103 protein-coding genes and 8 pseudogenes (1 of these 111 only partly in view) are annotated in these 114030 nt (G+C 69.5%); 45 read left to right on the top strand and 66 right to left on the bottom strand.

Features of this window, described 5'->3' with window-relative positions; genetic code table 11:
- The 10 genes from ABT114_RS27895 to ABT114_RS27850 form a co-directional block, all read right to left on the bottom strand.
- A protein-coding gene (locus tag ABT114_RS27895; protein ID WP_351145630.1) for an amidase crosses the window boundary here: on the bottom strand, positions 1–284 show its 5' portion. The gene continues 1333 nt to the left of window position 1, outside the view; only the first 284 of its 1617 coding nucleotides appear in the window; its start codon is at positions 282–284; its stop codon lies beyond the left edge, outside the window.
- Entirely contained in the window at positions 281–709 is a 429-nt protein-coding gene (locus ABT114_RS27890) for a cupin domain-containing protein (protein ID WP_351145629.1), read from the bottom strand. The genes ABT114_RS27895 and ABT114_RS27890 overlap by 4 nt, the downstream gene beginning before the upstream one ends.
- 40 nt (positions 710–749) lie before the next feature.
- Positions 750–1523, bottom strand: a complete 774-nt coding sequence (locus ABT114_RS27885) for a creatininase family protein (RefSeq protein WP_351145628.1) — start codon at positions 1521–1523, stop codon at positions 750–752.
- 2 nt (positions 1524–1525) lie between these two features.
- Positions 1526–2923: an FAD-binding oxidoreductase gene (locus tag ABT114_RS27880; protein ID WP_351145627.1), complete on the bottom strand. Its 1398-nt coding sequence runs from the start codon at positions 2921–2923 to the stop codon at positions 1526–1528.
- A complete protein-coding gene (locus ABT114_RS27875; RefSeq protein ID WP_351145626.1) occupies positions 2923–4089 on the bottom strand; it encodes a substrate-binding domain-containing protein in 1167 nt (388 codons plus the stop codon). Before ABT114_RS27875 ends, ABT114_RS27880 begins: the two co-directional genes overlap by 1 nt.
- 55 nt (positions 4090–4144) lie before the next feature.
- On the bottom strand, positions 4145–5248 hold the full coding sequence (locus ABT114_RS27870; RefSeq protein WP_351145625.1) for an ABC transporter permease: 1104 nt from the start codon (positions 5246–5248) through the stop codon (positions 4145–4147).
- Complete coding sequence (locus ABT114_RS27865; protein ID WP_351145624.1) at positions 5245–5991, bottom strand: ABC transporter ATP-binding protein; 747 nt, start codon at positions 5989–5991, stop codon at positions 5245–5247. The genes ABT114_RS27870 and ABT114_RS27865 overlap by 4 nt, the downstream gene beginning before the upstream one ends.
- Before the next feature lie 101 nt (positions 5992–6092).
- Positions 6093–7295, bottom strand: a complete 1203-nt coding sequence (locus tag ABT114_RS27860; protein ID WP_351145623.1) for an amidohydrolase family protein — start codon at positions 7293–7295, stop codon at positions 6093–6095.
- The gene (locus ABT114_RS27855) at positions 7292–8179 is read right to left on the bottom strand and encodes an MBL fold metallo-hydrolase (RefSeq protein WP_351145622.1); all 888 of its coding nucleotides are present in this window, start codon (positions 8177–8179) and stop codon (positions 7292–7294) included. Before ABT114_RS27855 ends, ABT114_RS27860 begins: the two co-directional genes overlap by 4 nt.
- Entirely contained in the window at positions 8176–8679 is a 504-nt protein-coding gene (locus ABT114_RS27850) for a flavin reductase family protein (protein ID WP_351145621.1), read from the bottom strand. Before ABT114_RS27850 ends, ABT114_RS27855 begins: the two co-directional genes overlap by 4 nt.
- A 105-nt stretch (positions 8680–8784) precedes the next feature.
- Here ABT114_RS27850 and ABT114_RS27845 point away from each other — a divergent pair, with 105 nt between their 5' ends.
- Entirely contained in the window at positions 8785–9408 is a 624-nt protein-coding gene (locus tag ABT114_RS27845; RefSeq protein ID WP_351145620.1) for a helix-turn-helix domain-containing protein, read from the top strand.
- Positions 9405–9548 carry a hypothetical protein gene (locus tag ABT114_RS27840; protein ID WP_351145619.1) on the top strand — a complete coding sequence of 48 codons (144 nt, stop codon included), beginning with the start codon at positions 9405–9407 and terminating at the stop codon, positions 9546–9548. Before ABT114_RS27845 ends, ABT114_RS27840 begins: the two co-directional genes overlap by 4 nt.
- Before the next feature lie 26 nt (positions 9549–9574).
- On the opposite strand, the gene ABT114_RS27835 is transcribed toward ABT114_RS27840, so the two are convergent.
- The 3 genes from ABT114_RS27835 to ABT114_RS27825 form a co-directional block, all read right to left on the bottom strand.
- Positions 9575–10252 (bottom strand): ThuA domain-containing protein, encoded by a 678-nt coding sequence (locus tag ABT114_RS27835; protein WP_351145618.1) that lies wholly within the window; start codon positions 10250–10252, stop codon positions 9575–9577.
- 64 nt (positions 10253–10316) lie between these two features.
- Positions 10317–12068: a DUF2264 domain-containing protein gene (locus ABT114_RS27830; protein WP_351145617.1), complete on the bottom strand. Its 1752-nt coding sequence runs from the start codon at positions 12066–12068 to the stop codon at positions 10317–10319.
- A 65-nt stretch (positions 12069–12133) separates the two neighbouring features.
- On the bottom strand, positions 12134–15031 hold the full coding sequence (locus ABT114_RS27825) for a polysaccharide lyase family 8 super-sandwich domain-containing protein (protein WP_351145616.1): 2898 nt from the start codon (positions 15029–15031) through the stop codon (positions 12134–12136).
- Positions 15032–15351: 320 nt separating this feature from the next.
- Between ABT114_RS27825 and ABT114_RS27820 the strand changes: the two genes are divergently transcribed.
- The 5 genes from ABT114_RS27820 to ABT114_RS27800 all read left to right on the top strand — a co-directional run bounded on the left by ABT114_RS27820 (position 15352) and on the right by ABT114_RS27800 (position 20807).
- Positions 15352–16362, top strand: coding sequence for a hydroxyacid dehydrogenase (locus tag ABT114_RS27820; protein ID WP_351145615.1), 1011 nt, complete (start codon positions 15352–15354; stop codon positions 16360–16362).
- Positions 16363–16416: 54 nt separating this feature from the next.
- Positions 16417–17838 carry an N-acetylglucosamine/diacetylchitobiose ABC transporter substrate-binding protein gene (ngcE, locus tag ABT114_RS27815; protein ID WP_351145614.1) on the top strand — a complete coding sequence of 474 codons (1422 nt, stop codon included), beginning with the start codon at positions 16417–16419 and terminating at the stop codon, positions 17836–17838.
- Positions 17839–17906: 68 nt separating this feature from the next.
- The gene (locus tag ABT114_RS27810) at positions 17907–18815 is read left to right on the top strand and encodes a carbohydrate ABC transporter permease (protein WP_351145613.1); all 909 of its coding nucleotides are present in this window, start codon (positions 17907–17909) and stop codon (positions 18813–18815) included.
- A 10-nt stretch (positions 18816–18825) separates the two neighbouring features.
- On the top strand, positions 18826–19689 hold the full coding sequence (locus ABT114_RS27805) for a carbohydrate ABC transporter permease (protein ID WP_351145612.1): 864 nt from the start codon (positions 18826–18828) through the stop codon (positions 19687–19689).
- Between the two features lie 47 nt (positions 19690–19736).
- Positions 19737–20807 (top strand): LacI family DNA-binding transcriptional regulator, encoded by a 1071-nt coding sequence (locus tag ABT114_RS27800; protein WP_351145611.1) that lies wholly within the window; start codon positions 19737–19739, stop codon positions 20805–20807.
- A 399-nt stretch (positions 20808–21206) separates the two neighbouring features.
- Here the strand turns inward: ABT114_RS27800 and ABT114_RS27795 are convergent, their stop codons facing one another.
- From ABT114_RS27795 to ABT114_RS27785, 3 genes are all read right to left on the bottom strand, one after another.
- Positions 21207–22649 (bottom strand): nucleobase:cation symporter-2 family protein, encoded by a 1443-nt coding sequence (locus ABT114_RS27795; RefSeq protein ID WP_351145610.1) that lies wholly within the window; start codon positions 22647–22649, stop codon positions 21207–21209.
- A 13-nt stretch (positions 22650–22662) separates the two neighbouring features.
- Complete coding sequence (locus tag ABT114_RS27790) at positions 22663–23685, bottom strand: isopenicillin N synthase family dioxygenase (RefSeq protein ID WP_351145609.1); 1023 nt, start codon at positions 23683–23685, stop codon at positions 22663–22665.
- Positions 23686–23989: 304 nt separating this feature from the next.
- On the bottom strand, positions 23990–24907 hold the full coding sequence (locus ABT114_RS27785) for a LysR family transcriptional regulator (RefSeq protein ID WP_351145608.1): 918 nt from the start codon (positions 24905–24907) through the stop codon (positions 23990–23992).
- A 50-nt stretch (positions 24908–24957) separates the two neighbouring features.
- On the opposite strand from ABT114_RS27785, the gene ABT114_RS27780 reads away from it, so the two are divergent.
- Both ABT114_RS27780 and ABT114_RS50635 read left to right on the top strand, forming a co-directional pair.
- Complete coding sequence (locus ABT114_RS27780) at positions 24958–25920, top strand: nitrilase-related carbon-nitrogen hydrolase (RefSeq protein WP_351145607.1); 963 nt, start codon at positions 24958–24960, stop codon at positions 25918–25920.
- 22 nt (positions 25921–25942) lie between these two features.
- Positions 25943–26413 carry an acyl-CoA dehydrogenase family protein gene (locus ABT114_RS50635; RefSeq protein WP_502988402.1) on the top strand — a complete coding sequence of 157 codons (471 nt, stop codon included), beginning with the start codon at positions 25943–25945 and terminating at the stop codon, positions 26411–26413.
- A gap of 7 nt (positions 26414–26420) precedes the next feature.
- On the opposite strand, the gene ABT114_RS27770 is transcribed toward ABT114_RS50635, so the two are convergent.
- The gene (locus ABT114_RS27770; RefSeq protein WP_351145605.1) at positions 26421–27149 is read right to left on the bottom strand and encodes a TetR/AcrR family transcriptional regulator; all 729 of its coding nucleotides are present in this window, start codon (positions 27147–27149) and stop codon (positions 26421–26423) included.
- An 89-nt stretch (positions 27150–27238) separates the two neighbouring features.
- Here ABT114_RS27770 and ABT114_RS27765 point away from each other — a divergent pair, with 89 nt between their 5' ends.
- A complete protein-coding gene (locus ABT114_RS27765; protein WP_351145604.1) occupies positions 27239–28099 on the top strand; it encodes an SDR family oxidoreductase in 861 nt (286 codons plus the stop codon).
- Between the two features lie 78 nt (positions 28100–28177).
- Positions 28178–28558 carry an ATP-binding protein gene (locus tag ABT114_RS27760; protein WP_351145733.1) on the top strand — a complete coding sequence of 127 codons (381 nt, stop codon included), beginning with the start codon at positions 28178–28180 and terminating at the stop codon, positions 28556–28558.
- Between the two features lie 63 nt (positions 28559–28621).
- On the opposite strand, the gene ABT114_RS27755 is transcribed toward ABT114_RS27760, so the two are convergent.
- From ABT114_RS27755 to ABT114_RS27745, 3 genes are all read right to left on the bottom strand, one after another.
- Entirely contained in the window at positions 28622–28834 is a 213-nt protein-coding gene (locus tag ABT114_RS27755) for a DUF4387 family protein (protein WP_351145603.1), read from the bottom strand.
- A complete protein-coding gene (locus ABT114_RS27750; RefSeq protein ID WP_351145602.1) occupies positions 28831–29157 on the bottom strand; it encodes a transposase family protein in 327 nt (108 codons plus the stop codon). Before ABT114_RS27750 ends, ABT114_RS27755 begins: the two co-directional genes overlap by 4 nt.
- Positions 29158–29318: 161 nt before the next feature.
- Positions 29319–30233 carry an SDR family NAD(P)-dependent oxidoreductase gene (locus ABT114_RS27745; protein WP_351145601.1) on the bottom strand — a complete coding sequence of 305 codons (915 nt, stop codon included), beginning with the start codon at positions 30231–30233 and terminating at the stop codon, positions 29319–29321.
- A gap of 148 nt (positions 30234–30381) precedes the next feature.
- On the opposite strand from ABT114_RS27745, the gene ABT114_RS27740 reads away from it, so the two are divergent.
- Positions 30382–31248, top strand: a complete 867-nt coding sequence (locus ABT114_RS27740; protein WP_351145600.1) for a helix-turn-helix transcriptional regulator — start codon at positions 30382–30384, stop codon at positions 31246–31248.
- 66 nt (positions 31249–31314) lie between these two features.
- Positions 31315–31581, top strand: a complete 267-nt coding sequence (locus ABT114_RS27735) for an aldo/keto reductase (protein WP_351145732.1) — start codon at positions 31315–31317, stop codon at positions 31579–31581.
- A 15-nt stretch (positions 31582–31596) separates the two neighbouring features.
- Here the strand turns inward: ABT114_RS27735 and ABT114_RS27730 are convergent, their stop codons facing one another.
- Complete coding sequence (locus tag ABT114_RS27730) at positions 31597–31800, bottom strand: hypothetical protein (protein ID WP_351145599.1); 204 nt, start codon at positions 31798–31800, stop codon at positions 31597–31599.
- A gap of 43 nt (positions 31801–31843) precedes the next feature.
- Positions 31844–32722 (bottom strand): menaquinone biosynthetic enzyme MqnA/MqnD family protein, encoded by an 879-nt coding sequence (locus tag ABT114_RS27725; RefSeq protein WP_351145598.1) that lies wholly within the window; start codon positions 32720–32722, stop codon positions 31844–31846.
- Positions 32723–32964: 242 nt separating this feature from the next.
- On the opposite strand from ABT114_RS27725, the gene ABT114_RS27720 reads away from it, so the two are divergent.
- Both ABT114_RS27720 and ABT114_RS27715 read left to right on the top strand, forming a co-directional pair.
- On the top strand, positions 32965–33090 hold the full coding sequence (locus ABT114_RS27720; RefSeq protein ID WP_351145738.1) for a hypothetical protein: 126 nt from the start codon (positions 32965–32967) through the stop codon (positions 33088–33090).
- Positions 33091–33097: 7 nt separating this feature from the next.
- Complete coding sequence (locus ABT114_RS27715) at positions 33098–33238, top strand: hypothetical protein (protein ID WP_351145597.1); 141 nt, start codon at positions 33098–33100, stop codon at positions 33236–33238.
- A 46-nt stretch (positions 33239–33284) separates the two neighbouring features.
- Here ABT114_RS27715 and ABT114_RS27710 read toward each other — a convergent pair whose 3' ends face one another.
- The 3 genes from ABT114_RS27710 to ABT114_RS27700 all read right to left on the bottom strand — a co-directional run bounded on the left by ABT114_RS27710 (position 33285) and on the right by ABT114_RS27700 (position 36002).
- Entirely contained in the window at positions 33285–34166 is an 882-nt protein-coding gene (locus ABT114_RS27710) for a DMT family transporter (protein WP_351145596.1), read from the bottom strand.
- A 196-nt stretch (positions 34167–34362) separates the two neighbouring features.
- Positions 34363–34548, bottom strand: coding sequence for a nuclear transport factor 2-like protein (locus tag ABT114_RS27705; protein ID WP_351145595.1), 186 nt, complete (start codon positions 34546–34548; stop codon positions 34363–34365).
- Positions 34545–36002 (bottom strand): sulfatase family protein, encoded by a 1458-nt coding sequence (locus ABT114_RS27700; RefSeq protein WP_351145594.1) that lies wholly within the window; start codon positions 36000–36002, stop codon positions 34545–34547. The genes ABT114_RS27705 and ABT114_RS27700 overlap by 4 nt, the downstream gene beginning before the upstream one ends.
- Before the next feature lie 329 nt (positions 36003–36331).
- Between ABT114_RS27700 and ABT114_RS27695 the strand changes: the two genes are divergently transcribed.
- The 11 genes from ABT114_RS27695 (at position 36332) to ABT114_RS27645 (ending at position 49148) form a co-directional block, all read left to right on the top strand.
- Complete coding sequence (locus ABT114_RS27695) at positions 36332–37675, top strand: ABC transporter substrate-binding protein (RefSeq protein WP_351145593.1); 1344 nt, start codon at positions 36332–36334, stop codon at positions 37673–37675.
- Positions 37672–38652: a carbohydrate ABC transporter permease gene (locus tag ABT114_RS27690; protein WP_351145592.1), complete on the top strand. Its 981-nt coding sequence runs from the start codon at positions 37672–37674 to the stop codon at positions 38650–38652. Before ABT114_RS27695 ends, ABT114_RS27690 begins: the two co-directional genes overlap by 4 nt.
- 50 nt (positions 38653–38702) lie before the next feature.
- Positions 38703–39584, top strand: coding sequence for a carbohydrate ABC transporter permease (locus ABT114_RS27685; RefSeq protein WP_351145591.1), 882 nt, complete (start codon positions 38703–38705; stop codon positions 39582–39584).
- Positions 39581–40768 carry a LacI family DNA-binding transcriptional regulator gene (locus tag ABT114_RS27680; RefSeq protein WP_351145590.1) on the top strand — a complete coding sequence of 396 codons (1188 nt, stop codon included), beginning with the start codon at positions 39581–39583 and terminating at the stop codon, positions 40766–40768. Before ABT114_RS27685 ends, ABT114_RS27680 begins: the two co-directional genes overlap by 4 nt.
- Positions 40765–41790, top strand: a complete 1026-nt coding sequence (locus ABT114_RS27675; protein ID WP_351145589.1) for a Gfo/Idh/MocA family protein — start codon at positions 40765–40767, stop codon at positions 41788–41790. The genes ABT114_RS27680 and ABT114_RS27675 overlap by 4 nt, the downstream gene beginning before the upstream one ends.
- On the top strand, positions 41783–42382 hold the full coding sequence (locus ABT114_RS27670) for a hypothetical protein (RefSeq protein ID WP_351145588.1): 600 nt from the start codon (positions 41783–41785) through the stop codon (positions 42380–42382). The genes ABT114_RS27675 and ABT114_RS27670 overlap by 8 nt, the downstream gene beginning before the upstream one ends.
- Before the next feature lie 13 nt (positions 42383–42395).
- Positions 42396–43271 (top strand): SIS domain-containing protein, encoded by an 876-nt coding sequence (locus ABT114_RS27665; RefSeq protein ID WP_351145587.1) that lies wholly within the window; start codon positions 42396–42398, stop codon positions 43269–43271.
- Between the two features lie 64 nt (positions 43272–43335).
- Positions 43336–44319 carry an ROK family protein gene (locus ABT114_RS27660; RefSeq protein ID WP_351145586.1) on the top strand — a complete coding sequence of 328 codons (984 nt, stop codon included), beginning with the start codon at positions 43336–43338 and terminating at the stop codon, positions 44317–44319.
- Positions 44316–45242 carry a 1-phosphofructokinase family hexose kinase gene (locus ABT114_RS27655; RefSeq protein ID WP_351145585.1) on the top strand — a complete coding sequence of 309 codons (927 nt, stop codon included), beginning with the start codon at positions 44316–44318 and terminating at the stop codon, positions 45240–45242. The genes ABT114_RS27660 and ABT114_RS27655 overlap by 4 nt, the downstream gene beginning before the upstream one ends.
- A gap of 62 nt (positions 45243–45304) precedes the next feature.
- A complete protein-coding gene (locus ABT114_RS27650) occupies positions 45305–46177 on the top strand; it encodes a class II fructose-bisphosphate aldolase (protein WP_351145584.1) in 873 nt (290 codons plus the stop codon).
- 76 nt (positions 46178–46253) lie between these two features.
- Positions 46254–49148: a polysaccharide lyase family 8 super-sandwich domain-containing protein gene (locus ABT114_RS27645; RefSeq protein WP_351145583.1), complete on the top strand. Its 2895-nt coding sequence runs from the start codon at positions 46254–46256 to the stop codon at positions 49146–49148.
- A gap of 248 nt (positions 49149–49396) precedes the next feature.
- On the opposite strand, the gene ABT114_RS27640 is transcribed toward ABT114_RS27645, so the two are convergent.
- From ABT114_RS27640 to ABT114_RS27605, 7 genes and pseudogenes are all read right to left on the bottom strand, one after another.
- Positions 49397–50701 carry an MFS transporter gene (locus ABT114_RS27640; protein ID WP_351145582.1) on the bottom strand — a complete coding sequence of 435 codons (1305 nt, stop codon included), beginning with the start codon at positions 50699–50701 and terminating at the stop codon, positions 49397–49399.
- A 243-nt stretch (positions 50702–50944) separates the two neighbouring features.
- A pseudogene (locus ABT114_RS50630) lies at positions 50945–51363 on the bottom strand (IS701 family transposase); the annotation flags it as partial.
- A gap of 203 nt (positions 51364–51566) precedes the next feature.
- Positions 51567–52421 (bottom strand): LysR family transcriptional regulator, encoded by an 855-nt coding sequence (locus ABT114_RS27625; RefSeq protein WP_351145580.1) that lies wholly within the window; start codon positions 52419–52421, stop codon positions 51567–51569.
- A 99-nt stretch (positions 52422–52520) separates the two neighbouring features.
- A complete protein-coding gene (locus ABT114_RS27620) occupies positions 52521–53108 on the bottom strand; it encodes a Dps family protein (protein ID WP_351145579.1) in 588 nt (195 codons plus the stop codon).
- A 1303-nt stretch (positions 53109–54411) separates the two neighbouring features.
- The gene (locus tag ABT114_RS27615; protein WP_351145578.1) at positions 54412–55593 is read right to left on the bottom strand and encodes an MFS transporter; all 1182 of its coding nucleotides are present in this window, start codon (positions 55591–55593) and stop codon (positions 54412–54414) included.
- A 652-nt stretch (positions 55594–56245) separates the two neighbouring features.
- Positions 56246–56710 (bottom strand): (2Fe-2S)-binding protein, encoded by a 465-nt coding sequence (locus ABT114_RS27610; RefSeq protein WP_351145577.1) that lies wholly within the window; start codon positions 56708–56710, stop codon positions 56246–56248.
- 70 nt (positions 56711–56780) lie between these two features.
- Positions 56781–57413, bottom strand: a pseudogene (locus tag ABT114_RS27605) (FAD binding domain-containing protein); the annotation flags it as partial.
- Positions 57414–57588: 175 nt separating this feature from the next.
- Here ABT114_RS27605 and ABT114_RS27600 point away from each other — a divergent pair.
- The gene (locus ABT114_RS27600; protein ID WP_351145576.1) at positions 57589–57843 is read left to right on the top strand and encodes a hypothetical protein; all 255 of its coding nucleotides are present in this window, start codon (positions 57589–57591) and stop codon (positions 57841–57843) included.
- A 260-nt stretch (positions 57844–58103) separates the two neighbouring features.
- Here the strand turns inward: ABT114_RS27600 and ABT114_RS27595 are convergent, their stop codons facing one another.
- The 3 genes from ABT114_RS27595 to ABT114_RS27585 are packed head-to-tail and all read right to left on the bottom strand — an operon-like array spanning position 58104 to position 61047.
- Positions 58104–58733, bottom strand: coding sequence for a LutC/YkgG family protein (locus ABT114_RS27595; protein ID WP_351145575.1), 630 nt, complete (start codon positions 58731–58733; stop codon positions 58104–58106).
- A complete protein-coding gene (locus ABT114_RS27590) occupies positions 58730–60283 on the bottom strand; it encodes a LutB/LldF family L-lactate oxidation iron-sulfur protein (RefSeq protein ID WP_351145574.1) in 1554 nt (517 codons plus the stop codon). The genes ABT114_RS27595 and ABT114_RS27590 overlap by 4 nt, the downstream gene beginning before the upstream one ends.
- Positions 60280–61047 (bottom strand): (Fe-S)-binding protein, encoded by a 768-nt coding sequence (locus ABT114_RS27585; RefSeq protein WP_351145573.1) that lies wholly within the window; start codon positions 61045–61047, stop codon positions 60280–60282. The genes ABT114_RS27590 and ABT114_RS27585 overlap by 4 nt, the downstream gene beginning before the upstream one ends.
- 205 nt (positions 61048–61252) lie before the next feature.
- On the opposite strand from ABT114_RS27585, the gene ABT114_RS27580 reads away from it, so the two are divergent.
- Complete coding sequence (locus ABT114_RS27580; protein ID WP_351145572.1) at positions 61253–62926, top strand: L-lactate permease; 1674 nt, start codon at positions 61253–61255, stop codon at positions 62924–62926.
- Positions 62927–62990: 64 nt separating this feature from the next.
- On the opposite strand, the gene ABT114_RS27575 is transcribed toward ABT114_RS27580, so the two are convergent.
- A complete protein-coding gene (locus ABT114_RS27575) occupies positions 62991–63824 on the bottom strand; it encodes a FadR/GntR family transcriptional regulator (RefSeq protein WP_351145571.1) in 834 nt (277 codons plus the stop codon).
- Positions 63825–63915: 91 nt separating this feature from the next.
- Between ABT114_RS27575 and ABT114_RS27570 the strand changes: the two genes are divergently transcribed.
- Both ABT114_RS27570 and ABT114_RS27565 read left to right on the top strand, forming a co-directional pair.
- Complete coding sequence (locus ABT114_RS27570; protein ID WP_502988401.1) at positions 63916–64158, top strand: 4-hydroxy-2-oxovalerate aldolase family protein; 243 nt, start codon at positions 63916–63918, stop codon at positions 64156–64158.
- 68 nt (positions 64159–64226) lie between these two features.
- Positions 64227–64403 (top strand): annotated as a pseudogene (locus tag ABT114_RS27565) (transposase); the annotation flags it as partial.
- Positions 64404–64611: 208 nt separating this feature from the next.
- Here ABT114_RS27565 and ABT114_RS27560 read toward each other — a convergent pair.
- The 5 genes from ABT114_RS27560 to ABT114_RS27540 all read right to left on the bottom strand — a co-directional run bounded on the left by ABT114_RS27560 (position 64612) and on the right by ABT114_RS27540 (position 70717).
- Positions 64612–65823 (bottom strand): cytochrome P450, encoded by a 1212-nt coding sequence (locus tag ABT114_RS27560; protein WP_351145570.1) that lies wholly within the window; start codon positions 65821–65823, stop codon positions 64612–64614.
- Positions 65824–65859: 36 nt separating this feature from the next.
- Entirely contained in the window at positions 65860–67227 is a 1368-nt protein-coding gene (locus ABT114_RS27555; RefSeq protein WP_351145569.1) for an NAD(P)/FAD-dependent oxidoreductase, read from the bottom strand.
- Entirely contained in the window at positions 67217–67426 is a 210-nt protein-coding gene (locus tag ABT114_RS27550; RefSeq protein ID WP_351145731.1) for a ferredoxin, read from the bottom strand. The genes ABT114_RS27555 and ABT114_RS27550 overlap by 11 nt, the downstream gene beginning before the upstream one ends.
- A gap of 180 nt (positions 67427–67606) precedes the next feature.
- Positions 67607–67918, bottom strand: a complete 312-nt coding sequence (locus tag ABT114_RS27545) for a dehydroquinate synthase/iron-containing alcohol dehydrogenase family protein (RefSeq protein ID WP_351145730.1) — start codon at positions 67916–67918, stop codon at positions 67607–67609.
- 210 nt (positions 67919–68128) lie between these two features.
- The gene (locus ABT114_RS27540) at positions 68129–70717 is read right to left on the bottom strand and encodes an FUSC family protein (RefSeq protein WP_351145568.1); all 2589 of its coding nucleotides are present in this window, start codon (positions 70715–70717) and stop codon (positions 68129–68131) included.
- A gap of 297 nt (positions 70718–71014) precedes the next feature.
- Between ABT114_RS27540 and ABT114_RS27535 the strand changes: the two genes are divergently transcribed.
- From ABT114_RS27535 to ABT114_RS27525, 3 genes and pseudogenes are all read left to right on the top strand, one after another.
- Positions 71015–71620, top strand: coding sequence for an acyl-CoA-like ligand-binding transcription factor (locus ABT114_RS27535; protein ID WP_351145567.1), 606 nt, complete (start codon positions 71015–71017; stop codon positions 71618–71620).
- Positions 71621–72140: 520 nt separating this feature from the next.
- Positions 72141–73008 (top strand): annotated as a pseudogene (locus ABT114_RS27530) (IS5 family transposase).
- 101 nt (positions 73009–73109) lie between these two features.
- A complete protein-coding gene (locus ABT114_RS27525; RefSeq protein WP_351145566.1) occupies positions 73110–73805 on the top strand; it encodes an alpha/beta hydrolase in 696 nt (231 codons plus the stop codon).
- Between the two features lie 19 nt (positions 73806–73824).
- Here the strand turns inward: ABT114_RS27525 and ABT114_RS27520 are convergent, their stop codons facing one another.
- Entirely contained in the window at positions 73825–74025 is a 201-nt protein-coding gene (locus ABT114_RS27520) for a hypothetical protein (RefSeq protein ID WP_351145565.1), read from the bottom strand.
- Between the two features lie 570 nt (positions 74026–74595).
- On the opposite strand from ABT114_RS27520, the gene ABT114_RS27515 reads away from it, so the two are divergent.
- Positions 74596–75666 (top strand): DUF3500 domain-containing protein, encoded by a 1071-nt coding sequence (locus tag ABT114_RS27515; protein ID WP_351145564.1) that lies wholly within the window; start codon positions 74596–74598, stop codon positions 75664–75666.
- Between the two features lie 114 nt (positions 75667–75780).
- On the opposite strand, the pseudogene ABT114_RS27510 reads toward ABT114_RS27515, so the two are convergent.
- Positions 75781–76549 (bottom strand): annotated as a pseudogene (locus ABT114_RS27510) (IS3 family transposase); the annotation flags it as partial.
- Positions 76550–76576: 27 nt separating this feature from the next.
- On the opposite strand from ABT114_RS27510, the pseudogene ABT114_RS50625 reads away from it, so the two are divergent.
- Positions 76577–76785, top strand: a pseudogene (locus tag ABT114_RS50625) (IS630 family transposase); the annotation flags it as partial.
- On the opposite strand, the gene ABT114_RS27505 reads toward ABT114_RS50625, so the two are convergent.
- From ABT114_RS27505 to ABT114_RS27430, 16 genes are all read right to left on the bottom strand, one after another.
- Positions 76779–77720, bottom strand: a complete 942-nt coding sequence (locus tag ABT114_RS27505) for an amidohydrolase family protein (RefSeq protein ID WP_351145563.1) — start codon at positions 77718–77720, stop codon at positions 76779–76781. The pseudogene ABT114_RS50625 and the gene ABT114_RS27505 sit on opposite strands and share 7 nt — an antisense overlap.
- A gap of 167 nt (positions 77721–77887) precedes the next feature.
- Complete coding sequence (locus ABT114_RS27500; protein WP_351145562.1) at positions 77888–80137, bottom strand: hydantoinase B/oxoprolinase family protein; 2250 nt, start codon at positions 80135–80137, stop codon at positions 77888–77890.
- Positions 80134–82281, bottom strand: a complete 2148-nt coding sequence (locus ABT114_RS27495) for a hydantoinase/oxoprolinase family protein (protein WP_351145561.1) — start codon at positions 82279–82281, stop codon at positions 80134–80136. Before ABT114_RS27495 ends, ABT114_RS27500 begins: the two co-directional genes overlap by 4 nt.
- 125 nt (positions 82282–82406) lie before the next feature.
- Complete coding sequence (locus ABT114_RS27490) at positions 82407–83327, bottom strand: dihydrodipicolinate synthase family protein (RefSeq protein ID WP_351145560.1); 921 nt, start codon at positions 83325–83327, stop codon at positions 82407–82409.
- A gap of 140 nt (positions 83328–83467) precedes the next feature.
- The gene (locus ABT114_RS27485) at positions 83468–84163 is read right to left on the bottom strand and encodes a DAK2 domain-containing protein (protein WP_351145559.1); all 696 of its coding nucleotides are present in this window, start codon (positions 84161–84163) and stop codon (positions 83468–83470) included.
- The gene (locus ABT114_RS27480) at positions 84157–85152 is read right to left on the bottom strand and encodes a dihydroxyacetone kinase subunit DhaK (protein ID WP_351145558.1); all 996 of its coding nucleotides are present in this window, start codon (positions 85150–85152) and stop codon (positions 84157–84159) included. Before ABT114_RS27480 ends, ABT114_RS27485 begins: the two co-directional genes overlap by 7 nt.
- A gap of 90 nt (positions 85153–85242) precedes the next feature.
- A complete protein-coding gene (locus tag ABT114_RS27475) occupies positions 85243–85983 on the bottom strand; it encodes a class II aldolase/adducin family protein (RefSeq protein WP_351145557.1) in 741 nt (246 codons plus the stop codon).
- 55 nt (positions 85984–86038) lie between these two features.
- Positions 86039–86860, bottom strand: a complete 822-nt coding sequence (locus ABT114_RS27470; protein WP_351145556.1) for an alpha/beta hydrolase fold domain-containing protein — start codon at positions 86858–86860, stop codon at positions 86039–86041.
- A gap of 211 nt (positions 86861–87071) precedes the next feature.
- Complete coding sequence (locus ABT114_RS27465; RefSeq protein ID WP_351145555.1) at positions 87072–87857, bottom strand: HpcH/HpaI aldolase family protein; 786 nt, start codon at positions 87855–87857, stop codon at positions 87072–87074.
- Between the two features lie 67 nt (positions 87858–87924).
- Positions 87925–90192, bottom strand: coding sequence for a hydantoinase B/oxoprolinase family protein (locus tag ABT114_RS27460; protein ID WP_351145554.1), 2268 nt, complete (start codon positions 90190–90192; stop codon positions 87925–87927).
- Between the two features lie 16 nt (positions 90193–90208).
- Positions 90209–92329, bottom strand: coding sequence for a hydantoinase/oxoprolinase family protein (locus ABT114_RS27455; RefSeq protein ID WP_351145553.1), 2121 nt, complete (start codon positions 92327–92329; stop codon positions 90209–90211).
- A gap of 162 nt (positions 92330–92491) precedes the next feature.
- A complete protein-coding gene (locus ABT114_RS27450; RefSeq protein ID WP_351145552.1) occupies positions 92492–93658 on the bottom strand; it encodes a DUF3500 domain-containing protein in 1167 nt (388 codons plus the stop codon).
- Positions 93658–94698 (bottom strand): amidohydrolase family protein, encoded by a 1041-nt coding sequence (locus ABT114_RS27445; protein ID WP_351145551.1) that lies wholly within the window; start codon positions 94696–94698, stop codon positions 93658–93660. Before ABT114_RS27445 ends, ABT114_RS27450 begins: the two co-directional genes overlap by 1 nt.
- Positions 94695–95372, bottom strand: a complete 678-nt coding sequence (locus ABT114_RS27440; protein WP_351145550.1) for a 4-carboxy-4-hydroxy-2-oxoadipate aldolase/oxaloacetate decarboxylase — start codon at positions 95370–95372, stop codon at positions 94695–94697. The genes ABT114_RS27445 and ABT114_RS27440 overlap by 4 nt, the downstream gene beginning before the upstream one ends.
- Before the next feature lie 49 nt (positions 95373–95421).
- On the bottom strand, positions 95422–96291 hold the full coding sequence (locus tag ABT114_RS27435) for a substrate-binding domain-containing protein (RefSeq protein ID WP_351145549.1): 870 nt from the start codon (positions 96289–96291) through the stop codon (positions 95422–95424).
- Between the two features lie 62 nt (positions 96292–96353).
- Complete coding sequence (locus ABT114_RS27430; RefSeq protein ID WP_351145548.1) at positions 96354–97340, bottom strand: PhnD/SsuA/transferrin family substrate-binding protein; 987 nt, start codon at positions 97338–97340, stop codon at positions 96354–96356.
- A 758-nt stretch (positions 97341–98098) separates the two neighbouring features.
- On the opposite strand from ABT114_RS27430, the gene ABT114_RS27425 reads away from it, so the two are divergent.
- From ABT114_RS27425 to ABT114_RS27400, 5 genes are all read left to right on the top strand, one after another.
- On the top strand, positions 98099–98533 hold the full coding sequence (locus tag ABT114_RS27425; protein WP_351145547.1) for a VOC family protein: 435 nt from the start codon (positions 98099–98101) through the stop codon (positions 98531–98533).
- A 6-nt stretch (positions 98534–98539) separates the two neighbouring features.
- Positions 98540–99334, top strand: coding sequence for an alpha/beta fold hydrolase (locus tag ABT114_RS27420; protein WP_351145546.1), 795 nt, complete (start codon positions 98540–98542; stop codon positions 99332–99334).
- Between the two features lie 64 nt (positions 99335–99398).
- Positions 99399–100697, top strand: coding sequence for an MFS transporter (locus tag ABT114_RS27415; RefSeq protein WP_351145545.1), 1299 nt, complete (start codon positions 99399–99401; stop codon positions 100695–100697).
- A gap of 588 nt (positions 100698–101285) precedes the next feature.
- Positions 101286–101849, top strand: a complete 564-nt coding sequence (locus tag ABT114_RS50620) for a helix-turn-helix domain-containing protein (RefSeq protein WP_502988400.1) — start codon at positions 101286–101288, stop codon at positions 101847–101849.
- A gap of 125 nt (positions 101850–101974) precedes the next feature.
- Complete coding sequence (locus ABT114_RS27400) at positions 101975–102943, top strand: LysR family transcriptional regulator (protein WP_351145544.1); 969 nt, start codon at positions 101975–101977, stop codon at positions 102941–102943.
- A 328-nt stretch (positions 102944–103271) separates the two neighbouring features.
- On the opposite strand, the gene ABT114_RS27395 is transcribed toward ABT114_RS27400, so the two are convergent.
- From ABT114_RS27395 to ABT114_RS27380, 4 genes are all read right to left on the bottom strand, one after another.
- Positions 103272–103892, bottom strand: a complete 621-nt coding sequence (locus tag ABT114_RS27395; protein ID WP_351145543.1) for an MBL fold metallo-hydrolase — start codon at positions 103890–103892, stop codon at positions 103272–103274.
- A 57-nt stretch (positions 103893–103949) separates the two neighbouring features.
- Positions 103950–104495 (bottom strand): YceI family protein, encoded by a 546-nt coding sequence (locus ABT114_RS27390; RefSeq protein WP_351145542.1) that lies wholly within the window; start codon positions 104493–104495, stop codon positions 103950–103952.
- Between the two features lie 566 nt (positions 104496–105061).
- Positions 105062–105928 carry an RNA polymerase sigma-70 factor gene (locus ABT114_RS27385; RefSeq protein WP_351145541.1) on the bottom strand — a complete coding sequence of 289 codons (867 nt, stop codon included), beginning with the start codon at positions 105926–105928 and terminating at the stop codon, positions 105062–105064.
- Positions 105925–106503, bottom strand: a complete 579-nt coding sequence (locus ABT114_RS27380; protein WP_351145540.1) for a carboxymuconolactone decarboxylase family protein — start codon at positions 106501–106503, stop codon at positions 105925–105927. Before ABT114_RS27380 ends, ABT114_RS27385 begins: the two co-directional genes overlap by 4 nt.
- A gap of 325 nt (positions 106504–106828) precedes the next feature.
- Here ABT114_RS27380 and ABT114_RS27375 point away from each other — a divergent pair, with 325 nt between their 5' ends.
- Both ABT114_RS27375 and ABT114_RS27370 read left to right on the top strand, forming a co-directional pair.
- On the top strand, positions 106829–107674 hold the full coding sequence (locus tag ABT114_RS27375; RefSeq protein ID WP_351145539.1) for an NAD(P)H-binding protein: 846 nt from the start codon (positions 106829–106831) through the stop codon (positions 107672–107674).
- A 266-nt stretch (positions 107675–107940) separates the two neighbouring features.
- A pseudogene (locus tag ABT114_RS27370) lies at positions 107941–108081 on the top strand (IS701 family transposase); the annotation flags it as partial.
- Positions 108082–108102: 21 nt separating this feature from the next.
- On the opposite strand, the pseudogene ABT114_RS27365 reads toward ABT114_RS27370, so the two are convergent.
- Both ABT114_RS27365 and ABT114_RS27360 read right to left on the bottom strand, forming a co-directional pair.
- A pseudogene (locus ABT114_RS27365) lies at positions 108103–108362 on the bottom strand (metal-dependent transcriptional regulator); the annotation flags it as partial.
- Positions 108363–108370: 8 nt separating this feature from the next.
- Positions 108371–108910, bottom strand: a complete 540-nt coding sequence (locus ABT114_RS27360; RefSeq protein WP_351145537.1) for a YbhB/YbcL family Raf kinase inhibitor-like protein — start codon at positions 108908–108910, stop codon at positions 108371–108373.
- Between the two features lie 158 nt (positions 108911–109068).
- Here ABT114_RS27360 and ABT114_RS27355 point away from each other — a divergent pair, with 158 nt between their 5' ends.
- Entirely contained in the window at positions 109069–109773 is a 705-nt protein-coding gene (locus tag ABT114_RS27355) for a GntR family transcriptional regulator (protein WP_351145536.1), read from the top strand.
- 406 nt (positions 109774–110179) lie between these two features.
- Here the strand turns inward: ABT114_RS27355 and ABT114_RS27350 are convergent, their stop codons facing one another.
- The gene (locus tag ABT114_RS27350; protein WP_351145535.1) at positions 110180–110755 is read right to left on the bottom strand and encodes a hypothetical protein; all 576 of its coding nucleotides are present in this window, start codon (positions 110753–110755) and stop codon (positions 110180–110182) included.
- Positions 110756–111006: 251 nt separating this feature from the next.
- On the opposite strand from ABT114_RS27350, the gene ABT114_RS27345 reads away from it, so the two are divergent.
- Positions 111007–112899, top strand: coding sequence for an SMI1/KNR4 family protein (locus tag ABT114_RS27345; RefSeq protein WP_351145534.1), 1893 nt, complete (start codon positions 111007–111009; stop codon positions 112897–112899).
- Between the two features lie 501 nt (positions 112900–113400).
- Positions 113401–113673, top strand: coding sequence for a hypothetical protein (locus tag ABT114_RS27340; RefSeq protein ID WP_351145533.1), 273 nt, complete (start codon positions 113401–113403; stop codon positions 113671–113673).
- Positions 113674–114030: the final 357 nt, after the last annotated feature.

The raw sequence follows: 114030 nt of genomic DNA, 5'->3' as shown, positions 1-114030 counted from the left end.
ACCGTACGGGCCGGCGCTCCCCCGCTGCGGCCGCGACGGAAGTCCGAGATGGCCGCATGCCCGGTCAGCACCATGGAACCCTCGGCGCGCACCGTGTCCGGGGCGTCCAGGAACCAGTGGTCGAGGCCCGCCAGGTCATTGGCGCCGAGGTCCTGTTCGTACGACCAGAAGGCGTCGAGCAGTTCGCTGCGGTTCGCCCCACGAGGGCGGTGGGGCGAGGCGGGCCGACCTGCTTGTCCGGCTGGAGGTCCGGGGGTTGCCCCACGGGAAGGCACAGTACTCATCGGACGGCTCCGAGGACGGCCAGGTCCGCGTCGTCGAGCACCACGCAGGGGCCGCGCTGGATCAGGTCGGCGAAGCCCTCGTCGGGGGACATGATCGTGAGGGTGTAGAGCCGCTCGGTGGCCGAGGTGTTGGTGATCCGGTGCTTGGAGCCGAGGGGCAGGACGAGGACGTCACCCGGTGCGAGGTCGCGTTCGTGCTCGTCGCTGACCGCGCGGCCCTCGCCCGCGAGCACCACGAAGGTCTCCACGGACTCGGGGTGCCAGTTGAGCGGCTGGGCGCCGCCCGGCTCCCACACCTCGAAGACGACGGTGGTCGGTGAGCCGTCGGCCGGTCCGGTGAGGACGGCGAGCTTGACCGTGTCGCCCGCGGTGATGTGGTGGGCGGTGATCTTGCTGAGCGGCTTGTGGAGCGGGGGGATGGCCATGGCGGGTGTCCTCGGCGTCAGGCGTTCAAGAAGAAGGCGGTCAGGCGTAAGGCAGGAAGCGGGCGCATTCGCGCAGTGCGGCCGCGTTGTTGGCGATGGCGGTGTCGACGAGCTTGCGGCCGAGTTCGGGGGTGGCTCCGGTGGGGTCGCCGATGACGCCGTTGCCCGTACCGAAGTCGTCGCTCGTCCAGCCGAAGGAGACGGACTTGCCGAAGCCGATGTGCTCGTAGGCGGTCAGGTGCTCGGGGACACTCCGCTCGGCCAGCGACATGTCCACCGTCTCCGGGTGGAGGTGGAGCATCGCCGCGGTCTCGTTCAGCCCGCCGTGCACCCCCAGACCCAGCTCGCCGGACGGGGACGCGCCGCCCTGGTCCGCGGGGAGCGCGGCGTGCAGCAGAAAGGTGAACAGACCGTATTTGGTGCGCAGTTCACGCAGAGCGACTCCCAGCAGCGCACTGTTGCCGCCGTGCGCGTTGAGGAACGCGAGCCGCCGTACGGGCCCCGTGGCGAGAGAGCGCCCCAGGTCGTCCAGTACCGCGAAGAGCGTCGAGGCGCTGAGCCACAGCGTCCCGGGCGACCAGGCGTGTTCGTCGGACTTGGCGTAGGCGAGGCCCGGCAGCAGCGTGATGTCGCAGCTGTCGGATGCGGCCAGGGCGGCGCCCTTGGCTATCGCCTCCGCCATGAAGTAGTCGGTGGCGACGGGAAGATGGGGCCCGTGCTGTTCGATCGCGCCGACGGGAAGGACGGCCACGGTGTCGGCGGACAGGTCGGTGACCGACGGTCCGCTGAGGTCGGTGAAGCGAGTGAAGGCCATGGTCAGTGCGCTCCCAGGAGGTGGCCGGGGTTGAGCAGTCCCAGCGGGTCGGCGGTGCGGGCGGTGGCACGGACGAGGTCGAGGCGCCGGTCGACGTACCAGTTGTGGACGTCATGGACGCGGACGCCCAGTGCCTCCAGGGCGGCGATCCCCTCGTACACGGTGGCTTCGTCCTGGTAGTGCGCCATCAGCATGCCGACGGTCCCCGAGCGCATTCCCTCCAGGTGCAGCACCGTCTGGGGGAAGACGGCCTTGACCGCCGCCGGGTCGCCGAGCAGTACGTCGCCGCCGATCTCCAGGTGGAAGTAGCCGTCCTCGGCCTTCATCAGGTGGTACGTGGGGTGGTTGAAGGAGAGCGAGGAGATGAGGGCGGGACCGCGCGGCGCGGGACGTACCTCCGTCACCCGGCCGCCGTGCTTCTCGATGATCGCCCGAGCGTCGTCCTCGGCCTGCTCCTCGATGATCGCGCGGACGCTCAGCGCGGCCGGGTCGAGGGCCGGGTCGGCCTCGAAGGTCTCGACGAGGCCGGGCTCGTCGAGGGAGACCAGGCGCGGGGCGGGCTCCAGGCGTACGAGGTCGCCGAGCGCGGCGGTGGCGGAGGTCCACGTGTCGAAGGAGGCGAAGAGGCCGGTCCAGACGCGGGCCGGCTGAAGTGCGACGGTCGCGGTCGTGGTGATGCCGGTGGTGCCGTAGGCGTGGATGTACGGGAGTGCTTCCTCGCCGCGTACAGTGAAGGGCTCGGCCTCCGCCGTGCACGGGACGACGGTCAACTCCCGTACAAAACCGTCCCCGTTGGTGCCGTTGGCGAGCGATCCCGTGCCGCCGTTCCCACCGGAGAGGAAGCCGCCGAGCGATGTCCCGAAGGTGGAGGGGAACATCCACAGCTCCTGGCCCAGCGTGCGCGCATGCGCCTCCAGGTCGGACATCTTCGCGCCCGCCTCGGCCCTGATCCATCCGTCGCCCGCGCCCAGGATGCGTCCGCATCCGGTGAGGTCGAGGACGGCGCCGCCGTGCAGCGGGATCGCCTGGCCGTAGTTGCCGGTGCCTTTGCCGCGCGGGGTGAGCGGGATGCGCAGGCGGTGGGCAAGGGCGACCAGGGGCTGGATCTGCTCGTACGAGGACGGGCGCAGCACCACCTCGGCGCGACCGGCGGGGAGCTTGGCGGCGAGGATCGGCGACATGTGCGCCCAGTCGCGGGACGCCTTGTCGAGGGCGGAGTCCTCGCGTACGACGGCAGCCTCGCCCAGCAGTGCGGCAGCCTCCGTACAGAATGCGTCGATGCCGGGGGTGCGGTGCGTGGCACCTGGGTCGGCGCCCACCATCTCATCGTCCGCGACCAGTTCGGTCATCCGGCGCAGTTCGGCGGCGGACAGGGTCGTGCCCTTGGGGTCGACGGCCATCACTTCATTCCGATCTTGGTGTCGATGAATGCGTTGGTCGCCAGATCGTCGGCGCTCAGGCCGGCCGGGATCTTGACGCCGCCCTTGGTGAGGATCGGCCCGAAGGTCTTCAGGGAGTCGGCGACGCGCTTCTTGTCGAAGCTCGCGATCGATCCGTCGGCCTCGTTGCCGAGGATGCCGAGCCTGACCATCTCCTTGGCGGCGTACTGGCCGGTGCCCTTGGAGTAGACCCAGCTCGTGGCGTACTGCTTCACGATGTCGTCGATGAGCGTGACCGCTGTGTCCGGTGCGGCGGCGAAGTCGGCGGCCGACTGCTGGATGACGGGGACCAGCTTCTTCAGGCAGGGGCTGAGCTTCTTCAGCGCACCGGTGCGGACGGAGAGTGCCTCCGGGTAGACGGTGTAGCCGACATCGGACAGCAGCTGGAACTTGACCGGCTTCTTCCAGGCGGCGACCTCGTGCTCATAGATGTACGGTTCCGCGGTCGCGAAGCCCTGCTGCGCGATGGAGGGGTCGGCGACGAAACGGGACGGTGAGCTGTCGTAACTCCCGTCCAGCTGGCTCTTCTTGATGAGCCCCCTCGCCACCAGCATCGGAGCGAAGACCTCACCGTCGCGGTACACGACCTTGGCGCCGCTCTTGCCGATGTCGGCGACGGTCTTCCAGTCCGGGTGGGTCTTGGGGTCCCACATCAGGACCTGCGGACTCTTCTTCATCAGCGCGGCGACCGCGGTGACGGGCTGCTTGCCGGCCGCCTGGATGGCGCCGTCGGTGGTGACCATGCCGAGAGTGATGGACTGGTCGATGTACATCTCCGAGGCCGGGCTCTGGAACCCGACGGCCGAACCGCCCGCCCGCACCTGGATCTTGACGCCGGTGTCCTTGCCGCCGATGACGAGCGGGCCGGTGACCCGCTTCTTGTCGGTGTCGACGGTGTAGCCGGGGCCGACGAGGTTGTAGATCGGACCGTGTTCGGCCTCGGGCTCCCAGTCGGCCTGGACGACGACGGTGGCGGGGCAGACTTTGTCGAGGCGCTGGGCGGCGGGGGCGGGCTCGAGGTCGGCAGCGGACCCGGCTGTGGTGGCGCCGGCGCCGCAGCCGGTGGCGGCGAGGAGGAACGAGGCGCTCAGTCCCGCGACAAGGCTTCTTCTGACGGAAAGTGGCATGGCTGTCTCCCGGGAGGGGCTCTGACGAGGAAGCGGAGAGGGGGTGGGGGCCGGCTCAGCTGCGGCCGGACGCGTGCCAGGAACCGACGGCGAGGCGGGACAGGAACGTGAAGAGCGCGAAGACGGCGACCCCGAAGAGGGAGGCGAGGATGATCGCGGCGAAGAGGTCCTCGGACTGGAGCCGTGAGCGGTAGACGTCGAGGAGGGTGCCGATACCGGGCGCGCCCTGCTTGAAGAACATGTCGCCGACGATCGCGCCGATGACGGAGAGCCCGGAGGAGGTACGCAGCCCGGTGAAGATGGCGGGGAGCGCCGCGGGCAGTTCGAGCTTGCGCAGGCGGTCCCAGCGGCTCGCCTTCTGGAGGGTGAAGAGGTCGTGGTGGGCGCGGTCCACGGACTGCAGTCCGAAGAGGGTGTTGGCGATCAGCGGGAACAGGGCGATGAGGACGCAGACAATGACCCGGCTGGTGAAGCCGAAGCCGAACCAGAGGCCGATGAGGGGGACGATGGCGAGGATCGGGACGGTCTGCAGGATGACGGCGTACGGATAGAGGGAGCGCTCCAGCCAGCGGGCGCGGCTCATCACGACGGCCCCGGTGATGCCGAGGACGGCGGCGATGGCGAGCCCGGCGAGAGCGACCTGCGCGGTGCGGGCAAGGGCCTGGAGCATGGGCTGCAGATGGGTCCAGTCGAGGACGGCGACCTGGAGGACCTGGTGCGGGGGCGGTACGAGGAAGCGGCGGGCGGGGGCGAGGAGCAGGTAACTCACTGCGTACCAGAGGCCGATGGCGACGGCGAGCGAGCCGATGGGCGCGAGCAGGGCGACGGGGCCCCGGCGTGTGCGGACGGACGCCTCGGCGGCCGGGAACGTCTCGACCGTGGCGCCGGTGGCAGCATCGGACTGGTGCACGGGGGTCTTCCCCTCGTGGGCCGGAGCGGCAGCGCTCGAACCGGTGACGGCCGGCTCGGAAGCGGCAGACGGTTCGCCGCTCGGGCCGACGGTGACGGAGGCGGCCGTGGTGGCGCGGGCAGCCGGCACATCGGCGGCCGGGGCAGCCGTGGTGGCGCGGGCAGTCGGCGCGTCGGCGGCCGGGGCGTCCGTGGTGGCGCGGGCAGTCGGCGCGTCGGCGGCCGGGGCGTCCGGGGTGTTCGCGGTCACTGGGCGTCTCCTCGCAGGGCCCCGGAGACCGCGCCCGCGATCGCGGCGAACTCCGGTTCGTAACGGAGCGATGCGGGCCTGGGGTGGGCGAACGGGACCTCGAATTCGGCGGTGATGCGTCCAGGTCGGGCCGACATCACCACGACCCGGTTGGCCAGGAAGACCGCCTCGGTCACCGAGTGTGTGATGAAGAGACCCGCGAACCCCGTCTCGCCGAAGATCCGCTGGAGCTCCTCCTGCATACGAAGCCGGGTCATCTCGTCCAGCGCGCCGAAAGGTTCGTCGAAGAGGAAGAGCGCGGGGCGCATCATCAGCGCGCGGGCCAGCGAGACCCGCATCCGCATCCCGCCCGAGAGCTGTCCCGGCAACTGCTCCTCGAAGCCGTCGAGGCCGACGAGACGGATGGCGTCCATGGCGCGCTCGTGCCGTTCGGCCTTGGGACGGCCGGCCAGTTCGGCCGGCAGCGCCACATTGGCGAGGACGCTGCGCCAGGGCAGCAGGGTGGCGTCCTGGAAGACGTAACCGATGTCCCCGCCCGGGGTGCTGATCTCGCCCGCGCTGGGGGCATCGAGACCGGAGGCGAGCCGCAGCAGGGTGGACTTGCCGCAACCGGAGGGGCCGACGACTGCGACGAACTCCCCTGCGCCGACGTGGAGTTCCACTCCCGAGAGCGCGGTGGTCCCGCTGTCGAAACGCTTGTCGACGGCTACGAAGCTCAGCGCCGTCTGCACTGCTGTCGCCACGTCGACTCCTTCCTGTGGGCCGGTGGAGCGTTCACTGATGTTCGTAGCATCAACATTCATTGTTTCGTGAGGGTGTCCCGGGCGTTTACGCCCTGGACCAGTCAGAGCGCTTCGCGGATCACCGTGGTACGGCTCACCGCTCGCCCGCCCTTGAAGACGATCCGGTCCGGGTACGAGGCCCCGAGGGCCCCGGAGAGCGAGTCGGCCCGTACGGCGAGGAGGTCGGCGATCGCCCCCTCGTACGGCCCTGCGGCGGGTAGCCCGAGGACCGTGCGGGCGCCGGTGGTCACCGCGTGGACCGCCTCGGGCAGCCTCAAGTGACCAGCCGCGACGAGGAGTCCAGCGGTCTCCAGGGGATCGGCCCTGCCCACCGGATTAAAGGGGTCGCGGATGTTGTCGCCGCCCCCGGCCAGGGGCACGCCCGCGTCCAGGAGGGCGCGTACTGCGGTCAGACCGCGCGGGGTGCGGGCAGGGGTGTCGCGGCCCTGGAGGTAGAGGTTGGTGAGCGGCAGTGCGACGACCCCGATCCGGGATGCCGCCGCCTCCTTGGCGATCCGGGCGGCCTCGGCCGGGTCCAGGCCGCCCAGTCCCACGCAGTGGCTGGCGGTCGCACCGTGGGTGAAGTCCCGCTCCCGTACCGCCTGGGCGAGCAGCAGCAGATCCTTCGGGTCCGGACGGAGATTCTCGTCCGCATGCAGGTCGACGCCTACGCCGTGCCGCTCGGCGATGGCCAGGGCGCGGGCGACAGCGGCCTGCGGGTCGTCGGAGAGGTGCGGACAGCCACCGAGCAGGTCGGCCCCCAACTCCAGTGCCTCGTCGAGGACTTCGTCGGGCGCCTCGATGTGCAGTACGGCGATCTGCAGGGCAACCCGCTCGCTCAGCTCCTCGCGCAGCCGCAACAGCGCCCGCAGCCCCCGGAGCGGATCGGGGCCGGGCAGGACGTCGGCGTGGGTGCGGACGGCGGTCGCACCGTTGGCGACCAGCTCGTCCAGGGCGCGGCGGGCCCTGACCAGCACGTCCTCCTCCGTCACCTGCTCGGCATAGCCGCGCCAGGCGGCGACCGCCCCCGGCAGGTCGCAGGGCGGTGCACCGGCCAGGTCCCAGGTGAGGGCCTTGTCGAGGTGGGCGTGGGGTTCGGCGGGGGCGGGCAACAGTAGGAAGCCGGAGAGGTCCATCTCCTCGCATGCGGAGGGCAGTTGACCGGCCTGCGCAACGGCCGACACCTGCCCGTCCTCGATCAGTACGTCCCGGATCTGCCCTTCGGGCAGCCGCGCCCCGCGCAGCAGCAGTGCCGTCGCCGTCATCGTACGTCCCCGTTCTCCGGTGCCGTGAGTACCGCGAAGCCGTCGAAGGCGTGCCACATCGCGGGCGCGCCGAACATGTCCTGGCGGCGGACCGGGCGGGTCCGTCCGCGTACCACCTGGTCGAAAGCTTCGGCGACCCGTCCCACGAAGTGGTGGTCCTCACGGTGGCGGAGGTTGTGCCCCAACAAGGCTGTGCTGACCGGGAGTTCGGCAAGTCGCCGGGTCGATGCGGCGAAGGCCGGTACATCGGCGCCCGGCACATGGGCGAAGAAGGTGCCGCTGATCAGGGTGTCGCCGGCGAGGAGCAGGCCGCTCTCCGGCTCCCAGAGGCAGATGCCGTCGGGCGAGTGCCCGGGGGTGTGCAGGACATGCAGCCTCCGCCCGCCCAGGTCGAGCTGCTCCCCCTCCCTGAGCAGCCGGGTCGGTCGCACCGCGTCGATACGCCACTGGGTCAGCTCGGGGACGGGCCGCACCTCGATCCGCGAATCGGTGAGGAAGAAGCCCTCGGCGGAGAGTGCGCTCAGCTCGATGTAGCGCTGTCGCATGTCCTGGGCGATGTGCTCGTACGTCTCGAGCCACTCGCGCGGTGCGGGCTCGCCGTGCAGGTCCGCGCCCGCCTCGTGGACAGCGAAGTCCTTGGCCTCGCCCACGAGCGAGGCATTGCCGCCCCGGTGGTCGTAGTGATGGTGGGAGTTGACGACGAGCAGCGGCAGCGAGGTCAGCACGCGCACCTCGCGCCCGATGTCCCCGATGCCCATCCCGGTGTCGTACAGCAGGGCGAGGTCGTCGCCCACGACGAGATAGCTGTTGACGTGCCCGGGCTCGGCGATGAGGAAGGTCCCAGGTCCGGTCTCCTGTACGGAGAACCAGTCGCGCCCGCTCATGCGCCGATGCCGTGGTAGCGGCGGGCGTGGTGGACGAGAGCGCCGGCCCCGCCCCGACCAGGGATGATCTCCTCGATGTCAGCGATCAGCAGCAGGTGGTCCCCGGCCGCCACCTCTTCCCGTACGCGGCACACAACGGCGTACGTGCTCTGCGCGAGCAGCAGCGGCACACCTCCCTCTCCCGTCGTCCACTCCAGCCCGGCGAACCGGTCGACGGCCGGATCGGCGAAGCGCCGCGAGACGGATTCGCCGCCCGCGGCAAGGATGTTGAGGGCGAACCTGCCGCCGTCCTGAAGCAGCGGCAGGGTGCGGCTGCCGCGCTGGACGCCGATCGCCATCAGCTGCGGCGCGCGACTGAGGCTCATCACGGCGGTGCTGGTGAATCCGGCAGGCGTGCCATCGGCCGCGGCAGCGGTCACCACGCAGACACCGCCCGCGAGGGCGGCCATGGCATCGAGGAATCCGGCCGTGGCAGGCCGGTCGGCGGTGGTCGCGGTCATTCGGGCTCCTCGCCTAGAATGTTCGTCACATCAACATTGAGCGTAGGAGACATGTGTTTCGCGGGAGTAAATCCCCCTCCGAAGTGACCACTTAGGATTTCCGCCATGCCAAACCGCCCCACCGAACCCCCCGACGATCCGGACCAGCAGCTCGGCGACGCGATCCGTCGGCTGCGCAAGAAGCGCGGCCTCACCCTTGTCCAACTCGCGGGCAGCGCAGGCCTTTCACACCCCTTCCTCAGCCAGCTGGAGCGCGGGCTGACCCGCCCGAGCATGCCCTCGCTGCACCGGATCGCCCAGGCACTCGGCACCACCCAACAGGCCCTGCTGGCGCACTCGGCCACCTCCCCCGCCGACATCCATGTCGTACGGGAAGGGACCGGCACCCCCGTCGCCAACAGCGGCGGCTCGGCCCGGATGCTCGGGGCACCCCAATTCGCCGTCCATCCGGTCGAATACACGGGAGGACCCACCGACTTCGAGGAGTACTACGACCACCCTGGCGATGAGTTCCTCTATGTGGTGCACGGCGCGATCGAGGTCGACCTGCTGGGCCCCGACGGCCGCGAACTGCACCGACTCTCGGCCGGAGACAGCCTGCTCTACCCAGGCGGAACCCCGCACCGCTGGCGTGTTCTGACGGAGGATCAGGACATCCTCGGGGTGCGCGTCCTCGCCGTACAGAACGCGCCTCGCCAGAACGCCGAACCAGGAGCGACGGGACAGTGAAGAAGGCCCGCGACCCTGGCTCCGGATCGGCCGTACTCGACAGCCAGGGTGGCCGGTTCGCCTTCCCCTGCGGGGAGTGGCAGGCACTCGGGCATGCCTTCGCGCTGATGGGTCAGGCGGTGCAGCGCTGTCCGTTGTAGGTCGCCCGAGCGCCGTCCGACGCCTTTCACATGGAACGCCCCGGCAAACGCTCCGTTCCCTCCGGCCAGGAGGCGACCCATCGCAGGGCGCCGAGCAGGTGGGCCCGGAAGGCCGGGTCGCCGTAGGCCTCGGTCGCATGGCCGAGCGCGGTGTAGAAGCTGCGTCCGCGGCCGTGGCGCCGGTGCCAGACGAGGGGATGGCCAACGCCCATACCGCCGCCGGTGTAGGTCGCTTCGTCGACGGTGGCCAGGACAGTGACGTCGCGGGGTGGCGTCCTGAAGTCGTACCACTCGTCGGTCCAGTGCCATTGCCGGGGAAGGTGTGCGGTGGCCGGGTGCGAGCGGTCGACGGTGAGTACGGCCGGCTGCACCGGGGGATGTCCGGCGAACCTGGCGCCGAGGAGTTCGCCGTAGGCGGGCCACTCGTACTCGGTGCAGGCGGCGGAGTGAACGCCCAGGAATCCCCCGCCGCCCACAAGGTGATCGAGCAGTGCCACCCGGCCCGCTTCGTCGAGGACCTCGCCGCTGGTCGACAGGAACACGACCGCGTCGTACCCGTCGAGGGAACGCAGCGGCTCCTCGGTGGCATGGACCTTGAAGCCGTGCTCGGCGCCCAGCTCGCCGAAGGCGGCGACGGCGGCGGGAATGGACTCGTGCCGGTATGCGGCGGTCGCTGTGTACACGAGAACCTGTCTGGTGGACATGCACGCTCCAGTGCTAGAAAACGATCTTTATCGCCACCCGCTGACCCTTCGGATGGCGGTGTCATCACCGGCGGGTGAGGGAAACACGGCAGCGCAGGGTGTGCTCGCCGGGATCGAGGACGCCTCGAAGAGCCGGAAGGACCGTGCGCGGGTGCAGGAGGTGGGAGCCCGGCATCTGTAGCACGACGACGCCGTCGCGTGGTGGCTCGTCGGCGGCCAGGCAGACGATCTCGCTGACGGTCGCGTCGGCCGTCGCCCGGGCCAGGCCGGGGCGCTCCGTGACGTTGTGGGGCGTCGCCCCGAGGCCGGTCTTCGGTACGCAGAACGCGCCTTCGGCCGTGTACAGCCGGCGCCCGGTGGTGATGCGGTGCTCGCGGACGTGCCCGCCGTCGACGTGCCGCAGTCGCGTGTCGACGACCACGTCCGGCCATGGCCGCCAGCGCACGACCAGGGTCTCGCCGTCGATCCCGGACTCTCCGGCGGAACGCGTGCGCCAGTGTTCGCCGTCGTCGGACAGGGCCAGCGCGCTGTCGAAGCCGCCCTGGTCCAGGGACGGTTCGCCGGTGGGCACGCTGAACCCGGCAAGGGTGGAGTAGGCGAACTTCGCGTACTTGGCGTTCCCGCCACGGGGGTTCCAGCCGGGCGCGTTCTGCCCGGCGAGCGCGATGACATCCCCCGCCGCGTCCCGCGCGAGGATCATCGCCGCGGCCGGTTGCGGGCTGACGCGAGGAGGCAGGTCCGACGCGGGCGTCGCCGTCCAGAACGGATGATCGTCGGCCGCGGCGAGGCTCGCGAAGATCTTCATGCCCCAGTACGGTGACCCGCCGGCCATGTACTGCTCGACGACACCGGTGTTCGGGTAGGCGTAGCCGACAGTGAGGGAGCCGTCCTCGGCAAGGATCGGCTGCTGCCACCACCAGCCGAGGTTGCGCTGCGCCAGGGTGCGCGCGATGGCCCAGTCGACGGCGGGCAGGTCGGCCACGGCCAGTACCGACCAGAAGGAGCCCTGGGCGAACCGGTAACCGAGGCTGCGGCCGAAGGGCACGGCGGCTCCGTCGGCGGCGAACCAGTGCTGGAACTGCGCCGCGAACTCGGTCGCCCGCTGCCGGTAGCGCCGGCCCCGCTCGTCGTCGACCGCTTTCAATGACGCCAGCAGGAGCCCGTAGAAATGGAACCCGAACGGGACGTAGTAGTCGCGGGAGCCGGGCCGCTCGGGCGTGCCGGGCCCGTCGGCATACCAGCCGTCGCGCAGTGCGAAGTCCTCGATGCGATCCAGGTGCGCGGCCACCCGCGCCTCGTCCACGGATACGCCCACCGAACGCAGTCCGACGGCGGCGAGTACAGGGAAGAAACACCAGTTGTTGTCAAAGGGTGTTGCCGACGCCGCCGCCGACAGCCAGTCGGCGAGCTGTTCCCGCTGCCGTTCGGTGAGGGGATCCCAGAGCCGGTCCTTCGCGATGGCAAGGGCGTAGCCGACGGCGGCGGATTCGACGAGGCGCTGGTCCATGTCGGCCGGTCGGCCGACGTACCAGGGATGTTCGGGGTCGACGGCGGCGGTCAGCGCGCGGCGCAGTTCGTCCCACTGCCGGTCCGCGCCGGACAGGCCGCCGGCGGCGTGTCCGGCGAGTCCCCACAGCGGGCGGGTGACGAGTTCGAACCAGACGGCCCCACGGTCGCTCATGCTCGGGTAGACCGGCATGCGCTCGGGCCCGGTGGCTGCCGTTCGCGTGGCCGGTGCGACAAGGGCGAGCAGCGCGTCGGCCCAGCCCTCCCGGGTGGTGGGGGCTGGGCCGAACAGCTGTGACGGGGTAGGCATGGCCGCCATCGTATGGATCAAGCCTCCCAGCCTGCAACCGGTTGCCTACAATTTCATCAGACAGATCATCCCGTGATGACCTGCAAGAACGGCGGATTCGTGGAGTTGGTCCGGCTGGCCAGGAGGACGAGGACCCCGGCCGAGGCCTCGGCGAGGGCGACCGTCGCGGTCCCGTCGCCGGCGTACTGGGTCTGGATGTAGCTGGTGACGTCGATCGGGATCCAGTCCTTGGCGCTGCCGATCGAGCCGGAGGAGAGCGCGCTGCCCAGGGCCGGCTGGGTGTTCCAGGTCAGGCCGGTCTCAGTCCAGCTGTCGCTGCTCACCGCGTACCCGGTGACGGTGGCTTGGGTGCCGGCGGAATCGGAGGTGGACCCCTGGACCCACAGCACCGCGCGCCTGGGCGTGGCCGCGAGGCCGGACAGGTCGAACTTGAGGAAGGACCGGCGGTTGTATCCGGTGCTGCTGGTGGACTTGACGTCCAGGTCGGTGGTGCTGCCGTAGTTGGTGGTGGCGTAGGAGCCGTCGCGGACGTACGCGTCCGCGGTCGGGGTGAGCTTGGTGAATCCGCCGGCGGTGACGGTCGTGCCGGTGCCGAACGTGATGGTGCGGGAGGCACCCTGCGCGCCGCCGACCTCCACGATCAGCGTGAGGGGAGACAGGCCGACGACGCTGACGCCGTCGTCCGCGGTGGCCTTGGTGTATCCGCTGCGGTTGATGGTGACGGTGATGGTCGCGGCGGCGCGGGTGGGGTCGGCGACGCTGACCGACAGCACGTCGTCGGACTCCCGTATGAGGACGGAGCAGGGGGCCGAGACGGTGATCGGGCCCACGGTGCCGGCGGCGAAGAAGTTGGCGGCGGTCACGCCGGTGACGGTATCCGTGACCGCCTGGATGGAGCTGGTGTTGGCCAGGACGCTCACCGTCGGGGCGGCGGCGCGGGCGGCAGTGACCGTGGACGTGGCGCCGGGCAGGAGGATGTAGCTGTAGGCGGCGGCGGTGGGATCGGTGCCGTGGTCGAACCACAGGGTCAGGTAACGGCGGGTCAGGGATGTGGTCGAACTCCCGGTGTTGATGTCGCTCCAAGCGCCGGTGCGGGCCTCGCGCACCGCCTTCACGGTGGCCCCGCCGGGGAAGACGTAGCCGCCGACCCCGTTGATCGACGCCCAGGAGGCGCCGGTGAAGGTGGCGGACCAGCCCAGCGTGGTCGACTGGGTAACTCCGTCGACGACCAGCCCGTTGGAGGCGGTGGCGCCGAGGTTGCGGTTGTCGGCAGTGGTCTCGACGGTGTATCCGTCGGTGGCGGTGATCCCGGCGCCCAGGCAGACGACCTGGTCGTCGAGGCAGAACCAGGACTTCTTGGCTACCAGTGTGGAGCCGAGGCCGCGGGTGTCCTGGCCGAGCGCGCTGTAGGTGCCGTCGGTGGCGCCGCCGACCCAGACGACGCTCGATGACGGCGCCGGCCGTGAACCGCCTTGGCCGTCCGACAGCGGGATGCGGGACACGGTCGTGCCGGGCAGGCGGTAGGGGTCGACGGTCGGCCAGTACGCGTCGGAGTACTGGCCGTTGCCGTAGGTGTCGCCCCACCAGTAGGTCATTCCGGAGCTGGCGTGCCAGCCGTGCAGGTTCTCGCCGTTGATGCACTCGTAGAACGCGGTCCGACCTGAGCACATGGAGACGGCGAGGGCCCAGGAGCCGCGTCGGTGGGTGGCGCGGTCCATGCTGCCGAAGACCCGGGCGGCGACCGGTTCGGCGGTCGGGGTGATCGAGGTGTCCTCGAGAACGGACTTGCCGAGTGCCAGGACGGGAAGCGTCTGGTACGAGTCCTCGAGCAGCGGGGCCCAGTAGTCGCGCTCCAGCCAGCCTCTGGCCATCGCGTTCCACGTGGCGGCTTCGGTGGCCGAGGCGGCGTCCGCCAGCATCAGGATGCTTCCGATGATGAGATGGCCGCGAACGTGGTCGTCCTGCTGAATCCCCAGCGGATTGTCGACGACCTTGACGCCGCGGCTGATCGCCCGCCCGGACACGCCGTCCATCATCAGCCCGTTGAACAGGAACGGGGCGAAGGCGTCGGTGACGGCGTCGAAGAGGAGCTGCCGGTTGTCGTCGGTCACCTCCCAGCTCGATCCCGCCAGCAACGACAGCAGGCCGGCCAGTCCGCTGATCAGAACGGAGCCGTAGGACCCGGTGTAGGGCACGGTGGTGTGCTGGATGAACGAGCCGTCGGCGTAGAACCCGTCGCCACTGCTGACCAGCGGGAACACCGGTGAGAGTCCGGCGACCCCTGTGGTGATCTTCGCCGGGCTCCTGGCGAGGACGCCGCGCAGGATGAGCACGCGGCACAGGTCGACCCGGTTCGCTCCGGTGCTGACCCCGCTGTAGGAGGAGACCGCCGAATCCGGCACGAACGCGTCGATCGCCTCGTAGTAGTCGGCGAGTTGGCCGCTGCTGAGCTCGGCGTACAGCAGGCAGGCGATGTCCAGCGAGAGGCGCGGTGCGCCGATCTGCCAGTCCCACCAGTTGTCGTAGGTGGTGGTCGTCGGGGTGTAGGCGTTGGCGTACATCCAGTCCAGGCCGGTCAGGACGCCGGAGAGGAGATCGGCGTCCCCGGTCAGCCCGGTGCCGTCGAAGGCCCACGCCTGGGCCATCCACTTCAGGCGCACATAGCTGGAGGTGACGTTGCCACTGACGCTGCCGACCGGCAGGTCGTCCCAGAGCGACGCACCGGTCGGGTTCATGTCAGTCAGGAAGCCGGTCGCGGTGCTGCCGATGAGGGCGAGGAGGGTGGCGAACGGCTCGTCCGAGGAGTCGTAGCCGGTACCCAGCAGGGTCTTGTCGATCCAGCGCAGGCGCAGGGTGTCGTACTCGTCGGCGGCGAAGGCCGGCGGCGCACCGGTCACGGCCTGGCCCAGGGTGATGCCGGCTGTGGCGGTGGCGACTTGCAGCAACTGTCGGCGAGTGAGCATCGGGAATCCCCTCCGCAGCCCGTGCGGGGCGCGGTCAGGCGGACGCAGGCGTCCGCGGTGGACGGTTGTCCAGCTCCCCCCGGCAGCTGGGGCAGGTCAGTTGGCCGGGACGGTAAACCGGTTTCATCATGAGAGGCAATCTCTCCGACCATCACCGTTCCCAACTCTTAGCCGATTTTCATGGCAAAGTCGGCTCCTCACTGCCGTCTCTTGACGCAGCGTCTCGATGGCCTCTACCTTGACGACGCCCAAATATGAAACCGGTTGCACACGCAGGAGCAACCACAGGAGCAACCGCCTTTCCAAGGAGCAGTGAACCGGTGAGCCGCCGCATGACCGTCGCGATCGCGATGCAGCCTGAGGTCGCCGCACTCGCCCTCACCGAGGCGCTCGTCGCCCGGCTGGAAGAGAGCGCGGCCGTACAGCCCGACGTCATCACCGACTTCACCGATCCGGCCGCCGGAGAGCGCCTGGCGAACATCGACGTGCTCCTCACCGGCTGGGGCTGTCCCCTCGTCGACCGCGACGTCCTCGACGCCGCACCCCGGCTGCGCGCGATCGTGCACGCCGCGGGGTCGGTCAAGCACCACCTCACGCCCGAGGTCTGGGAGCGAGGAATCCTCGTTTCCTCGGCGGTTTCCGCCAACGCCTTCCCGGTCGCGCAATACACCGTCAGCGCGATCCTGCTCGCGGGCAAGCGCGCCTTCCGGCTGGCCGACGCGTACTCGCGGGGCCACTACAAGAACAAGCTCGCCGACGACACCGGCAACCACGAACGGGTCGTCGGGGTCGTCGGCGCTTCCCGGACCGGTCGTATGGTCCTGGAGCTGCTCGCCCCGCACGGCTTCCAGCTGCTGGTCAGCGACCCGACCCTGGACGCGCGCGCGGCGGCCGAGCTGCTTCCGGCCGGACAGGTGCAACTGGTCGAGCTGGACGACCTGCTGCGCCGCAGCGACGTGGTCAGCCTGCACGCTCCGGCCCTGCCCGAGACTCACCACCTGCTCGACGACCGCCGGCTCGCGCTGCTGCGTGACGGCGCCGTCCTGATCAATACCGCGCGCGGACAGCTGATCGACACCGAGGCACTGCTGCGGCACTGCGCCACCGGCCGGATCGACGCCGTCCTGGATGTCACCGACCCCGAACCCCTGCCCGCCGGCCACCCGCTGCTGGCACTGCCCAACGTCACGGTCACGCCACATGTGGCCGGGGCGATGGGCACCGAGATTCGTCGGCTCGGCGAGTTCGCCGTCGCCGAGATCGAACGCCTCGCCGCCGACCAGCCCCTGCACGGGCGTATCCACGAGGACCAGTTGGCGTTGCTGGCCTGACCCGGCCCGGCCCCATGGCACCACCGTCCCCATCGCAATCAAGGAGAGGCACCGATGAACACCCTCCCCCCGACCTTCTCACGACGGGCCCTGCTGAGATCCACAGCGGCCGCCGCTCTCGCCGTGCCCGCCGCCGGCCTGCTGGCCGCGTGCGCCGGCTCCAGCGGCGACAGCGGCACCGCGGCTGAAGGCAAGGTCACCGCCGCCAACCCGTTCGGCGTCGCCGAGGGCGCCGCGCTGGACGTCGTCGTCTTCAAGGGCGGCTACAGCGACGACTACGCCAAGTTCGACGAGAAGCTGTACGCCAAGAAGTTCCCGAAGGCGAAGGTCAGCCACTCCGGCATCACCGAGATCGGGACCGAACTGCAGCCGCGGTTCGTCGCCGGCGACCCGCCGGACGTCGTCGACAACAGTGGTGCCAAGAAGATGGTGTTGGGCACGCTGGTCGCCGACGGCCAGCTGGCCAACCTGTCCGACCTGCTGAAGGCCCCCTCTGCCGACGACCCGGACACCACGGTCGAGGACACCCTCCTGTCGGGCGCGCTGGACCCCGCCACGTTCGACGGCAAGGTGATGGGTCTTCCGTACGTCTTCACCGTCAGCGGCTTCTGGTACTCCAAGACACTGTTCGACAAGCACGGGTGGACCTGGCCGACCACCTGGGACGGCCTTACCTCGCTGGCCGCCAAGATCAAGAAGGCGGGCATCGCACCGTTCGCGTACGGCGGCACGACGGCACCCGACTACTTCTTCAGCCCGCTGATGGCGCTCGCGGCAAAGCAGGGCGGGGTCGACGTGATCAAGGCGATCGACAATCTGGAAGCCAAGGCGTGGCAGGCCGAGCCGGTGAAGGCCGCCGCCGAGGCGATCGCCGCACTGGCCTCGTCCGGGTACTTCCTCAAGGGCAGCGAGGGACTGGACCACACTCAGGCACAGACCGCGTGGGTGCAGGGCAAGGCCGCGCTGTACCACTCCGGATCGTTCATCGAGAACGAGATGAAGGCGATCACCCCGGACGGGTTCGACATGGTCTTCGGCGCGGTACCCCCGCTCTCGACGACCGGCAGCCTGCCGCAGACCGCGCTGCACGCCGTCGCCGGGGAGATCTACGTCGTCCCCGCCAAGGCCAAGAACGTCCGTGGCGGCAAGGAGTACCTGCGGACGATGCTCTCCAAGGAGGCGGCGGTCAACTTCACGAAGACGACCCATGCCCTCACTGTCGTCAAGGGGGCAACGGGCGAGGAGGACTTCGGTTCCATCGCACTGGGATCGGTGACGAAGGCCATCGACGCGGCCGGGGACGACCTGTTCTCCTACCTGTTCCCCAGTTGGTACGCCGACCTGGCCACCACGTTGAAGACCGAGATAGCCAACCTGCTCGCCGGGCGCACCGACGCGGCCGTCTTCCTCTCCAAGATGCAGGCCAAGGCCGACGCCGTCGCCGCCGACTCCTCCATCACGAAGTTCAAGCGCTAGCCGGATCCGGTCTGCCGCCCCCACGAGGTTGGGCGGCAGATCCCGTCTCCCTACTTCCGGAGTCGTTCGTGAACCACGGAAAAACCCGCATCATCCTTCTCTTCCTGGCACTGCCGCTCACCCTGTACGCGGTACTGGTGGTCTCCCCCTACGCGCAGGCGTTCCAGATCTCGCTGACCAGCTGGTCGGGGTTCACCGCAGACAAGCCCTTCGTCGGGTTCGACAACTTCCAGCGCCTGCTTCAGGACCCGGAATTCTGGCGGGCCTTGGCTCACAACGGGCTGCTTCTGCTGGTGGTGCCGCTGGTCACGATCGCGCTCGGACTGTTCTTCGCCGCCATGCTCAACGTCGGCGGCTCGGGGGGCAAGGTGGCGGGAGTCCGCGGCTCGGCCTTCTACCGCCGCGTCTACTTCCTTCCGCACATCCTCCCCGTGGTGATCACGGCGGTTCTCTGGCAGTTCATCTACAACCCTCAGATCGGGCTGCTCAACGGAGGGCTGGAGGCGCTCGGGCTGGGCGGGCTGGCGCACTCCTGGCTCGGCGACCCGACCGTCGCGCTGTGGGCGCTGATCGGCGTGCTGGTCTGGGCCGGCGTCGGGTTCTACGTCGTGCTGTTCAGCGCCGCGATGCAGTCCATTCCCAAGGACATCTTCGAGGCCGCCGAACTGGACGGCGCCGGACGGTTCCAGACGCTGACCCGCATCACCCTGCCGCTGCTGCGGGAGACCGTCCAGGTCGCCTGGATATATCTGGGCATCCACGCACTCGACGCGTTCGCGCTGTTCATGGTTCTCGCCCCCTCCGGCGGACCGGACAACTCCACCATGGCGCTGTCCCAGTACCTCTACCTGTCCGCGTTCCAGAAAGGCAACTTCGGCTACGCCACCGCGATCGGTGTGCTGCTGAGCCTGCTGAGCCTGCTGATGACGGCGCTCACCTTCGGCACCTCCCGCAAGAAGACCACGATCGAGTTCTGAGGCCAACCCGATGACGACTTCGCCGACTTCGCCCCACCGCACCCGCCCCGGCGCTCCCCTGGCCACCGGCGTGACCCACGCTCTGCTCGCCGTCTGGGCCCTGCTGTCCACCGTGCCTCTGCTGTGGGCCTTGATCGGCGCCTTCAAGGACAACAGCGAGCTGTTCGGCAACCCGTGGCAGCTCCCCAGCACCTGGCACGCCGACAACTTCGCCCGGGCCTGGTCCAAGGCGAGCATCGGCGACTTCTTCGTCAACACCCTCATCGTCGTGTTCGGCGCGCTGATCCTCACGATGATCCTGGGTTCGATGGTCGCCTACGTGCTGGCCCGGTTCACCTTCCCCGGATCCCGGCTGATCTATTACACGTTCATCGCCGGCATGGCCTTCCCCGTCGTCCTCGCCCTCGTCCCGCTCTTCTTCATCGTCAAGGACCTCGGCCTGCTCGGCAGTTACCAGGGCCTGATCCTGGTCTACACGGCGTACGCGCTGCCGTTCACCGTCTTCTTCTTGACCAGTTTCTTCCGCACCCTGCCCACGGCCGTCGCCGAGGCCGCCCTCATCGACGGCGCCTCGCAGGAGGCCATATTCTTTCGAGTCATGCTGCCCATGGCCAAGCCCGGTCTGCTGTCGGTCGGCATCTTCAACTTCCTCGGCATGTGGAACCAGTACCTGCTGCCCGTCGCACTCAACACCGACCGCGACAAGTACGTCCTGTCCCAGGGCCTGGCGAGCCTGTCCAGCCAGCAGGGCTACGAGGCGGACTGGAGTGCCCTGTTCGCCGGACTCGTCATCGCGGCTGTCCCCGTGATCGCCCTCTATCTGATGCTCCAGCGGCGCATCCAGGCCGGCCTCACCGTGGGGATGCTCAAGTGAGCCCGTTGTCTCCAGAGGAAACAGACAGGCAACCGTATACTTCAGATATGCACGACAGCCAGGACGCGGCTCCGCGTGCCGCCACAATCCGCGATGTCGCCACTCGAGCCGGCGTCTCCCCAGCGACCGTCTCCCGGGTTCTGACTGGCAACCGCCCGGTCTCCCCCACGGCTCAGGCCCGCGTGCAGCGGGCCATCAGAGATCTCGACTACGTGGTCAACGCCCAGGCGCGCGCCTTGTCGGCACCGCACTCACGCACCGTGGCGATCCTGTTGCCGTCGCTGTCCTGGCAGTTCCACAACCGGGTCGCCGGCGGCATCGAAGAGCAGGCCATCAACGAGAACCGGCTCTGCATCGTCTGTTCCACCAGGAGCGACCCGGACCGGGAGATGGCGCTGCTGGAGACACTGCGCCAGCACAGCACCGAGGCGGTCGTGCTCATCGGCGGAACGTTCGTCACGCCCCACTACGCCGAGCGCATCTCCCGCTTCGCCCGCGTCCTCGACGCCAGCGGCTCCCGGCTGGTGCTCTGCGGTCGCCCCGCCCCCGCGCCCGACCTGCCGATCACGGTCGTGGACTACGACAACGAAGGCGGCGCCCACGCCGCCGTCAGCCACCTGCTGTCCCTCGGCCACCGGCGCATCGCCCTCCTCGGCGGCCTCCATGACCACACCACGACCAACTTGCGCATCGCCGGATACCGCCGCGCGCATGAGGACTACGGCATCACCCCGGATCCGGGGCTCCTCTACATCGGACGGGCCGACCGGCCGTTCGGTTATGAGACCGTGCGCGCCCACCTGGCCGCCGGGCCACTGCCGTACACCGCGGTGTTCTGCTTCGACGACTACCTCGCTGCCGGCGCGATGGCCGCCGCCCGCGAGGCCGGCCTGTCCATTCCGGACGACCTGTCGCTCATCGGCTACAACGACGAGCCGATCTGCGCCGACCTCTACCCACCGCTGAATTCCGTGCACGTGCCCTTCGATGAACTGGGCCGCACCGCGGTGCGGATGGCGCTGCACCGCGACGACCCGTTGTACTCCGCCCAGAGCGTCATGCTCGGCACGCACCTGGTCATGCGTCAGAGCGCGCGCTCCATCAATGCGAGACCGTAGGTACGCGGCGGTTAAGGGACGCCTAGGCGGACACTCCCACCGATCCTCCAAAGATCCCCAGCGCGCTCGGTGGCAGGGGCCTGAGTCCCCGTACTCAGGCGGGCGGCGGCAGCCGCAGTCGACGATAGCTGCTCGAACATCTTGGTCGGCCACTCCAGCAGGTCCGACTCGTGGCGATGCCTGCGCGCTGCCCGATCCGCCGGACGTCGAGAGCCTGAACGACCTCGCGGCCTTGGCCTTGGCCTTGGCCTTGCCCTTGCCCTTGCCCTTGCCCTTGCCCTTGCCCTTGCCCTTGCCGAAAACCTCATCCGCGCAGCTCACGCGGCACATTGGTACTCGTGGAGGATGCCGCCGAGGCGTTCGCGTCTTCGTATGTCGAGGCAGGCGATCCGCCCCGGATCAGCGATCGGCACGGGCAGGATGCGCAGCGGAATATTCCGCCGGAGTGGTGGACGTCGGCCGAGTCTGCTTCTCTGCCTCTGCCTGCGCCTCTGCCCCTGCCCCTGCCCCTGCCCCTGCCCCTGCCTGCGCCTCTGCCTCGTCGTCCGCCGTGCGTGCCGGGCGGGTCCGGTTGAAGGCCAGGTTCAGCCCGAACGCGATCAGGGTCGCGCTCGTCACCGGTGAGCCCAGCACGATGCGCACGCCGTCTGGGAAACGGGAGTAGAGGTCCGGTGCCACGTCGGGCGCCATGCCCACGCCGATCGACACGGCGACGATCAGCAGGTTGTGCGTTCCCTCGAACTCGACCTTGCGCAGTGTGCTGATGCCGACGGCGGCGACCGTGGCGAACATGACCAGTCCCGCCGCGCCCACGACCGGTCCGGGCAGCCCGGCCACCACCGCCCCCAGCTTGGGAACCAGGCCCAGGGCGACCAGGATGGCGCCCGCGACGGTGGCCACATGACGGCTGCGCACCCGGGTCATCGACACCAGGCCCACGTTCTGGGCGAAGACGGTGTCGAGGAAGGCGTTCATCACTCCGCCGAGCACCCCGGACAGTCCGTCAGCGGCCAGCCCGCGCGCCATGTCCCCGGTCGTCAACTCCTTGCCGGTGAGTTCGGCGACCGCGATCAGGTCCGCGGTCGACTCGGCGAACAGAACCAGCATCACGACACACATGGAGATGACCGCGACGGGCGGGAACTCGGGCGCGCCGAAGTGGAACGGAGTGCTCACCCCGATCCAGTCGGCGCCACGGGCGGCGGACAGGTCCACCAGACCCAGCGGTACCGCGACCGCGGTACCGGCCAGCAGCCCGAGCAGGACGCCGGTCTGGGCCACAAAGCCCCGGCCGAACCTCGCCACCAGCAGGATCACGATGACGACGAAGGCGGCGAGGGCGAGGCGCGACGGCGCCGCGTAGTCCGCCGCCTTGGGGTCGCTGCCGACGACAAGGTTGACGCCGACACCGATCAGCGCCAGGCCGACCACGGTGATCACCACACCGCTCACCAGCGGCGGGAAGAAGCGCGCTGCCTTGGCGAACGGCCAGGCGGCGAGCAGGCCGAAGATCCCGGCAGCGATCATCGAGCCGTATACGGCCTGGAGCCCGTACTCACCGGCGATCAGGATCATCGGCGCCACGGCGGTGAAGGCCGCGCCGGCCATCACCGGCATGCGGACGCCGAGCACCCGCCCGACGCCCGCGCCCTGGATCATCGTGACGACGCCCGCGACCAGCAGGTCCGCGTTGATGAGCAGAGCGATGGTCGAGGCATCGAGCCCGGCGGCCGCACCGAAGACGAGCGGCACCGTGACACAGCCCGTGTACATCACCAGAACGTGCTGGAGACCCAGCACCGCGAGCCGCCCGAACGGCGCCCGCTTCTTCGCGGACATCATCACAACAGCACCTCTATCGTGCGAAGTTGGCGGCGATGCGCTGCTGGATGTACTGCTCCGCCGTGATCGGCGGATACCGGCCGTCCGGCCCCTCGATCACCACGTCACGGTCGGCCTGGGCGAAGAAGGCGATGCTGTAGCGGGCGCCCCGGTCCTCGCCGGGGCCCGGGGACTTGACCCGGTGGAAGTTGGACGGAAGCCGGTCGTCGCTCCACCGCATCAGCATGTCGCCGATGTTGCAGGTGATGGTGTCGGCCGAGGGCACCACGGAAGTCCATTCCTGGGCCTCGGCCTCCTTTCCCGGGCACACCTGCAGCCCGCCCTGCCCGTCCCGCTGGAAGAGCAGCGTCAGGCAGTCGAAGTCGGTGTGCGCACCGGCCCGCCACAGGTTCGGGTCGGGCTCGGCGTCCTCGGGGATCGCGAAGTAGTGCAGCATCCGCAGGGTGGACTGGTAGTTCATGCTCCGAGGGTCGTGGGCGCGGGTGAAGAAGTCGCCGGCGAAGCCCAGCTTGTCGGCGAAGCATGACAGGACCCGCATGGCCACCTCGCGGCAACGCGTCTCGAAGTCGAGGGCGCGCAGGCGGAATTCGGGCAGGACGTCGTCTGGCCAGAGTCCCTCCATGTGAGGGCGGGTGACCTGGTACGACTCCTTCTGGTCCGGTATCCCGACGGACGGCCTGACCTGGGTCATGGCCTCCCACCCGGAGTTGAGGCCCGTCTTCAGCCCGTGCCGGGCCTTGTAGGCCTCGGGCAGCGCGAAAAACCCCTCGGCGTTCGTGAACGCCTCGTCCACCAGGTCCTGTTCGATGCCGTGGTTGACCAGCTGGAAAAACCCGATGTCCGTGGCCGCCGCCCACAGCTCCTCGGTGATCTCGGCCTTGCGGGCCTCGAAGTCGGAGAGGTCGATGCGGCGGATCTCCCGCGCCGTGGTCTCGGTTCCGGCCCCGCCCATGCGGGTTTCCTTGTCGAGTTCGGCGAGGCCGTACGTCGATCGAGGCATCATGTGCGGCACGGCACGCGTCGTGATGTCAGTCATCGCGGCAAGTACTCCTGAGTACGTCGGAGTGGTGTTCTCCGAAGTCCTACGAGGTGCAGTCACCGCCCCTGCACCCCCACCGCGTACACACAGAGGTCCGCGGGCACGGTCGACCTCGGACCCGTCCGTGGGCCCGGCGCCGTGGGCTGGCATACGCCCCGTCGACAGGGGCCATGCGCGATGAAGTCAGCCTGGCGGCACCGTGTTTCGTCCGGGAACCGGTTCTGTTACAGGTCCACCAGGAACGCCTCGGAAAGGCGCGCACTGCGCCAGGCAACGGCCGGGGTTCCCGTCGGGCCCGTGTCTACGGCCGCACAGCGCGCTCAGCGACCAGGTGGCGGAGCCAGACGTGAGCAGGGTCGTCGGTCGCAGTGGCATGCCAGATCGAGCTGACGGTGTACTCGGGCATGGGCAGGGGCGGTGCGGTGGCCGTCAGGCCCAGGGTGTCGGCGTAGACGGTGGCCGCGTGGGTGGGCAGGGTGGCCAAGGCGGGCAGTGTCGCGAGCTGGAGCGCAGCTCCGGCGAAGTGGGTGGTGGAGGCGATCACCCGGCGGTCGAGTCCGCGTGCTTCCAGGAGGTCGTCGACGATGCCGCGCCGACCGTCGTAGGAAATGAGCAGGTGAGGGTGGGCCAGGTAGTCGTCCAGGCCGATCGGGGTCCGCAGCGGCAGGAGCCGGGGGTTGAACAGGCAGGTGTAGCCGGAGGTGAACAGGTCCTGGCTGCGGTGGTTGGTGCCGTGTGCGGGGGCGGCGGCCACGCCGAGGTCGACCTCGCCGCGGTCGAGCATGTCGGCGACGGTGTTGCGGTTGGCCTGCCGTACGGCTAGCCGGATACCCGGCAGACCGGCCGTCGCAGTCAGCAGGCGGGGCAGTAGAGCGGCCTCCAGGTCGTCGGACATGCCCAGGGTGAAGGTGCGCCGGGTGGTGGCCGCATCGAAGCGGTCCCGGTCGGTCACGGCGCCGTGGATCAGCCCGAGGGCCGGTTCGATGCGGCGGGCCAGTTCGACGGCGCGCGGCGTGGGCTCGATGCCGGTGCGCGTGCGGGTGAACAGCTCGTCGTCGAAGAGCCTGCGCAGCCGGCCGAGGGCGGCACTGGCCGCACCCTGGCTCAGATGCAGGGCGGTGGCGGCCCGGGTGACGCTGCGCTCGCGCATCAGGGCGGCGAAGACCACCAGCAGATTCAGGTCCGCCTTCCTGAATTCGGTTTCATAAATGTCGATCATTGTATGAATTAGTTTGCCCGATGAGATTGAGGGTTCCTAGTCTCGTTGGCATGACCTCCACCTCCCCTGGCCCCCGCCGCACCGTGACCGTCGCCGTCGTCCAGGCGGCCGCTCCCCTGTTCGACACGCCGACTGCGCTGGCTCGCGCCGAGGAAGTGATCCGCGAGGCCGCCGTCGACCACGGCGCCGAGGTGGTCGTGCTCCCCGAGGCGTTCCTGGGTGGTTATCCCAAGGGACTGGACTTCGACATCACGGTCGGCAGCCGCACGCCGGCCGGCCGCGAGCTGTTCCGCCGGTACCACGCCGCCGCCATCGAGATCCCCGGTTCAGAGGTCGAGTCCCTGGCCGCTGTCACCCGGGACCTCGGATGCCACGCCGTGGTCGGCGCGGTCGAACGCCAGGGCGGCACGCTGTACTGCGTGGCGCTCTTCTTCGGCCCCGACGGCTACCTGGGCCTGCACCGCAAGCTGATGCCCACCGCCGCCGAGCGCTACCTGTGGGGCCAGGGCGACGGCTCCACCCTCCCTGTCATCGACACCGGTACCGCCCGCATCGGCGCGGGCATCTGCTGGGAGAACTACATGCCGCTCTTCCGCACCGCGATGTACGCCAAGGGTGTCGATCTGTGGTGCGCACCGACCGTGGACGATCGCGACGTCTGGGGGGCCACCATGCGGCACATCGCCCTGGAGGGCCGCTGCTTCGTCCTCAGCGCCAACCAGTACCTGCGCCGCGACGCCCTGCCGGCCGACCTCCACCCCATCCAGGGCGACCAACCCGACACGGTCCTGATCGGCGGCGGCTCCGTCATCGTTTCCCCGCTCGGTGAGGTCCTGGCCGGGCCGCTGCGCGACGGCGAGGGCATCCTGACCGCCGAACTCGACCTCGACGACCTCACTCGCGCCCGCTTCGACTTCGACCCCACCGGCCACTACGCCCGCCCCGACGTCTTCACCCTCCACGTCGACGAGTCCTCTCGTACCACCGTCACCAGCAGCCCACAGAATCCCTGACTCAGAAGACCAGGGCAGGTGAGTGTCGTCAGCGGGCCCGCGTTCCGCCGGCCGCCGCAGCAGACCGGCCCGCTGCGAAGGGTCTTTTGCCGTCTCAGCCCCTGCTACCGGGGTTCTCGTCCACCTTCTGCGCCGACTGCCGGTTGCCGCCCCTCGAACCCGTTCGCCCAGTACCGTCCCCTCAGCGACAGGTCGAGGACCATACACCCGCTCCGTTCTCGAACCCGTCTGGAAACGCAGCCGCGAGCTCGGCTTCTACGGCATCCACCTGCCCGTGGAGCAGGGCGGTCAGGGCCTGACCTTCAGCGAACTCGCCGCCCTGAAGGAGGAAGTGGGCGCCTCCGGCCGGGTGCTGCAGCACAGTGTGCTCGGCGAGATGGGCGGGCCGCTGCGGGCCGACTCCATCCTGTGGTCGCCCACTGCCTCACCTCGTGGACGCTGCTTCATCACACGATCTCTCCTCGGGAGGTTCAACCTGCACGAGGGCGCCTGACGCGCGATCAGGCATGCGGTGCGCCACCGTCCGGCGCCAGGCGCGTGAGCCACTCACGCAGCAGGCGCTGCTCGGCGTCGCTCAGGACATCGGCGTCGTCGGGGAGGGCGGCGCGCAGCGCGCGGGCCGCCGCGGCGGGACCGGACTCCGCGGCGGGGACCGCCGGCTCGGCGCGAGTGACGGCCGCGACCATGGATTCGCGCAGGACGGTCAACAGCGCCGGATTGCGGCGGTCCGCGGGGGTGGAGTGCCAGGTGATGACCGCGCCCCGGCCGGTTGCCTGGATGATCTGGGCGGCCAGCTCCTCGTCGACCCGCAGCCACCCCCCGGCCGCCAGCCGACGCACCCGCCCATGGAGGATCTCCAAGCCCGCGCGGTGTGCTGCGTCCGATCCCCGGCCGATGGCCCGGTTCATCACGGCGAACAACTCGGGGCGGGAGACCCCGAACTCGACCACCATGTCCCAGCCGCGGCGCAGCTCCTCCACCGGGTCCTGTGGGGCGGGGTCGAGCTGCGCGCGCTTGCTCTCCAGGAACTGCGCGTAGCCGTGCTCGGCGACGGCCTCAAGGAGCCCCTCCTTGTCGCCGAAGAGGCGGTAGATCGCCGGCGGCTGCATTCCGGCCGCGGCGGCGACCGCGCGGGTGCTCACCGCGTCAGGGCCACCGTTCTCCAGCAGCTCGACGGCTGCCTCGACGATGCGGCGCCGAGGGCTGTCGGTTGAATCGCGCGTAGCCATGAACCGATGATACCGAGGATCTGGTTCCACCGGAATTTCCAGTGTTACCTTTGAAATGATTCCACCGGAAACACCGTCGGGAGACCCCAATGATCATCGTTACCGGAGCCACCGGAAAGCTCGGCCGCCGCACCGTCGAGCGCCTCCTGGAGCGCGTCCCCGCCGACCGCGTCGGCGTCAGCGTCCGCGACCCCCGCAAGGCCCAGGACCTCGCCGGCCGCGGCGTCCGCGTCCGGCAGGGCAGCTTCGACGACCCCGCCTCGCTCGTGCACTCCTTCGAGGGCGCCGAGCAACTGCTCCTCGTCTCCCTCGACCGCACCGGCCAGGAGTGCGTCAGCGGCCACCGCGCCGCCATCGACGCCGCCGTGCAGGCCGGCGTCGGCCGCATCCTCTACACCAGCCAGATGGGCGCCGCCCACGACGCCCGCTTCCAGGCATGCCGCGACCACGCCCAGACCGAGGACCTGCTCCGCGCCACCGGCCTGCCCTGGACCGCGCTGCGCAACGGCTTCTACGCCTCCAGCGCCCTGCAGTTTCTGGAGTCCACCCGCCACACCGGCGACATCGCCCTCCCCGCCGACGGCCCCGTCGCCTGGACCGGCCACGACGACCTCGCCGAGGCCACCGCGGTGATCCTCGCCGAGGAGGCCCGCTTCGAGGGGCCCACCCCGCCACTCACCGGCCCGGCGGCGCTCGACTTCGACACCGCCGCCGAGATCGCGTCCCAGACCACCGGACGGCCCATCACCCGCACCATCGTCCCCGACGACGCCTTCCGCGAGCAGGTCCTGGCGCACGGCGCCCCGGCCCCGATCGCCGACCTGATACTGAGCATCTTCGCCGCGGCGCGGAATGGCGAGTTCACCGCTGTCAACTCGACGCTGGCCGAGCTGATCGGGCGAGAGCCCGCCACTTTCCGCACACAGCTGGAGCGTGCCTGGGCCGAATAGATCCAGTGGGGCGCGCAGACGACCCCGGCCTGACTCGCCGCCCACAACGGCTCCCCCCTCTGTCGTCCGAGGCCGTCGATCACCAGATCGGCGACCTCGGGCACAAAGCCAGGCTCCGCATCAGATTCCGCACCATCCCGGAGGTTTTCCGCGCAGCTGACCGCGTGGGGTCTCAACGATGTCGGATTCGCGGCGGAGCTGGTCGTCAGCGAACTCGTCACCAACGCGATCCGCTACGGCGGTCCCCCGGTCAGCCTCAGGCTCTTGTGGGATCGGCGGCGGATGCCGATCTGCGAGGTCACCGACGGCGGCCACACCTCACCGCACCTGCGCCGCGCCGATCTGGACGACGAGGGAGGTCGCGGCCTCTTCCTCGTCGCCCAGCTCACGGACCGCTGGGGCACCCGCTCCAGCCGGCACGGCGAAGCCATCTGGACCGAGATCCCGCTCGGACCATAGCCCTTTGTGCCGGTGGCGCGCTCGGGAGACCACCCTTGCCCCAGCACCGGCCGCCCGCTCGCACTACGGCGTGGGCAGCACCACCGTCAGCAGCGGGCCGTGTTGCTGGGCGCCGTAGACGTCGGTGTCGCCGACGTTGCCGGAAGCCAGCGGGCGCCGCAGGTTGACCTTCACGGCCTTGGCCGGGTCGTAGAAGATCGGCTCGCCGACGTCGTCCGGCGAGAGGTGGTAGAGGTCGGCGATCAGGGCACGGTTGATCGCACGCTCGCGCTTCACCAGGCCAAGCGGGCCAGGAGCCGAACCAGCGTGGAGGCGTTCGGTGTGCCGGCAGTCAGCCCGAGCCGTTCCCGCAGGTCGCAGTTGGTATCAGCGGTGAAGCGGGCGATAGCGGCCAGGGACGTGGCTCCGCCGAGGACGGCGACCAGGCACAGTGCGAGCAGGGAGCCCAGGCGGTAGGGGCGGCCTCGGGCGCGGCGGGGATCGGGTATCCGGCCCAGCACGTCCGCCAGGCAGGTGAGCTGCGGCAGTTCCGGATCCGGGCGGGTGGAGTCGATGTCTGCGCAGTGGCGCCGCAGGACACCGATCACGGAGGATGACACGCGAACGCAACCCCTGTTCATGATCAAGGCTTCGACAGCCTTGATCATCAGGAGTCGTGTTCACCGCTGCCAGTCGGGCCGTTCGGTCACTGCTCGATCTATCGGGGAGATCGGGGAGAACCGCTCATCACGTCACCTGAGAGCGCATCCGTCCTCGCTGATCATGCCGCGGTGAACCGTTCGGCGGCATCCCAGAGTTCTCCTTCGCGCCGTGGGTCGTAGGACTCCTCCGACGAGCGGTCCACACGGCTGCGGTCGACGTAGGAACCGGTCGGCGCCTGGGTCGTGCCGAGGACGGCATCGGCGAGGTAGCGTCCCGCGGCGTTGCGTCTGGTGGCGAACGGGGTGAGGGTCATCATCGGCAGGATGCGCCGCATCGCGAAGCGGGAGACGGGGTCGGCGTTGCGGGCGAGGTCGGTGCCGGGGACGAAGCCCGGGTTGTAGGCGACAGCGTCGATTCCGGCCGGCAGGCGGCGCGCGTACTCGTGCACGAGGTAGATGGCGGCCAGCTTGCTCGTCGAGTACGCAGTGCGCCCGGCGACCGCGGTGTCCGGCTTGGGGAAGGCGCAAGCGCGGGCGAGGACGTCCGGCGACTTCCAGGCCGGGCCGGGCACCATGCCCATGTTGTGCTTGAAGTCGCCGAAGTGGGTGTCACTGACGGTGATCACGATCCGGGCGGGAGCGGCGAAGCGGTCCTGGAGCAGGCGGACGATCAGGTGGTTGGCGAGCACGTTGACCGTGAAGGTGGACTCGAACCCGTCGGGTCCCTCGGTGAGCGCGTTGGTGTATTGCATGCCCGCGTTGCCCACGAAGCCGCGCAGCGGCGGCAGGTCACCGTGATCGAGCCGGTCGCGGATCTCGGTGGCGGCCGAGCGGACGCTGTCCAGCGAGCCGAGGTCTGCCGAGACGTGCGAGACCGTGTGCCCGCCCGTAGTGAGTTCCGCTGCGAGCTGTGTGCCGGAGGATCCGCGGGCGACGACGAGGAGGTGCACGTCCGGCGACCGGCGCAGGATGTGCTCCGCGGCGACGCGGCCGATCCCGCGGCTCGCGCCCGTCATCACGATGGTGTGCTTCATGAAAGGCTCCTTCACTGCTTCGCCGATGGCGCCCGGCTCGGGCACATGTCCACGTTCGCCGCGTACGCCACCGCCAACCAGTGCCGTCCGCGTCACTAGGACCGGCAGTACCCAGGCTCATCTCTCGCCGCGCGGCGAGAATGCACCCATGGCTTCCTCCCGCTCCGATTTCGCCGCACTCCTGCGCGCCTGGCGCGACCGCCTCTCCCCGACCGACGCCGGCTTCACCGTGACGGACGGCCGTCGTGCCCCGGGACTGCGCCGCGAGGAGCTGGCTCAGCTGGCCGGGCTTTCCGTCGACTACGTCCTGCGCTTGGAACAGGGACGCGCGAAGCACCCCTCGGCCCAGGTCGTCGGTGCCCTCGCCCGGGCCCTTCAGCTCTCCCGCGCCGAGCGCGACCAGTTGTACCGAAGCGCCGGGCTCCTGCCGCCGCAGGACGGGACGGTCAGCACCCATGTGCCCGCGGGAATCCAACGGCTCGCCGCGCGCCTCGGCGACGTTCCGATCGGCGTGTTCACCGCCGACTGGACCCTGGTGTGGTGGAACACCCTGTGGAGTGCCCTGCACGGTGATCCCGCCGTCCTCCCGACCGTCGAACGCAACCTCGCCCGTGCGCTTTTCGGCAACGGCGCCGCACACGTCTCGATGCGTCCCGTCCGGTCCGAGCGTGGACCAGACGCCTTCATGGCGTCGATCGTCGCCGACCTCAAGGACGCCGTGTCCCGCTATCCCGCGGACGCCCAGCTCGATCGTCTCGTGCAGGAACTCCGAGAAACATCCGACGCCTTCGCTCATCACTGGGTCAGGCAGACGGCCGCCGCTCAGCACACGACTGACCGCAAGACGATCCGGCATCCGGAGATCGGCGACATCCTGCTCGACTGCGACGTCCTCATCGTCCCCGGCGCCGACCTGCGCATGGTCACCTACACGGCAGCGACCGGAAGCAGCGACGCGGGGAAACTGGACCTTCTTCGCGTCACAGGTGGCCATACCGCCACCGCGTTCCCCTGACCGGCGGCTGCTGGGCGGTTTCACAAAGCCGACCAGGGCGAACCTCACCGCTGCCGCCAGCCAACTATCGGTCACGGCCCGAGCACACGCTCGACCTGCTTCGTCTCGCGGCTCGACGCGGTCGCCGCCATCGCCACGGAGCGCGGCGTCAGCCGCGCCCAGGTGGCGCTGGCCTGGGTGATGCACAAGCCGGCGGTAACCGCGCCGATCGTCGGCACCACCAAGCCGCACCACCTCACCGACGCCGTCGCCGCCACCGAGCCCAAGCTCAGCGCCGAAGAGCTGACCCGACTGGAGAAGCACTACACCACACGCCCCGCCTCCGGCTTCTGACCCGCGCCCGCTTGATCACGCCCGCTCGGAACAGGACGGTCGCCCGGCCACGGTTCCGAGCGGGTCCGCCCCGCCGCGCACCGATACCGGCACGTATCCCGAAGCGGAGCCGCGATACGCGGCGCCCTCCGAGGCGACACCCCCGGCGGACGGCGAGAACCCGGCGCCGACAGCGGCGGCGACCGCCCGGACGAGCACGGCGATCTCGGCCGTCGACACAGAACGCACCGGCAACGCGGCCGATGGCGTACCAAGGCAGCCACTACGGCTGGAGAACCGAGATCTCCAGCTCAGGATCGAATCCGGCGTCCGAAGCAACCCTGCGAGCGAACTCGCGAACACCCGCCAACTGGCGTTCGCCGAACGAGAAGTCCAGAGCCTCGGTGTAGTAGCGGCGCAACGCCTGCTCGTCAAACGCCTCCCACCGGGCGGCCTGCTCGCACACCTTGTCAACTTCGGCCATCGAGAGGTCCCGGGACTCCAGGAAGGCCCGGTGCACCTCGCGCACGATGCGAGGGTTCTGCTCCAAGTAGTCCTTGCGGACGGCCCAGGCCGCGAAAACGAACGGCAGACCAGTCCACGCCTTCCACATCTCGCCCAGGTCGTACACCAGCAGTCCCAGATCTTCGGCCTGGTGAAGGTAGGCGCGTAGCGCGGCGTCACCGATGACGACCGCGGCGTCCGCGTCCTGCATCATCACCGGCAGGTCCGGCGGGCAGGTGAAGTACTCCGGGCGGACCCCTTCCCGCTCCTCCAGCAGAAGTCGAGCCAGGCGTACCGACGAGCGCGAGGTGGAACCCAAGGCGACCCGGCGCCCGTCCAACTCGCGCAGTGGGACCTGGCTGACGATCAGGCAGGAGGTCACCGCACCATCGCTGCCCACCGCGATGTCCGGGAGCAGCACCAAGTCGTCGGCATGCTTGAGGTACTCCATGCAGGCGATCGGACCGATATCCAGGGCCCCGTCGACCAGCAGACTGCTCAGCCGGTCCGGAGTGTCCTTGGTCAACTCCAGGTCGAGCAAGGTGCCTGTGCGGGCCAGTCCCCAGTAAATCGGCAGACAGTTGAGAAACTGGATGTGCCCGACCCGGGGACGCTTCCCCGGTTCATGCGGGACGCGAGCTACGTGTGAAATATCCACGTCCACAGGCTAGTACTTCAGAGTCTGCCCGGTGCCAGGGGCACCCGGTCAGGGATCAGGCAAGCCAAGGGCGGTTGTGGGGCGGCGGAACACGTCTGAGTCAGGGCGTCTGCTTGCAGATGGGAGAACAAGAGGCGCGAGAGTCCCAGACGCGATTCGTAGGCCACACATGCTTTTGCGTTGTCGCCACCAATACGACCCCGAGAAGTGTCTCTGCCCCCTGTACCAGCGGAACGTCCTCCATGGAGGGGCGAAAGCCGGCCGAGGTGCTGCGGCTGCTCGTCCACGCCCTCCTCGACCACCAGCGCAACCAACTGCGGGACGACGCCACCATCCTGCTCTTCGAATGGCGCCCGCAGCACCGGTGAAGCGGCATTGCTCCGAGCTTCGCTACGCTACGACGCCATCAGGCCCTACGCCCTGCGCGACATGTTCCAGCGGGCCCGGTTCACGGACGTGGACCCCACCCCCCGGTACCCCGACTACCGCGAGTGGGACCCGCCGTTGGGGAGCTGAGGGGCCGGCCCGGGACCCCGCGGTCGCCGCTCCCGCCGCTGCTCGGCTACGGGTCCGGGGCCGGAGGTCCGCCGGAGCCGGCGCGCAGCAGATCCAACCGGGAGAGCCAGACGGAGCCGACGGCGATGAGCACGACACCGGTCAGGGCGGGCAGCAGCCACCAGCCGGAGCGGATGTGTTCGCCGAAGACGGTGAGCCCGAGAAGCAGGCTCACCAGCGCATCCCCGAGGGTCAGCGCCGGCTGGGAGGCCGGCAGCGGGCCGGCCTGCAGCGCGTTCTCCAGAAGGAAGACCGCGGTGATGCCCGCGACGGCGAAGCCGTAGGTCTGCCAGGCCGTCAGGAAGCCGGTCACCCCGGAGTGGCTGAGGACATCCATCGAAACCTTCATCAGCATGGCGGCCAGCGCGTTGCCGATGGCCGAGGCCCCCGCCAGGCAGACCGCCCGCACCGCCCCGAACGGACGCCTCCGGGCAGCCGCCACCAGTAGTGCCATCGCTCCGGCGCAGCCGACCACCGCCGGGACCAGCCGGACCCACGACGGCCGCGGGGTGCCGCCGTGCGGGGCGGCGGCAGCCAGCGCCAGCGCGAGCCCCACGACCATGGCCGCGATCGCCCGCCAGCCCGCCGACGGCAGGGTGCGGTGCAACACAGGCACCGCGATCAGCAGAGCGAAGGGAAGCTCCAGGACGAAGACCGGCTGGACCAGGGCCAGCGGGCCGAAGGCCAGGGCCAGAGCCTGGAAGATCGCCGCGAACACCACCCCGAGGATGCCGCCCAGCCAGACCGGGCGGCGGGCCAGATCCAGCAGCAGGCGCGGGCTGAGCGCGTCGGAGGCCGGGGCATCCATGGCCGCCCGGCGCTGCAGCACCGTCCCGGTTGCGTTGCTGGCGGCGGCGAGCACCGCGCACAGCACAGACAGAGCGATCACGGCGACTCCGATGCGCTTCGGCGGCCACGGCGCCGCAGCAGACGGGAAACCCGGGACCGGACCGGCCGCCCGCGCCGCGGCAGCGGCTCCTCGATTGTGCCGGGGCCGTCGCGGCCGGGCGCCGTCGGCCGGATGCGGCGCGGTTCAGCTGTTGGTGCCATCCGCAGACGCTCCCGGCGGCCGCCAGGACGGAGGCTCAGTCGACGAACTGCTCGAAGCGGACAATACTCTCGTCCCGCGCGGTGAAGGCGTGCGCGACACGTACATTCAGCTCCTTGCCGGTGGCTTTGCCTGGGCGGACTGCTACGCCTGGAAAGAAGGCGGCGGTCCCTTCGACGATGCCTCGACCTGCAACGCTCGCTTCAGGGAGTGGGAGGTTCATGCGGTTCCAGCCGCATGGGTGTGGGGGTCTCGCGGCGGCGGTTCGAAGGCGGTCGGCAGGGCGCCCGGGGTGACCGGGGTCCGCTGGCCGGAACCGGTGACCGGCAGGCGCGCGCCGTCGAGGGACGGATCGACGTACTCGGCGAACCATGCGTCGAGGCGGGCGGCCAGGTCGGTGCGGACGGTCAGGTGCTCCGGTGTGTCGGCGAGGTTGCGGTCCTCACCGGGATCGGCGACCAGGTCGTACAGCTCGTGCGGGCCGTGGGGGTATCGGTGGACGTATTTCCAGTCGCGGGTGCGGATCATGCGTACCGGGCCGTACTCGTCGTAGACGACGACCCTTTCGCGCTCCGGGTCCGCGGTGCTGCTCGTGCCGGTGAGGAGGTCGGCGAAGGAACGGCCCGGCAGTCTCGGGTCGTGGCGGTGGTCGAGGCCGAGGTGGTCGACGAGCGTGGGCAGGACGTCGTACTGCGACAGGAGGGCGTCGCAGTGGCGCCCCGCGGGGATGCGGCCGGGCTGGGAGATCAGACAGGGCACCATGACGGAGCTGTCGTACATGTTCTGGGGAAAGGTTCCGTTGCCCTTGCCCCAGATGCCGTGGTGCCCGGCGTTGAAGCCGTTGTCGCTGGTGAAGATCACCAGGGTGGACCGGGTGAGGCCGAGCTCGTCGAGTCGGTCCAGGACCCGGCCGATGGCTGCGTCCATCGCGGTGACGGCGGCGAAGTAGCCGATCAGGGCCTGCCGGGTGTCGCTCTCACCGCCGACCGGTGAGCCGTCCTCGGCGAGTGGCTGCCAGGGGTGCGGCGGGCCCTGGGGGCAGGTGTCGAAGGAACAGTTCTCGTACAACCGCGTGTACTGGGCCGGGTGCTGTCCGCGCCACGGCTTGTGGGGTGCGGTGAAGTGCAGGGACAGGTGGAAGGGTTCGGGGCGCGCGGCCTCGGTGGTCAGGATGTCCTCGGCGTCGTCGGCGAGCGCGTCGGTGAGATAGGCGGGTTCCTCGGTCCGGGTTCCGTGCCGGTACATCGGCGCCCCGTAGTACGGTCCGCCGCCGCTCTCATGGGCGTACCAGTGGACGAAGCCCTTGCGGGGGCGGTCGTTGGCGCCCAGGTGCCACTTGCCGCTGAGGCCGAGCCGGTAGCCGGCGTCGGCGAGCAGGTCGGTGAAGAGGGTTCGCTCGGCGAGGAAGTCGATGCCCGTGCGACCGGCGTGATGGTACGAGAGCCAGTCGTGGACGCCGTGCTGGGAGGGGAGCTCTCCGGTGAACAGGGAGGCGCGGGCCGGTGAGCACACGGGCGAGGTGCAGAAGAAGTGGCTGAACCGGATGCCGCGGGCCGCGAGGGCGTCCAGGTGCGGGGTCCGTATCTCGTCGTTGCCGGCGCAGCCCATCGCCCAGTTTCCCTGGTCGTCGGAGAGGATGAGCAGAACGTTGGGCCGGTCCGGGTCGCGGCTTGCCAAAGGGCACTCCTCGCACAGTGGTCGACGGTGGTCGACGGGACGGTCCTCGTGGGGAGTGAGTGCCACGCGGGTGCCCCGATCCTCGGACGGGCGGAGTCCGGGGTCAACGGCTGCCGACGTGATGAATGCCCTATGAATCCTTCATGGCTTCGGCCGGCGTGCTCGACGTCCCTGACGTTCTCCTGTGCTGTTGCTGAGTGTTGTCCGTGAGCACGGGATTCATTCGTAATTCATGTCCTCCGGAAGCGATTGACCACTCTATGAATGGCCGGAAAACATAGGCCCAATCCCGCTGGCCCCGACCCAGGCCGAAGTCTCCGAGGAGAGCCATGTCTTCCGACAGACAGTCCGTCAGCTCTGCCCGTATGTCCCGCCGTACCGTCCTCACTGCCGCTCTGGCCGCCTCCGTCGGCCTCACCGCGTCCGCCTGCGGGTCCGGTTCCTCGTCCGCCACGGGCGGAGGCGACTCGTTCACCTACTGGTCCATGTGGAAGCAGGACGAGCCGCAGGCCAAGGTCCTGCGGGCCGCGATCACCCAGTTCACCAAGGACACCGGGATCGAGGTCAGCGTCCAGTGGAAGGGCCGCCAGGTCGTTCAGCAACTGGCGCCCACCCTCAACACCGCCAACGTGCCCGCCGACCTCGTCGACTCCTCCGACCGATTCGCCTACGCCCAGCTCCAGGCGACCGGGCAGGCACTCGACCTCACCCCCACGCTGGACCTGGCGATCCCCGGAGAGAGCGGCAACACCGTGGGCAGTGTCGTACCGGCCCGCTACCGCGACCTCAACACCACTGACGGCACACTCTGGCAGATCCCGTACGAGGTGCTGACCACGCAGATCTGGTACGACGGCAACGCGCTGCCGGACGTGGCCGCCGCCCCGCCCGCGACCTGGGCGGAGTTCACCGAGCTGCTGGCCTCGCGCAAGAAGGCTCGTGGCGACGGCCCGCTCGCCCTCGACGGGGACATCCCCGACTACGCCGCCTACTGGACCTACTTCGCCGTCCTGCGCGGGCTCGGCCCCGGCGCGTTCGGCAAGGCGGCCCTGGACAGGTCCGGTGCCGCCTTCGAGGCCGACGGCTTCGTCGACGCGCTGCGGCACATCGAGAAGCTCATCGACGCGGGCGACTTCACGTCCGGCTACAACGGCTCCAAGTGGCCGGCGGTGCAGCAGAAGTGGGCCAAGGGGAAATCCGACTTCCTGCTGCTGGGTACGTTCGCCCCCAGCGAGACCGCCGAGTTCACCTCGTCGGACTTCGGCTACCGGTCCTTCACCTTCCCGGCGTTCAGCGCGGGCGGCGAGGTCGCCCAGGACATCTCGCTCATCGGCTTCTCCATCCCCAAGAAGGCCAAGAACAGCACCGCCGCACAGAAGTTCATCGCGTACTTCCTGGCCAAGCGCCATCTCAAGGGCATCTCCGACCAGGCCAAGAACATCACCCCGCGCGCCGACATCGCCGCCCCCGCGGAACTGGCCGACGCCCAGAAGGCGCTGGCCTCCGGGACCGCGGTGAAGACCCTGGACGGTGTGAAGGAGACCGCCGCCGAGTGGTACACCAAGGTCTTCCTGCCGCTGAACACCAGCTTCATCAGCGGAAAGCTCAGCGCCGCGGAGTTCGCGGGCAAGCTCAGGTCCGCCTCCGCCACCTACTGGAAGACGGCCTCGTGACGGCCACCGAGGCCGTCACGGCCACCGAGGCGATCGGCGAGCCGCGCGCCCGCCGCGGAGCCTCCGTCGGCAGGACGGACGCCCACGCCAGCCCGCTGGCCGCCCGTCGCCGTCGGCTGTTCTGGCCGCTGCTTCTGCCGGCGGTCCTGCTCTACCTGGTCTTCTTCGCGGGCCCGTCGCTGTACACGGTGTGGCTCAGCTTCAACAAGTGGGCCGGGGCCGGGCCGATGACCTTCGTCGGACTCGACAACTACCGCCGCCTGCTGCAGGACCCGACCTTCCACCAGTCGTTCGCCAACACCCTCTGGATCATCCTCGGGGTCGGCGGGCTGACCTTCCTGGTCTCCTTCGGTCTGACCATGGTGCTGCGCGACATGAAGGGACGCAAGGCCGCCCGCTCCATCCTCTTCTTCCCCAACATCGTCCCCGCACTGGCGCTGTCGATCCTGTGGGGATTCCTGTTCCAGCACGACGGACTGGCCGACGCCGTCGTCGGCGCCGTGGGCTTGGAACACCCGCCCAACTGGCTCGGGCAGAGCAACATCTTCCGCGTCATCATGATCGGCCTGGTGTGGACCTCCACCGGTTTCTACACCACGATCCTCATGGCCGCGGTCGACCAGATCCCGCCCGAGCTGTACGAGGACTGCGAGCTCGCGGGCGCGAACGCCCTACAGAAGTTCCGGTACGTCACCCTGCCCCTGATGTGGGACGTCGTCGGGGTGTGCGCCGTGCTGTGGACGATCAGCGCCGTCAAGGTCTTCGAGTTCATCTACGCCTTCGCCGGGGCCGCCGGGCAGATGCCCGACACCGGAGTGTGGAACACCGCCCTGTACACCTATGGCGAGGCCTTCGCCTCCGGCGGCATCCCCCGCTACGGATCCGCGTCGGCGAGTGCCGTGGTCATGGTGACCCTGGTCGGTGTCCTCGTCGTCCTGATCCGACGTGTCATGCGACGCGACACCGTGCAGTTCTGACACCTCCCGACGGGACAGCCGTCCCCCGAGACACCAGGAGGCCCGCCGCCATGGCCGCCACCACATCCGGTCGCCCGCCCGGCCGCCTCGCCCGACTGCGCGGCCGGCTCACCGCCACCCATCTCCTCGGAGTGCCCCTGGTCTGGGCGTTCGCCGCGTTCAACATCGTCACCGGGGTATGGCTGCTGCTGTCGTCACTGAAGACCGCGAACGAGATCTTCAGCTCGCCGTGGCAGCTGCCGCACACCCTGCACTGGGACAACTACGCACGGGCCTGGACCGGCGGTCTGTTCGGACAGGCGGCCCTCAACACCGTGGTCGTGGTGGGCGGCACCGCCGCGGGCACCCTCGTGCTGGCCGCCCCCGCCGCCTACGTCCTCAGCCGTGTCACCACCCGCTTCAACGGCGGCTTCACCCTGTTCTTCGCGCTCGGCCTCGGCATCCCCGCGCAGGTCGTGATGCTGCCCCTGTTCGTGGTAATGAACAAACTGTTCCTGGTGGACAGCCTCTTCGGCCTGATCGTCGTCTACGTGGCGACCTCACTGCCCTTCGCCGTGTTCTTCCTCACCGGGTTCTTCGCCACCCTTCCGGTGGAGCTCGAGGAGGCCGCGGCGCTGGACGGCGCCTCCGCGTTCCGCACGTTCTGGCAGGTCATGCTGCCGTTGGCCCGCGGCGGCCTGGTCACCGTCCTGATCCTCAACATCATCCAGCACTGGGGCGAGACCGTCTTCGCCCTGGTCTTCATCCAGAACACCGACCACCAGACCCTGTCCCTCGCGCTCCTCGGCTTCCTCCAGCAGATGCAGTACAACGGCGCCGACTGGGGCGGCCTGTTCGCCGGAGTGGCGATCGTCGTCCTTCCCGTCCTCGCCTGCTACGTGTGGCTCGGCCGCCGCATCATCGAGGGCATGACGGTCGGTTCCGTCAAGTGAGCGGCGTGGACGAGGTGCTGACGGACCCGGTGCCGGGGGCGCGCGTCGCGCCGGACGTCAAAGAGCTGAAGTTCCGCCGGCTGGCCGCCGAACTGCGACAACAGCTGCGTGCGGGAGTCTGGCCCGTCGGTGGGCAACTGCCCACCGAGAAGGAGCTCGCGCTGAGCAGCGGCACCTCGGTCAGCACCGTGCGCCGCGCGGTCGACGAACTCGTCGCGGAGGGGCTGATCGTGCGCCGTCAGGGCTCGGGCACCTTCGTCCTCCCGCCCGACGCCCCGGGTACCCGCCGCGCGCTGGTCGGTGTCATGGTCCCGGACACCGCCTTCTACTACCCCCGGGTCCTCCAGGGCATCGAGGAGGGGCTCTCCGCGGCCGGCGCGCGCCTGCTGCTCACCTGCTCCGGCTACGAGCAGGAGCGCGAGGCCAGGGAACTGCAGAGCATGCTCGACGCCGGCGCCGACGGCCTGCTGCTCGTCCCCACCCTCACCGGCCCCGAACCGGCCGCGCGCCACCTCGCAAGGCTCGCCGAACTCCCCGTACCGGCCGTCCTGGTCGAGCGGCGCGGCACTTCCCTGAACGACACCAACGAATGGGTCTGCACCCACCACGAAGCCGGGGCCTACGACGCCGTACGACATCTCGCCGCACTGGGCCACCGCACCATCGGTCTGGTATTGCGCGCCCCGAGCCCCACCGCTCCCCCGGTCACCGAAGGGTTCCGGCAGGCGGTGAGCGAACTGGGCTGTGCGTCGACCGAGTTCCAGGCCACCCGGCAGGAGTGGAGCCCGGCCGCCGCCGACCGGGGCCTCGCCGTGCTGCGGGAGGCGGGCGCAACCGCCGCCGTCTGCTTCGGCGACCGGCAGGCCGCGCTCCTGGAGGGCGCCGCACGCCGGGCGGGGCTCACCATCCCCGACGACCTCGCTCTGGTCGCGTACGACGACGAGATCGCCGACCTGGCCGACATCCCGCTCACCGCGGTCGCGCCACCGAAGCACCTGCTGGGCAGGACGGCCGCCGAAACACTGCTCCGCAGACTCGCCGAGCCGGGGGTGGCCCGCCACCGCGTCCTGTTGCGGCCGAGCATCACCGTGCGGCAGTCCTGCGGGGCGACGCGGTCGACGGGCGGCCCCTCATCCACCACCACGGGCGAACCCACGCCCAGACAACGGGAGTTCACGTCGTGACTGACATACGGCTCGGCCTCATCGGAGCCGGCGCCGTCGGCGCCCTGCACGCGCAGGCCGCCCCGGCCGTCCGCGGCGTTCGCGTCGTCGCCGTCTGCGACCTCGTCGCGGCCAGCGCGCATACGCTCGCCCGACCACTGGGAGCCGCGGTCTTCACCGACCACCGTGAGCTGATCGCCTCCGGCCTGGTCGACGCCGTCGTGGTCAACACACCGCACGCGCTGCACACCGACATCGTGACCGACTGCGCGGCGGCCGGACTGCACGTTCTGGTCGAGAAGCCGATGGCCACCAGTACCGCGGACTGCGAGGCGATGGACCGCGCGTGCCGGAACGCCGGGGTGGTGCTCTTCGTGGGCCACATCCAGCACTTCCTGCCGCCGATGGTGGCCGCCAAGCGCGCGCTCGACAGCGGCGCCATCGGCACCCTCCTGGCCGCCAGCGACTGGCGCAGCACCGACTACCGGCCCGGCAGCCGTCCCGCCTGGTTCCTCGACCCCGCTGTCTCCGGCGGCGGCGTCTTCATCAACATCGGCGCCCACTGCGTCGACCGGCTGCTGTGGCTCGCCGGACGGCGGGCCCTCGCGGTGAGCGCCACCGTCGCTCGCCGCGGGGACTCGCCGGCACGGATCGAGACCGACGTGCTGGCCCGGCTGGAACTGGACGGCGGGATCGTCGGGCACATCGGTGTCACCAGCACCTTGCTGCCGGCCCGCGACGAGCTGACGCTGATCGGCGAACACGGCGCCATCCGCGTCGCCCGCGGCAGCGGAGCGACCCTGCACCCCGACGACGGCCCAGCAGCCGCCACCGTCCTGGCCCCGGAATCCGACGACGACGTCCCCGTGGCCTTCCGCGACCAGCTCACCGCGTTCGCCGCCGCCGTACTCGGCGCGCAGGCACCGGCCGTCCCCGCTGAGTACGGACAGCACGTCATCGAGGTCATCGAGGGCGTCTACCGCTCCGGCGCCGCGGGAGGGCGCGTCACCCTCCCGGGTGGCGTGCGAGCCGCCCGTGCCTGAGCCGCGGCCCGGACCGGCCTGGGAACGGGCCTTCAGCACGCCCGGCTGCCCGGACGCCTCGGCGGCGGCGCGGCTGGTGTCGGTGAGCGGGAACACCGGGGTGGACCTGCGCTGCGCTTCGCCCGAGGGACTGCTCACCCCACGGGCGGCGGCCGCCGAGCGGAACCGGCTCGCCGTACGGCTGCGCGAGGCCGGGGCTCGAGACCTGTGGGTGGCCTCGTGCATGCGGGTCGCGGACACGGCGGTGAGCGATCGACAGTGCCTCGCCGCGCTGCGCGGCATGGTGGAACTCGCCGCCGATCTGGGCGCCTTGGGCGTACGGGTCTTCCCCGGAGGCGGCAGCCCGGGGGACGACGCCGTCGCCCCGCGTCCGAGGCTGTCGGGCACCGAAGCCCTGCCGCCGGCCGGACTGCGCGCCGCGCTCGCCGCCGTCGGCTACCGGGGGTGCCTGTCGCTGGAGTGGGAGAAGCGCTGGTACCCCCAAGGCCCTCCCCCTCGAAGAGGCGCTCGCGCATGCGGCCCGCTGGCTGAGCGCGCGCCTGTCGCCCCCCTGCCCGCCCGGCCGTCCGCCCGGTGGTCCGTAAACGCGTGAAAAGAGGAAGCACATGTCCTTCATCCAGGAAGAACTGACCGATCAGCCGAACTGCTGGCTGCACGTTGCCGACCTGGCGACCGCGGCGGACACCCTGCCCGCCCCGGGAGAGGAGGTGGCGGTCGTCGGCTGCGGCACCTCGTGGTTCATGGCCCAGTCGTATGCCGCCCTGCGCGAGAGCGGCGGCCACGGCCGCACCGACGCCTTCGCGGCCTCGCAGTTCCCGGCCGGTCGCAGCTACGACCGGGTCATCGCGCTGACCCGGTCGGGCACCACGACCGAGGTGCTCGAACTGCTCCGACGGCTGCGCGGCAGGACCGTCACAACCGCGATCACGGCGGACGACACCACCCCGGCCGTCCGGGCCGCCGACCACACGCTCGCACTGCCCTTCGCCGACGAACGCTCGGTGGTGCAGACGCGGTTCGCCACGACGGCACTCGCTCTGCTGCGCGCCCACCTCGGCGAGGACCTCACGTGGGTCGTCGAGGACGCCCGCACCGCACTGGCTGCCCCGCTCGATCCCACGGTGGTCGCTGCCGAGCAGTTCACCTTCCTCGGCAGCGGCTGGACCTGCGGGATCGCCGAGGAAGCGGCGCTGAAGATGCGCGAGGCCACCGGGTCCTGGACCGAGAGCTATCCGGCCATGGAGTACCGCCACGGCCCGATCAGCATCGCCGCCCCGGGCCGCGTGGTGTGGGTCTTCGGGCCCGTACCGGACGGACTGGCCGAGGACATCCGGCGCACCGGGGCTGGCCTCGTGCACTCCGGCCTCGATCCCCTCGCCGACCTCGTCCGCGTCCAGCGTCTGGCCGTCGAGATCGCGGCCGTACGGGGCCTGGACCCGGACCGGCCGCGCAACCTGACCCGCTCCGTCGTCCTGGCTTGATCGGAGAGACGAAACCGATGACGACGATGACAACTCGGTCGTACCGGCTGGGCCGGAGGAGACCATGACAGACAGCAGTCCTCCGTCCGGACCGGTGGTGGCCATCGATCTCGGCGGCACCGACGTCAAGGCGGCCCTGGTCGCTCCTGACGGCAGCGTGCTGCGGTGGATGCGCCGGCCCACCCACCGCGCGCGGGGCCCCGAAGCGGTTCTGGCGACGGTCGTGGACACCGCCACCACTCTGGCAGCCGTGAGCCGTGACGTGTGTGAGCGGCAACCGCTCGCCGTGGGCGTGGTCGTGCCGGGGATCGTCGACGAGCGGCGCGGGCTCGCCGTCTACGCGGCCAACCTCGGCTGGCGCGACCTCGCGCTGCGCGATGTGCTGAGCCAACGGCTGGGCCTGCCCGTCGCTCTGGGGCACGACGTTCGGGCCGGCGCCCTGGCCGAAGGACGGGCGGGTGCGGCCCGCGGCACGGATGACTTCCTGTTCGTCGCCATAGGTACGGGCATCGCGGCCGCCCAGGTCCGCGACGGCGCGGTCCACGGCGGCCGACACGGCGGCGCCGGCGAACTGGGACACCTCACTGTGCGGCGCAGTGGCCCCAAGTGCGGCTGCGGCGCGCGTGGTTGTGTGGAGAGCCTTGCCTCGGCGTCCGCCGTCGCCCGTCGCTACATCCGGGCCCTGCGACGGCTCGAAGGCCCGGGGGCTCCACGGCCGACGGCCGAGCAGGTCTCCCGGCTGGCCGCCACCGGGGATCCGGTCGCCCGCCGCGTCTGGGACGACGCCGTCGCCGCGCTGGCGGACGGCCTGGCCACCTGCACCGTGTTGAACGACCCCGGTCTGATCGTGCTCGGCGGCGGACTGGCCCGGGCCGGCGACACCCTGCTCGGCCCGCTGCGCACGGCTCTGGCCGAGCGGCTGCGCTTCCACCGGGCGCCGGAACTCATCGTGGCCGAACTCGGCACCGCGGCGGGCTGCCACGGCGCGGCCCTGCTGGCACTCGACCTCGTCGGCGTCACCGCGCGACCGACGGGAGCACTCACATGATCACCACCGTGACCCTCAACGCCGCGATGGACGTGACCTACACCGTCGACCGCGTCGCTCCAGGAGCCAGTCACCGCGTCGCCGACGTTCGACGCCGGGCGGGCGGCAAGGGCATCAACGTCGCCCGGGTCCTGGCCGCGCTGGGCCGTCCCACCGTCGTGACCGGGCTCGCCGGAGGCCCGGTGGGCGCCGCCGTACGGCGCGACCTCGCGGAGTCCGGACTGCGCGACGACCTGGTCGAGACGGCCGGGAACAGCCGTCAGACCATCACCGTCGTGGAACCCGAACGGGACGACGCCACGGTCCTCCTGGAGCCGGGACCGCAGGTCACCGACGCCGAATGGGACGCCTTCACCACTGTCTACCGCCGGCTGCTCGACGAATCCCGCGTGGTCGTCCTCTCCGGCAGCCTGCCCCCGGGACTTCACGAGGACGCCTTTGCGCAGCTGGTCGCCGCGGCTCACGAGCGGCACGTCCCCGTGGTCCTGGACACCTCCGGCGCGGCCCTCCTGAAGGCCCTGCCCGCGGGTCCCGCACTGGTCAAACCGAACGCCGACGAACTGCGGGAGACGCTCGGCACCGATGACGCGGCCGCCGGGGCGCGGGCCTTGCTACGGGCCGGCGCCCAGGCGGTGGTGGTCTCGCTGGGCGCGGACGGCATGCTCGCCCTCACCCCGGACGGCGGCTGGCACGCCCGCCCTCCGTATCGCGTGAGGGGCAACCCCACCGGGGCCGGGGACGCGGCGGTCGCCGCGCTCGCCGCGGGGTTGGCCGGGCACACCCCCTGGCCGGACCGGCTCCGCCACGCCGTCGCCGTCTCCGCGGCCGCGGTACGGGCGCCGATCGCCGGCGCCTTCGACGCCCCGATGTACCACGAACTCCTCGCTCTGGTCGAGGTCGCGCCCCTCGACGCCCGTCTCTAGCGCCGGGCCCGGCCACCGGCATCCCGCCTCATCCTCTTCTTCAGGCAGACAGGAAACCGCTCATGCCCCTCGTAGGAACCGGCCCTCTCGCCTCGACCGCCGCTGCCGAGGAACGCGGCCTGGGCGCCTTCAACGTCATCCAGCTGGAGCACATCACCGCCATCGTCGCGGCAGCCGAGGACGTGGTGGCTCCGGTCGTCCTCCAGATCAGCGAGAACACCGCCCACTACCACGGTGGCCTGCGGCCCTTGGCCGTCGCCGCGCTCGCGGCGGCCGAGGCGGCCTCAGTCCCCGTCTCGGTGCATCTGGACCACGCGACCTCACCCATGCTGGTCCGCGAGGCCGTCGCCCTCGGGATCCCGTCGGTGATGTACGACGCCTCGACGCTCCCGTACGACGCGAACGTGTCGGCCACAGCCGCCCTCGTCGAGCACTGCCACGGCGCCTCGGTCTGGGTGGAGGCCGAACTCGGTGAGGTGGGCGGGAAGGACGGCGTGCACGCGCCGGGAGTGCGCACCGATCCGGCGCAGGCCGCCGCGTTCGTCGACGCCACCGGGGTCGACGGACTCGCGGTGGCCGTCGGAACCTCGCACGCCATGGTGGTACGGGACGCCGCCCTGGACTTCGGGCTGATCTCGGCCCTGCGTGCCGAGCTGCCCGTACCGCTGGTCCTGCACGGCTCGTCCGGGGTGAGCGACGCGGATCTCACCCGGGCGATCGGCCACGGCATGACGAAGATCAACATCTCCACTCATCTCAACGCGACCTTCACCGGGGCCGTCCGCTCGGACCTGCTGGCCCGCCCCCGGTCCGTCGACCCGCGCCGCTATCTGGCAGCAGGACGGGCGGCGATGAGGAACGAGGTCGCACGGCTGCTGCGCCTGCTCGGATCGCGGGCCGCCCAGCCCACCGTTGCGGACCGGATGCCCGGGTAGCTCCCGTCGGCGGAGCCCCGGTTCGTCCCCGTCGTACGTGCGCCACCCCTGAAACGCATCCCCCGAGGAGGTTCCTGTGCACGAGTTCACCACCACGCGGTTCGGTCGCCGCGGATTCCTGTCCGCCATGACGCTGGCGCTCAGCGGTGCGGGCGGCGCCCTGCAACTGCTCCCCGGTGCCACGCCGGCCGCCGCGGACGACGCCTACGACACGCTGCGCACCACGTGGGCGGGCATTTTGACCGGCGGCGCGATCGACGCCTCCGACCCGAGCTACGCGACAGCCCTGACCGCCCTGTCGACCACGGCGACCGGTCTGTGGAGCACCCTCTCCGTCGACACGTCGGCCAACTCCCTCTGGCCGGGCCTGACTCTGTCCACTCCCGCCAACATGACGACCAGTTACAAACAGCTGGCGACGATGGCCACCGCCTATGCCACCGAAGGGACCGCCGCCACCGACGGCAGCGGACGGGCCCTGTACGGCAACGCCGACCTCGGCGCTGCCGTCGTCACCGGCCTGGACTTCCTGCACGCGCAGGTCTACAGCGCGAGCACCGAGGAAACGGGCAACTGGTGGGAGTGGGAGGTCGGCTGCCCGCAGGCTCTCACCAATGCCGCCGTCCTGGTGCACCCCCTGCTGTCGGCTGCTCAACTCACCGACTGGATCGCGGCGATCGACCACTTCGTCCCCGACCCCACCCTCAACCGCTACGGCACCGCACGGACCACCTCCACCGGCGCGAACCGGGTCGACCTGTGCCAGGTGGTCGCCCTGCGAGGCATCCTCGGCAAGAGCGAGGAACACCTGGCCATGGCCGCCACAGCCCTGTCGGACGTCTTCCCCTACGTGACCTCGGGCGACGGCCTCTACGCCGACGGCTCCTTCGTCCAGCACACCTACATCCCCTACACCGGCACCTACGGGATGGTCCTGCTGCGCGGCCTCACCTGCCTCTTCCAGCTCCTGAACGGCACCGACTGGGACATCAGCGACGCCGAAGCCGCCACCATCCACACCTCCGTCGACACCGCGTTCGCGCCCTGGATCTGGAACGGGCTGTGCATGGACGCCGTGCGCGGCCGGGCCGTCAGCCGCTCCACCGAGACCGACTTCTACGACGGCAACCTCACCGCCCAGGCCGTCCTGCGTGCCGCGTTGTCCGCCCCCACGGCCGCGCAGACCGCACGCTTCCGTGGCCTCGCCAAGGGCTGGATCACCCGGGGCGACACGTACGCCCCGTTCACCGGCACCGCCGGTACAGCCGGCATTGCCCTGGCCGAACCGGTGCTGAACAACCCCTCCCTGGCCGCGATCGCCGAACCGGTCGGGCAGCACGTCCAGTTCCCGAACATGGACCGGGTGGTGCACCGCGGCGACGGCTGGGCTCTCGCTCTGGCCATGTCCTCCGCCCGCATCGCCCGCTACGAGTCCAGCAACGGCGAGAACCTGCACGGCTGGCACACCGGCGACGGCATGGCCTACGTCTACCTCGCCTCCGACCTCGGCCAGTTCACCGACGACTTCTGGCCCACGGTCGACCCGTACCGGCTGGCCGGCACCACGGTGGACACGCTCGCCCTCGCCGACTCGGCCGGAACCGGTACCCGGCCGGCGACGACCTGGGTCGGCGGGGTGAGCCTGTCCGGCACGTACGGCGCCGTCGGTATGGACTTCCGCCAGTACGGATCCACGCTGACCGCCAAGAAGTCCTGGTTCTGCCTCGACGACTCGGTCGTCTGTCTCGGCGCCGGCATCGGCGGCGGCAGCGGAGCCGAGGTGGTCACCGTCGTGGAGAACCGCAACCTGCACAGCGGCGGCACCAACACCCTCACCGTGGACGGCACGGCGCTGCCCGGCCCGGCCGACTGGTCGCAGCTCCTGACCGTTTCGGGCTGGGCCCATCTGGAGGGTGTGGGCGGCTACCTCTTCCCAGGTGGCGCCACCGTCCAGGCCGCCCGCACCGAGCGTACGGGCGCCTGGAGCGACATCAACACCGGTGGCACCACCACGCCGACCACCCGCCCCTACATGTCCCTGTGCCTCTCCCACGGCACCGCGCCGACGAACGACTCCTACGCCTACGTACTGCTCCCCGGACTCACCGCCGCGCAGACGGCGACCCGCGCCGCGACGCCGACCATGGAGATCCTGGCCAACACCGCCACCGTCCAGGCGGTGCGCGACCGTTCCCTGGGTGTGACCGCCGCCAACTTCTTCAGCGCGGGATCCGTCGGCGGCATCACCGTCAGCGGACCCTGTGCCGTCGTCACCCGCCAACACGCCGGCACCCTTACGGTAGGAGTCTCCGACCCCACGCACACGGCGTCGACGATCACCGTGCAGCTCGTCCACGGCGGGACCCTGACCAGCGCCGACTCCCGGATCACCATCACACGGTCCTCCCCTGCCCTCACCTTCGCTGTGGACGTCTCCGGCGCCGCCGGAGCCACCTGCGAGGCCACGTTCGCCCTCACGTCCGCCACACTCACAGCCCTGGCCGACGGCTACGTCCGCGATGGTTCCTACGCCGACACGAGCTACGGCACCACGACCACCCTCGTCGTCAAGAACGCCGCCGGCACCGGCTACAACCGCCAGGCGTACCTCGCCTTCGACACCTCACCGATCATGGGCACGATCACGGCAGCCACCCTGTCCGTCTACGGGTTCGTCTCCGACTCCAGCGGTACACAGACGACCGTCGAGGCGTACGGCGTGACAGACACGGCATGGACGGAGACGGACCTGACCTGGAACACCAGACCCGCACTCGGCTCCGTCCTGGCCACCACCAGCGCCACCACCACCAAATCCTGGCTGTCCTTCGACGTCACATCCCACGTCGGCTCGCAGTCGTCCGGGCGGGTCTGCGTCGCCCTGGCCGAGGCGACGGCCGGCCTCGCCGTCGTCCTCAACTCCCGGGAGAACGCCGCCTCCCCACCGATGCTCCGGCTCACCCTCGGCTGAACGGCACACGGGGCACCCCATCAGGGATCTTGAGGTTTCCCGGCGCCGAGGCACATCACCCCGGTCCCGGTATTCGAGGGCAACCTCGTCAAGAAAGGTGACCTCACCAGCGAGGTGCAGTTCCGCCGCGTGCACGCCATCCGGGAAGGTGCCTGCCAGGACCCCGAAAGCTACGGTGTCGCTACCTTCGGCGACGCCTTCGGCCCATGCCGTATGCGTAGGCCTCAGCGACGACCCTGTGCTCACCATCAACGCGTAACACCGGGGGCGGGCTCGGACGCGGGTTGGGGAACATTGCGCATGTGGCGGAGCGGGGAGAAGAACACGAACCAGCCGGCCGCCCATGAACCGATGAACGCCAGCCAGAGTGTGGGCCGCACCCCGATCAGCGTGCCAAGCACCCCGCCGAGAATGCTGCCGATCGGCAGCGTGCCCCACACGACCCAGCGGACGGCCGCGTTCATCCGGCCCATCAGCTCCGGCGGTGTCACCGATTGCCGGTAGCTGAGCTGCGCGACGTTGTACACCATCCCGGCGAAGTACGCGATGCCCCAGCCCAGCGGGAACAGCAGCACTCCCCAGCCTCGCCAAGCGGCCGCCGCGATGACCTGCGGCGCGCTGAATACCAGCATCGACACCCAGATGATCCGCGCCGAGCCGATCTTCTTGGCGAGCCGGCCGGCGAACACTCCCCCGGCGATCCCGCCGATGGCCGAGCCCGCCATGAGCAGCCCGGTCAACGCGGGACGCACGTGCAGCACCCGGATGAGGAAAATCATCGCCAGCGCCGAACTCATGCCGCTGAACAGGTTCGCGGTGCCCGTGCACGCCACGACCCTCCGCAATATTTTGTGCTGAACAACGAATCTCAATCCGTCGGCGATCTGGCTCCGCAACGTCTCGTCCGCTCGCCGCGCGGGCGGCGGCTCCTCGCGCGTCCTGATTCCGAATATCGAGACGACCGAGACCACGTAAGAGATCGCGTCGGCCGTCATCGCCCCCGCCGCGCCAAACGCCGCGACCAGTCCCCCGCCCAGACTGGGTCCCCCGAGCTGCGCGAACGCCTGGGTGGCCCCCAACTTGCCGTTGGCGTCCATCCGGTACTCAGCGCGGATCAGCGACGGCACATAACTCTGGTATGAGACGTCGAAGAACACCGTGCACACGCCGGCTGTAATAGCGACGATGTAGAGCTGCATCAACGTCAGGGTGCCAAGGGCACCCGCCACCGGGATTGAGCCGATGATCAGCAGACGGAGAATGTCACAGGCGATCATGATGGAACGCTTGGAGCCGCGGTCCACGAGCGCACCTGCGGGCAGCGCGATCACCGCGAACGCTGCTGTGGTGGCGGCGGTCAGCAGCCCGACCTCGAACGTGCTCGCCTTGAGCGCGACGACCGCGACCAGCGGCAGTGCGATCTGGGTGACCGCTGAGCCCATCTCGCTGACCGTCTGGCCGCTCCACAGCAGCATGAAATCCCGCTGACGCCATAGGCTCGGACCGTCGAGCTCCGACTCGGCATCCTGCACATCCTTCGCTACTTCCGTCACAGCGCCAACTTAGTAGTACAACCTCAGATCTTGGTGATGCGATCGGTTCTGGTCGGTCGGCCGCTGCCAGGGGCGGAGGCGGGCGGGGAGGGGGTCGCCGTGTCGGCGGGTAGTGGCTGACGGTGGCTCGGATCTGGTGGACGGCCCGCCAGTGATGTTGTCGTAGGTGGTAGCCGAGGTCGTGGTGGACGGGCAGGGCGGTCCCGGCGAGCGCGGCGGCCAGAGTCGAGACGGTCAGCGAGATCAGCGGCAGCCGCTGTGTTCCGCCGTGGTCGGGGCTTTTCTCAGATCGTCATCCCGTTCCCGGCCGGGGTCCGCGTCGGCGGCGGCTGTTTCGGCGTCAAGGTGGCGGGCGCGTTGGACAGCCAGGAAGGCCAGCGCGAACATCGCGCAGGTGACGTGGCGGTGCCAGGAGGTCCAGCGGCGGACCTGGTACTGCCCCACCGCCTGCCGACGAGTTACTCCTTCTCGGTGGAGCGGCGGATCAGCAGGTGCTGGGCGAAGCCGTCGGCGGGGATTTGGCCGGGCAGGGTCACCTCGAACCAGGCCCAGTCGTAGTACCGCTGTCCCTTGGAGCCCTCGCCCTGGCTGCGGCGCTCCCACCGGTCACGGCTGTTCGCGTAGTGCAGCAGGTCCCCGGCCTGCGCAACGGCGGGTTGCCGGGTGTCGGTGGCGACGCCGGCGGTGTAGTCGAGCAGGACACGCACGGCGAAGCCGGCTTTCGCGCCGTCCAGCGCGGTGGCCCTAGGAACGGTACCGCCGACGGAGGACGTCACGATGCGTGGCGGCGCCCGGCGGCAGCCGGCAAGCGTCCTCAACACCGACATGCCGCCAGAAGCCGGTGCCGGATCATGTGGCCGCGCTGTCACGTGATGTGTCGGAGCAAGGCCGCGACCGCCGGCGGGGCCTCACCGGGAGGTCGTACCACCATGATCTTCCAGTTCGGCGCGTGGCGGTCAAATCGGTACTGGGTCAGGTCGGCGAAGCGGTCTGCGATCGACTTGGGCATGATGCAGACCCCCAGGTCGTTTCGGACCAGTTCGGCGGCGGCGACGATGTCGTTCACTTCGAAAGTCGTGACGCGCTCCACGCCCGCGGCACGGAAGGCCCGGTCGACCGCGTAGCGGATGGCCCAGCCCGGGGTGAAATCGACCAGCGGCAGCTGGGCGACTTCAGCGAGGGCGGCTTCGCCGGTCGGGGTGGTGCCAGGGACCACCCGCCGGGGGGATGCCACCAGAACCATCTCCTCTCGGGACAGCAGCCGGGTCGCCAGGCCCCGCTGCTGCTGTCGGTCGAGGGCCACCACGGCCAGATCGACCGTTCCGTCACGCAGGGCCTGTCGGATGTCGGCCACCGCCGCCTGCCTCAACTGGACGACCACACCGGGATGTTCCGCGCGCAGGGCGGCCAGGGCATGGTGAAGACCGGCCCAGACACCTTGCATGGTGCCCACCGTCACCCGACCGCGCAGCTGTCCCCGCACGGCGTCGACCGCCTCGCGCGCCAGTTCAGCGGCCCGGAGGGTGGCGCGCGCAGCGGGGACGAACACCTCGCCCGCCGACGTCAGCGTCACGCGGTGAGTGGTGCGGTTGAACAGCGGGGTGCCCAGTTCGCGTTCCAGGGACCGGACCGTTCCTGAGACGGCCGACTGGACCACGTGCAGCCGTCTGGCGGCCGCCGTGAAACCGCCCGCGTCCGCCACCGCGACGACAACCTCCATCTGCCGCAGATCCATCATCCGCTCCCGGTCAGGCAGCGCCCCGTCTGGCGTGCGCGTAACGATCTTCGCTCTTCAACGCATGGTAGAGCGCGGAGCGCCTCAGGCGCGGACGAGCGGTGTGTCGACCAAATGCTCGGCCAGGAACCATGCCTGCAGTTCGCCCGTCCTGATCACCTGGGACACCAGCAGGTCGTTGGTGCCGTCGTCGCCCAGTTCCACGGTGCGGGCCGCGGCGTCGTGGGCCTCCACGAGGATGGCCTCGTGTGCCTCAAGGAGCCTCGACAACATGGCCGGTACCTCCTCCACTCCGTCCGGAGGCCGCGGGATCGACGTGATCTCCGCGACGTGACGAGGGTCGCCGACCGCGACGCCGCCCAGGGACTGGACACGTTCGGCGATGGTGTCGACGAGTTCGAGCTGTTCGGACGCGTGCTTGTCCAGGACCAGATGCAGTTGGTAGAAGGTCGCACCGCGCATCAGCCAGTGGTGCTTCTTGTACAGGCCGTAGAGGATCTGGGTGTCCGCCAGAACCTTGTTCAGGCGCTGGCACGAGTACATCCGCGTCTCGTAGGACAGACCGATCGGGAACTGCTTGACGGTCCCGAACTCCTGGATCACTTCGCCCTTCTGGTGCAGCCAGGGCTGGCTGGTGTCCACAAGCCGGGCGTTGTTGCTGGTGGTGGTCATGGGCTGTCTCCTGCCATGTTCTGCTGCCTTCTGGGACGAGGTTATGCGTGCGGGCGAGGGGCGGCTTGCCCTGCAGCGCATGCGATGGCGCCCTCCAGCGCACTGTGTTCCTGCCTCGACAAAATGCCGCCGATCGCAGGCGGCACGCGGGAAGCCGCTTGCTGCGTCAGATACCGGTCAGCCTCGTGGAACCCCGCCAGCAACCTCATGAAGTGCAGGTATCCCCGCCAGCAGGCGCCCACACCGGAGATCAGCGGTGCGTCGGGCGGGCGCTCAGATGTCGTCCCGGCGGCGCAGGTCTTCCTCATCCCACTTACGGGTCCCTGACTTGCTGCATCCCGGCGGGGATCGGGGTCTGGGCCGCTCGCTGTGGGACAGAGCGGTCACCGGCCGCGGCGTCACGGGCACCGTGACCGCCTGGCACGGCAACGGTCATCCTCCAACCGTGTTTGCCGCTTCACTCGCTGCCAGGCTCGCACACATCGGGCGCGAAGCAGCCGCCACCGATCACCAGCGAAGCGATCTCCTCCACCGCATCGCGGACCGTCCGCCACGACACGTTGTCGGAACGCAGGCACTCCGGAGTTCGCGGCTCCGAGCATGAAGCATCGTCTCGTCGACCGGCCGGCAAAGCCCGGACGTGAACGGGGTCGCTGGTGAGCTGTTTCCCCCGCAGACCGGTCGACGCCGACCGTGACCACGGTCAGCCGAGGAACGGGCACACTCTGCTGTACCGGGTACCGCATCAGAGGTGATCCATGGCTTCGACGCCCGTCAGGGCCTGTGGTGCCCGAGACCCAGCCGAGGACGGCCACAGGGGCGGACACCTGACCGCCCGTCACCCCGCCCGCTGCCACTCGCTGGGCGACATGCCGTAGGCGTCACGGAAAGCCCCCCTTGCTCCAGAGCCCACTCCGTGACCAGTACGGCGAGCAGGTCCGCCGCGTTGTGGGCGAGCCGGTCACCGATGCTTGTCCGACGGCACTCGGCCTCCGAGGCGAGTGCGGAGAGGAAGTCGGCCACCAGCGCTCGCGCCCCTTCCCCACAGGCCAGGGGCACACCTGTGCTCCGGCACAGGTCGGATTCGGCGACGCCCAGGCTGCGCCGGGGCAGGAGGAAGACCTCATTGCGCAGGGGTGACCGAAACGCAGGGAGTCCGACCGCCCCGGGTCGCAGAAGACGATGTCGCCCGGATCCAGGAAGGTCTCCTCCACAGGCTCAGGAGGGCACATGCTCCATCAGGGGAACCCAAGGTCTCGCCATATGGCAACAGGGACACCGGGCGGTCGCCCGGTGTCCTGTTTCAGGCGTTCGTTCCGCTCGGCACGGCCTGCTTCCCCCGCCGGCGTTCGGAGGTCCAGTAAAGGAGCGCGGCCAGAGGCAGCACGGTTCCCAGGACCGTCAGGCCGCTCCAGCCCACGGCGTGGTAGACGACCGATCCCAGCTGGGAGCCCACCGCTCCACCGACGAAGAAGATCGCGATGAACGCACTGTTCAGACGGGCCCGCGCGGCAGGATCAAGCTGGTAGATCGTGTGCTGGCCCAGGATCAGCGTCGTCTGCACCGCCATGTCGATCAGGATCGCAGCCACAGCGATCAGCACGACGCTGTGCGCACCCAGGCCCGCCAGAACGAACGCCAGCGCCACGACCACGAATGCCGCACCCGTCATCGGACGCGCCAGCCCACGGTCCGCCCACCGTCCCGCAAACGGAGCCACAGCCGCGCCAGCCGCACCCACCAGCGCAAAGACGCCCACTCCCAGCTGCGAATAGTGCAGGCCCGGACCGGTCAGCACGAAGGAGACAGTCGTCCAGAAGGCGCTGAACACCGCGAACATCGCCGCCTGATACAGGCCACGGCGCACCAGCACCGGATGCGTCCGCACCAGCGCCGCGGTAGAACGCAGCACATGACGGTAGGCGACGTCCGTGGTCGGCTCATGCCGCGGCAGAGCCGCACGCAGCACCACCGCGAGCACCGCCATCAACCCGGCTGAGCCCAGGAACACCACCCGCCAGCCGGCAAGGTCGGACACCACACTGCTCAATGTCCGCGACAGCAGAATCCCCGTGAGCAGACCACTCATCACCCGCCCCACCACACGACCACGCGCATGATCAGGAGCCAGACCCGCCGCGAACGGCACCAGAATCTGCGCCACCACCGATGTCGCACCCGCTACCAGCGAGGCGACGAGCAGCATCGGGAAACTCACCGCCAGCCCGGCCACCACCAGGGAGACGGTCGTGACGGCCAGCAGACCGGTCACCAGACTGCGCTTCTCCAACCGGTCCCCCAGCGGAACCAGGAACAGCATGCCGATCACATAACCCACCTGCGTCAATGTGACCAGCGCCCCTGCAGCCGACGTACTGACGCCGAAAGCACCGCTCAGCGTCGACAGCAGCGGCTGCGCGTAGTACAGGTTCGCCACCGTCATGCCCGAGGCCACCGCGAAAAGCACGACCAGCCAACCGGGCACCCCCGGCGCAGCACTCCCAGCAGACTCTGAGCGACGCCGCGACACAACACCAGGCACTGCAGACATGCACACCCTCCGAACAACAGGGCGGGAAAACCCGACCCACGAAAACCGATCCGACCACCGCCGGCGGTCCCCCGCACCGCCGTCACCGATCCACAACCGTCCCCGCCCCACGCCGCTTCCTCCATCACGACGATGACCCGAGATAAGAGTCATCTCCCCCAGAGATGACCAGAGCCGCCCGGCGTCACCCGCCCCGCCCATGCCGACAAGTGCACGGCCGTGTCCGGGCGCAGAACCTCCCGTGCCGCTCCCTTCGGCCTTCGCGCGTGGGGCTCGGTCCTCCTCCCCCTATGCCGTCGTCGTCGCCGTACGCCGCAGCGTCCCGCTTCGAGAGGCTCGGCCGTGTGCGTGGCTGTGTGTGATGCCGGCGGCGCCCCGGGTACCAGTTCGGCCGGCACGGCATGGGCGCCGAAATGCCGGCCGCTGGTCTCCGGCGCCCATGGCCACGCAGCCGCAATGGCCTCGACCGGCGCCGTTCTCGGATGCCGGACAACGGTGTGCGGCACGCGGACCTTCACGCGCCGAAACCGCTTTTCCGCCGCTCACGATGCGGCGGCCGACCGACCGCGCCGGGGAGCCGCGCTGTTCAGGTGGCGGTGCCCTGTTGTTCCCGGGCGGCGCGGGTGATGGCGCGCCTGATGGGCTCGTAGCCGGTGCACCGGCAGATGTTGGAGCCCACGAGGCCGGCGACGGCTTCCGGGTCGTCACCGAGTGCGGGATCGGCCTCCAGCGCTCCGGCGGCCACCATGAGGAATCCCGGTGTGCAGAACCCGCACTGCAGGGCGTGTTCTGCTGAGAAGGCACGCTGGAGGGGGTGTGGCTCGCCATCGGGCCCCGAAAGCCCTTCCACGGTGCGTACCAAGCTGCCGTCGCACTGCACGGCGAACATGAGGCAGGAGCGGACGGCCCTGCCGTCGACGAGAACTGTGCAGGCCCCGCAGATGCCGTGCTCGCAGCCCAGATGTGTACCGGTGAGACCGCAGTCCTCCCGCAGTACGTCGGCGGGGATGCGCCGTGGCTCGACGTCGAGCGGGTACTCGTCGCCGTTCAATCCGGTAGTCGACCAGGAGGGAGTCGGCCTCGGCACCGATCAGTGCCTGTTCCGCGGCGCGTGCCCGCACCGGTCGGTCGGCGCAGTTGACCAGCCCGATCCGCGCCTCGTGGACCAGTCCGTCCCGTACCGTCAGGGCTGCCGCGACGGCCACCTGCGCGAAACAGAAGTGCGTTCGCCGGTGCTCGACGAAGCCGACCCCTGTGTCCTCGCCCAGCAGTGGGTACCGGACCGAGGTGATCAGCTCCTCCTGGCGGCGCGCGGTCCGGTACGGCCCGTGGAAGTAGTCGCGTGCTGCGACCTCGCGGACGCCGTCCAGGCCGTGTAGTTCGACGTCTGCGTCCAGGGCGACGCCGATGGCGCACCACTCGGAGGCCGGATGTGCCCAGGCGAAGCTGCCCACCATGGTCCCGCGAGCGCGGATGGGAGGATGGGCGATGTTCACGACGGCGCGCGAGAAGAGCGTACCGAGCGGACCCGGTACGGCCTGGGCGGACTCGAAGGCTTGATGCCGTACCAACGCGCCGACGCGCAACGAGTTGTCGTACACCCGCATCTCGTCGAGTGCCGGGATGCGGTTGATGTCGATCACAAGGTCGGGACGGATGCGCTGCAAGTGCATCTCGAGGATCAGGCTCTGGCCACCCGCGAGGACCTGGGCCTTGCGCCCGGTGTCGCCGAGTGCCTCGACGGTCTCGGGCACCGTGCGCGGCACGACGTAGTCGAAGGCAGCGGGCTTCACCGGGCCTCCTCGATTGTGGGTGCGCGGGCCGCCCGCCACACCACATCCGGGGTGCCTGCGCGGCTCGCAGGCGGGCGGCGATGATCGCCCCGACCGACGTACGCACTGGGTTCGGCAAGGGCCGGCCGGTGATGACGTGGTGCAGCTGTTCGGCGCGCCACCCGGTATCCATCATCGCGGTGACCACGCGACCCTGATCGGTCAGCGCCTTCCCGGTCAGCAGCAGTTCGGGACGGCTCGCCGCAATCTCGAGCAGCAGCCGCATACCAGGATGCACCTCGTCCGCCGAAAACGTGGGCGCCCGGGACATTGGTGCATCCGGCTGCTCCGCCCGTCCGCGCGTTTGAGCGAGGTCGCCGCGCGGGCACGGACGGGTCTGGTGTTCTGCTGATTGGTGTTCTTGGTGGGCCGGTGACCCGATGTCGGGTCATCCACCGGTGGAAAACCCGACATCGGCTGCGACCTGGGGTTGTGCAGGCTGGGCAGGTCGGTGATGACGTACCCGGCCGCGCCGAGGGTGCCATCCGGGTGGCGTTCGCGCTCCCGGATCAGGGAGCCGTGCTTCTCCAGCTCCTTGAGCCCACTCTTCGCAGCGGCCTCGCCGTCCCAGCGCCCTCAAGGATCCACCGCTGAAGGGTCGGTGCACGAGGGTCAGGCGTCGACGCGGATCACCACGTCCAGGATGCGCGGGCCGTGCACGCCCTCGACGCGCTCCAGCTCGATGTCGGAGGTGGCCGAAGGACCGCTGATCAGCGTCGTCGGGCGTTCCGGTACCAGCCGGGCCACCGCCTCCGGCACGCCGACCACCAGCGAGGACAGGTCGACGACGCAGACATGCAGATCGGGAACCAGCGACAGCGCCCGCCGCCCCTGGTCGGACGAGCCGTCCAGGAAGATCGTGCCGGTCTCCGCGCAGCTGACCGCTGAAGCCGTTACCACGCCATCCAGCGCGTCGAGCTGCGGAGCCGGGATGTCCGTGGAGTCCTGCTGGATCTCGCCGTCGTACGCGGCCAGCCAGGCCGGATCCAGTCCGGCCGGTACTCCGATCTTCCGGGCCCCGCGCTCGCGCAGCACCTCGGCGATCACTGCCGCGGTGCGGTCAGCCGTGCACTCATGGACCTGCGCCTTGTAGTCGACCAACCGGTCGACGAAGAGGGCGAGTCGCTCCTCGTCGGGCAGGGTGCGGCCGGTGCGGTAGGCGCGCGGGACGGTCACCTCAGGGGTGGGGGCGAGCGCCAGGGCGTCCCGGATGCGTCCGAGCACCGTCTCACGTGCGGTCACCGCTTCTCCTCCTGGTCATCGGTGTCGTCGCTGTGCCGGGCGCCTTCCTGGGCGGCTGCCCGCAGGGTGGCCGCGCCCTCGGCGGAGGCCATCCAGGAGCGGAAGGTCTGCTTGGGCGGGGCCGGGATGTCCCGGCTTTCACTCCAGCCGTCGAACGGAGGCGGGAGGTGCGAGATCTTGCCGTCACGCCCCGCCAGCAGGCGGCCCGGTCCCGCCGCCTTCTGCGCGGCGGTGAACAGTTTCGGCCGCTTCATGACCGCGGCCGCGGCCTTCATCGCCAGCTTCTCCGCCGTCGTACCGGACTGCTCGGTGTGCTGGTGCCGCAACTCGACCAGGAGCGACGGGATGTCGATCTTCACCGGGCAGGCGTCGAAGCAGGCACCGCACAGGCTGGAGGCATACGGCAGCGAGCTGTTGGGGTCGTTCTTGGCGGCGTGCATCCCGGCGAGCTGTGGGGTGAGCACCGCGCCGATGGGTCCGGGGTAGGTCGATCCGTAGGCGTGGCCGCCGGCCCGCTCGTACACCGGGCAGACGTTGAGGCAGGCCGAGCAGCGGATGCAGTTGAGGGCCTCGCGCCCGATCTTGTCCGCGAGCGCCGCGGTGCGCCCGTTGTCGAGCAGCACCAGATGGAACTCCTGTGGGCCGTCGCCCGGGGTGACCCCCGTCCACATCGAGGTGTACGGGTTCATCCGCTCCCCGGTCGAGGAGCGCGGCAGCAACTGCAGGAAGACTTCCAGGTCCTTGTAGCGTGGCAGCACCTTCTCGATGCCCATGACGGTGATCAGCGTCCGGGGCATGGTCAGGCACATCCGTCCGTTGCCCTCGGACTCGACCACCGCGAGGGTGCCGCTCTCGGCGATCCCGAAGTTGGCGCCGGAGACGGCCACCGGGATCGTCATGAACTTCTCGCGCAGATACGCCCGCGCCGCGGCCGCCAGGTGAGCGGGGACGGAATCCAGGTCGGGGTCGACACCGGGGATCGTCGCGCGGAAGATGTCCCGGACCTCGTCGCGATTGCGGTGGATCGCGGGGACCAGGATGTGCGACGGCTTGTCGTGCGCGAGCTGCACGATGAGCTCGGCCAGGTCGGTCTCGTAAGCGGTGATGCCCTGGCCCTCCAGGTGCTCGTTGAGACCGATCTCCTGGGTGGCCATCGACTTGACCTTGATCACCTCGTCGCTGCCGGTCTCCTTGACCAGCCGGGTGACGATCTCGTTGGCCTCGACGCCGTCGCGCGCCCAGTGGACGGTGCCGCCGTGCTCGGTGACCTTCTGCTCCAGCTGTTCCAGCAGCTCGGGCAGCCGGTTCATGGTGTCCGTCTTGATCGCCGAGCCGGCGTCGCGCAGCTGCTCCCAGTCGGGCAGTTCGCCGGTGACGGCGAGCCGTTTGGCGCGGATGGAGTGGGTGGCCTTGCCGAGGTTGCGGCGCAGCTGTTCATTGCGGAGCTCGTCGTGGGCGGCTTTGGGGAACTTGCGGTCGCCGCGCAGGTTGCCCGTCCCATACGGAGAGCGGGGCGGTGTGGCGGGCATGCCGAGGAAGGTGCTGCTCATCGGGCGGCCTCCGTGAGGACGTACGGCGAGGTGCGGGTGGAGGCGAGGATCTGCGCCAGGTGCAGGGTGCGCGTACCGGCCTTGAGACGGGACAGGCCGCCGCCGATGTGCATCAGGCAGGACGAGTCGCCGGCCGTGCACACGTCGGCCTTGGTGCCGATGACGTTGCGCATCTTGTCCTGGAGCATCGCGGAGGAGGTCTCCGCGTTCTTGACGGCGAAGGTGCCGCCGAAGCCGCAGCAGGCGTCGGCCTCCGGCAGCTCCACCAGGTCGATGTCGTCGACCGCGCGCAGCAGCCGCAGCGGCTTCTCCCCCACGCGCAGCATCCGCAGCGAGTGGCAGGTGGGGTGGTACGTCACCCGGTGCGGGAAGTACGCGCCGACATCCGTGACGTCCAGCACGTCGACGAGGAACTCCGACAGCTCGTACGTCTTGGCCTTCACCGTGGCGACGCCGGCGCGCAGCGCCGCGTCCCCGTACCGCTCCGCGACGATCTCGTGCTGGTGGCGGACCGAGCCGGCACACGAGCCGGACGGCATGACCACCGCCTCGATAGACGGGTCGCCGAACTGCTCGGCGAAGCCCCGCACCAGCGGGACCGGCTCGCGCTGGTAGCCGGTGTTGACATGCATCTGACCACAGCAGGTCTGCTCCGGCGGGAACACCACCTCGTGACCCAGGCGGGCGAGCAGCACCGCGGTGGATTTCACCGCCTCGGGGAAGAGCGTGTCTCCCAGACAGGTGGCGAAGAGTCCGATGCGCATGGGACCTCCCCGGTCGTCAATTTATGGTCGGACCATATCAGCCTCTGACCACAGTTGGAAGCACAACACTTTGGTCGGACCTTATTGACATGCGACATCTTCAGTGCCCTACTGAGAAGTCGTTCATCAGCGACGTGGCGCCGTGGTCGCCGGGGCGGGGCACCCGGCACCGGCAGGCGCGCGTATCTCAAGGAGGAGCACGTACGTGACCACCGCGCCACCGGCCGTCCTCGCGGCCTATACCCCCGACGTGACCGCCGTCGGGGGCAGCCTCGCCGCCACCGCCCTGCTGGGCCTGGTGCCCCTCGTGACCTTCTTCCTGCTGCTGATGGTGGCCAAGCGCCCCGCCCTGCAGTCCGCGCTCGGGGCCCTGGTGGCCGCACTCCTGGTGGCGGTCCTCGGTTACGGAATGCCCGTACAGCTCGGCGCCCTGTCCGCCACCCAGGGTCTGGTCTTCGGCCTCTTCCCGGTGATGCTGATCGTCGTCGCCGCCATCTGGTTCTACGAGCTCACCGTGGTCAGCAACCGCTTCGAGGACCTGCGCCGCTCCTTCAGCGCCGTCGGCCGCGGCGATCTGCGCATCCAGGCGATGCTCATCGCCTTCTGCTTCGGCGGACTGCTGGAGGCCCTCGCCGGCTTCGGCGCCCCCGTCGCGATCACCGCCGCCATGCTGATGGCGATCGGCCTGCCGAAACTCAAAGCGGCCGTGACCGTCCTGGTCGCCAACACCGCACCGGTCGCCTTCGGCGCCATGGCCATCCCCATCACCACCGCAGGCAACCTCACCGGCATCCCGCCCGAGGACATCGCCGGGGTCATCGGCCGGCAGAGTCCGCTGCTCGCCCTCTTCGTACCGCTGCTGCTGCTCTTCCTCGTCGACGGACGGCGCGGCCTGAGGCAGCTGTGGCCCATCGCCCTCGTGACCGGACTCGTCTTCGCCGTCGTCCAGTTCTGGTGCTCGTCCCACTTCGCGTACGAACTCACCGATGTCGTCGCCTCGCTCGCCGGCTTCGCCGCCGCCGTGCTCATGCTCCGCTACTGGACCCCGAACACCCCCGACGACCAGCGCTCCCAGGTCGAGGCCGAGCCGCTGACCACCCGCCGTGTCACCCTGGCCGTGCTGCCCTACATCCTGGTGATCGCGATCTTCGCCCTCGCCAAACTCAAGGTCGGCGGACTCGACGTACCCAAGCTGCTCGGCACCCTCAACATCGAGCTCAACTGGCCCGGCCTGTACGGCAGGCTCCTCGCCCCCGACGGCTCCCCGGCCGGCAGCGCGGTCTACAAACTCGAGGTCCTCGGCAACCCCGGCACCCTGCTGATCATCTCCGGCCTTCTCGTGATGCTCATCTACAGCCGCGCGCGCGACACCGACCGTTTCCCGATGACCGCCCGCATGGGCCTGGCCGCCGCGGTGCGCACCGTGAAGAACATGCGTATCGCCATCGCCACGGTCGCCACCGTGCTGTCGCTGAGCTACGTCATGAACCAGTCCGGCCAGACGGTTGCCATCGGCACCTGGCTCGCCACAGTCGGCGGACTCTTCGCCCTGTTCTCGCCCATCCTCGGCTGGCTCGGCACCGCCGTCACCGGCTCCGACACCTCCGCGAACGCCCTGTTCGCCACGCTCCAGCAGACCGCGGGTAAGGCCGCAGGCATCGATCCGACGCTGCTGGTGGCCGCCAACACCTCCGGCGGCGTCGTCGGCAAGCTGGTCAGCCCGCAGAACCTGACCATCGCCGCGACCGCGGTCGGACAGCCGGGCTCCGAACGGATCCTGCTGCGCAAGGTCGCCGGATACAGCATCGCGATGCTGGCCATCCTGTGCGTCCTGGTCTATCTGCAGTCGCTGCCGGTGCTGTCCTGGATGCTGCCGTAAACGCGACGGCGGGGTGGGGCGATCCGCCCCACCCCCGCCTACGGCAAGGAGCCCGCACCCGTCCCTACGGGGCGGGCTTCTCCGCCGTCCCGGCCTCGTCGGTCCGCTTGCCGGCCTCGGACTTCCCGTCGACGGTCCCAGACTTCTCGCCTGCCTCGGACTTTCCGTCAGACCCGGACTTCTCGTCGACCAGCGTGCCGTGGAAGCCACGGATGTGCTTCTCGGCCAGATCGGCGGCCTTCGCGCCCTCGCCCGCGCGCACCAGCCGCAACAGCTCGGTGTGCTCGGCGATCAGTGCGGCTGCCGTGGCCGGCCAGTCCTCGGCCCCCTCCAACGCCCGAAGGATCAACGGACGCACCGACTCGCGTACAGCCGACGTGAGGGTGGACGTCAGCTGGTTGCCAGAGCTGCGGGCGATCTGGACATGGAACCGGGTGTCCAGATCGTTGAACTCGTAAGCCCCCACATCCGGCTCCCGCATCCGGACGAGGAGTGCCTCCGCCTGCTCGAGGTCCTCCGCCGAGGCGTGCTCGGCGGCAGCCTCGAAGCTGGAACGCTCCAGCACCACGCGGGCCTCAAGCACGTCCTCCAGGCTGTAACTGCCCAGCGCGAAGTGCAGGCGCAGCAGCCGGCCGAGCGCGTCGTCGGGATTCCTCACTATCCGGGCCCCGGCGTCCGGCCCGCGGCCCGCCTGTGCGACCAGCACTCCGATGGTCTCCAGCACCCGCAGCGCCTCGCGCAGCGCTGACCGACTGACGCCGAGGACCGGCGCCAGCTCGCGCTCTGGCGGCAACCGGTCCCCGGCCTTGAGCTCTCCGGCGAGCACCCGTTGCTCGATGCTTTCGAGCACGAGCTCATGTGTGCGGGACTGCCGCACAGGTTGCCACTCGACAGGCACTACGCAACTCCCTGGCTCGACGGACACGGTCCAACCAAAAAACTATGTCACACATCGCGTGTGGTAGGACCAAAGTATCGCCGGACGGCGCGTGCATCTGGACCGCGAACCCCTCTCCCTCGGCTACACCGGCGTGTACAGCAGCTTCCTGCGTCCCGCCGAACAACTCGCCCGCGCCTACAGGCTGTCCACCCGCGACGTGCTGGTGGAGGCCGGGCGCCGCGCGATGGTGGCCGGCCAGGAGGACATGCTCCTCGACATCGCTCTGAGCCTCCGCGCGCAGAGCGACAGCACCACTGAGAGGGCGTTAAGCCCCTTCTCTCTCGGTTCGTGATCGCTCGTTCGTGGTACGGATCGCCGTACGGGCCGACTGCTCGCCATGTCCATGCCGGGATTCGGGGCATGGAGCGAAGACCGTATCCGAGCGACTTGGCGGACGAGCAGTGGGCGTTGTTCGAGCCGATGATCACGGCCTGGAAGCAGGACCGGGTGGCGCGGTCGGCGACCGGAGACCCCGGGTCCCGTGATCTCCGGGAGGTCGTGAACGCGTTCCTCTACCAGAACCGGGCGGGCTGCCAGGCAACCACCGCCTACCAAGCCATCCTGAACACCTTCAACCAGCACCCTGACCAGGCACCCCGCGTCCGCGAACTGCACGAGCTCCTCGGCATGCCCACCGACGACCCGACCCTGAACGTCACCCGCAGCCGCCTCGGACGCCTCACCCGCCAAGGCTTCCTCACCCAACCCGGGCGAGGCCGCTACCAGAAACGGACTTAACGCCCACTCAGATGTCCACGAGCAGGTGGCGGGGGCCCCGGAGCGTGGCGCTGGTCCGGTACGGGGGCGGGTCCTCGACCAGGCTCGGGGTGCCTAGGCGGTGAATCAGCGTGTTCAGCGCGATCTGTGCTTCGAGGCGGGCCAGCGCCGCGCCGTAGCAGATGTGGATGCCGCCGCCGAAGCCGAAGTGCTGGTTGTCCTCGCGCGTCGGGTCGAACTGTTCGGGGGCACGGAAGCGCCTGGGATCGCGGTTGCCGGAGGCCAGCATCAGCAGCAGCCGTGCGCCCTTGGGGATGGTGGTACCCGCGATCTCCACGTCGGTGAGCGGGGTGCGCCGCGACAGCATGTGAACCGGGGGCTCGTAGCGCAGCAGTTCCTCCACCGCCTTCGGCATCAGGGCGGGTTCGCGGCGCAGGCGTTCCATCTGATCGGGATGGCGCAGCAGGGTGAGCATGCCGTTGGTGATCAGGTTGACGGTGGTCTCGTGCCCGGCGACCAGCAAGGTCGTGCCGGTGACCGCCAGCTCCTCAGGGGTCAGGCGCGCGGCTGGATCCTGCTCGTTGACGAATGCGGAGAGCATGTCGTCGGTCGGGTGGCCGCGGCGGCGCTCGGCAAGGTCGATGAGGTAACGGCCCGTCTCCGCCCGGGCCTGTTCCCCGGCCCGTTCGCGCTCGGTGCGGTCCTCTCCTGGCCGGACGTCGGCGGCCTCGATGATCGCTGAGGACCATGTGCGGAAGGTCGGCTCGTCCTCGCGCGGCACGCCCAGCAGCCGGCAGATGACCGTGACGGGCAGGGGGTAGGCGAAGTCGTCGACGATGTCGATCTGCTTGCGGTCCCCGAACGCGTCGATCAGCTCCTCGGTGATCTGCGTGATCTCCCCCTGCAAGGCGTCGACCCGTCCCGGGCTGTGCGGTGGTCCGAACGGCCGCATCGCGATGCTGCGCAGCCGCTGGTGCTCGGGGTCGTCGAGCCGGATGAAGGCCGGCGGTTGCCGCTCCTCGTCGGGCAGGCCGCTGAGCGGGACGGCGAGGTTGCGGATGTCGGAGCTGATGCACGGATCGTGCAGCAGCGAGTTGATCTCGTGGTACGTGCCGACCAGATAGCTGCCGTCCGTCTGGCGCACCACGGGACCTGCCTCGCGGAGTTCGGCGTAGAGCGGGTAGGGGTTCGGGCGGTTGGCGTAGTCGGTGATCCGTGCCAGCAGGGTGTCGGCGGTCATGCCCGGACTCCTCGTCGACTGGGAGGGACGGTGGTGTCAGCCGGCGGGCCACACCCTGGTCAACCGGCGGTCCGGCAAGTGGCCGGTGAGCGCGACGGTGGGGCCGTGCGAGAGTACCTTCGGGTCCGGCACGTCGGAGGGGATCGGGAAGTCGGCGGCGGCTCGGCGGTCGGCGGCGCCGGGCTCGGGCGGGAACGGGGCGGCCGTCTCGATCAGGCGCTGGTAGTGCTCCAGCCACTTGGCCATGTTGACGGTGACCGCGGCCGTGATCCGGCCCCGGTAGCCGTACACCGCCACCAGGCGTTCGTCCTCGACCGAGCCCTGGGCGATGACGACCTGGTCGGAGAAGGTGGGGACGCCGACGGACTTGATGTTGAGGCCGAACTGGCTCGACCAGAAGGCCGGGACCGTCAGGTGCGGGCGTCGGCGCGGCCCCGGATTGACCATGTTGTGGGCGGCCACCTCGGCCTGCTCCACCGCATTGCCCCAGTGCTCCAGGGAGAGCATCTGATATTCGAAGAGCGGGTGTGGGAAACGGGCCACGTCGCCGGCCACGAAGACGTCGTCGGTGACGATCCCGTACATGTCGAAGGCGCGGCATCCGGCGTCGCAGGCGACCCCGCGCGGCCCGGCGGCAAGGCCGGAGTCCGCCAGCCACTCGGTGTTGCGGACCGCGCCGAGGGCGACCACGGCGACATCCGCCTCGACATGACTGCCGTCGGACAGGTCCGCGCCGGTGAACCGGCCGTTCCCGCGCAGCGCGGTGACCGTCACCCCGGTCCGCAGGTCCACGCCGTGGGTGCGGTGCAGGCGTGCCGCGAACTTGCCGAGGATGCCGCCGAGCGCCCCCACCAAGGGCGCGGGCCCGCGCTCTGCGACCGTCACGTCGATGCCGCGCTCCCGGCAAGCGGAGGCGATCTCGGAGCCGGTGAACCCGGCGCCGATCACCAGGACCCGACGCGGCCCGGCGTCCAGGCGTTCGGCCAGGCGGCCCGCGTCCTCGATGGTGCGCAGGGTGAACACCCCGTCCAGGGCGCCCTCGTCCGGGTTCGGCCAGGGCCGGGCCCGGGTACCGGTGGCGATCAGTAACCGGTCGAACGGCAGGGACCCGCCGTCGGCGAGCAGTACTCGCTTCTCCATCGGGTCGAGGCCGGTGGCGCGGACCCCGAGACGCCACTCGGCCTCCGGGTCACGACGCATCGGCAACTCGACGGAGGTCGCCGCCGCCTTGCCGAGCAGCACCTGCTTGGACAGCGGCGGCCGGTCGTAGGGCGGATGGGGCTCGTCCCCGACCAGGGTCAGCGAGCCGGTGAAGCCCTTTTCGCGGAGGGTCTCGGCAGCGCGCAGCCCTGCCAGCGAGGCGCCGACGATGACGATCCGGCCGCTCTGCAGATCACTGGACAACTGTGCTCGCCTCTTCTCCCACGAGGACGGCCTGCACCGGGCAGGCCGCCGCGGCCCGCTGAACGCGTTCGAGCTGGTCCTCGGGGACCTCTGGGTTGTACAGCAGTGCCTCCTCGCCGTGCAGTTCGAACAGGTCCGGAGCGAGGAACACGCACTGCGCGTACCCCTGGCAGCGGTTGAGATCCACAACAACCCGCATCCCGAACCACTCCTCGCGTCGCGCAGCCGTCCACTGACGATCCTGCGTCCAGGCAGCGGCCGGCGGCAGCTGGGCTGACCCGTCCGGGGGTGCACGCAGAACGACGAAGGCCGCCGTGGAGCGGCCGCGCGCCCCGGCGACCACACCGACGGCCGGGCTCATCCCGTCCGCTCGACCGGCTCAGGCAGCGGGAGGTTCCCCGGCCCAGGCAGCACGCAGCAGCCGGGTCAGGCCCTCCGCGGTGACCTCGCGTGGATTGGCGTACGGATGGGCCAGTGCCAGCTCGACGACCCGGTTGATGTCGCCTTCGGCCATGGCGAGCTCGCGCAGGGACCGTGGGGCGCCAAGGCGTCCGACGAGTTCCCACCGGGAAGTCGCCGGGCCGGCGCTGTCGCCCATGGCCCGGCCGAGTGCGGCAGCGGCTTCGGGGACCTGCTGGTTGTGGGCGAGGGCGTGTCGAAGCACGACGGTGTGCGTGGGTGCGTGCGGCAGGTCGAGGGTGCCTGCATTGCTGCGCCGCCGCTACCTCGCAACGCCGTGCAGTCCGAGCCTGCCATCGCGATCCGCTCGTATCCGGAGCCGTGCACCACAGGGCCTGGACGACGTGCTCGAACACGATGCGGTCCGGTATCCGGCGTCGGCGGCATCCCAGCCCGGCGCGGCTGTTCCATCCGGTCGGGGTGGAACAGCCGCGCCGGACGATCAGTCCTCCTGGCCCTGCAGCAGGAAGTCGCAGTTCGTGGTCCGGTCGGCGGTGACGCTCACCACCACGACCTCCGGGCGGCGTCCCGGGCTGGTGGCCAGGATCTGGTAGAAGCCGGGTGGCAGGTCGTTGATGCGGAAGGTGTCACCGGAGACATCAAGGGCCCGTACCCGCTGGGGTCGGTCGGGGTGAAGGACCGTCAGACGCGTGACCGCGGGTGAGCGGTCGGGGTCCAGATAGACGAGGTGGCCTTCGACGGACCCGACGGGACCGGCGGTGAGTGTCGCAGCGGTTGCGGCCGCGGTGGCGGGGGCCGTCGTACGAGCATGGCGTCCTGAGCCTCCTGCAGGCAGAACCTGCCCCGCAGTCGCCTGTTCCGCGCGAAGGGCGAACAGCTCGCGGCTGAGGGCCCGGGCGCCGGTGCGGTAGTCGCTCCCCTGAACTGGCATGTCCAGCCGGGCGGCGAGGTCGCCCAGCAGGTCGTCCAGGTACCCGAGGTAGTGGAGCGCGTGCCGCAGCTGGGCGTTGGCCGGGGAGACGGACAGGGCCGTCTGCAGCTGCCGGATGTCTTCGGCGCTGCGGAGCCAGGGACTGGCGGAGGCTGCGGGCGCATTCTCGCCGTCCGACACCTTCCCGGTGTCCGGCACGATCCCGGCCAGGGCGTCGATCGAGTCGGACAGGTTGCCGGTGATCCTCCGCAGCTGCTCCCGCTGGCCTGTGGTCAGCACTGCCTCGCCGCTGCCGACCGACATCTCCCGGGCGTAGACGGCGGCCCTGCGCATCGTGGAGCGGATGTCCTCGGCACGCTCGTGGCCGGCGCTGGCCGGCAGGTGAACGAGCGAGCGGGTGAACCGGTGCAGCTCATGTGTCGCCTGGTCCACTGCCCTGGCCTGCTCGCGGGTGCCCTCAGCTCCGGAGGAACCGCTCCAGACCTCGCCGGACTCACGCACGAACGTGGCCAGCGAGTGGACGTGGGAGGCCTGGGCGCGGTGCAGCAGCGTGCGGGTCGCGATGGGCAGGACCACCAGGGCTACCAGCGTGGCGATGACCGCTCCGAGGGCGTTCTCCCCCGCGCGCAGCACGATCACCGAGTCCTTGAACCCTCCGGTGAAGGAGTAGAGCTGGATGAGCGAGAGGGCCAGGCAGCCGGCCCATACCGAGTAGTAGGAACTGATCGAGTAGGCGCCCACCGCCAAGGCCACACAGATCAACGACAGGGTCGCCATCGGGTGGTCGGTTCCGAGGAGGTTGGCGAGGCCGATTCCCACGAGGCCGCCGATGAGCGTGCCGATGACGCGCTTGGCGGTCTTGCGCATCCGCTCGTGTGGCGAGTCGGTGTTGCTCAGGACGATCAGCGCGCCGATCATGGCCCAGTAGAACCGTTTGCCGCTCAGCGCGTCGCCCAGCGGAATGGCGATCATCAGCGTGATCAACAGCTGGATGACGATCCGCATCTGGGCGTTGGGCTTGCTCCAGGCGTTCCAGGGGCGGCGCATACCACCGGAGGCAAGGGCGCGGCTGGCCAGCAGGTTGGTGCCGGGGAGCTTGCCCGTGACCAGCGTGACCGGTGTGGTGAAGCGCTCGCCGTCCGAGGCGGCGTTGTCCGCCTCCAGCTCGGCATCGGCCTCGGTGGTCCAGGCGTCGCCGGCGCGGTGCAGATCGCCGAGCACGGCGACGAACCGGTAAAGCGCCGAGACGAGCCGCTCGTGTTCAGGATCCGGGGAGTCGTCCTCGTGTCGGGCCAGCCACTCAAGCAGCGGGGCGGCCGAGGCCCGGACGGTGCCGTCGTGTCGGCGACCGCCACGGTCGAGGTCGGATAGAGCTGCCAGCAGGAGGGTGCGTACCTCGTCGGGCAGCGGGTGGCGGCACAGCTGGTTGACCGTACGGCCGAGAGCGTGCGCGGCCAGTTCGGTGTCGAAGACCAGCCGGTGCAGGCGGGCGGCGAGCTGCCCCGGGCGCCCGGAGCTTGCCAGGTAGCCGTCCACCAGCATGGCCGCCTCGTTGAGGTGGATCATCTCGTTGCGCAGTTTGCGGGTCGCGCGGGTGGTGCGGTCCCGGGCCGCGACCAGCTGTGTGGCTCGCCGGACGACGTAGCGGGTACGCGTCAGGAAGCCACGTTCGATGTGCACCAGACCGGTTGCCGGGCGCATCCGGCAGAGCACCACCTGCACCACTGCCGCCGCGACCGCCGCCACCGCGACGATCGGGGCGATGTACTGCATCTGCGACAACGGTATGGGCACCAGGATGCCGCCGAGGAAGCCGCCGAAGAACATGGTGCCGGCGTCGTGCCCGAACTCGCCGAGGTAGGCGCGCGCTGAGAGCTGCACTCCCAGGGCCGCGGCGGCCGCGATCAGCGCGGGGATGCGGTAGGGCTGGAGCTCGATCGCGCACAGCAGGGCGAGCAGCATGGCCGGCACGCCCCAGACGCAGCGGAGTGCCAGCGTGCCCGCCTTGGGGCCGGCGATGGTCAGGCCGACCAGCAGTCCGACCATGCCGCCGTACGTCAGGCCGAACAGGCTCGGCTGCCCCAGCGCATGAGCCATCCCGTATCCCGCGGCCAGGGTGGCCGGGAAGACCGTCAGCATCCGCCACCCTGAGCGCAGGCGGGCGAGGGCGGGGTCGGTTGCCTGCAGGTGATCACGCAGGCGTATGGGCCAGGCCGGGCGGCAGGTGGGACACCGGCCTCCGCTGCCGCACACATTCGACAAGACGCTGTTCTCCTCGTCTTTCTGTGGCTCGTGTCGTCTTTCTGTGGCTCGTGGGGTTCTGCCGGCCGTACCACCGTGCGCGACACCATCTCCACGACCCCACTACTAATTACTTAGCTAGCCTAAGCTATTTTTTGCACTGGTGCAACTTTGCACTGATGTACCATAGTGGGCGTGAGCAGTGTGGGCGCAGACGTCGGCCTGCGGGAACGCAAGAAGCAGCAGACCCGCGAGGCACTGCACCGCGCCGCCATTCACCTCTACCTGGAGCGGGGTCCGGACTCAGTCACGGTCAACGACATCTGTGCCACCGCCGGAGTCTCCCGGCGCACCTTTTTCAACTACTTCGACTCCAAGGACGACGCCGTCCTCGACTGGAACGAGGAGCAGTCCGGCGGATCGCTGGCCGAGCGGATCGTCGCCCGCCCGGCCGACGCGGACCCGCTGCAGGCGGTTCACCAGGCGATTCGCGCCGGGATCCGCCGCCTTCTGGAGCACCCGACCTGGCGGGAGCGCCAGCAACTGGTCCGGCAGAATCCCCGGCTGGCGCCGATGGCCTTCGCCAACAACCGCCGCACGCAAGCCTCAATAGCGGAAGGCGTCGCCCGACGGACCGGCCTCACAGCCGACGACCTCTACCCACGCGCCCTGGCCGGCGCCGCGCATGCGGTCACGCGGACCGCCCTGGCACAGTGGAACCCCGAAGACCCGGGCTCCGAACTGCTGGCCATACTTGACACATCGTTCGAGATGCTAGCGTCGGGTTTCCCCGCCCCCTGACCGGCCGTCCGCCGGAGCACCGGGCGTTCGCCCGGCCGGTCGCCTGCACCAACTCCCTGTCGCAGCAGCGGGGTTGAAGCTGAGGGCACCCTGATCCGGGTGATGCCGGGGAGGGTGGGAGCAGCCCTGACAACGCCGAGACGTGTCCAGTACTGCCAGATGGGGCGGGTCCGGCCAGTGACGTCGTCAGAGGCGCCGCGCCGCCGCACAGGCAAGGAAGCTGGTGTCGGCTGAGCCAGGCCAAGATGGCCCCCCGTCGCAGCGGGGCGGCCACGGCAGAGCTTCTGGGCGCGGACCTGGGGCGGTCACCCATGCCGCGGCCGCCGAACGCTCCGGTGACGGCCGCGCCACGGTCTACCGCCACTGGCCGCGGCAGCATCTCCTTCCCTGCCACAGTCTGACCGGCTCCGACGGCAGCGAGCGGGGCGTCGACACATTCGCCACGGCGAAGCCCGGGAGCGCCTTCCCGCTCTAGGGCGTGTATCGAAAGTGGATCTTGAACGTGGGATGATCTCGGTTCGTGGCGCGTGCAGATCCGACGGACGCGCAATGGGCGGTGCTGGAACCGCTGCTGCCGAAGGGCAAGAAGCCCGGACGGCCGCCGATGTGGGCCAGGCGGCAGCTGATCGACGGTTCCGGGTCCGCACCGGCATCCCGTGGCGGGACCTGCCCGCCGAGTACGGGCCGTGGGGCCGGGCGTATGACCTGTTCCGCCGGTGGCAGCGGGACGGCACCTGGCAACGGATCTTCACCGAACTCCAGGCCCGGGTCGACGCGAAGGAGCTGATCACCTGGGACATCAACGTCGACTCCACGGGGTGCCGGGCCCACCAGCACGCCACCGGGGCGAGGAAAAGGGGGAGCTGCAGAAGGAGCCGCCCGGCGGCGTCAGCGTCGAGCCGGACGACCACGGGCTCGGGCGCTCGCGCGGCGGCCTGACCACCAAGCTGCACCTGGCCGTCGAACAGGGCCAGAAGCCCATGTCCATCGTGATCACGGCCGGCCAGCGGGGCGATTCCCCGCAGTTCGAGCCTGTCCTGACCAAGGTCCGTGTCCCGCGTCTTGGGCCGGGCAGGCCACGCACCCGGCCCGATCGTGTGCGCGCCGACAAGGCGTACGCTTCCCGGAAGAACCGCGCCCACCTGCGGCGGCGCGGCATCCGCTGCACCATCCCGGACAAGGCCGACCAGGCCCGCAACCGCAAGAAACGCGGTCCGCGCGGCGGCCGGCCGCCGAAGTTCGACCCGCAGGACTACAAGGCTCGGCACGCGGTCGAGTGCGGCATCAACCGCCTCAAAAGGCACCGGGCCGTGCCCACGAGATACGACAAGCTCGCGGTCCGCTACGAGGCTACCGTCCTCGTCGCGGCCATCAACGAATGGTTGTGAACGGCCGTGCTGTGACGGCGCATGGGCTTCTTCGAAGCGAAGCGTTCTGCTGTCAGCCAAGACTGTCGCGCCTCCGAAGACATGGGCGACAGGATCGTCACATGCAGCCGATCTTCGTTCTCGTGCACAGTCCGTCCGTAGGTCCCTCGACGTGGCACCCGGTGGCCGAACACCTGACGGCGGCGGGACACCAAGTACGGGTGCCGTCCCTGCTACACATAGGCGCCGGCGCTCCGCCCTTCTGGCCCCGCATCGTCAACGCCGTCCGCGACGACCTCCGGCAGATCTCGGCCAGCAGCCCTGTCACGTTGGTGGCACACAGCAACGCAGGCTTGTTTCTCCCAGCGATTCGCTCAGGCCTCAACCATCCGGTGACCAACTCGATCTTCGTCGACGCCGCGCTACCGGCCCGGATCGGACCGACCCCTGTCGCCTCAACCGAGTTGCTGGAGTTCCTCCGCCCGATGACTGTGAACGGCAGGCTGCCACGCTGGACCGATTGGTGGGACGAAGCAGACATCGCACCCATGTTCTCTGATCCGATGGTGCGGCAGACAGTCATCGACGAGCAGCCCACCCTGCCGCTGTCCTACTACGAGCAGCACATCCCGGTCCCCGACGGCTGGGACGACCATCCCTGCTCCTACCTGCTGTTCGGCCCTCCGTATGACGACCTTTCCGCCGAGGCCCGCGCACGCGGCTGGCGTGTGGCACACCTGCCCGGCGCACACCTCCACCAGATCATCGATCCTGCCGGCACAGCCCGACACCTCGTCGAACTCGCCACTACACCTTGATCCACTTCCGAAACACGCCCTAGAAATTCGTGCCGGTGTCGCCCTCGTCGTTCAAAGAGTCCCGCTGCTTCCTCTCGCCCGGAGCAGAGAGGTCTTCTTGCTCGTCCAGCAGTTCCAGGAGCGCGGCGTCTGCCTTCTGCCTGTCTTCTTTCGTCAGTTCAAGAGGTGCGTTGTTGTAGACGGTGTACCGGTCGGGATCAATGATGTTGGCGGCCCTCAAGGTGAACGTCAGAAGGGTGCGCCATCCTTGCGGTGGCCGACCCCGGTCAGAGCCCACAACCCGTCAGGAACCAACCGTTCGGAGAGATCACCAGTCACGACCACCATCACGCAGGACGATCAACAAGCCACGTGACACATCATCAAAAGCAAGGTTCTCTGACACTCAATTCACAGGTCTCGCAAGTACCTTCCCCTGGCGAGAGCACATGGCCGCCTCCTGTCGTGAGGCCGGAGGAGAGCAGCAGAGGAGTATTCCGTGACTGAACCAGGCACCGAGCATGAGGACCTTGAGGCGGGTACGGATGCCCACGGACACCGTCGCCACGAGCCCGGTTCGCCTGCATTCGCGTCGCGTCGTCGGTTCATGACGCAGGCGTTCGCGGCGGCGGGAGTCGCCGCGTTCGGCACGATGCTCGCGGTGTCCCGATCGGATGCGTCGTCGGATGTGTCGTTGGCCGCTTCGACGGCCACCCCGTCGGCCACGGCATCGGGTGTCCCCTCGGGTGCGCCGAGTGGTGGGACCGGAGGCCCGGGTGGCGGCGGCGCCCCGGGGGTCAAGGACGCATTCGTGGGCGTGACCACGGACGGCACCGTGATCGAGGACCTCTACAGCATCCACCGGACTGGCGTGTCCACAAGGGAAAGCGTGGCCGCGGCCAAGGCATGGCTTGCCTCCCTCACGGCCGCGCAGCGCGAGGCCGTGAATTTTCCCGTCCAGACATCTGACTACACGCAGGATCAGTGGCGCCTGTGGACCAACGTGGACGGTGACCGCGACGCAGGCCTGAGCCTGCAGGACATGACGAAGAGGCAGCGCATCAAGGCGCTGAAGATCCTGAAGGCGGGCATGAGTGCCCGCGGGCTTGAGAACGCCGACAAGGTGCGTCATCTCAACCTCTACGGGGGGCAGTTGGTCGACGAGACCGACCAGTTCAACGACGAGCTGTACTGGCTCACCATCATGGGAACCCCGTCGGCCACAGAGCCGTGGGGCTGGCAGTTCGAGGGTCACCACCTGGTGATCAACTACTTTGTCCTCGGCGACCAGGTCGTCATGACCCCGACCTTCATGGGGTCCGAGCCCCGCGTCGCCAACTACGGCATCGACAGCAAGTACGAGGGCACGAAGAGCTTCGAGGACGAGCTCGCCGCCGGCTTCGCTCTCATCCGCTCGCTGAGCGCGGACCAGCAGTCGGTCGCGATCACCAAGAGCACCACCAGCGACCGGGACCTGACGGCCGGCGCGTACTCGGACAACGCGGTCATGGCGTATGAGGGCATCAAGGCCACCGACCTGAACTCCGCACAACTGACGAAGCTGTGGAAGATCGTCGAGCTGTTCGTCGGGAACGTCAACGAGGGCCACGCCAAGGTCAAGATGGCCGAGGTCAAGAAGCACAAGGACGACACCCACTTCTCCTGGCACGGCCCCACCACCGACAACGCACCGATGTACTACCGCATCCACAGCCCCGTTGTTCTCATCGAGCTCGACTCCCAGGATCTCGGGCCCATCGGAAAAGCGGCGGGATGGGAAGCCGGGAGCAATCAGCGGCACATCCACGCCATCACCCGCACCCCCAACGGCAACGACTACGGTAAGGATCTTCTTGCCCTGCACCTGGCCCTCGACCACTGACGAGACGGACCGGGTGGCCCAGCGGCCGCTCCGTCCGGGCTTCACCCCAGCCGGCCTTCTTGAGTCCGCGTTCCGGATCGCTGGATACCGCATCTCAATTTAGATCAACGCACGTGCGCCGTCGTAGCGACGTGCGCCCTGCAGTGTTTCGCGCTTCAACGACGCGTGGAAGCTTTCGCAGGCGGCGTTGTCCTCGCTGGCACCGACGGCCCCCATGGACCGGGTGACACCCAACTCGGCACACAGATCGGCGAATTCCTTCGACCTGTACTGGGTCTCCGTCATCGCTGTGGAAGATTGCTCCGTCGAGGCTGCCGCGGGTTGCTGCGGCAGCCTTGAGGGCGTCGGCGACGAGCTCGGTGCACATGTGGTCGGCGATGGACCAGCCGACCACCCGGCGGCTGAAGCAGTCCAGCACGGTCGCGAGGTAGAGGAACTCGCCGTCCCCGACGGGGAGATAGGTTATGTCGCCCATGTACTTCACGCCCGGCTCGGGCGCGGTGAAGTCCCGCTGGAACAGGTCCGGCACGACCTGGCCGGCCGGCTCGGGCACGGTCGTGCGGACCTTCTTGCGCAGGTGCACTCCGACGATGTTGAACTTCCGCATGACGCGGGCCACCCGCTTCTCGTTGACCAGCACTCCGTCGTCACGCAGCTCGGCGGTGACGCGCGGGGAGCCGTAGGTGCCGTCGGAGTCGTCGTGGACGGCCTTGATCTTCTCGGCCAGGGCCTGGTCGGCCCGCTCCCGCCCGGCGCGGGCCGCACGGCCCTGGCGCCACTTGTAGAAGCTGGAGCGTGCGACGTCGAGCACCTGGCACAGCCGCTTGACCGGGTAAGTCTCGCAGTGATCCTCAATGAACCGGCAGCGGCTTACCAGGTCATCTGGCATCGACCTTGAACTCGGGCGAAGGCCTACGCACCAGACCTCAACTCCGTCGAGGGCATCCGGGCACGGCTCAGACGTAGCAGCCAGGCCAACCCCGTTCACCGACCCTGACCCACCTGATGCGCACCCTCCGGCACGGACTCCGCCGGATCCAATACCGCAGCAACCTCATCGGCGGATGTCTCGCCGGAACGAGACTCACCATGACGACATCACGCCGGCAAGCTCAGTAGATGCCGAGCAGTGCCTCGGCGTTCGTGTGAGCGATCTTGTGAAGATCGACCGGGCTGAGAGGGGCCGTGTACAGGAAGGCAGTGCCTTCGCGGCTGTCGGAGAAGGGGTGGTCGACTGCGAACAGGATCCGGTCGGCACCGAATACCATCAGGGCACACAGCAGCGGCGGGATGGTGACGTAGCCAGTCGTCGTGAGGTGGACGTGTTCGCGGACGGTGTCCGCCACTGACGCGGCGAGATCGACGACGGGATTGAGACGTTGATCGGCTCGGGCCAGGGAGAACGGCAGCATCTCACCCATATGGCCGACGATCAGCTGCAGCCCGGGGAAGCGGTCGAAGACGCCGGTGGCGGCGAGGCGTAGTACGTGCAGCCCGCACTCGGCATGCCAGCCCCATGCCGCCGTGGAGAGCCTGGCGGCCACAGCGGGTGCCAGTCCTGAGAAGTAGGCGTCGTACACGGCCTGTGGCGGCTCGCCGGGGTGCAGATAGATCGGTACGCCGAGTTCCTCGGCGGCTGCGAGGACGGGCGCCATCGACGGGTCGTCGAGGAATACACCGCGGGTCTGGCCGTGGATCATCGCGCCGACGAACCCGAGGTCGCCGATGGCCCGCCGCAGTTCCTCCACCGCGGCAGGCGGGTCGGACATCGGCAGGGTGGCGAAGGCGGCGAAGCGGCCCGGGTGGGCGGCGATGGTGGCGGCCATCCGGTCGTTGGCCAGGCGGGACAGCTCCAGCGCGGGCGCGGGGTCGAGTTCCTGCACTCCGTGCGCGACGAGGGAGAGCACCTGGACGTCGATGCCGGCCGCGTCCATCACCGCGAGCCGGCCCTCACCGAGGTCGTCGAGGGCGTCGGCCCACGGTTCGCCGGGGCCGCCGGCGCGTGCCGCGATGTCGCGGGACAGGAAGTGTTCCTCGAGAGCGATGGTGCGCACGGGCTGGGGCCGCCCGGGCGACGGGACGTCCAGGCGGCTCCCCGGCGCAGGTGCGCCGGTACCTGGTGACGGCACAGCCGATGTCGTCGGTGTCGAAGTGCTCGGCAGCGTCATCAGTCACTCACCTCGGTGCGTGGAGTGTTCCAAGGGTTGGTGTGCACCGCCGGCTACGCCTCCCCATCCGTGTCCGTCGCGAAGAACCGGCTCTCGGCGTGGACGAGTTCGTCGCGGTGCTGAACGTCGGTGACCATGCGTGTCCCGCAGCCCGGGCAGAAGAACTCCCGCACGACGTACTTCTCGCCCCGACAGAGTCGGTTCAGTTGCGTCAGGTCGGTCAGCGGGATTTCTCGGTAGACGAGTTGGTATTTGTAGTCCTCGTGGTAACCGCCGAGGTCCTGATGGCACTGGCTGCAGCGGATGCGGCGGCCGTCGTGTGTCTGTACGGCCTCGACCGCGTCCGCGACCGGGTGGAGGATGTCGCCGGTGTCGACGCGGCCCAGGGTCTGCTGTCCGGGCCGAACCGGTCGGGCGTGGGCGAGCCGGTCCGCCCGCAGAGCGGCCCTGCGGGCGGCGGTGGCGTCGGTGTCCACCTGACCGTCGTCCAGGACGACGCCGTAGATGTCGTGGGCGGCGCCGGGCGAGACATAGCCGAGCCGCACGTCGTCGGCGACGGCCGAGGGCTCACGGCGCAGGGGGTCGCCGTATCCGGATCCGCCGTTGGTGACGCTGTTGACGACGTCGTCGTCGGCGAGCGTGGTCAGTTTCTTGGGGGGAAGTCCCTCGACGGTCTCGCCGTCGACCTCCTCGCCCTCGGTGGGGACATGGCCGGACCGCAGTACGGACCAGATGTCGCTGCCCCGGACGATCGTGGTCGAGACCGCCGCGTTCGGGGCGCCGCCGGCGAGCCCCTGGCCTGCGGGCATGCGGACGCCGGAGGAGACGGTCAGCAGGGTCACCGGACCCTGCGCCTTGTGGGGGACGCTGCCGAAGGCCGCGCACACGCCTCCGCGGTAGCGGCCGGCGCCTGCGGAGTCGCACATCTCCTTGCGGTAGAGCTGCAGGAACGGAGCCCGGTTCTCCACGGTCTCGGCGTTGGCCAGCCGCGAGCCCATCGAATGGTAGATGCCTCCGGTGTCGATGCCGTCCGCGAACGTGCGCGCGCCCCCGCCACCGGTGAAGGTGTCGGTGATGGTGCCGACGGCGAACTCGCCGTGGCGTCCCAGCGCCGCGATCTGGGCGCCAGGGTGACCGGGCGCCCAGGTGGCCTGCGCCTCGGAGGCGAACTCGACGGAGGTCAGCAGCATCTTGGAGACCGCGCTGGCCATCACGTCCTGGGTGTGGAGTGTGGCCTGGAAGGAGGCCATGCTGACCGCTGCCGGGCTGGTCGCGTTGTTGACGGTGCCCTCCTGTGAGCGGATGTCGACGATCCGCCGGATCGCCCCGGTGGCCCATGGGAGATCGAAGCACAGGGCGAGCATGAGCACGCCCACGACGGCGCCCTCCATCGCCGGGCGGGCACAGTTGACGGGACCGGCGACCTGCGGCGACGTTCCCGCGAAGTCGACGGTCAGGCTGTCGCCCCGCTTGCTGACCTCGCAGCATATGAGGGAGTCCGTGCCGGTGGTGCCGTCGTCGTCGAGGTAGCCCTGGGCGTACCAGCTGCCGTCCGGGATCCCGCGCAGCCGCTCTCGGACGATCCGCTCGACGTAGTCGATGAGACCGTCCTGCACCTTGAGGAACGCGTCCAGTCCGTATTGGTCGATGATTTCGGTGATGCGTTGCTGGGTGGTGCGGAGCGCGGCGACGCGGGCGCGCATGTTGAGCGCCACGGTCTCCGGCAGCCGCGTGTTGCGGAGTTTGACGCGCTCCACGTCACGCTTGACTTCCCAGTTCTCGACGATCCGGATCGGTGGGAGCAGCGGCGCCTCCTGGAAGCGGTCGACGGCGCCCATGTGCAGGCTGGAGGGGACGGGGCCGCCGACGTCGTCGTCGTGCATGACGACTCCGGACCAGCCGACCAGCGTTCCGCTGTGGAACAGGGGCATGGCGAGGATGCCGTCGTTGGCGTGCAGTGCTCCCCACCAGGGATCGTTGGTGAAGAACATGTCGCCTTCGTGTATGTCGTCCGCCGGCCAGTCGGCGAGGAGTCGGCGGATGAAATCGTCCATCGCCGACCCGTGGTGCATGATGTACACCCCGGTGTAGAGACCGCGGCCGTCGGCGGTGACCAGGGCGGCGTTGAAGTCGTAGCCTTCATAAACGACCGGTGAGCCGGACAGGCGGGCGGCCATGCGTGCCTGGTCGTCGTTGATCGCCCAGAGGCGGTGTCGGATCACCTCGAAGGTGACCGGATCGAGGTCTGCACCGAGCGTCGAGGGCTCCTGCCCGGTGTCGGAGGCGGGAACGATACTCGTCACGAAAGCTCTCCTTGTGCGCTGGTCAGGGACGGCCCGGCGGTCGTTGCCGGAGCGGTCCGCAGGAGACGAAGACTCAGATAGTGGTCGACGACGGCCACGTACCCGGGTGGTACGACCACGCTGTCACCCATGCGTTCGATGACGGCCGGGCCGTTGATCTCGTTGCCCGGGCGGAGCAGCTCGCCCCGGTAGACGGGTGTGGTGCGGTATCCACCGTGTTCGAAGAAGACCGGCCGTTCCCGCTTGAGGGCGGCTCGGGCGTCCGGGCCCTCCGGCTCCGCCGAGATCACCGGCAGCCGCCCGACACGTCGCGTTCCCACCACGCGGTGGAGATCGATCTCGATGCCGCCGCCGGACAGGAGCGCGCCTCCCCCGTACAGCTTTCCGTAGCGCTCGGAGAAACGCGCGGCGATGACGTCTCCGGCCTCGGCGCCCAGTGGGCCGGAGTCCACGGGGGTCATGAGCGTCTGCACCTGGCGGCGGAACCTGACGCCGACCGAGCGGGCGATGTCGACGTCGTCGTCGGGCGTCCCTTCGGCGCGGAACTGTTCGCGGATCCGGTTCTCGAGCCGGGTGAGCGTCGAGTGCATCGCCTCCAGGTCCCCGGCCGTCAGCGGCGACCTCATCGACTTGCTGGCGTCGACGGTGTGGGCGATGTCGCAGGCGAGCATGCCCTCTGCGGAGAAGGCGGTCGAGCGGGCCGGCACGATGATGGCCTTCGCGCCTATGTCGTGGCCGTAGAACGCCGCGTGGGTGGGGCCCGCTCCGCCGTAGGCGGCCAGGACGCAGTCCCGCGGGTCGTGGCCCTGCTCGATGGTCAGCTTGCGGATCAGGTCAGCCATCTGCGAGTTGATGATCCGGAAGACGCCGATGGCGACTTCCTCGGGCTCCAGGCCGAGGCGTTTCCCTACCCGTGCGAGGGCCTCGAGGGCCAGGTCGCGATCGAGCGCCATACGGCCGCCGAGGAAGGCGTCGGGATCCAGGTAGCCGAGGACGAGGTCCGCGTCGGTCACCGTGGGCTGCTCGCCTCCGAGGCCGTAGCACGCGGGTCCGGGATTCGAGCGGGCGCTTTGCGGCCCGACGCGCAGCAGGCCGCCCTGGTCCACCCACGCGATCGAGCCGCCGCCGGATCCGATGGACTCGACGAGCACCTTCGGCAGGCGCAGGCTGTAGCGTGCGACCACCGGCTCGTTGTCGATGGGCAGTTCGTCGTCGAGGACGAGGCCGACGTCGAACGAGGTGCCGCCCACGTCCGTGCAGATGACGTTGGGCTCGCCATAGAGGCGGCCCAGGGCCTGGCTGCCGAGGATGCCGCCGGTGGGCCCGGAGTCCAGTGTCACCACCGGCCTGCTCGACGCGTCATCGACCGAGGTGAGGCCTCCGCTGGCCTGCATCACGAGCAGCGGTGCCTGAAGGGCGTTCGCGCACAGCTTCTCCTCCAGCGTCCGGAGGTAGACGTTCACGCGGGGGCCGACGTAGGCGTTGACCACGGTCGTGGCGGTCCGCTCGTACTCGCCGAGGACCGGCGCGACGTCACAGCTGATCGCCGCGAAGACATGCGGGGCCCGTTCGGCCAGCAGGCGCTGCACGGTCCGCTCGTGCGCGTCGTTGGCGAACGACCACAGGAACGAGACCGCGATCGCCTCCGCACCGGCCGCGACCAGCGTGTCGATCGCGGCGATGACCTCGTCCGCGGACAGTGGGCAGATCACGTCGCCGTCGCAGTCCACCCGCTCGTTGACGCCGATGACCAGGTCCTGCCGCACCAGCGGTGCCGGCTTGGCCAGGCGCGAGGAGTGCACGATGTCGCGCTCGGTCAGGCCCGCGATCTTCGAGTACACCCGGCCGATCCGCAGGACGTCCTCGTGTCCGTGGGTGGTGATCAGTCCCACGGTCGCCCCGGTGTGCGTGACCAGCGCGTTGGTGGCCTGGGTCGTGCCGTGGATGAACGTCGTGGTCTCGCTCAACAACTCCTGCCGAGAGCAGTTCAGTTGAGACGCGATCACGTCCAGGCTCTCCAGTACGCCCTCCTCCAGGGCGCCGTAACGGGTGAGCGCCTTCGCCACCGTCCGTTGCCCGGCGCCGTCCACCACGACACAGTCCGTGAAGGTGCCGCCGATGTCCACTGCAATGCTGTAGGCCAAGGCCCTACTCCTTGTCTGGTGTTTCCCAGGGGAACTCGCTCGGTCCGGTCAGGGCCGGCCGGCTCGCCCACGCCGTGATGCGGCGAACTCGGCGTCGTTGCGGGTGCCTTCACGCGGTGCCGTGGTCACGATGCGGCCATGAGTTCCGCCAGCCTGCCGCACGTGACCGCCAGGCACTCCTCCAGGCGCTTGAGCTGATCCGCCGGGGGTGCGGTGAAAGGTGAGCGCGCGGGGCCGACATTGCGGCCGAGGAGGTTGAACGTGGCCTTCAGGAGACCGGGCCAGTTCTCGCCGCACATCACCTCGCGCATGACCGGGGCGAGGGCGTAGTGGAAGCCTCGCGCCCTCTCGTAGTCGTTGCGCTGGATGGCGTCGAACAGGGCCAGCGACTCGCGGGGGAACAGCGACGTCGCTCCGGAAATGGTGCCGACGGCCCCCAGGGCGAGCCCCGGATACAGCAGGTCGTCGGTCGCCCATGTCACCGAGATCCGGTCGCTGACGGTGTCCACGAGCTCAGAGAGCCACGCGAGAGTACTCCCCGCGCTCTCCTTCGTCCCGATCACCCCAGGAAGGTCGGCGAGCCGGCGGATCGTCGCCGGGGGCACCTGCATGCCGGTGAGGACGTTGTAGATGATGATCGGCAGCCCGGACGCACGGTGGATGGCACCGTAGTACTCGAGCAGGTTGTCGATACTGGGCCGTTGGTAGATCGGAGGGGTCACCATCACCCCGGATGCCCCGGCCTCGCGCGCTGCCACGGCTCGTGCGGACGCGTCCCGCGTGGTCGTCGTGATGATGCCGGTGACCACGGGAAGCGCGCCGTTCGCCTGCTTGACGGCGGTCTCCGTCAGGTGGGCGAGTTCACCGGGCGTCAGGGCGTAGCCCTCTCCCGTGCTTCCGCCGATGACCAGACCCGTCAAGGGCAGGTCGAGCATCATGGCCAGCTCCACACGGAACTGCTCCATGTTGAGTTCCTCGTCCACCGTCATGGGTGTGATGAGGGGCGGGAAGATTCCCTTGACGTCGTCCGCGGTAATGAGTGACACAGAATCACCTCAGAGGGATGGAGTTGTGGTTGTCTTCCCGGGGACAGCCGGGTGCCGAGGCAGCCCGGACATCACCGGGACGTCGGTACGTGGTCACGCAGCGCGGCTGATCACGCTGGGGCGTGGACAGGCGCTGCCCGTCAGGAGGCGTTCGGCGCTCGCCAGCCGGTGCTGCCAGTCCGGCCGCGCGCCGAAAGCGCGTCGACGGCACCGCTCCAGCCGCAGGCGAAGAGCTGCGCTCCCGCGTCGACGTGGCCGCTGGAGCGGTCGGCCAGCCACGCTGCCCTGCCGGCCCGCGGTACGAGCCGCGCCGTCGCCGCGGCACCCTCACGGGCGGCCTGCGCCGACGCGGCCAGGGCCGCCCGAAGGTCTGCTCCGTCAGCTTCTTCGAGGCTGTTCACGGCCGGCGCAATGGCGTCGAGGATGCTCTTGTCGCCCACCGCCGTCCCACCCCGTTCCGCCATGGCGGCCAGCGCGGTCCGCAGGGCTCCCGCGACACGTGCCTGAGGCGACGCGGCCGAACCGTTCCCGGCCGGGCCGGGTGGGGAGGCAAGATGCTGCGCGGCCCGCAGGAAACCGGAGGCGATCAGGGTGCCGCAGCTCGACGGCGCCGCTGCCGCCACAGCGAGGCCGCACCGGCGCAGCAGCTCGTCGGCCGGCACCTGCGTCCCGCTCTTGACCGTCTCCTCCAGAGCGTCGGCGATCTTCGCCGCGGTGATCCCGAGGTCACCGTCCCCCGCCACGGCATCGAGGGCGGCAAGCTCCGCCGCCGCGCCGCGGATGCCGTCCGCCGCACCGGTCAGCGCGCGCGTCAGGGCCTCCGGTCCGGCTACCACGGCTGGAGCACCGGTGCCGCTGACGGCGCGAGCAGCAGGTCCTTCAGCTCGCCGTCGACCTGCAGGAGACTGACCGAGGCGCCCCCCATGTCCAGCGAGGTGGCGTACTCGCCCACATACGCCCGCCACACGCGGTGACCACGCTCGGCAAGAGTGCGATGGACGCTCGCGTACAGCAGGAACAGCTCTTCCCGCGGCGTCGCCCCCAGGCCGTTGACCAGTACTGCGAACTCCGCCCCCGCAGGTGGGCGAAGGTCGTCGAGGATCTCACGCGCGAGACGGGCTCCCACCTCCTCCGCCCGCTGCAACGGCTCCCGCGCGACGCCCGGCTCACCGTGGATGCCCATGCCGATCTCCATCTGCCCCGCAGGGAGCTGGAACGTCGGCTCCCCCCGCAGGGGCAGGATCGTCGGAGACAGCGCGACCCCCATGCTGGCCAGCCTCGACGATGCCGCCCTGGTCACGGCCACGACCTGATCGAGATCCGCGCCGCCCGCCGCGCACGCCCCCGCGACCTTGAACAGCAGACTGAGTCCGGCTATACCGCGCCGTGCCGACTTCCGCTCGGCCGCCGCGGAGGCGACGTCATCGGTCCCCCGCACGGTCGCCGTCTTGATCCCCTCGGCGGCCAGCAGCTCACCGGCCAGGTCGAAGTTCATCACGTCACCGCCGTAGTTGCCGTACAGGAACAGCACTCCCGCACCGGCGTCCACCTCCCGCGCCACGTCCGCGATCAGGGCTGCCGACGGGGAGGCGAACACGTCGCCGACCGCCACACCGTCCAGCAGGCCTTCCCCGACGTAGCCGAGGAACAGCGGCAGGTGTCCCGATCCCCCGCCGGTCACGATCGCCACCTTGCCCTCCCGCGCTCCGGCGGCCACCAGACCCAGGCCATCAGGCAGGCGGCGCAAACGGTCCGGATAGGCCAACGCCACCGCGTCGACCACCTCCGCGGCAAAGGTGCGCGGATCATTCAGAAGCTTCTGCACGAGACCTCCCTGTCCCGACCAATCGGAAAGTATCGATCGACAAGCTGGAGTGGCCGGCTGCGCCACCCTCACTTCTGACAGCTCGTCAGATCAGCGAACGCGGCGGGGCTCGGCCTGTGCGGCCCACCACGCCCAGTGGACGGACACCGGATCGCCTCGGTCGACCTCGAAGCGGTTGAGGAACACGGGGTCCCCGAGCTTGAGCGCCTCGGCCTCCGCCTGCGCGTTGACGCGGGTGTAGACGGCCCGGAACACGGTGTCGTGGACGGTCGGTCCGACGACGGTCATGCCGTGGCCGCGCATGAGCACCACGGACCGGGCTGACAGCGTGCGTGCCAGCGCCGCACCCGCGGGGGCGTTGTCGACCAGCATGTTGTTGTCCTGGCCCATCGGCTCACGGGTGTCGAACACCGGAGCCGGCTCGCTCCCGAGGAAGTAGGCCGTGTGGAGCACGGCCTTGAGCGGCGCCTTGGTGAGCCCGAACGGCAGCACGGCGTCGGTGTGGCTGTGGACCACCGACATCACATCGGGACGCGCCCGGTAGATCTCACTGTGAATGTACCGCTCGCTCGGGCCCGTTCGGCCATGCGCCTTGTACGGCTCCCCGTCCTCGTCGTACTCGATGACGTCGTCGCTGGTGACGCTGTCGGGAACCAGGCCGCTCCGCTGCATGAAGAAGTGCGCGGGATCGGCAGCCGACCGGACGCTCAGGTGCCCGAAGCCGTCGAAGATGTTGTGGTCGTAGAGGATGTGGTTGGAGACGACGAGCTCGGCGATCCGCTCATCGTCGGTGTCCGGAATCGTCCCGCCCAGAGAATCTCGACGTTCCATCAACTTGCTCCCTTGATTGACACTTTGATCGGCGCAGGAACACTCGGGTGCGGGGTCACATGAGGTGGTCCGCCAGGAAGTCCACCGCCTGCTGGATCAGCGGGCCGTGATCCACCCCCTCGAACATGTGACCCGCCCCGTCGACCAGGTGAAGGGTCACCGGCGCTCCCTGTGCCGCCATGGCCTCGGCGAGTACGACACTCTGCTGGTAGGGCACATACGGGTCCTTTGTGCCGTGCATCAGGAGGAGAGGGGCGGGGTCGGACGACGCCGCGTAACTGAGCGGGCTGGCCGCCCTCGCCGCGTCCGGGTTCTGCTGCAGCGGGCCGCCGATGAGGAGCGACTCGGGCGATCCGGGGGCATCGTGGGGATGCATCGACCTGGCGCCCTCGGCCTGTGCATCCATGTCCAGGAAGTCCGTCGGGCCGTACCAGTCGACGGCCGCGGCGACCTCGGACGACGGGCCGGTCACACCCACCTCGCCGTCCAGCGCCTGCTGGCGCCCGTCGAGCGCGAGGAAGGCCGACAGGTAGCCGCCTGCGGACTCGCCCCACGCACCGATCGCGTGGGGCAGCAGGCCGAGGTCGGCACCGTACCGGCGCAGCCAGCGCACGGCGGCCTTGACGTCGTGCACACACGCCGGGAACCGTTCCTCGAAGGCGAAGCGGTACTCGACGACCGCCACGGCGAACCCCCGAGCCAGCAGCGCGTCCCATGGAGGGCCCGAGAAGGCACTGCGCCGGCGTGAACCCAAGAGGAACCCGCCGCCGTGCATCCACACCACGACCGGGGCCGGCTCGGCCCCGGCCGGCACCATGAGGTCCATCCGCAGCGGCCGGTAGCCGATCTCGTTGGCGTAGACGACATCGCGATACACACGTGTCCCGCCTTCACGGTCGACCGGCGGGGACAACGTCAGGGGCGTGTCCGGCGGCGGTGCGACCAGTTGCGGAACTGGCAGTTCTTCACCCGCGATACGCATGCTCACTCCGATTCTCGGGCGCCAAGTGACGGCGCCTTGGTGCGACTGGCTCCACGGCCTGCGACGACCGCCGCAGACCGGGCGGATGGGGGCGGTTCCTTGCCGGCTACCCGACGAGGACAGCGCTTCGTGCGGTGTCCAGTGCGTGCCGGGCGGCGTTCTGCAGGTGGTCGATGTCGTCGGAGACGGAGGCGAAGGTGAAGCCGTCGGCGAGGGCCCGGGCCGCGGCGGCCCCGGTATTGGTGTGCAGTCCGCATCCTCGTCCGGCGGTTCGGGCGGCGGTTCGGACACGGACCAGGGCGTCGACGAACCGAGGGGTGGACCAGCCGGCGGCGGGCGGGGTGTTGCCCAGTGCCAGGGACAGGTCGGAGGGTCCGACGTAGAGGGCGTCGACGCCGGGGACCTGGGCGATCTTCTCGACATTGTCGAGGCCCTCACGGGTCTCGATCATGACGATGCAGGCGACGGCCCGGTCGGTTTCCCGCGGGTCGGGTCCGATGCGCAGGGCGGAGCGGACGGGTCCGTAGCTGCGGATCCCGGCGGGCGGGTAGCGGCAGGCCCGGACGGCGGCGGCGGCCTCCTCGGGAGTGTTGACCAGGGGGACGATGACGCCGGCGGCTCCCAGGTCCAGGGCGCGGCCGATGTGCTGGGGTGTGTTGGCGGCGACGCGGACGATCCCGACGGTGGTGCCGCTGGTGCCGGCGTCGATCGCGGTCAGGTTGCGCAGGCAGCCGGTGTCGTCCAGGAGTCCGTGCTGGGCGTCCAGGCACAGGTAGTCGTAGCCGAGGCGGGCCAGGCGCTCGGTCATCGGGGGGTTGTCGGTCCCGACCCAGAAGCCGACCAGGCCGGTCTGGGTACGGATCCGTTCGGCGAGGTCGACCGCCGTGGTCATGCTGTCTCCTCCGGCTGTCCGGCCCATGCCGCCGTGCGGGCGGCCCGGGCCGGGGTGTGATGTGTCGTCAGGCGGTGGCGTCCAGCAGGTCGGAGTCCTGCTGGGCCTGGCCGGGAAAGAAGCGGCACTCCTCACGGACGGGCTCGTCGCGGTGGGTGACGTCGGTGACCAGCAGGACGCCGCAGCCGGGGCAGTAGAACTCCCGGGCGACGAACGCGTCGGTGCGGCAGCGCTTGTTCAGCTCGGTCAGGTCGGTCAGCGGCCTCTCCCGGAAGACCAGGCTCTGCTTGTAGTCCTCCTCGTAGCCGCCGAGGTCGCTGTGGCAGGTCGTGCAGCGGATCCGCAGTCCGGTCCCGGCGCGGACGGCCTCGACGGCGTCGGCCACGGGGTGCAGCACCTCGGCGTCCTCCACCACGGCCGGATCAGTGCCGGTCGTGCCGTGGACCGGGCGGGCCTCGGCCAGCCGCTCCTTGCGGATGTCGGCGCGCCGCTGCTCGGTGGCCGCCTCGTCGACGGCTCCGTCGGTCAGGACGACTCCGTAGTTCTCGTGGGCCGACCACGTCGACACGTGGCCCTCGATGACGTCGCGGGCCACCGCTGCGGGGTCGCGGTGCAGCGGGTCGCCGTACCCGGAGCCTGCGTTGGTGACGCTGGCGACGACATCGTCGTGCTTGATCGTGATGAGGTCCTTGGCCGCGAGGGCCTCGACGGTGCCGCCTGCGACCTCCTCCTCGGCGCGGGGCACCTGTCCGTCGCCGAGTCGGGACCAGATGTCGCTGTCGCGGACGACGATGTTCGACACGGCCGCGCCGGGTGCGCCGCCGGCCAGGCCCATCCCGCCGGGCATCTCCACCCCGGAGGACAGGGTCAGGACCGTGACGTCGCTGCGTTCCTTGTGGGGCACGCTGCCGAAGGCGACGCACACTCCACCGCGGTAGCGGCCCGCGCCGCCGGAGTCGCACATCTCGGTGCGGTACAACTGCAGGAACGGACGCCGGTCCTCACATGTCTCGGCGTTGGCCAGCCGGGAGCCCATCGAGTGGTAGATCCCGCCGCTGTCGACACCGTCGGCGAAGGTACGGGCCCCGCCGCCACCGGCGAAGGGGTCGGTGATGGAGCCCACCGCGTACTCCCCGTCGCGGCCGGTCGCGGCCATCGCCGCGCCCGGGTGGCCCGCCGCCCAGGTGGCCTGAGCCTCGGAGCGGAACCGCTCGGAGGACAGCAGCATCTTGGCGATCGCGCTGGCGGTGACGTCCTGGGTGCACAGGGTGCCCTGGATGGAGGCCAGGCTCACCGCGGCCGTGCCCGCGGCGTTGTTGATGCTGCCCTCCTCGGCGCGGATCTCCACGATCCGCCGCAGCGCCCCGACCGACCAGGGCAGGTCGTAGCACAGGGCCAGCAGCAGGCAGCCGACCACCGCGCCCTCCATGGCCGGGCGGGCGCAGTTGACCGGGCCCTGGGCCTCGGGAGAGGTGCCCTCGAAGTCGATGACCAGGTTGTCCTCGCGCTTGGTGACCCGGCAGCAGATCTTGTAGACCTCGTCGTTGGTGCCGTCGTGGTCCACGTAGCCCTGGGCGTACCAGGTGCCGTCCGGGATCTCCCGGAGCCTGCCGCGCACGACCCGCTCGACGTAGTCGATGATGCCGTCCTGGCTGGCCAGGAACGCCGGCAGACCGTAGCGGTCGATGAGCTCCTTCATCCGCTCCTGCGTCGCGCGGAGCGCGGCGATCCGGGCACGCATGTTGAGCGCGTTGACCTCCGGGGTGCGGCTGTTGCGCAGCCGTGCCCGCTCGATGTCCCGCTTGAGCTCCCAGTTCTCCACGATCCGCATCGCCGGGAACAGCGGCGCTTCACCGAACCGGTCGGTCGCGCCCAGCACGAAGCTGGAGGGCACCGGACCGCCGACGTCGTCGTCGTGCATGACGATCCCGGTCCAGGCCACCAGTTGCCCGTCGTAGAACAACGGGGAGGCCATGATCCCGTCGTTGGCGTGCAGCGCGCCCCACCACGGGTCGTTGGTGTAGAACATGTCGCCTTCGTGGAGGTCGTCCGCCGGCCAGTCCGCCAGCAGCTTGCGCACGAAGTCGTCCAGCGCAGCACCGTGATGCATGATGTACACCCCGGTGACCAGGCCACGGCCGTCCGCGGTCACCAGCGCCGCGTTGAAGTCGAACCCGTCGTACACCACCGGCGAGGCCGACAGCCGGGCCGCCATCCGCGCCTGGTCGTCGTTGATGGCCCACAGCCGGTGCCGGATGACCTCGAACGTCACCGGGTCCAGCGCCTCGTCCGCCTCCACCGGCGAACCGGAGGGCACCTGTGTCGTAGTCGTCATCTCTTCTTTCCCACTCTCACTTGTCCGCCGCGGCGCCGGCCAGGGCCTGCGGGGTCAGTCGAAGGCTCAGCTGGTCGTCGACCCGCGCGGTGAACCCGGGCGGCACGACGACGCTGTCGCCCATGCGCTGGATCACCGCGGGTCCCTCCATCACGTTGCCCGGCCGCAGGGCGCCGCCGCGGTACACCGTGGTGTCCACATAGCCGCTGTCCTCGAAGTAGATCTGCCGCACTCCGCCGGCCGCGTCCGCGGCGAGCGACGACTGCTCCGCCTGCGGCGTCGCGGTCGGGCGCGGAACGCGGCGCCGGCCCACGACCCGGTGCAGGTCGATCTCGATCCCGCCGCCGTCGAGCAGCGCCCCGCCGCCGTACAGCCGGCCGTACCGCTCGGAGAACCGGTCGGTCAGCCCCTGGCCGCCGGACGTCTGCAGCATGCCGTCGTCGATCGGGACGACCAGCGTCTGCGGCTGCATCCGGAACCGGACCCCCGCGTACCGGGAGATCTCCACGTCGTCGTCGGTGCCCGACTCCTCCACGAACTGCGCCCGCACCCGCCGCTCCAGCGCCTGGAAGGTGGTCTCCATGGCCTGGATCTCCTTGTCGGCCAACGGAGAACGCAACGTGTGGCTGGCGTCCGCGGTGTGCGTGATGTCGCACGCCAGCATGCCCTCGGCGGAGAAAGCCGTGGAACGCGCCGGGATGATCAGCTCCTTGGAGCCGATGTCGCCGCCGTAGAACGCCGCGTGGGTCGGGCCCGCACCGCCGTATGCGGCCAGGACGCAGTCACGCGGGTCGTTGCCCTGCTCGATCGTCAGCTTCAGGATCAGGTCGGCCATCTGGGAGTTGATGATGCGGAAGATCCCGATCGCCACCTCCTCCGGCTCCATGCCGAGCCGGTCGCCGAGCCGGCTCAGCGCCTTCAGCGCCAGGTCCCGGTCCAGCTTCATCCGGCCGCCGAGGAACGCGTCCGGGTCCAGATAGCCCAGCACCAGGTCGGCGTCGGTCACCGTGGCCTCGGTGCCGCCCAGCCCGTAGCAGGCCGGGCCCGGACGGGAACCGGCGCTCTGCGGGCCGACCCGTAGCAGACCGCCCTCGTCGATCCACGCGATGGACCCGCCGCCGGAGCCGATCGACTCCACCAGCACCTTCGGCAGCCGCAGGCTGTAGCGCGCCACGATCGGGTCCGTCGCCAGCGGCACCTCGCCGCCGAGCACCAGCCCCACGTCGAAGGAGGTGCCTCCGACATCGGTGCAGATGACGTTGGACTCGCCGTACAGCTCGCCCATCGCCTGGCTGCCTATGATGCCGCCGGTCGGGCCCGAATCCAGCGTCACCACCGGGCGCGCCGCCGCGTCCTGCACCGACGTCAGCCCGCCGCTGGCCTGCATGACCAGCAGCGGCGACCGGAACCCGCCCGCCCGCAGCTTGGCGTCCAGCGCCTCCAGATAGACCGTCACCCGCGGCCCGACGTACGCGTTCACCGCCGTCGTCGCCGTCCGCTCGTACTCGCCGAGCACGGGTGCGACCTCGCAGCTGACCGACACGAAGACGTGCGGCGCGCGTTCCGCGACGATCTCGGCCACCCGCCGCTCGTGGGCGTCGTTGGCGAACGACCACAGCAGCGAGATCGCGATGGCCTCCGCACCGCCCTCGACGAGCTTGTCGACCGCCGCCGCGACCTCGTCCTCGTTGAGCGGGACCACCACGTCACCGTCGCAGTCCACCCGCTCGTTCAGCCCGATGACCAGCTCCTGGGGAACCAGCGCCGCCGGCTTCTGAAGCCGTGTCGAGTGCACCAGCTCACGCTCGGCCAGACCCGCGATCTTGGAGTACACCCGCCCGATCCGCAACACGTCCTCATGGCCGCGCGTCGCCAGCAGACCCACCCGCACACCCGAGTGCATCACCAGCGCGTTGGTCGCCTGCGTCGTGCCGTGCACGAACGTCTCGGTCCGGGCCAGCAGGTCCTGCAACGGCATTCCCAGCTCGGAGGCGATGACCTCCACCGCCTCCAGAACGCCGTCCTCCAGAGCGCCGTACCGCGTCAGGGCCTTCGAGACGTACCGGCGGTCCTGGTCGTCGACCACGACACAGTCCGTGAACGTCCCGCCGATATCAACTGCAATCCGATACGACACCTTTGCTCCTCGGTCCAGAAATATCGCCCGTGACCAGACGATCTGTTGCGCGCACGGGTCTGTTCCGGGCTCTTCACCGCGGACCGGTCACGGGGGCCCTGCCGTGAGTTCCTCAGGGCTTTTACGTTCTTCACGTCCGGCGACGGCCGGACATCGGGGAAGTCACTTCCCGGCGTGGAATCGTTCGTGGTGCCGGCGCAGGTAGTCCTGGCCGTAGTCGTTGCCGTTCGGCGTCCGCACGATGGTGTGGATGTGATTCCGCGCGTGATAGTCGTTGTCGAACATGATGCCGTGCGAGTGCTCGAACTCGATGAGGATCACCGGGCTGTGCACGCGGTAGTAGAAGACGCCGTCAGGGTTCGGCTTCCCCACCCACGCGAACCAGGTCTCGTCGAAGCGGTCGACGACCTCGGCCATCCTCACCTCGGCGCTGTCCTTCCGTTCCCGCCCCACGTACACCCCGATCAGGTCCGTGGCCAGCGCCAGCTGCTGCGCAGTGAAGGTCGAGAACGCGGCACCCTCGTAGTTGAGCTCGTAGTTGTCGCGGCCCGCGCCGGTGAACAGGTCGTGCGGCATCTCGGTGTGCAGCGTGGCCGCCGCCCGCTGCGCCTGTGTCAGCGACGCGTACAACGCGCTGCCGGTGTCCTGCTCCGCCTGCAACGCCCAGGTGCCGGCGAACTTCCCGTCGAAGGCCGCGACGGGCTCGGCGCCCAGGAACGTCGGGGTGGTCACCAGCCGGCCGTCGACGACCGTGCAGTTCACGTTGACGTGATGCCCGTCCAGCTGCCAGCCCCAGGGGCTTTCCGGCGCCGGTTCGCCGTACAGGCTGAACCAGTACAGCAGTTCGTTCAGCTCGTCGACCTCGTTGCGGATCTCCCCGATCGTGCGGTTCAGGCGCATGCAGTTCAGCACCGCCTGGAACCCGCTCTCGCTCAGGCTCTCCCGCACCACGTCCAGCGCGCGGTCCCGGACCGTCGCGTCCAGTTCCTCCAACAGCAGACCGTGCCGCAGCAGGTTGACCGCCGGGTTCGCCCACTGCCGCCGCGACGGATCGTCCAGCGGGAACCGCGTCACCTGCTGCTGCTCACTCGTGAGCGAGGACAGGTATGCCCGCGCCGCGTTGTCCACCGCCGACAGATCCACCCGACGCGGCTGGTCGAAAAGGCCGGCGACCCGTCCCGCCGACGTCGTGACCCCCCGGAACGGCTCCAGGCTCGCAGCCTCGAGCTGCTCCCGGTCCTGCACGACGCCCGGCTGGGTCACCGTCCGGACCCGGCTACTCAGCCCGTTCCGCTTCCGCAGGCCCGAAGGCCAGTCCTCGTACGTCATCAACGTCCCTTCCCTGCCGCCTCTTCGGCCACCCGGCCCAGCAGCCGGGGGTAGACCCGCAACGCGTTCCCCGCATAGATCGCGGCCCGGCTGTCCTCGCCCAGTCCCGGGGCGGCCTCGATGTACCGCTTGGTGTCCTCGTAGGCGTGTCCGCTGACGGGGTCGATCCCGCGGACGGCGCCGATCATCTCCGACCCGAACAGGATGTTCCTGGTCGGAATGACCTCGGTCAGCAGCCGTACGCCCTGATAGCCGTACAGGCACGTGTCGAACCACAGGTTGTTCAGGACGCTTTCCTCCAGCCGCGAGTAGCCCAGGTCCTGCGCCAGGCCCCGGTAGCGGCCCCAGTGATAGGGCACCGCCCCGCCTCCGTGGGGAAGGATCAGCCGCAGGGCCGGGAAGTCCCGGAACAGCCGTGAGGACAGCAGGGTCATGAACACCGTCGTGTCGGCGGCCAGGTAATAGCCGCCGGTGGTGTGGAAGTTGGGGTTGCACGAGCCGCTGACGTGGACCATCGCCGGCACGTCCAGCTCGACCATGGCCTCGTACAGCGGGTACCACGACCGGTCCGTGATCGGTGCCCCCGTCCAGTACCCGCCCGACGGGTCGGGGTTGAGGTTGCACCCGACGAACCCCAGTTCCTCGACGCAGCGCCGCAGTTCGGCCACGCAGTCAGCCGGTGCCGCCTGCGGCGACTGGGGCAGCTGACACACCGGCACGAACCGGTCCGGGTACAGCCGGGACACCTGGTGAATCAAGTCGTTGCACGCTCGCGTCCACGCCGCGCTGACTTGCGGGTCACCGCGGTGGTGTGCCATCGCCGAGGCCTGCGGGGAGAACAACGTCATGTCGATGCCGCGCTCGCGCTGCAGCCGCAGCTGCTCGGGCTCGATCGCCTCCCGTACCTGGTCGTCCGACAGTCCCCGCGGGCCCGCCGCCGACAGGGCCGCGACGTCGGCACCCGGCTCCAGCAGTGCCTCGTGGAACTCCTCCAGCTCCGCAGGAGCCGTCGTGAAGTGCCCGTGACAGTCGATGATCACCGCGCGTCCCTCTCCAGTCCCGCCAGCATCGGCCGCAGCCCGCCCAGCTCGACGCTCAGCTCGCCCGCGGCGAACCGCGGCCGGACGGCCTCCTCGCTCTCCGCCCGTGCCTTCGCCCGCTCCAGGACCTCGGCCGCGTCGGCCCGTTCCACCACGACGACCCCGTCGTCGTCGGCGACCACCACGTCCCCGGGGTTCACCACGACCCCGCCGCAGCTGATCGGGATGTTCACCCAGCCCGGCGACGCCTTGATCGTCCCGCTCGCGGCGACCGCCCGCGCCCACACCGGGAAGTCCATCTCGCGGAGATCCCGCACATCCCGCACTGCAGCGGCCAGGACCACGCCTGCCAGACCCAACGCCTTGGCGGACGTCGCCAGCATGTCTCCGAACATCCCGTGTTCCGATGGCGCGGTCACACCGACCACCAGCACGTCACCCGGTCTGCACTGTTCCAAAGCGGCGTGGACCATCGTGTTGTCGCCGGCGAAGTTCAGGCAGGTCACCGCCGTTCCGGACGCGGTCAGGCCGGGGGTGACCGGGTGGATGCCGTGCATCGCCCCGGTCCGTGCGTTGGCCTCGTGGACGGTGGCCACCCCGTACTCGCCGAGGGCCTTGGTGACCGCGCCGTCGGCACGGTCGATGTTGGTGATGATCTGTGGCCGCAAGGGCATGTCACTTCATCCTTCTCAAGTACTTCTCAGTGCTTCTCGAGTGCGGAACTCAGAGCGCGAACAGGTCGTCGACGTCTCCGACGGGACGGCTGATCAGCCGTTGCCGCAGCGCGGCCCGGCCGGCCAGCTCCACGGCGGTGCGGACCGCGTCCCGGCCGTACCGGACCGGCGAGGGCACCTGTCCCCCCGACCCGTCGGCCGGCGGCAGCTCGGCCTTGTCGATCCCCGCGGTCAGGTCCTCGTAGACGGCGGCCACCACCTCCGGCGCCTGCTCCATCAGCGACCGGGTCACGACGACCATGTGGTTGACCGGAACCGTCTCGTGGCGCGCGTACCAGCGCAGCGCCGCCCCGACCGGGTCGGGAACCACCGGCTCCAGGTCCGGGTTCTCCTGACCGTTCAGGACCGCCGCCGCCAGGTCACCGTCGAGCAGCTCCTGCTTCAGGTCCCCCGCGGTGCGCACCACGTTGCCCGGCTCGGCGTACTCCGCCACGTGCGGGTCCTCAGTCGTCACCCACGTGACGTCGCCCGCGTCGACGCCGAACTCCTCGTCCAGCACCGACCGGGCCCACATCCCCATCGTCGTGCTGTACGCCCGTACGCCGACGCACTTGCCCACCAGGTCCGGCGGCTCCCAGGCCCGGCCTCCCGGCGACCGCCGGATGTTGCCGTGGTGGAAACCGCCCACCATCACCACGGGCAGCAGCAGCAACGGCTTGCCCGCCTCCCGCGCCTGCAGGTACGTCGCCAGCGCCATCTCGCACACGTCGTACCGCCGCTCACGCACCATGTCGTGGAACGCCGAGTGGACCGGGGAGATCGACGGTAACGACACCCCCACCGACGCCAGTTCGGTCCTGGACCTGATGAGTTCGGTGTGCGGGTGGTTTCCCAGCACGATGGATATCGAACGGGCCATAGGTCTGTCGTGTCACTTCCTGTGCTGGCCGGCCGTCGGCACGGAGCCGGGACCGAACGGGCCTACTCGACGAAGAGGTCCTCGACGGCGGGACGGGAACGGAGGATGTTCTGGTCGACCGCGGCGTCGAGCAGGGCGTCGATGCTGGGCAGGTTGGCCTCGATCCCGTACGGCAGCGGATCGTCGCCCACGATCGAACGCATCCGCTGGAAGTGCTCGAACTCCTTGCCCGCGCCCTCGCCCTCGCGCAGGCTCGCCAGGAACGGCTGCTTCGCAGCCTCCAGCGCCTCCCGCAACGCCCCGCAGAAACCAGGGTGCTGACGCACCACCGAGTTCTTCACCGCGACGAGTCCGTGCATGGGGTACACCCCGGTGGAGCGGTAGTAGGCGCGCGCCAGCTCGTCGGTGTTCTCGAACAGCGGGTACGACGCCCGCCCCGCCGGGCCGTCGGTGCTCTCGTCCCAGCCCTCCCGCGGCGGACCCGACCGGCCGATCCCCGCCGGGCCCGTGAACGCCGCGTCGATCTCGCCGGCTTCGAACAGGTCGGCGAGCGATGTGCCCGCCGGGGCCTGACGCACGTTGCCCGGCAGCCGGAACGACTCCACATGTTCCTCGTCGTCCACGATCCAGGTGATCGAGTTGGGGTCCACCCCGTACTCGGTCCGCAGCAGCGACCGCGCCCACACCCCCGTGGAGACCGTGTACGCCCGCACCCCGACCCTTCGGCCCTGTAGGTCCGACGCCTTGTCGATCCCGCTGCCCGCACCGCACACGATGTTCGTGAAGTGGAACTCCCGCCCCAGGAACACCGGTAGCGCGGTGATCTCCGCCCCCGCTTCCCTGGCCACCACGTACGTCGTCGGCGCCAGCTCGCACACGTCGAACTCCAGCCGCCGCACCATCCGGCGGAACGCGGCGATGATCGGCGACACGTCGACGAAGTCGAGCGAGTACCCCGGTACGCCGACCTCGCCCGTGGTCAGTCGCTTGGTGTGCTCATGAGGACCGATTGCGGCGGAGATCCGAGACGGATTCTCAGTGGTGGACATCTAAACCCTTCCGCAGCGCATAGACGACGTTTTGAACGCCCGAATCAAACGGTGCGCTCAAAGCCGCCTCCGTCTTCGGGAAACCGAACTCGTTTATTCGGCCGGCGATGTTTTGACTTCCCGTCGAGCGGAGACCTTCCATTGCCGTCCGCCCCGTCGAAGGTAACAGTCGGAAATCACGATGAGTAGCCCCGAAATTCGAAACCGAGTGATTCCCGACCTGCATCACCCGGCCCGGGGGCACGCGACGAGCAGCCCGGCCAAGACGCCTGCACAGGTGCTCCGCGGCGACGACTACTACTGCCGGCGGGACGGCTTCCCGCTCGACGTCGCCCTACGGAGCCACGCAGGTGTGGTCAGCGATCGTGAACAAAGAACTCATCCACCACTCTTGACTATTGCTCGTCAGCTGTTCGACGAGCAGCGTGTCGAAGGCAGCGCGTCGCGCCCTCACGCTTCAGACCCCGGCATGGCCGCTGCTCGTGCGGCGCCGAGTGGTCACCAGCCCGACCGGTTCCCAGTCTCCACGGCGCCGAGCCGTCGGTGGCCACCCACCCGCAGCACCAGATGGCCGGAGTCTGATGCAGAACGCACATCACTCGGATTCGGATAACGAGGGGTACTCAGCCCGTATAGCGGCTGTTACCTTCTACGCAGACGAGCAGCATTGTTGATCTCTTCCTTGCGCGAACAATTCTTCCGCATTCATCGAGAAGAGACCAGTGCGCCTCCATCACAGCGAAATACAAGGGACGGCAATGAGCGAAGAGTCGGACGTGAAGAAGGTCGTGCTCGCGCACAGCATTCACCACACCAATGTCCCGGTCACCGATATGCAGCGCACCGCGGAATGGTACGGAAAGGTCTTCGGACTGACCCCGATCAACATCAGCAAGTACGTTCCCGACGCCACCACGCTGCTGATGAGCAACGGCAACTTCCACCTGCACTTCGAGCTTTACCCCACCGTCGAGATCCCCCTCTCCACGGTGGACCACCGGCGCGGCGAGCACCTCTTCCACACCTGCATCGAGGTCGAGGACTGGGACACCTTCGCCGCCAACCTCGACAAGCACGGCGTCCGTTTCGAGGACTACAAGGAGCGCCCACAGGACCAGTCCCGGTCAGCGACGCTCACCGACCCCGACGGACACCTCATCGAGATCGCCTGGCACGGAAACCGGGACTGGTGAGCGGCCATGCCCTACGCGACGACCGACGAACTCGAGGTCTACTACGAGACCCACGGTGAGGGCCGCCCGCTCGTCCTCCTGCACGGCGGCGGCGGCAACCACCTGGCCTGGTGGCAGCAGGTCCCCCACTTCCAGGACCGCTACCAGGTCATCACCATCGACTTCCCCGGCTACGGACTGTCCCGCTCCAAGAACGGCGAGTACGACAACGCCCAGTACGCCGACGCCATCCTCGCCGTCCTCGACCACGCCGGCATCGACCGCGCGATGACACTCAGCCAGTCGGCCGGCAGCTACGGCTCGCTGAGACTGGCCGTCACCCACCCCGAACGAGTCACCGGCGCCATCATGGCCAGCAACCTCAGCCCCGTCGGCGACGAGATCTCCGAACTGGACGACATCGGCCGCGCCGCCGCCCGCAAACTGCCGGTCAAGGACTTCCTGCTGCTGAAGGAATTCCAGCAGAAGGAACCCGAGAAGGTCTTCCTGTTCTTCCAGATAGGAAGCATCAACACGACCGGCCCCGGCCGGCCCACACCCAGCCGCAACTCCGTCAAGAACTCCATCCCGGTACAGCAGATCCGCGACGCCATCAACGCCGGCGTCCACATCACCTTCCTCCAGGGCACCGCCGACGTCATGATGCATCCCCCCGCCTACGACCGCCTCAGGGAACTCCTCCCCGAAGCCAACGTCCACATGGTCGAAGGCGCACCGCACTCCGACTACTGGGAAAACCCCGAACGGTTCAACTCCGTCGTCGACACCATCCTGGACCGCGTCTACCCGCCCCAGGGATGAGACCGGCCGGCGGCCGCCCGGCCCGTCGTCGTGGACGAACTGCACGCACTGATGGGAGGTGGAAATGCCGAATAGTGCCGCGTTCGGCCACACGTTCGCCGCGTTGACGGTGCCGAACTTCCGACGCTATCTCAGCGGTCAGGCGGTGTCGCTGACCGGCGGCTGGATGCAGGGGACCGCACAGTCATGGCTCGTACTGACGCTGACGCATTCGGCAACGCTGGTCGGCGTCACGGTCGCTGTCCAGACGTTGCCGGTGCTGGTGCTCGCGCCGTACGGCGGGGTGGTGGCAGACCGGGTCAACAAGCGCCGGATGATCCTGCGGCTGCAGTATCTGCTGGCGTCTCAGTCCGTGATCCTGGGGCTGATGGCCGCGCTGGGCGCGATCCGGTTCTGGTCGCTTCTGCTCACCGGTCTGGTGCTCGGCGTGAGCAGCGCTTTCGAGAACCCGGCTCGTCAGTCGATGCTGCTGGAGTTGGTCGGGGCCAAGCACGTGGGCAACGCCGTCTCCCTCTACGCGACCTCGATCAACCTGGCGCGGGTGATCGGACCGGCGATCGCCGGCGTGCTGATCGCGGCGTTCGGCGTCAGCGGCTGCTTCCTGATCAACGCCGTCAGCTTCGTGCCGGTCATCGTCTCGCTGGCCCGGATGGACGAGAACGACCTGAGGGGCGAGCCGTCGCACAATCGGGCACGAAGTGGCGGTCTGCGCGAGGGTCTGGGCTACGTGGCCCGGACACCTGGGCTGGCGGTGCCGCTGGCGATGATGGGCCTGGTCGGCTGCCTGGCGTTCGAATGGCCGGTGTCACTGCCGTACATGGCCGACGGCGGCCTGCACGCCGGGTCGGCAGGGTACGGGTTCATGACCGCGGCGATGTCGCTCGGCTCGGTGATCGGGGGCCTGGTGGCGGCCGGCCGGGGGTGGACCGGGCCCTGGTATCTGGTCCTGTCGGCGGCCGGTATGGGGATCGCATTGGTGCCCGCAGCGCTCGCCCCCAACCTGGCGGTCGAGCTGGTCGTGCTGCCCCTGGTCGGAGCCGGCAACGTGATGTTCATGTCGGGCGGAAACGCGACGCTGCAATTGACGGCCAGCCCGGAGATGCGCGGCCGGGTCATGGCGCTGTGGACGGTGTGCTTCCAGGGCTCCACCCCGATCGGCGGCCCGCTCGTCGGCGCGGCGATGAGCGCCGTCGGCCCCCGTGCCGGACTCGGCCTCGCTGCCGCCACGTGCCTGGTGGCGGCCGGCGGCGGAGCGCTGGCGCTCCGCACGACGGCCACCGACCGCCCGGCCACTCGCCAGGAGGCCTCGAGCCCGAGTGTTCACCAGACGCAGCCGTCGGGCGACACACCAGAGATCAATTGAGGTGCACAACGTCAATCTCGACTGAGTGCTGCCGTCACCCAGCGGCTTCCACGACACAGCGCAAAGCGTGTGCCGTGGTAGCGGGCCGCACCACGATGTCACCGCCGCCCACCGTCACGGGGGCATCCCCACCTGCCTGCGCCGGCGCATCCCGGTCCTGGCCGGCTTGGCCTGCTTCGGCACCAACGGCACCGTCGCCACCCCCGCGCACGCGAGCCCGAACAGGAGCACACCGTCAAGCAGAAATCGCTGAACCAGGCCCACGCACGCCTGCACCAGCCAATCGAAAGCGACCCTCAAGGGCTGGCGGATCTTCCGGCACGCCCGCTGCAGCCCCAGCCGGCTCACCACCGTCGCCCAAGCCGCCCTCACCCTGGAGCGACAACGTTGAAAACCCTCATGGGCTGGCCTGAACTCAAGCGCCCTCCAGGGCGCGTGAAATGACCACTGCACCCTAGTGTCTCGTGATCTTGTTCGTGTCACGTGAGGTCCATTGGCTAGTTGGCCTGACATGGACCTCTCCGATGAACAGGCCGCCGAACTAAGGGAGTTGGCGAGTAGCCGGGATGTCCCGGTCGATGCCGTGCTGTGGGCGCGGGTCGTGCTGTGGGCCGCCGAGGGCCGGCGGCGTATGGATATCGCGGAACTGGCAGGGATCTCGCCCGGACAGTGGACCGGTGCGAGACGCGTTACGCCGAGCGGGGCCTGGCCGGTCTGGAGGAGAAGCGTCGGGGTGGCGGACGCGAGCAGGTGCCAGCGCCGGTGCGTGCGCGAGTGATCGCTGACCCGGATGTCCCGCCCGTTGAAACCCGGCTGTCGCACTGGTCGATGCGCCAACTGGCCGCTCATCTCAGGCGGGTCGAGGGCATCACGCTTTCCGGGCACTACATCGCCCGGATCTGGCGCGAGGAGAAACGGCGCCGCACCGCGCGGGCACCTTCAAGGTTTCCAAGGACCCTGCGTTCGCGGAAAAGGTCGCCGACATGGGCGGTCTGTACTGGATCCGCCAGGCGGCGCGGTCGTCCTTTCGGTGGACGAGAAGACGCAGATCCAGGCACTGGACCGGACCCAGCCGGTACTCCCGCTCACGTTCGCGGCGAGCGAGAAGCGCACACGACTACATTCGCCACGGTGTTCTATCGATCGCGGTGAGCATCGGTTCGAGCAGCGGCACCCGGCTCGGTGATCTGCCTGGAGCGTCAAATGTTTCAGGATGTTGACGGAAAGACCGGGGCATGGTCACATGACCTGGGATGTCCTCATGGCCGAGGAGTGAGATGGACCAGCTAACCATCATGCGCAGCTTCGTTGGCGTAACGGAGACCCTCAGTTTCCGCCAGGCCGGCCGCAAGCTAGGCATCTCGGGTTCGCTGATATCACGTCATGTGGCCGAGCTGGAGCGGACACTGGGGGTGCGCCTCGTCAACCGCACTACCAGGACCATCAACCTGACCGCCGCCGGAGTCCGGTACGCGGAGTTCGCAACACGCATCATCAACGAAATCGACTGCGAACAGGCCGCATTGGGCAACATGCACGACAAGCTCGAGGGCCCCCTGGCCATCATCGGCCCCAAGTGGATGGGCAACAAGGACGTCGTCGACGCCATCATCGAGTTCTCCGCCCGTTATCCGGATATCCATATCCGGTTCGAGGTCAATGGGACGTCCGAGCGCGCCTATGACTTCCTCGAGCACGGCTTCGATGTGGCGATTCACGCCGGCGACGCGACGTACCCCACCCGTCATGTGCGCAACCGCAACGTCATGCTGCGGAAGATCGCCGATCTCGACTTCGTGCTGTGCGCGTCACCCGACTACCTGCGGCGCGCGGGGCAGCCCACAGAGGCGACCAAACTGACCGACCATGATTGCATCGTCAACACCAACTACCATATCTGGCACCTTCGGCAGGGCGGGCACGACGTACACTTGAAGATCAGCGACCCGGTCTACTCGGCCAACAGCTATCTCAGTCTCCGCAAGGCGGCCCTGGCCGGCCGCGGGATTGCACTGCTACCGGTCGGCCACATCGTCAACGAGTTGGCCAACGGCTCACTGGTGCGCGTGCTGCCGGGCACCGAGGTGCCAGACCAACTGCTGTACGCCCTGCACCTGCCGGACGACCAGAGCCCGGCCCGCGTCCGACTGTTCGTCGACTTCCTCTCCGACCGCTTCCGTCAAAGGCAAGCCGCGCAGGTCCGAACGACCGCCCAGAACAAGAAAGTCATGCAAGACGTTTCTTAAGGACGTGCAGTCCACCCAGGCCACTGACACCGCCCCTCCAACAGGACTCCCCCAAAAAATCGCGGCATCATGAAGGCCGCGGCGGGCCGGGCAGCTGCGGGTACTCCCACTCGGGCGGGCCTGCGCGAGGAGAGCCGGCGGGACCGCGCGGAACGAACAGACGGCCGCGATCCGGTCGAACCGCGACTCGGGCCAGGACCCCGTGCCGTACGGAGGGCTGCTTCCAGTCGGAGTCACTTGCAAGTGTGCCGAGCCACCATAGATGTCACCTCGCCAAGCAATCTGTCACCAAGATCAACACGTCTGCCGTTGCGCCGGCCGTCTTCCTCTACAGCTCGACGCTCTCGCCGGGATGGAGTCGCCGGATGTCGGCACCTGCCCGCCTGGCCTCACTGGCCAGGACGTCGTCCAGGACTCTCACGCCCCATTCGTTGATGAGCCCGTCATGAATGGCATAGGCACGACGCGGTGTCATCCGACGCAGGTAGCCGATCATGTCGGGCAGCGTCAGCCACGGCGCCTGACCAGGCACCAAGAGCGTCGGCACGTCGACGACGGTGAGCGCGTCGCCCGGATGGAAGACCTCCCCGTCGATCAGGAACCCGACGTTGTCGACCGGTGGCACGTCCGGGTGACTTAAGTGATGCTTGTCGCCCGTCACCAACACCTCGAAGCCCGCGACGGAAAGGCTGTCCCCGTCGCGGACCACGTTCACGCGCTCGCCGAACCCGCTCAAGTGCCGAGCAACCCCAGCGCAGGTGTAGACGGCGGAGTCGCATCCGCGCAGGCGCCCCGGATCGAAGTGATCGAAGTGTTCATGCGTGACGAGAACAGCTTCGGCCCCCGCCAGCGCATCAGGTTCAGGAGTCATCACTCCCGGGTCGATGACGATCGCCCGGCCGTTCTTCTCCAGTCGCACACAGGCGTGACCGAACTTGGTGATCCTCATCGCGTCCGTCCTTTCGACCGGCGGGCAGGGCGACGCCTCCGGCCCGCAGAGGGGTTGTCAGGTCCGCCGGATCGCTGCGACGTCGAACTCCAGCACCATCTTCGGGCTGACCAGGATTCTGCTCGCGGCATTCCCGTTCACGCCCCAGTCGTTGCGGTTGATCGTGACGCTGCCTTTGAAGCCGACCCGGTAGCCGCCCTGCGGGTCGTTCTCGGCGACGGTCAGCTCGAAGTCCACAGCGACCGGCTTGGTCACGCCGCGGATGGTCAGGTCACCGGTGACCCTGAAGACTGTGTCGGCGAGCTGTCTTACAGCGGTCGAGGTGAAGAAAAGAGCAGGGTACTGGTCCACGTCCAGGAAGGTGTCGCACAGGTGCGCGTCACGCCGTCGGTTGCGGGTCTGGATACTCCTCGCCCGGATCGAAAGCCGGACGCTCGACTTCGACGGCTCTTCGCCGTCGAGGTGCGCACTGCCCTCGTGCTCATCGAACTGCCCGCGCACACTGCTGGCCATCGCGTGCCGGGCGACGAAGCCGATCCGCGTACGGGTGGGGTCGAGGACGTAGTCACCAGTCAGCTCGCTGAGCGTGTTCATGGTGGACATGCTGGGTCACTCCTGATGGGGAGGCGGTTGATCTTCAAGGGCCAGGACCGTCAGGACTCGCGGAGATGGCCGGGCGCCATGTAAGGCACCGAACCCGCCGGCGCAGTGGCGTCGAAGCACCGGACCTCGTGGCAGCGCTCGGTGAACTTCCAGCCGCCCTGGGTGCGCAGGTAGCGGTCGTGTAGAGGGAGTAGTTCAGGTGGGAACCGCCGTCGCGCATGCGCCCGAACTCCGCGACGTAGTTACGGCCGACCGCAGTGTTGCCCTCGATCCGGATCGTGCCCGGGAGCAGGCCTGAACGAAGTACTCCCAGTCATCCTGCAGCCGCTCGATCGCAGCGCGGATCTCCTCCCGGCCGATGAACTCGACGGCGATGCAGGGCATCCGCCACACTCGTGCACCACCCCCGCATCGGTGAACTCGCCGCGCAACGCCTCGATCTCGACGCGATCCGCGATGGCCTGGATGTCGGTCATGGTGATGATGAGTCCTCCTGTTCGATGGCCGGGTGTTCCGGGCGGTCGTCACCGCCCGGAACACCCACCAATCACCGAGTCGCAACTGGTCTACCTGGCGAGTTCGGTTGGTTGATCCAGCTGCGTCAGCTTCTGCGGGTTTCTCACCACGTAGATCCGGGTGACCCGCCCGTCCTCCACCACGAGGCTCACCGCGGACGGCTCGCCGTCGATCTCGATCCGGCCCGCCGGCGCGCCGTTGAGCCACACGGTCGTCGTCTCGAAAGCCGCCACCACCCGGTGCGCCCGCGCCAGCAACGACGCCACCAGTTCGACCCCGTGAATCGGAGCCAGAGCGGCAGCCACAAGTCCGCCACCATCGGCGACCATGACAACGTCCGGCGCCAGGACCTCCATCAGCTCTTGCAACTGCCCGGTGCGCAACGCGACCAGGAACCGCTCCACCACAGCCTGCTGCTCCGCGCGGCTGACCCGCACCCGAGGCCGCCGGGCCGCCACGTGTTCGCGTGCCCGCCGCGCGATCTGCCGCACCGCGGCCGCGGACTTGCCCATCACCTCGGCGATCTCCCCGTACGGCATCTCGAAGACCTCCCGCAGCACGAACACCGCCCGCTCCGCCGGCCCGAGCGTCTCCAGCACGGTCAGCATCGCGAACGACACGCTCTCCGCGAGCTCGACGTCCTCCGCGACGTCAGGGCTGGTCAGCAGTGGTTCCGGCAGCCACTCGCCGACGTAGTCCTCACGGCTGCGCGACAACGCCCGCAGGCGGTTGAGCGCCTGCCGCGTGACGACGCGGACAAGATAGGCCCGCGGGTCGCGCACCTGCGACCGGTCGACGTCGGCCCACCGCAGCCAGGACTCCTGCAGCACGTCCTCCGCGTCGGCCGCCGACCCGAGCATCTCGTAGGCGACCGTGAACAGCAGGCTGCGATGAGCGACGAACGGGTCCTCGATCATGCCGTCGACGCTACGCCGGACGGCTCAGGGCGCTTGGCCAGCGGGATCTCGCAGGCATCGGCGTAGCCCTGCGACGTGACCCCGTTCGCGTTGTTGTTCCTGGTCGCCATGTTGACGAAGGCGATGTATGCAGTGAGCTCGACCATCGCCGCCGGGCCGAGCCGCTCCAGCAGACCCGCGTACAGCTCGTCGGTGACGGTCGGCGGCGTGTTCGTCATGGCCTCGGCGTACTCGAGGACGTCCCGCTCCAGCGGGGTGAACACCTCCGACTCCCGCCAGCGCGGCACCTGGCTCGCCTTGGCCAGGTCCAGGTCCTGCTTCTGCGCCTGGAAGTAGCCGACGTCGAGGCACCAACTGCAGCCGACCTGGGCCGCGACGGCCATGTGCGCGAACGACTTGAGGCTCGCGTCGGCCGCGTCCCACTCGCTCAGCTTGGCCGAGAACTCCAGGTTGGAGGTGGCGACCTTGGGACTGTGCCACACCACCTCGACGGGCTCGGGCACGGCACCGAGCTGCTTGATCATGTTCTCGCTCATCTCGGTGGGAAGCTCCGCCTTGGGAATGCGCAATGCCATGATGTTCCTTATCCGTTGACCTGTTTGACATGAAGACACCGCTGCCCGCTCGAGTGTGACAACGGAGGTTGGGCAGTGATCCGGTTGCGCGGTCACCAGGTGGAGACTGACGAGATCGGCCCGGCGTCGAAGTGCTCGTGGACGCCGTGGACGATGTGCTCCACACGGCCCGAAGCAGGACATCGAGTCCACCCGCTACGCAACCTGAGCCTGGCCACCGCCGGCAGCTGTCGAGCGGCGCCCCGGCGCGGGTCGCACCACGGTCAGCGCGTGCGCTGACCGATGAGTACGGAATACTCCCCGTAGGGCTGAGGCTGACCTGATCATGAGTGAGATTCTGGTGATGGGTGCGACCGGCAATGTCGGCCGACAGGTTGTCGTTCAGCTCTTGGCCACAGGTGCCTCTGTGCGTGCGTTGGTACGTGATCCCGAATCGGCCAGGCTCCCGGAGGGAGCTAAGGCCATACGCGGGGACCTGACCGTGCCCGACACGCTGGAGGAGGCGTTGACGGGGAGCGACACAGTGTTTCTGATCTGGCCTTTTCTTACGGCCGAAGGGGCCTCAGTCGTGCTGGAGGCGATTGGACGGCATGCCCGCCGCGTCGTCTATCTCTCGTCGTCGGGCGTGAACGGGGACGCCGAACGGCAGACCGATCCGATCAACCAGCTTCACGCCGATATGGAGCGCCTGATTGAAAGTTCCGGCTTGGAGTGGACCGTCCTGCGTTCGAACACCATCGCCTCCAACGCACGAGGGTGGGCCGAGCAGATCCGCACCACACACGTCGTTCGCGGTCCCGACATCGCCGCCACGGCGGTGATCCACGAGCGTGATGTCGCAGCTGTGGCGGTGCATGCGCTGACCGATGACGGGCATGTGGGCGCGATACACATCCTGACCGGCCCGCAGGTACTGAGCAGAGCCGAGCAGGTACACAGCATCGGGGAAGCCATCGGGTGCCGGACACACTTCGAGGAGGTTTCCGTACAGGTCGCACGAGAGCAGATGCTCGCCGACGGTCGGCCAGCCGCTCTCGTCGAAGCCCTGCTGGCCAGCGCTGAAACGCGGCCCGAATCGACCTTGATCACCTCCACGGTGGAAGAGATCACTGGAGCCCCTGCGCGCACGTTCCACTCGTGGGCGGAAGAGCACGCGGACGATTTCCGCTAGGTTCGCCGTTCAGAGTCCTGGAAATAGTCCTCGAACTGGGTCGCTCACCTGGGTATGCGTCGGACATGCGGATGATCTCGGTCTGCTCATGCGCTCCGACCAAGGGCGCATGAGCAGGCCGAGATCGCGGAGACGTGTGTGCTGCACCCGAACGACGAAGGGGAGGCGTTCACGGCGCTGTCGCGCTTGCGGGGCGACTTCTACGACCTCCCAGGACGTCTGGCGACTGCTGGCCAGCTGTAACGCGCGCACTCCCGCCACGGGACAGCTCACGGTTCGCCGTGTTCACGGCGCGGCCGGCGGGCAAGCAGTCCCTGGCCGCCGCCCAGAAGACGGGCGGCGGCCACTACCGGTGGGACGGTGTCCTGCCCGCACGCACGATGCTGATGGAGTGGCCCAAGGGTCAGGCGTGGCTGTGACGTTGTTCAGACGAGCAGGCGCTCCGCGAGCCTGTGTTTGCGCATCACGCGCGTGGCGAGCCGCCGGCCCTCCTCCGTCAGCTCCAGGTGCCGGTCGCCGGCGACGTGCAGCAGACCGTCGCGCTCCATGCGGGCGACGGTCTGGCTGACGGTGGGGCCGCTCTGGTTCAGGCGCTCGGCGATGCGGGCGCGCAGGGGATCTCGCCTTCCTCTTCGAGCTCAAGGATGGTGCGGAGATACATCTCCGTGGTGTCGATGAGTTGGGACATGCTGTTCGTCAGGCGGGGGTTTCGGCGGTGGCGGTCAGGACCGCGCGGCCGAGGATGTGGCCGGCCATGGTGAAGCCGAGGACGGCCGGGGTGGCGTCGGCCGCAACGCCGATGGACTCGACGTCGAGGGCGTGCACCACGATGAAGTAGCGGTGAAGGCCGTGCCCGGCCGGCGGGGCGGCGCCGATGAAGCGGGCTGCGCGGGCGTCGTTCGGCAGCTGGAAGGCGCCCTCGGGCAGACCCGAGCCGGTGTCGTCGCCGGCGCCCTCGGGCAGTTCGGTGACGGTGGCGGGGATGTCGGCGACCGCCCAGTGCCAGAACCCGGATCCGGTGGGGGCGTCGGCATCGTAGACGGTGACGGCGTAGCTCTTGGTGCCTTCCGGGGCGCCACTCCAGGACAGCTGCGGGGAGACGTCCTTGCCGCCGGGGACGCCGAAGATGCCGGAGAACTGCTCGGGCGATAAGGCGGCGCCGTCGGTGAGGGTGGTGCTGGTGACGGTGAAGGAGGCTGCCTCGGGCAGGCGGGCGAAGGGGTCGTTGGCGCTCATCGCGTCGTTCCTTTCAGGCCGTGCTGTGGGATGGCGGTGATGCGGCCGATGGAGGGACCGCAGCGTCGCGTAGAGGCTCCGCCGTCGCCTTTCACCGACCGCCAGATCGACTATAGCACCGATAATCGATTATCTGCTGGATCGTCTATGATGGAGATATGACTCAGACGGCCCACACTTCGACCGCACCGGGGAAGCAGATGCTCTCCGAGCAGGTCTACGCGCACCTGCGGGACGCGATCATGCGCGGGGACTACGCTCCCGGTGCCGCCCTCAAACCGCAGGACCTCGCCAAGGAACAGGGCGTGAGTCTGGCCGTCGTGCGCGAGGCGCTCGTGCGGCTGGTCGGCGAGGGCCTCGCCGACCGGCTGCCCAACCGCGGCTTCGCCGTCCCGGCCTTCTCCGACCGCCGCTGGCAGGAGGTCGCGGAGGCCCGCCGGACCATCGAACCGGTCATGCTGCGCATGTCCGTCGAGCGCGGCGACGTCGACTGGGAGGCCCGCGTACGAGCCGCCCACCACCGTCTGGCCCGCACCCCGGCGTACGCGCCAGGGGAGGGTGAGTACTACAGCGGTGCGTGGTCCGAAGCCCACCGGGTCTTCCACCGCACCCTGCTGGAGGGTTGCGGCAACCCCGTCCTGCTCGAGACCTTCGACCGGATGTGGACCACGAGCGAGCTGGCTCGCCGCTGGTCGGCGCGCCTCGTCCCCAACCGGGACCACGTTGGCGAGCACCGTCGGCTGGAGGAGGCGGCACTGTCCCGCGACGCCGACACCGCGGCCGAGGTACTGGCCCAGCACCTCACCCTGACCGCGGCCGGACTGACCGGCTGCACCCACCACGAATCCGCGCAGGAAGCCTGATGCGTCTTACCAAGACCTGGTGAGTGCCGGTTGTCGGTCTCGACTCCGGAGTCCTCCAGCAGCGGGGCGGTCAGCTGAGCGAACAGCTCGGCGAACGTGCGGCGCGGGCAGTTCTCCGCGCCGCAGATGAAACGCCGGACCGTCAGATGGATCACGACGCCTTGCCCACCCACCGAGAGGCAGATCCTTCAGCCTGCGCCGGTAGGAGTCGTGGTCCGAGAAGCGGCCGCAGTCCGGACACGTCGGCCTGCATGACCAGCACCGTCACCGGTCCCAGCCCAGGACGGCGGGGACAGCTCAGGACCTGACGGAGCGTCAATCTTGTGTGGTGACGGTGGGTTGCCCGTCAGGGATGCCGCAGCGCGAGGGGTGAGAAGTTGTGCGAGAACCTGGGCTTCGAAGCTCCTCAGGGGCGCAAGACCTCAAGTTCGTCCGCGCGACGGTGGTCTTTGGGACGGCCGAGGGAGCGCCGCATAAGGATCAGGTCGTCCAGGTCGGCGTAGCAGATGGCGAAGCCCGCCGGGTCGTGGGTGCTCACCGCCCGGGCCAGGCAGGGGGCGATGTCCATGTCGCCCCAGGGCAGGGCGGGTGTGCACAGGTCGCCGCTGGCGCCGGTCACCTGGTAGGCCACCTGAGGCCGGTCCAGGTCGGGCAGGTTCGTGCAGCCTGCGGCGGTCAGGGCGTCGCGCAGGGCGTGCGCCTGCTCGGGCGTACCGTCCCACAGCAGGTCGAGGTCGCCGGTCAGCTCTATCGAGCCGTGCATGATGCCGGCGACCTGGCCTATGACCACGGCGTGCGAACCGGCCTCGTAAAGAGCCCGAAGAAAAGGGAACGGATCGAAGCCGAGCGCGCCGTCCGTGGCGAACGTACCGGCGACGTCATCGGCTTCCTCCGGGCCATGCCCCGTGATGGCACGGTCACGGGTGGCGTCCTGAATACGCCGGACGGCCTGACGAAGTCGCAGAACAGCAGTCTCATTCACCCAGCTCATTCAACCGCAAACGCAGCAACCTCACTGACCCGACCGCGACCTCGGACAGGTTCCCGCCGCCAACACCGACGGTCGCCGCGCACCCCGATGTCGGCCGAGAGCAGCTGCGCGCAGCGTCGGCAAAGGCCAGCGCTCCCAGCGCGCCGCCCTGGTGAAGGCGCAGCAGAAGGAGCCCACTTGGCCGTAGCTCATACGAGAACAGGGCCGACACCGTTGTCGGTGCCGGGTGACACCATCGGGCCATGAGTGACGAGTCTTTCAACTGGCATGAGTTCCTGGGGCGCTGGCAGGAGGAGTGGGTTCCGCGCGCGGGCGAGGACGAGGACGACGGGCAGACCGTCGTCCCCCCGGGCAGGCCCGGGGCGGACGAGGCGGCGATCGCCGCGGCCGAGGAGCGGCTGGGACGGCGGCTGCCGCCCTCGTACCGGGAGTTCCTGGCCGTGAGCGACGGGTGGCATGTGGACCAGACGGCCGGGGTCTATCAGCTCGGCGGCGCCGCGGACATCGACTGGTTCCAGGATCCGTACGACATGACCCCGCTGTACGAGGAGAATCTGGGCGACAACCCGCGCAGGGAGGACGTCCTGCTGGCCGGGATGTGGCAACGGGCGCTACGGCTGGAGACGGACTCCGACATGTCGTACGCCCTGCTCGACCCGGGCGACAGCGACCAGGACGGCGAGTGGGCGCTCTACGTCTACAAGGGCTGGAGCGGCGAACTGCCGGACCGTTACCCGTCGTTCCGCGCGTACATGGAGGCCATGTACCGCGGCTTCCACTCCGACCGGGTGGAGAGACCCGACTACGTGAACGCGACCACGCGCACCCAGGACGCCCATGTGGAGGAGGCCCGCTTGCTGGCCCTGCGCGGACGGTACGAGGAGGCCCTGCCCCTGCTCGAGGAGGCGCTGTCCTTCGGACGGCCACAAAGCGCCGTCCTGCTGAACCAGCTCCGGCATCTGCTGGCTCCGCACAGCTCCCGGGATTACGGCAACCTGGCGGCCGATCCACGCTACCTGCCCGAGATTCTGCCTGTGCAGGCCATGACGCCGGCACGCGGCGAATGGCGGCTGGGCGGGGACGACCACTGGCTCGGGATGATGACCGCCCGCGGGGCCGCCCAGAAGACCGCCGAGGCCATACTGAGCACGATGCGGGACGGCACCCATCGCTACGCGCCTCCCGGTCCCTGGGGCCGGGCCGTCGCCGAGGCCCGGGAGTCGGCCCGCTGGGGGGCGACCGACGCCGCGTGGCGGGTGCTGCGGGACGCGCTCCCGCTGTGGGAGGCGCCGGGTCCCTTGCTGATCGCCCCGATCGGCCTGCTCGCCGATCCGGTCCTGGGTCCGCTGATCACCCCGGAGCGTGGGCGGGAAATCCTCGCGACACCGCGGGCCGGGGAGAGGGGACCCGCTCCCGAGCCAGTGCCCGATCTCGACCCGCCGGGCCTCGCCTGGCTGACGGAGCCTGCGGCGAACCGGCGGCCGCTCGACGGATACCGCTGTGTCTGGGTCGAGGGAATCGACCCATCCCGCCTGCCCGCCCTGATCGGCGAGGAAGGCGCCGAACTGAGCGCGCCCGCGGATCCGTTCAAGGCGTCCTGGCGGGCACCCAAGCCCCACGAGCGGGAGGGCGTGGAACTCTGGGAGGACCGGGCCGTGGTCGCCGTCGGCCGCACGGCCGAAGCGTGGGCCTTCGCCTTCGACGGCCACTGCCACCACCACCTGAACAAGCTGTTCCTGTCCCCGGCTGCGGCCGCTTCCTCGTCCGGCCGCGCGGTGGTGGTGTGGCGCGATGCGAGGCGCTCGTCCCCGGGTGACCACCCGGCCGCGTTCCACCTGTCGGTGGCCGAACAGGGCGAGGAGCTCTACGCCTTCACCGTGCGAGGTACGGAGATCCAGCGCTCCGGCGCGATACCCCAGGCCCTGGACCCCGCACGGCTGTTCCGCCCGGAGGACACTGAACTGGACTGCGAACTGCGCGTGTTGGAGGCCCTGCACACCGAACTCGGGCTCTCGCTCCCCCGCTTCGCGCTGACCCAAGGCAGGCTCCGCACCTTCACCACCCGGTCCTGGACCCGGGCGCCACGCGCGGGCGAGGGGTTCGCCTACATCAGCTTCGTGCGGCACCGGCCCTGAGCTCGGGCGGGCCCGCATCCCCCGGTGGAAGGCGGGCCCGCCGGCGACGACCGGCCGTGGGCTCAGCTCAGGTTGATCGCGCGGGCGCTGGCACCGCCGATCTCCTGGGCGACCTCCGTGAGGACCGGCTGCGGCACCGTGTCGTCCACGGTCAGGCGCGCTCGCGCGAGTTACTTGCGCTCGCCACGAACAACTGGCTCGCCCGGGACTCTTTGGCTGTCTTCGCCGCCTCCGTCGCAGGCGCGTTCCTCTTCCCGGAAAGCCGCTTCGCCCCGGACCCCCTGCTGCTCACGGCGCCCCTCTCGTTCCTGAGTGTGCCCTCCCCTTCGGTCCCGGCACTGAGGGCGGCAGGGTGGGCGAGATGCCTGCCGTCGGCTTCTGGGCCGTATGGCTTCTTCTGTGCGCCTTCGTGAACGCCGCCGTTCTCGGTGCCCTCGCCGCAGGATCCGCGACCGTCACATCATCCCGCGCGCGTGAGCCCCTCCAGCGGGCACCACCGCGGTGTCGGTCTACGGGTCTACCCGGAACAAGGCGGAGTACCCGGCGGGTCTGGGCGCCTCGACGCAGGCACCGCTGAACATGTACTCCGTCCCGGCGGGCCAGGCCTACGTCGCCGCCACGGAGCCCACCGCCACCGACGACTGCTTCCCCTCCAGCGGGGCGGTCGTCATCGGCAGCAAGAAGATGTACACCATCCAGTACGACCACCGTGTGGCGCTCGTCTACGCCGACGACGTCACCGCCACCCAGGCGGTCCACCACTGGGAGGACTGACCCCGCAGAAGACCTCCGCACGGTGACCCTGACCGGACCACGACACGCGGAAGTCTTCGCGCTTCCCGCGATGCCCGGATGACCGCGGGTGCGGCCGTCTCCCCGGACATGCCGCTGCTCGCCGGTTGCCCGGCATGGAGGGAGAGCCGTACCGGGTGCGCCGCCCGCTCGTCGCCGGGTGAGGAGAGCTGGAGCGTCTCTAGAACTCTGTGTGTGCCTGTGGTTTACGGGCTTTTCGGGCGCGGCGTGGCCGTGTGCGGTCGCCGTCCGGTGGTCCGATCCTCGGGGTGAGGGGGTGGGCCGGGGTGGCGTGCAGGTGGTGGAAGCCGGTCCGCTCGGCGGCGCGGGTGCGTCGTC

The organism is Streptomyces sp. NPDC002088 (assembly GCF_040296605.1).
Taxonomy (GTDB): Bacteria; Actinomycetota; Actinomycetes; order Streptomycetales; family Streptomycetaceae; genus Streptomyces.
This window is presented reverse-complemented; position numbering and strand designations above follow the sequence as displayed.

What these genes read in the sequence shown, in the direction of transcription:
- ABT114_RS27400 (WP_351145544.1), top strand. Translation starts at nt 101,975, where the DNA reads ATGGACCAGCTAACCATCATGCGCAGCTTCGTTGGCGTAACGGAGACC.
- ABT114_RS27525 (WP_351145566.1), top strand. Translation starts at nt 73,110, where the DNA reads ATGCAGCCGATCTTCGTTCTCGTGCACAGTCCGTCCGTAGGTCCCTCG.
- ABT114_RS27475 (WP_351145557.1), bottom strand. Translation starts at nt 85,983, where the DNA reads ATGGAACGTCGAGATTCTCTGGGCGGGACGATTCCGGACACCGACGAT.
- ABT114_RS27590 (WP_351145574.1), bottom strand. Translation starts at nt 60,283, where the DNA reads ATGAGCAGCACCTTCCTCGGCATGCCCGCCACACCGCCCCGCTCTCCG.
- ABT114_RS27770 (WP_351145605.1), bottom strand. Translation starts at nt 27,149, where the DNA reads ATGGCTACGCGCGATTCAACCGACAGCCCTCGGCGCCGCATCGTCGAG.
- ABT114_RS27395 (WP_351145543.1), bottom strand. Translation starts at nt 103,892, where the DNA reads ATGAGGATCACCAAGTTCGGTCACGCCTGTGTGCGACTGGAGAAGAAC.
- ABT114_RS27885 (WP_351145628.1), bottom strand. Translation starts at nt 1,523, where the DNA reads ATGGCCTTCACTCGCTTCACCGACCTCAGCGGACCGTCGGTCACCGAC.
- ABT114_RS27430 (WP_351145548.1), bottom strand. Translation starts at nt 97,340, where the DNA reads ATGTCCACCACTGAGAATCCGTCTCGGATCTCCGCCGCAATCGGTCCT.
- ABT114_RS27745 (WP_351145601.1), bottom strand. Translation starts at nt 30,233, where the DNA reads ATGAAGCACACCATCGTGATGACGGGCGCGAGCCGCGGGATCGGCCGC.
- ABT114_RS27685 (WP_351145591.1), top strand. Translation starts at nt 38,703, where the DNA reads ATGGCCGCCACCACATCCGGTCGCCCGCCCGGCCGCCTCGCCCGACTG.
- ABT114_RS27585 (WP_351145573.1), bottom strand. Translation starts at nt 61,047, where the DNA reads ATGCGCATCGGACTCTTCGCCACCTGTCTGGGAGACACGCTCTTCCCC.
- ABT114_RS27435 (WP_351145549.1), bottom strand. Translation starts at nt 96,291, where the DNA reads ATGGCCCGTTCGATATCCATCGTGCTGGGAAACCACCCGCACACCGAA.
- ABT114_RS27800 (WP_351145611.1), top strand. Translation starts at nt 19,737, where the DNA reads ATGCACGACAGCCAGGACGCGGCTCCGCGTGCCGCCACAATCCGCGAT.
- ABT114_RS27720 (WP_351145738.1), top strand. Translation starts at nt 32,965, where the DNA reads ATGGAGGGGCGAAAGCCGGCCGAGGTGCTGCGGCTGCTCGTCCACGCC.
- ABT114_RS27665 (WP_351145587.1), top strand. Translation starts at nt 42,396, where the DNA reads ATGTCCTTCATCCAGGAAGAACTGACCGATCAGCCGAACTGCTGGCTG.
- ABT114_RS27795 (WP_351145610.1), bottom strand. Translation starts at nt 22,649, where the DNA reads ATGATGTCCGCGAAGAAGCGGGCGCCGTTCGGGCGGCTCGCGGTGCTG.
- ABT114_RS27440 (WP_351145550.1), bottom strand. Translation starts at nt 95,372, where the DNA reads ATGCCCTTGCGGCCACAGATCATCACCAACATCGACCGTGCCGACGGC.
- ABT114_RS27805 (WP_351145612.1), top strand. Translation starts at nt 18,826, where the DNA reads ATGACGACTTCGCCGACTTCGCCCCACCGCACCCGCCCCGGCGCTCCC.
- ABT114_RS27705 (WP_351145595.1), bottom strand. Translation starts at nt 34,548, where the DNA reads ATGAACCTCCCACTCCCTGAAGCGAGCGTTGCAGGTCGAGGCATCGTC.
- ABT114_RS27765 (WP_351145604.1), top strand. Translation starts at nt 27,239, where the DNA reads ATGATCATCGTTACCGGAGCCACCGGAAAGCTCGGCCGCCGCACCGTC.
- ABT114_RS27465 (WP_351145555.1), bottom strand. Translation starts at nt 87,857, where the DNA reads ATGACCACGGCGGTCGACCTCGCCGAACGGATCCGTACCCAGACCGGC.
- ABT114_RS27390 (WP_351145542.1), bottom strand. Translation starts at nt 104,495, where the DNA reads ATGTCCACCATGAACACGCTCAGCGAGCTGACTGGTGACTACGTCCTC.
- ABT114_RS27845 (WP_351145620.1), top strand. Translation starts at nt 8,785, where the DNA reads ATGCCAAACCGCCCCACCGAACCCCCCGACGATCCGGACCAGCAGCTC.
- ABT114_RS27360 (WP_351145537.1), bottom strand. Translation starts at nt 108,910, where the DNA reads ATGAGCGCCAACGACCCCTTCGCCCGCCTGCCCGAGGCAGCCTCCTTC.
- ABT114_RS27860 (WP_351145623.1), bottom strand. Translation starts at nt 7,295, where the DNA reads ATGACGGCGACGGCACTGCTGCTGCGCGGGGCGCGGCTGCCCGAAGGG.
- ABT114_RS27655 (WP_351145585.1), top strand. Translation starts at nt 44,316, where the DNA reads ATGATCACCACCGTGACCCTCAACGCCGCGATGGACGTGACCTACACC.
- ABT114_RS27740 (WP_351145600.1), top strand. Translation starts at nt 30,382, where the DNA reads ATGGCTTCCTCCCGCTCCGATTTCGCCGCACTCCTGCGCGCCTGGCGC.
- ABT114_RS27855 (WP_351145622.1), bottom strand. Translation starts at nt 8,179, where the DNA reads ATGAGCGGGCGCGACTGGTTCTCCGTACAGGAGACCGGACCTGGGACC.
- ABT114_RS27385 (WP_351145541.1), bottom strand. Translation starts at nt 105,928, where the DNA reads ATGATCGAGGACCCGTTCGTCGCTCATCGCAGCCTGCTGTTCACGGTC.
- ABT114_RS27780 (WP_351145607.1), top strand. Translation starts at nt 24,958, where the DNA reads ATGACCTCCACCTCCCCTGGCCCCCGCCGCACCGTGACCGTCGCCGTC.
- ABT114_RS27650 (WP_351145584.1), top strand. Translation starts at nt 45,305, where the DNA reads ATGCCCCTCGTAGGAACCGGCCCTCTCGCCTCGACCGCCGCTGCCGAG.
- ABT114_RS27375 (WP_351145539.1), top strand. Translation starts at nt 106,829, where the DNA reads ATGAGTGAGATTCTGGTGATGGGTGCGACCGGCAATGTCGGCCGACAG.
- ABT114_RS27620 (WP_351145579.1), bottom strand. Translation starts at nt 53,108, where the DNA reads ATGACCACCACCAGCAACAACGCCCGGCTTGTGGACACCAGCCAGCCC.
- ngcE (WP_351145614.1), top strand. Translation starts at nt 16,417, where the DNA reads ATGAACACCCTCCCCCCGACCTTCTCACGACGGGCCCTGCTGAGATCC.
- ABT114_RS27695 (WP_351145593.1), top strand. Translation starts at nt 36,332, where the DNA reads ATGTCTTCCGACAGACAGTCCGTCAGCTCTGCCCGTATGTCCCGCCGT.
- ABT114_RS27560 (WP_351145570.1), bottom strand. Translation starts at nt 65,823, where the DNA reads ATGACCGCCGACACCCTGCTGGCACGGATCACCGACTACGCCAACCGC.
- ABT114_RS27540 (WP_351145568.1), bottom strand. Translation starts at nt 70,717, where the DNA reads ATGCTGACGGTCTTCCCGGCCACCCTGGCCGCGGGATACGGGATGGCT.
- ABT114_RS27625 (WP_351145580.1), bottom strand. Translation starts at nt 52,421, where the DNA reads ATGGAGGTTGTCGTCGCGGTGGCGGACGCGGGCGGTTTCACGGCGGCC.
- ABT114_RS27425 (WP_351145547.1), top strand. Translation starts at nt 98,099, where the DNA reads ATGAGCGAAGAGTCGGACGTGAAGAAGGTCGTGCTCGCGCACAGCATT.
- ABT114_RS27550 (WP_351145731.1), bottom strand. Translation starts at nt 67,426, where the DNA reads ATGCGGGTTGTTGTGGATCTCAACCGCTGCCAGGGGTACGCGCAGTGC.
- ABT114_RS27875 (WP_351145626.1), bottom strand. Translation starts at nt 4,089, where the DNA reads ATGCCACTTTCCGTCAGAAGAAGCCTTGTCGCGGGACTGAGCGCCTCG.
- ABT114_RS27355 (WP_351145536.1), top strand. Translation starts at nt 109,069, where the DNA reads ATGACTCAGACGGCCCACACTTCGACCGCACCGGGGAAGCAGATGCTC.
- ABT114_RS27880 (WP_351145627.1), bottom strand. Translation starts at nt 2,923, where the DNA reads ATGGCCGTCGACCCCAAGGGCACGACCCTGTCCGCCGCCGAACTGCGC.
- ABT114_RS27850 (WP_351145621.1), bottom strand. Translation starts at nt 8,679, where the DNA reads ATGACCGCGACCACCGCCGACCGGCCTGCCACGGCCGGATTCCTCGAT.
- ABT114_RS27890 (WP_351145629.1), bottom strand. Translation starts at nt 709, where the DNA reads ATGGCCATCCCCCCGCTCCACAAGCCGCTCAGCAAGATCACCGCCCAC.
- ABT114_RS27825 (WP_351145616.1), bottom strand. Translation starts at nt 15,031, where the DNA reads ATGCTCACTCGCCGACAGTTGCTGCAAGTCGCCACCGCCACAGCCGGC.
- ABT114_RS27450 (WP_351145552.1), bottom strand. Translation starts at nt 93,658, where the DNA reads ATGACGTACGAGGACTGGCCTTCGGGCCTGCGGAAGCGGAACGGGCTG.
- ABT114_RS27660 (WP_351145586.1), top strand. Translation starts at nt 43,336, where the DNA reads ATGACAGACAGCAGTCCTCCGTCCGGACCGGTGGTGGCCATCGATCTC.
- ABT114_RS27420 (WP_351145546.1), top strand. Translation starts at nt 98,540, where the DNA reads ATGCCCTACGCGACGACCGACGAACTCGAGGTCTACTACGAGACCCAC.
- ABT114_RS27785 (WP_351145608.1), bottom strand. Translation starts at nt 24,907, where the DNA reads ATGATCGACATTTATGAAACCGAATTCAGGAAGGCGGACCTGAATCTG.
- ABT114_RS27830 (WP_351145617.1), bottom strand. Translation starts at nt 12,068, where the DNA reads ATGCCTACCCCGTCACAGCTGTTCGGCCCAGCCCCCACCACCCGGGAG.
- ABT114_RS27380 (WP_351145540.1), bottom strand. Translation starts at nt 106,503, where the DNA reads ATGGCATTGCGCATTCCCAAGGCGGAGCTTCCCACCGAGATGAGCGAG.
- ABT114_RS27460 (WP_351145554.1), bottom strand. Translation starts at nt 90,192, where the DNA reads ATGACGACTACGACACAGGTGCCCTCCGGTTCGCCGGTGGAGGCGGAC.
- ABT114_RS27835 (WP_351145618.1), bottom strand. Translation starts at nt 10,252, where the DNA reads ATGTCCACCAGACAGGTTCTCGTGTACACAGCGACCGCCGCATACCGG.
- ABT114_RS27415 (WP_351145545.1), top strand. Translation starts at nt 99,399, where the DNA reads ATGCCGAATAGTGCCGCGTTCGGCCACACGTTCGCCGCGTTGACGGTG.
- ABT114_RS27790 (WP_351145609.1), bottom strand. Translation starts at nt 23,685, where the DNA reads ATGACTGACATCACGACGCGTGCCGTGCCGCACATGATGCCTCGATCG.
- ABT114_RS27345 (WP_351145534.1), top strand. Translation starts at nt 111,007, where the DNA reads ATGAGTGACGAGTCTTTCAACTGGCATGAGTTCCTGGGGCGCTGGCAG.